Below are 115,343 nucleotides of genomic sequence, written 5' to 3'. Positions count from 1 at the left end.
ACACACTTAGCAACGTGTTTTATGGTTAATACGTGGACAAGTAGAGACAATCAGTCTATTATCGAAAAGAGTGTCCAATGAGTAGCCACAAAAACGGCAAACCTGTTTAACCTGAAGGATAAGTTGTAGATCAATAAGCTAGTGCCTTCTGGGCAATTCACTTTCTCTGAGCCGATCTTTACGAACATAAACCCGTTCATCATTTATCGTGGCAACGTGTTGATAATGCGTCTGGATATACGTTCCAATGGGTACAACCTGTTCATGACCGAACACGTCTGGATTTAAAAACCAGAACGAATGAGTACGATTAACCAGATCAACGAAAACTGCCGGGCGGTGCCTTTTTAAATCTTCCAGAAACCTGGCCTGGTGTCTTTGCTGCTGCGGTCCCGGCATGAGAACTCGGAAAGTAATGTTATCAGCGGTTGCCTGGCTGAGTTGTGTTTCGATGTGATACGCCGGAAACCAGCCCCATAGGGTAAGGTCATCGCCTGGGCGGGTGTAGCTCAGGATTTTTTTAGAAATCGGCGACACCGGTATCGGTTGACCCAAATCGTATAAACGGATGGTGACAGGCCTCGCAGAGCTAGCGAACAGAACCAACCTGTCTATTCCGTAGGGCAGACAACAAAGCAGCACCCAGCCCGCCAGAATCAATCGCACCTTTGGGGCTGGCACTTGCCGGGTAGCGTAAAAACCATCCCAAAGTGCTCCGCTAAGGAGAGCCAGCGGTATAATAAGAAACTGCTGATAATGATAAAATTGGTAGCCTGATTTAATGGCTTCGTAAAAACCCGTCAGTACATGCAGTAAGCCAAACCAGACCAGAAATGACCGGATATTGAACCGAAAAGACGACCGGATACTAACCCAGAGATATGCCGCAATCAGCACTGCGTACGTAATGAAAAGATCGATAAACTGCCCCGAATGCTGCAAAAATGTGGGATAGTCCAGCGCTTTCTGCCAAATAGACCCTCCGTAGGAATACTGGAAATTACCAATCAGGTAAAAGTTCAGAAAATAATCGAACGATCCGTTCAATAGCGTAAGAACCAGCACAATTAGCGGGCAACATAAACAGCCCGCCAGCAGAACAAGCAAGGAAAGGATCTTTTTAGGGCTCTTTGAGAGAATGATCAGTGCCGTGAATAGCAACGTAACCAGCACCGTGGGCACCCCCTGTAATTTGGCAAAGGGAACAAGCCCCGATACAAAACCCAGAGCCAGCAGAACGCCAAACGTCGGATAGGGTTGATTATATAAGCTTGAGAACAACCAGAAAGTAATAGCCAGTAAGCATAATACGACGTATTCATTATACAACTCGCAAAACCATCCCTGAACCAGCAGATAAAAAAACGCGGTGGGTACAAACACGGCTAAACTAACCGGTGCGGCAAACAGATTATGGACCGTTCGATAGGTGAAAAGCAACGTAAGGCTCAACAGCACAAAGCCTACCAACCGGGCCGAAATATAATCAAAAGACCCGCCAAACCACGAAGGCAGGATCAGTAAATAGCTCACCAGCGGACCTTGGGTAAGGCCATCCACATCGTTCCAGTAGTGAATGTATTTAGTCAGGCTCAGCGCCTGAGTAAGCATCTGGGATTCGTCAACTTCCAGTTCCCTATTGTAGGCAATAAATGGCAAGCGCATGAGCAGCAATAGCCCACCAAAAACAGCCCCCCAGCCCCATTGCCTGCGCCGGCTACTGGCCGTTCCCCCAAGGTACTGATAAACAAATAGTAACGAGCTGATTATTATTAATAAGAATCCGAACGAAGTGAGTACGGAAAGCCATTTATCAAAACGTATCATTCACCATTGAGGCAATAATTGCTTAAGGAAATTACTGTTTTATTAATCCTGTCTCTGTAATAACGGTACTCTCCTGGTAGGTTTCGTAGTCGGTATTCACCGCCCATAGATCCACTTGTTGGTCTTGGTCTGTGGTTAGCTTTTGGGCGGCCAGAATACCCATCAGGATGCTATGATCCTGATTGTTGTACTTGAACGAACCATACCGGCCAATGGGATATAGATTGGCGATGCCGCTGAGATAATTCTGTACCGGAGTCAGAGCATCCATATACCCTTTAGCGTAGATAGGATAACAGCGCGGAACCCGATGTATATGGCCATCGAGCACTTTTTTATTGGCGATCAGGCCTGTTTTCCGCAAATCGGCCGTAGCCAGTTCAATCAATGACTGATCCGAGCGGTGCCAAAGTTCGTCATCGTTGTTACACCAAAGTTCGAGGGCTAAGATGGTATCTTTCGAGGAGCCATAAAGCGAAGGCACCCAATTGCGAAAATTAGTGATTCTACCAACTTGCAGTTCCGGCGAGTGTACGTACAACCATTGATCGGGGAAGAGACGATCCCCTTCAACCAGCAGATACACCAGGATCGTGTTTCTAAACGTTAATTTGGCTGCAGACTCTTTGACCGAAGATGGCACACCGTCAAGGGTATTTACCAGACTGGTAATCGGCATGGTGCTGATAACCGCATCGTAGCGCTCGGTGGTACCATCGGCTAATTCCAGACCCACTACCTGCTCTTGTTCAGTGAGTACTCGGCGGACTTTCGTATTGAGAAATACCCGTCCCTTATGGTCCCGGCAGTACTGGGCCATTCGCTCGTAGATCATACCCGTTCCCTGGGTAGGATAAGCAAATTGTTCAACCAGCGTTTGGTGCTTACCACTATTGCCGGTGAGGCTGTTGCGGACGGCTTCGTATAACGAGAGCTTTTTAATTCGCTGGGCCGCAAAGTCAGCATCGAGTTCAGTACACTTTATTCCCCATAATTTTTCTGAATAGTGTTTAAAAAACATCTCGTAGAGCCGTTTACCGAAACGGTTGATTACCCAGCTTTCAAAATCTCCATTGTTGGGAACTGGAAAAATCTGTTGGTAAACGTAGCTGATCACACTATTTACGGTTTCCAGCAAGCCCAGATTAGAAAACGTGTTGAATGGTTTGAGAGGGTAATCAAAAAAATGATTCCGGTAAAATATGCGCGTCTGGCGGTCGATCATGTGATAGTCGTTGCCCGCTACTTCCAACCATAGCTCATTGATTTGTCGGTTGGTGCTAAAAAAACGATGCGGTCCCAGATCGACCAAACAGTCCCATAGCTGAATTGTTCTACTCATACCACCGACGTTATTTTCGGCTTCGTAAATATCGACCTGGTATCCTTTTTTAGCTAATTCATACGCTGCTGTCATACCGGCAGGTCCGGCCCCAATAATTGCAATTCGTTTAGATGTTACAACTTCACTCATTCGAAAGATTATTTATGGCTTTTTTAGTTAAAACTTTTTTGTCTCTCGAACACACCATAAATCTCTTGCGGATCAGCATTGGAATGGATTAGCGTAGAAACTAAGTTTAGCGCACAATTTAATAGCTTTTTGTCAAGTCCAAAAGTCCCTTTTTATTAACTTTGGTAACTTTATACTATTATTAAGGCGTTCGTAAACTCTACACACCCCTGGCATTCTCGTATGTTATAGATTATTGTTGACTAGTATCAAAACAAGTCAACAGTCAAAATACACATCCCCTACTCAAAACCGCTCGGTTAACTGTCAATACTTATTATTGCCTGAATTTGCCAATATAGTGAAAATGAGGCAATTAACTTTGACCGATCGATAGAATTCGTTCACAAAACCGTCCAATTCCAATCAAGCCAACATAGTTCTGTCTTAGCCGGATATAGGTTGTCAATCGTATGACGCTGATTAATGTGAACAGATATTAAAAAATTAAGACTAGTATCCAAAAGGAACATTTTATGAAGGCTATCAAGTGAGACAACTAAAACTTTGTGAATCAGCCTCTAAAATGGGGCGCTTAAGCTTCGACCCCACTTTCTACTCTACTAAACGTTTTCGAGGTACAGTCAATTTGAGCCATTGCCCCATAGGGGAGGCTAAAAACCGGACACGTATGACCAAAGTTCATTTCCGTAATGACAGGCATAGCCGTTGATTCCTCTTCCTGAAGCACCTTCAGTAATTCATCATTGTACTCCTTTACATAAGCGTTGTTATCGGGCCTGCCCAAGAGTATGTACTGAACACAACATTAAGATTAATTAGTGGATTAGGGCACGAACTGCCGCTGAATTTGTTGTTCCCAAACACAATACATGACGGCCACAAGCGCTTAATGGCCGAACAGTCGTGTAAACCAAACCTGTAGGCATTAGGCCCAATTGATTAAAAAACTAAATCTTTAAACTCGTAATAAAATGGATTTGCAGATACGCGGCAAAACTGCTTTGGTAACCGGATCAACCGCTGGCATTGGGCTGGCTATTGCGAAAACACTGGCTCAGGAAGGCGTCGAAGTTATCCTGAATGGCCGAAACAAGGGCCGAGTCGATGCACTGGCCCAGCAATTGACAGCTGAATTGCCAGGTACCCGGTTCCGGGGAATTGCAGCTGATTTCAGCCAGGTTGACGAAATCAACGCCCTGTTGGCCGAACTGCCTCAGGTAGATATACTGATCAATAACGTGGGCATTTTCGAGCCCAAGGAGTTTTCTCAGATACCCGATGAAGATTGGTTCAAGTTTTTTGAGGTCAATGTGATGAGTGGGGTTCGGCTTTCCCGCCATTATTTCCCCAATATGCTGGCCAACGGATGGGGGCGAATCATTTTCGTCTCCAGCGAATCGGCGCTGCAAATTCCGACGGAGATGATTCATTACGGCACCACGAAAACGGCTCAACTGGCCATTTCGCGAGGATTAGCTGAACTGACCACCGGCACCGAAGTGACCGTTAATACAGTTCTGCCTGGCCCAACCTTGTCAGAAGGGGTTGGCGATTTTATTGGCAGTATGGCAGCCAGCCGTAAGGTGTCTGTAGAAGAAATGGAAAAGGACTTCTTCAAACACGCCCGTCCGACCTCCATCATCAAACGCTTTGCCACGACCCAGGAAATAGCCAACCTGGTGGCTTATCTGTCGAGCCCACTGGCCTCGGCAACCAACGGAGCCGCAGTTCGGGTGGATGGGGGTGTTACCAAGACCATTGCCTGACTGGCCCTACTATATAGTACCGTACACCTCATAACGAAACTGTCTTAATGATTAAAGAGAGGGTATTTGACCCATTTCTTTAGCGTAACGTAGGTACACAGGTTATGGCACGAGAATTTCTGTCTCTAACGAATCGATGCAAACGCCCTGATTTGAAGTAAATCAGGGCGTTTCTTACATAAATTCATTCTTCCACTACTGAATTACAACGTTGAAATCCGTATCCAGATCAGACGAGCCTGGGGTTGCGGTTCCATTCTTTACGTTCGGCTGGTGACGCAGCACAACCTTTAATTTACCCGACCCGGCTGCACCGGTCTTTATTTCGGTGGTTAACCCCACCGGATAAGGCCCTGGCGCGGGATTGGTATCTTTATCGGTTAATGTGATGGTCAGTGCCAGCCCGGTGCTGGGTGTGTACACGAAGAGGTGTTCATTTAGTTTTTCTCTAATTTCTTCCGTCGCGTCTAGGGCGGGCGTCTTTGTTTTGTCCAGCAGCGAAATCGCCCCCGTATAGGTTGTATTCGCTTTCAGGGTCAACGTGGCTTTGCTAAAGTCGGCGGTGGTGTTCAGATTTTCAATGGTCGCCGTGACAATGTCGGTGGGCGTTGTTTTATTCGTCAGGGCCAGGGTAGCCGTTGTAATGGCTTCATTATCGTCTGTCGGGGCTACGTTTTGTTCATCATTCTTACAGGCACCTGCCAGTAGGCTCATTAAGCCGAGGACGAGAATCGATTTCGTTGGGTAGTTCATGATTATTAAGTTTGTAGTTTAATTTTTTCAGGTCACTGTTCTTACAAGGACTCCACAAAAGTGGACCATTTTATATAACGTGTCGCGGGGTTATAGCCGGGCAAAAAGTGGCAGTTTGACCTTCAGCATTAGATTACGTCCGGGTTCATCAGCGAAATAGCGAAAGCGGTTCAGGTAGTCGCGGTACGCCACATTAGCCAGATTCGTGCCACTCAGGATCACGCTGATGGGCTGTTTCCCCACTTGAGTCTGAAAGCCCGCTTCGGCTCCGAGCAGGAAATAAGCCGGTGGGGGAGCCGCAAAATCACCGGTAAAAATGATGGCCCCATTTTCCTGCCGACTGGTAACGGCAGGCGCCCGATTTTGCCGGGAGACATACAGGCCACTCACCGAGACGTAGACATTGGTAAGTTTCCCCCATTTCGCCCAATCGTACCGGATGTTATTATCTGACCGGTTGGCAGGAATAAAGACGAGGTAATCATGATCCGTCTGGTTATACGCAAACAGGAGTGAGTTTTTGCTCGTGACCGTAAATCGATCCGTCAGCTTGTAGGTAATCGACGCATCGACACCCCGAAATGTGGCCCGTACCTGCGCATAGGTATAGGATGGGAACGCACCCCGCTGTCGGACAACAGGGACCGAATCGGGCTTAAGATAGATGTAGTTCTCGATCCGGTTGTTGTAAACACCAATTTCCCCGCTCAGTCGCTTGCCTGCGTAGGCCAGCACGAGGTTACTGTTATATGCCTGTTCGGGCTGTAAATCAGGATTGCCCCGCTCATAGGCTACGGCGCTCTGGTGCAGCCCATTGGAATACAAATCGGCCACGTTGGGCGCACGCCAGGCCGTGCTGAAGTTGGCCGTGAGGGTTAGATCCGGACGAAGCTGATAAGCCGCTCCCAGCGATCCATTTGCATTTTGCCAGGTATGCGTTTTAAAGTAGGTCTGCTTCGTTACTTCATCCAGAAAATAGGCCCGGAGCCAGCGATAATCATACCGCACCCCAGCCTCCAGCGTCAGGCGCCCAACGGCATAGCGTTCGATAGCGAACAGGCCCGCCCCGTAGTTACGGAAGTTGGGAATCAAAAACAGGTACTCCCGAACGTTGCCCTGCGTGATGCCGTTAAACCCAACGCTGCCTGACCACTGCCCGGCCTCCTGGTGGCTTCGGGCCTTTGTTTTTATGGGCGCGTGCTCCCAAACCAAATCAGCGGTGTGCGTAACCAGTTTGAGGTATAATTCAGGTGTACTGATGCCACTGAACGAAATGTAATCGTACTCCCGACGTGTATTCTGCTGACGGGCAAACGTTGCCGTTAGCATGCCTCCTCCGTTGAGATGAAGGTGCGCACGGGCTTTAAACAGATCATGCTGTACAGCCTGATAGGGCCGGTTGAGGGCATACGAGAAACCAGGCTGCGCTAGCGGTTCCGGCCGATTGATGGCGGCATATAAATCGGCCAGGCTACCCACCTGAGCACCCGTAAACAAGCCTATTTTCGTATCGAACTGACTGTAAAATAGTTCGATACCCATATTCTTATGATCGTAGTGCAGATCGCCCGAGAAATTGGTTTCGTGGTAACTGGTGTTCTCCAGGTAATAATTGGGCGTTTTGACATAACCCGACCGTTTGAGCGTTCCCTGCAGGCGCCAGCTCAGCCCCGTCAGTTTCTTATCGAACGCGCCTTCCATCAGGCCAGACACAACGCCCATGCCGCCGTTGGTGGCTCCAACCAGATTTAGCTCGCCACCGATGCCTGGTTTGGTAGGCATTGCTTTCGGTTCTACCAAAATAACGCCCCCAATCGCATCGGAGCCATACCGGATACTGGCCGCTCCTTTTATGACGGTCAGACGGGAGGCCAGGAACTGATCAACCTGTGGCGCGTGTTCGGTTCCCCACTGCTGATCCTCCTGCCGAATGCCGTTGTTGAGAATAATAATTCGGTTGCTGTAAAGACCGTGAATAACGGGTTTAGAGATGCTGGGCCCCGTTTGGATGGCATATAACCCAGCGAGTGCTTTTAGGCTTTCGCCCAGCGACTGCCCCCTCGTTTGATCGAGGGCTGCGCCCGATAAACTAACCTGTGTTTGGAGTAACTGTTGAGCCTCAGAGCGGTGCTCGGTCACGACAACTTCCTGTAAGGTCTGGTTGTCAGAGGCTAATCGTACAGGGCCAAGCGTAACTACGGATTCATTCCCGACCTGAATTAGCAGGGTACTGGTTATATACCCAACGAACTGAACATCAAGCGTATACTTTCCGGGACAAACCTGGTTAAGCTGGAAACTACCAACCGAGTCGGCAACGGCACCCATTTTTAACTCACGAATATAAACGGTTGCCCCTACCAACGGCTGTTTCGTATCCTGACCCAGAATTTGACCCTGCAACTTTGCCACGCAGGCGTCTGATTGAGCCAGACACCACGAAGCCGTTGCGACCCACAACGCAATCAGAAAACTTATTTTCTTTCCCCTACTCATCCGCCCTATTGCCTTCAATGTACATCCAGAAGCACAACCTTATTTATGCAACAATGTTGCAATATTAGAGAAAACAGCGGATAGTACCTAAAAGGGACGGGATTGGTGAAATTATTTTAGTGTTAACTGTCCGTCTATCTCATCGCCCTGGCCCACCGATGACCGCACTAAAAAAGCTGCCCCAGTTTCCCGAAGCAGCTTTATCAAAAAGCGACAGAGCTTTCTTATAAAAGAACTATACCCTCGAAGAGGTGGCATTTTTATGAAAAAGTCCTGAAAAAACTATTCCTTTTTAGTGCAGGATATCGAACACCAATTCCCGCAAAATATCGCTTTCATTCATGGTCGGGGCATCGATGCCTTTGCTCCGGGCGTCGGCCCGGCGAATTGCATTGATTATGCTGGCCACTTTGGGCAGTGGAAACGTGCGGGCAGCCGTGAGGTAATCTTTCACGAAAAACGGATTGACACCCAATAACGGAGCCAGTCCCTTATCAGTTTGATCTTTGGACGCCTGCACCAGGATAACCTTACTGAAATAACCAAATAACTGCGCCAGGATAACGACCAGTGGGTTGTCTTTCGGATTACGGCCAAAATAATCGACAATTTGATTGGCTTTCACAACATCGCGTTGAACAAGGGCTTTTTGCAGTTCAAACACGTTGTATTCCTTACTGATACCCACTAATCGCTCCACCGTAGCGGCCGAAATCTCTTCACCAACGTGCAGGTTGATCAGAATTTTGTCGATCTCGCTGGCCAGCCGTTTCAGGTCGTTACCAATGTGATCGGCCAGCAGTTGGCAGGCTTTAGGGCTTACTTTCGTTCCCTGTTCGCGGCAATACTCCCCTACCCAATCTGGAATTTTATTGTCGTATAACTTTTTGACGCCCAACAGTTTCCCTTTCGCGCCAAACGCTTTTACCCACGCTTTTCGCTCGTCGAGGGCAGGTTTGCCGTCTTCTCTGACGTAACACAACATGAGTATGGTGCTGGGGAGCGGATTCAGCGCATAATCCTCAAATAAGGTTTGCGTCGATTTATCATTAATGCCGTTCATCTGCTGGGCTTCTTTCACCAGGACCAGTTGGCGTTCAGCCATGAAGGGATAGCGTCGGGCGTAGTTAATTACAGCTCCGGCATCGGTGTCTTTTCCGAAGAGAACAAATTGATTAAAGCCCCGCTCAGCAACCGGCACGGCCACTTTTTCCAGTTCGTCGGCAATCCGGTCGAGGTAATACGGCTCATCGCCATGAATGAGGTAAACAGGGGCAATCCGTTTGTTACGGATGTCCTTCAGCAGGGCGTCTACGGCAGGGATCAAAACTACTTTGTGGTTTATGGTTTGTGGGTAGCAGTTGCCAGCGCCAAAACTCATTTCTCCACAAAATTAACCAAGTAAATTAGAGAAAACACATCATGTATTTTTTGTCATGCTGACGCAGGATGCATCTTCGACAATTGACGAATAATACTGCTACCGAAGGTGCTTCCTGCGTCAGCATGACAAAAAGGTCAGTGCCGTATACGTAAGTGGATATCTGATCATTTTCGCCGAATCAATACCCCCGGATGTGCACCTGTGGCTTTTTGGTTCTGGTACACCAGTTGTCCAGCTACCCAAACCGCTTCGATACCGATTGAGCGTGCTTTATTGTCGCCGATGCGGGCCTTGTCCTGCACCGTATCAGGATTAAACAATACTAAATCAGCATAGTAGCCAGGGGCAACCAAACCTCGATCTTTAAGCCCAAGGTGTTCGGCAGTCAGGCTGGTCATTTTCTGGATGGCTGTTTCGAGGGGCATCGTCTTCTGTTCGCGAACGTAACGGCCCAACACCCGCGTGAAAGCTCCATAGCCTCTTGGATGGCCATCGGTAGCACCGTCGGAGCAAATATTGGTGTGCGGCCAGGCCAGAAAATTTACCACGTCGGGCTCATCCATCGACTTACCCATGATGCCCTCGACGCCATCGGCATCCGGGTTCTTCGTGGAAAACGCAGCGGCTTCGGCCACCAGACCCATCAGCGTTTGCGCGGGTTTCTCCCGGCGCAGCGCGGCCACCTCACCAACGGTTTTGCCCGCGTAGGCCGGGTTCGCGGCAAAGCGCACCAGCACCGACTGGCTGGGATCAAAGAGTTGATGAACGGCAAAGTCGGCACTGGTTGCGTTTGTATAATCCCGTTTTGGAAAGAGTACCCGTAGCGTCGACATCCAGTAATCATACGGGTAACAGTCGGCGGTAATGTTCACGCCCTCCGCTCGGGCCTGCTCCAGTTGGGCCAGCAAGCGGGTCGACTGTCCCCACTTATCGCGAAGGGCGATTTTCAGGTGTGAAATCTGAACGGGCATCTTAGTGATACGACCAATCTGAATGATCTCATCGACGGCATCATCCAGCGCGATGTCTTCACTGCGGATGTGGCTCATGTACCGTCCACCCGAATCGGCGGCCACCTGCGCCAGTTGAATAACTTCATCACGGCTTGAAAAGAAGGCACTTTCATACTCCAGCCCTGTCGACAAGCCCAGTGAACCTTTCCCTAACTCGACCCGAAGCAGGTCTTTCATGCGGGCAATTTCAGCAGGTTTCGCGGTTCTATAAAGCCCATTGGCACCCATCACCTGCTGCCGAAGTGTTGCCTGACCAGTGTAGCTTGCTACATTCACTGCCACTGGCTGGCGCTTCAATTGAGCCGCCAGCGTATCCATTGAATAGCTGCCCCCATCCTGACCCGACACAACGGTTGTCACGCCCTGATTAACAACTGCCAATGCATCCGGATTCGAGCTTAACCCCGATACGTGATGGCTGTGACTATCGATAAAGCCGGGGGCCAGCGTCTGCCCGTGGGCATCCGTGACCGGTTCGGTTGGAAACGGGGTCAGCTCGCCGACTTCCCAAATACGATTGTTCCGAAGCCGTACAGCCGCTTTGCGGGCCGCCACACCCGTACCGTCGATGAGTCGCGTGTTGGTAATCAGGCTCGTTCTGGGGAGAGTGAACGATTTTCCTTCCAGCACCTCACGGGCTATACGCCGAGCCGAGCCATCACTACCGTTACTCAGGACAATCAGCGTTTGCTGCGTATCCATATAACGAACAATCACATTCAGAAAGCCCGCCCAACTGCCGGTATGCGCCAGTATGTTGCCACCGTTTTCAATAAACCAGCCAAAACCATACGGGTATGTGCGCTGGTCGTTTAGCTTGACGGGCGTGATGGCCTCCTGAAACGTACTGGCTTTCACCAGTTTTCCTGTTTTAAGGGCCTGCTCCCAAATCAGTAAGTCGTCAGCTGACGAATAAATATTCCCGTCGCCAATCACGCCGTCCAGGCGAATCAGGTCATTGAGCTGGTTTTTGCCATTCTCCCGCTGGAAGCCATACACCCGGTTATGGGGCTTCGTCCTGCTGTTGAGGTAATACACGTACGTGTTTTTCAGGTTGAGCGGTTTCACAATCTGCTGATCGAAAAACTGTTCTACCGGCATACCCGATAAAGTCCTGATGAGCGACCCCAGCACAACGTAACCCGTATTGCAATACTGCCAGCGCGAGCCGGGCCGAAACGTAAGCGGAGGCTTGTGTTCGGTGAACAACTGCAGCATCCCGTCATTCGTGAGGGTGTCGAGTGGGCTGGTATACTGTTGGGCCAGATCGAAGTATTCGGGCAGGCCCGAAGTGTGCGTCAGTAAATGCCGGACCGTGATGGTATCGTAGGGAAATTCGGGCAAGTAGGTCCGCACTCGTTCGTCGTAGCGAAGCTTACCCTGCTCCTGTAACTGCATGACCATTAGCGCAATAAACTGCTTCGAGATGGACGCCAGATTGAATGAAGAGCTGGACGTCAGCGGTTCGTTTGTTGCCCTGTTTGCGATACCAAACGCTTTTTTATACCGAACGGACCCCTTCTCGGCCACCAGAACCACCCCGTTGAACATAGCCCGCTGATGAAGCTGTGTCAGAACGGAATCCAGCGTTTTCAGCCGGGTAGCCAAGGGCTGGCTGCCTGGCTGAGCCAACAACGGGCCAACCAGAAAAACAAGGAAAAAATAACGAAGGATAGCCATTATGAGATCGTATTTTTGGTGGGCAACGGTAATATAGTAGACTGTTTGACGGCGTAGAGCGCAATAGAACTGCTGTAGACCCGGATCATGGGCAGTTTGGCCATTTGTTGCAGGAAATTGGCATACTCCTTAATGTCGCTCATGACAACTTTCAACTGATAGTCGATGGTACCGGCGAGATGATACGCTTCCAGCACATCGGGCATCCGACGAACCTGATTTTCAAACTCGGCAATGTTGTCCGGCGTATAATCAGGCATGGATACGTTGCAGAAAACGATTAAGGGACGCCCAATTTTCTCCTGATTCACCAGCGCCACATAGGCCTCAATGACGCCGTCGCGCTCCATTCGTTTTATACGTTCAAAAATGGGCGTAGTCGTCATGCCGAGCTCTTCAGCCAGTTCCTTAATCGTCCGTTTGGCGTCGCGTTGTAATAAACTCAGTAAGCGAAAATCCGTATCATCCAGCATACCGTTGGCGAATGTTTTTCTTTTCCAATTATGAAATCAAAAACTAAAAAGAATATTATTCTAGAAAAATCAATATTTCCTATTTTTCTTTTCAATTATACGCATTCATGAGAATTAAAGTATAGTTTTGACGGAAAAATAAGCATAATTATCTAATGAATGAGCAGGCAATTTTGCTGACCGATGGCTTACTGACCACCAACGATGCCAAAACGGCTCACGGTCTGATTCGGGGCACAGATCGGTACACCATTGCGGGCGTAGTCGATGCGCCTACGGCCGGCCAGGACGCTGGCGCTGTCCTTGACGGGCAACCCCGAGGAATTCCCATTTTCTCCTCTGTAGAGCAAGCTCTGGCCACGGTAGGCCAGGTCTCCTACGCCATTGTAGCGGTGGCAACAAGCGGAGGAATTCTCCCCCCAAACATGCTCGATGAGATTAAACAATGTCTTGAGCATGGACTCTCGGTCGTGAATGGATTACACGAATTCCTGAACGAAAAACCCGATCTGGTCGCATTGGCCCATACCTATGGTGGTCGGCTAATCGACGTTCGACGCCCGAAACCGCGTCACGAACTGCACTTCTGGACCGGTGAGATCAATCAGATCACAGCGCCTATCATCGCCATTATGGGCACCGACTGCGCGCTTGGCAAACGGACCACCGCACGCCTGATTCAGGAGGCTTGCAACCGTCATAACCTCAATGCGCAGATGATTTACACCGGGCAAACCGGCTGGCTGCAGGGCGTCAACTACGGCTTCATCTTCGATTCGACCCTGAATGATTTCGTTTCCGGTGAACTGGAGCATGCCTTGCTCTCGTGCTGGCGGGAAACCAGCGCCGATGTGCTCCTCATTGAAGGACAGGCCTCTCTGCGAAACCCCAGCGGCCCCTGCGGCTCGGAGTTTCTGGTATCGGGCAATGCCCGGCATGTGGTGCTGGTTCATGCCCCCAAGCGCACTTACTATGACCATATTCCAGCCTGGGGGTCCATCCATTCCGTGGAATCCGAAATCGAACTAATCCGGTGTTATGGTTCCTCCGTGATTGCGCTGGCGCTGAACACCGAGGATTGCAGCCGCGAAGAAGCCTTTGCGTTTCAAAAACAGTACGCCGACCAGCTTGGCATTCCGGTTTTGTTACCGCTGGAAGAAGGTGTATCGCCCATTTTACCCATCCTTCAGGCCCTTACCACTACAGCACATGCGCATTAACGCGATCCGCGCTTATAGCCGGAATCTGGCTCTGACCAAGCCCTACACCATTGCTTATCAGACAACGACGAAGGTAGAGAATGTTTTTCTGGAGATCGAACTGGCCAACGGAACAATTGGTCTCGGTGCAGCCAACCCCGACCCGGAGGTCGTGGGGGAATCGCCGGAGCAAACGTTGCAGAATCTACAAAGTGAGTGGATTATGGGCCTGGTTGGTCGTGATATCCGGTTGTTTACGGCCCTGATTGACGAAGCCCGACAGCAGTTCCCGAGTACCCCCGGCACGCTGGCCGCTCTGGACATTGCGCTGCACGACGCCTTCGGCCAATATCTGGGCGTTCCCATTGTGCAGTTCTATGGGCAGAAACTCCGGTCATTGCCTACCTCCGTAACCATCGGGATTATGAACGTGGCGGACACATTGACCGAAGCCTCTGGCTACGCTGAACTGGGATTCCGGGTTCTTAAAGTTAAAACAGGGCTTCATGTTGAGGAAGATGTTGAGCGTATTTTAAAGCTCCGGGAGACGTATGGCAACAAAATGACCCTTCGCGTCGATGCCAATCAGGGCTATTCCATCGCTGATCTGGAACGCTTTCTGGCCGCCACCCGCTCGGCCAACGTCGAACTTATAGAGCAGCCCTTACCCGTTGGCCGTGAGCTGGATCTACTAGTTTTACCGGAGGAAACCCGCCAGCTGTTAGCCGCCGACGAGTCACTGAAAGACGCAAAAATGGCCCTGACCCTGACGCACCAGCCACAACCTTTCGGTATATTCAATATAAAATTAATGAAATGTGGGGGCATCCGTGCCGCCCTCAACATAGCGACCATCGCTCACTCTGCCGATATATCCTTATTTTGGGGCTGTAATGACGAAAGCCGGATCAGTATTGCAGCCGCCCTGCATGCTGCTTTTGCCTGTTCAAATACACGTTATCTGGATCTGGATGGCAGCCTGGACTTAGCCGAAGACGTCGTTTCGGGCGGATTCATGCTGGAAGATGGCCTCATGCGGCCAACCAACCAGGCCGGATTGGGAGTTGAGCGGATAAGGTAGATCATTCATCACTTCTTAATCAATGCTTCCTTACTTCCCTTTCGGCCAGCAGTTTAACGACAAAATGGGAACATTGTCCCTGACTGAAAACGAACGGCTTGTTGACGTGGACGAACGGTACCAATCTGAAGTTGCACTGAAACAGAAGCTATTAACCGAGTTACCTGATTACTACTTTCAGGCATTGCCTGGGTATGAGTTGGCCCAGTGGGAGGTTCTGGAGATCGTTTTATCGAACCTGGTTCGGTTTTCACCCGGCCAGTTCTCCCTTCAGAAAGAAGGCAACCACTGGCATTGGCAAAACCAGTTGCTGCATGAAAATAGATCATTCATTTTTGGCGATTCCTCAACCCTGCCGCTGGCTCCACTCGATTGGGTGGGTCGGCAGGTGCAGGAGGATTTGACCGTGCTGGCGGGTAACGAGGCTACGCTGGTAGCTGGTCAGTTATGCTTTGCCAATGACTGGTGTCTGGACGAAAAAATAGGGCTACCCTTCTGGCAGATTCACGCCCCCATTGTGTCCATTGTTGAGCCAATGCTGGTGGCAGCTAATAAATTTATGGAACGATTACCCGTAGGCCGCCCGGTTTGGCGAGCGAACTGGAGCGTTAAGTTGACGAACCAGCTGGACATGACCAGCCGCCATGCACCCGCCCTCAAAGCCCTCTTCGCGAACCGACTTCCCGAACTTACCCCCGAAACCATCGGCGAACAAGTGTATATTCGTATTGAACGCCAGACCCTAACCCGCTTACCCAGGTCAGGAGCCATCTTATTCGGTATTCACACTTACCAAAACCTGTTGGCCAGCGAAATAGCGGAGCGACGCGACGCAGCTAGCCGCCTGGCAAACGTATTCCGCACAACACCAGGCGAAATGCTCAACTACAAGAGCATGACGCCCTTTATGCCCGCGTTACTCACTTACCTGGACACGTTCACCTTACATTCACCTGATTAACTCAACCACTCTACATGACCAAACTCGCCCGCTCTCTTAATCTGCGTTCCGCTATCCTACTGGTTGTTAGTGGTATTGTTGGCTCCGGTGTTTTCAAAAAAGTAGCTCCAATGGCGGCTGAGTTAGGGTCTCCCCTACTGGTTTTGTCCTGCTGGGTTATGGCAGGCGTCGTTAGTTTAGCCGGTGCCCTGACTTATGCCGAAATGGCGGGTATGTTTCCTCAATCGGGCGGTGAGTACCTTTATTTCAAGAAAGTATACGGTCGTTTATTTGCCTTTTTATACGGATGGGGGGCGTTTACGGTCATGCGAACGGCCACCATCGCAGCTCTGGCCCACATTTTTGGCCAGTCACTGATCACCTTAACGGGTTCGCAGGGCGCCCCGGCGGAGTTGGTCGTAAAAGGCATTGCTACGACACTGATCCTTTTTTTGAGTTTAGTCAACTATCGTGGCGTGTCCTTTGCCGAAGGCCTCAGCCGATTCCTTATTTACCTGACATTTATCGCGGTGTTGGTGATTGCGGTTCTTGGTTTTCAGGCATCAATGGGCAGTTTAAGCCATTTAACCCAGTCAATTCAGGCGCCTATACCAGCGGCTCACAAAAGCCTGCTTGGCTCGCTGGTGGTTGCCTCATTGGGGGCATTTTGGGGCTATGATGGCTGGAATCAAATCGGTTATGTTGGCGAAGAGATTAAAAATCCGCAGCGCAACCTGCCCATTGCCCTCGGCGCAGGTACCAGCATTGTTATGACAATCTATGTTTTATTGAATGCGGTGTACCTGTATGTGCTTCCTATTGATACGCTGGCCCAATTAGCCAGCACTCCCAATAAAATTGCAGCTGTGGAAGTGGTACGACAGGCGGCTGGCTGGGCAGGGGCTCTGTTTATTTCACTGTTGATTCTGGTCACGACCTCTAATTCAACCAATGCGTCAATTCTGATGCCCGCTCGTGTTTTTTATGCGATGGCCCGCGATGGCCTGTTTTTCAAAGCAGCCGCCGTTATTCACCCTCGCTACAAAACCCCTTCCATAGCCATCTTACTACAGGGAAGCTGGGCTATTGTGCTGGTTTGGTCCGGGAGTTTTGACCAGCTCACGGATATGCTCGTGTTTGCTTCCTTCATTTTTTATGGAGCAACGGCCTACGGCGTCATGTTGCTGCGTCGTAAACAACCAAATTTAGTACGTCCCTATCGCGTTATCGGCTATCCACTTATCCCTTTATTTTTCCTTGGCTGCTGTTCCCTATTGGTGCTTATGACGCTGATTAACCAACCCCGCGAAGCCTTGACAGGCTTGGGTTTAATTGCTACGGGGCTTCCATTTTATTGGTTTTGGCATAAACGTACCCCTCTGTTGAGTGAAGAAAATGAAGTAGAAACGTTGACCTAAGCGTTAGCGGTGTGGGTTTGTCCAAAACCATCTGATTTTGAGGTGTGCTTTGCTGTTTCGTTTAATGTATCCTTCTAAGAACACAAGTACCACTGTATTACATTTTCCAACTATTTTTATCCAAGTCCCGTTTAAATTCGTAGTGCTCGAATTAAATGACTGAGACCAATTACACTTGTTTATGGTACTTTTCCTGACCGCCAGAGACCAGACTAACCAATTCAGAAAATTTTCCTGTCAACTTGACAAACTGGAGGTCGCTTTTGAATTTCTGAGTGATATAGTGGCGAAAGGCAGTACATTATTGCAGGTTTACATTGTTGATGAAGGCAAACGAACGGAGCTTCCTCTTGCTATTTTTGATGGTGAGCCTTTCATGGCAGCCATGCAAGAGCTTGAAAAAGAATGGCAGACGTTATTAAGTGAGCCTGCCATGTCAACGTCTTTACATGAAACGCTGCTTATTCCATTGATTCAGCATCGGGCCCGCCAATTTGAAACGAAGATTGCGAATTATCAAAAGCTAATTAGCCGCCTTGAACAACTGCTTGAGCGTACGCAAAAAAACTTCTCAGCAGGCCCAATAAAATCCCGGGTTATTAGTCAGTATGAATCCATGATTAGTCGGAATCAGGTATGGCTGATTAAGGCCCAGATTTCGTACCAACTTATCCTGAGCCGGTTAAGTCAATTATCCGCTTAAACACTTACCAACTAACATCTGCGACAAAACCGATAAAGCCTGATGTCGATAAACGCTTTGTTCACGCCTAAATCGGCAATTCGCCTTAACTTAATCAGGTACTGTTGAACACTAGTTCCAGGAGCCATCTAAACACCTGAATAAAGTATTTTGCCTAACCTATGTTTTGCTTTATCAAGTCATAAGAAAGAGGTAAATCTAGACGAAGGAAAGACCTGCTGGTTTGTTTTTTCAGATGGAAATAAAGCAATAGTATACTTGATAACTAGTTTTAGTAGCGACTTGGGTACATTATAAGTTGTTCCTTTTACTACTACATAAACCACCTTCCGCATTCGTAATCAGTGGGTACTATTTCAAAAAAAATTAATTAGTTAGCTCCTCATCAGTTGTAAACTTATTACCATTAATTTATTAAAAGGCGGCTTCTTTTTCATTTACAACAAAATACCCAGCACAGGTTACTGACAAATAAAGGCATGCAAGCTAAGAAAGAAAGGGTCGTGTAGTTTACGTTATGTCTCAAAATCATATACTACTTGTGCACCTTCCGATCTATGAATTAAGTAAGTCGGAAAATCAATTAAAATTATACAAATGCCAATTCGGAAACCTATTAGATTTTTTTTTGTTGAGTGTTATTATGCAGTTTTTCTTTTTTAGTGATAAGACTTGCTATATTTGCTCGTCTATGTTAGAAAATAATTCATATACTGTCAATGAAAGCGAAACAAATACGGTTCTTTTCTCCTGATGAGAACAGCGAATCAACGAAAAAAAGCGAAAAAAGCGTCGCGAAGGCTGCTCCAGTAACAGGCTACATTTCGTCTACGGGTAAATTAGTGTTCCCTGCGAAAACAATTACTCAATTAGGATTTGACCCCAATAGCAATCGATTTAAAGTAGGTACCCAGGAAGGAAAGCGCAAGATCAAATCATTATATTTGATCCCCAGTGACGAAGAACAGGAGCAAACTTTCGAACTCGCTCAGGGCGCTAAAAGCTACGGAATTTCATTACCTTTTATTCTCCAGAAAGGTGGTATTGACTTTGCTGAAACCAAATATACCTTTACGGTTAAACCTTTTGATTACGAAGAAGGCGTAACTGGTTTTGAACTGAAATTAACCAATGAAAGCCCAAAGCCAGAATATACAGGCAAACCCCGTGGGCGAAAAAAACAAAATCCCGAAGCGGAATAATGTAACCAATACATTACCAGCGCTTGTAGAGTCCATTAAATCATTTCTATTACCAAACAGGGACCGGGTTGTAATCCGGTCCCTGTTTGGTAATAGACTATACAGCTCAATTAGCCAATTGATTGTAATACATCATTCAGGTCAGCAGTAAAAGAATAAAATTATTTAGAGGTTTAAGGATTGCCTTGATTTAACTATTAACAGGCCGAATAGTATTCCGGACACTAACATCCTTAGCTAAAAGGATAAGAAAAATACTTCGCTATAGCTATCCTATTTTATAGTAGAAACTACTAGTAGTTGCTGAATTAGCATTAACGTAACTTCTTTCGCTCAACTAGACAATCCATTCCCTATACAGGCTCCTAGGTTAGGATTGTTTTTTACGCTGTGGCGCATTGGCGAGCCAGATCAGAATCAACAATCAATCTGATCTAATTTGAGTAGACTATTTGTTACAGAAGTGCTATCTTACCTCTCGCAGAGGCAGCTTAAACCTGCAATGGCAAAAATGAGTACTAGTAAAGCGATGATCTTCTTTAATCGCAACAACGATCTTAGCGTGTAGTTTTTTCTATGACCCGGAATCAACTTGATGATTTAATTGGCCAGGGCGAACATACCCGGCTCGAATTCAAACGTTCACTTTCGTCCGCTTACCGAATTGCCCGTACGCTGGCCGCCTTTGCCAATACTTCAGGAGGCACGTTGCTCATTGGCGTTACCGACCCCGGTAAAATTGTGGGGGTACCCTCTGAATTTCGGGAGATGGATAAACTGGAAGAAGCCACCGACCGCCTGGTTGAACCCGCCCTCTCCATCAGCTACGAAACGCTGGCACCGGATGGTCGTCTGGTGTTGGTTGTTACCATTCCGGAAAGCAACGAGAAGCCTCATTATGTAGTCGATGAATCGGGCAAACGAACTATCTACGTTCGGGCAAAAGATAAATCCATGCCGACCAGTAAACTCATTATCACGCCGGAAATGGCCGATCGTGAATTACTCAAATCGCCTATGGCGCGAACCCTGATTCAGTATCTTCGGAAAAATGACCATATTACGGCCGATAAGTTTGCCAAACTTATCAATATATCGGACTACCGGGCCACCAAATTACTCCGACAGCTTGCTGAACGAGGTCTGCTGATTTTGATTGATAAACCCCGGCCTGTTCGGTATGCGCTTAAACTAGCGGAGTGATCGTGTTGTATCTTTGCGGCCATGATGATGCAGGAACAGACCGCTACAAAAGAGACAATCACCACATTTTTCAGGGAGCTTCAGGATCGTATTTGCCAATCTCTGGAGGCCGCCGACGGAGGAGCACTATTTCGGGAAGATGAATGGCATCGGCCCGGCGGGGGCGGTGGACGGTCGCGTTTGCTAACAAACGGAAACGTTATCGAGAAGGGGGGCGTTGGTTTTTCGGCCGTCCATGGCGAGGCAACGGAGGCTACCCTGCGCACCCTCAATCTGACAGAGCCTGCGGAGTTTTATGCGACCGGGGTCTCTATCGTATTGCATCCACATAACCCAGGTATGCCGATCATTCACATGAATGTCCGTTATTTTGAAATGAGTACCGGGCATAACTGGTTTGGCGGAGGTATCGATTTAACCCCTCACTATGTGAATCGGGACGATGCGCGCTGGTTTCATCAATCCCTGAAACATGTTTGCGACCAGCATGACCCTGAGTACTATGCGAAGTTCAAGCCCTGGGCCGACGATTATTTCTATATACCTCACCGGCAGGAAACCCGGGGTATAGGCGGTATTTTCTTCGATTACTTAAAACCTTCTGATGCCTCTCATAAGGCCCGGCTGTTTGCTTTTGTACAAGCTGTAGGCAACGCGTTTGCGCCTATTTACACGCACTTCATGCACCAGAACCGGCACCTCCCCTTTGGCGAACGCGAAAAAAACTGGCAACTGTTACGCCGGGGGCGGTACGTTGAATTTAATCTGGTGTGGGACAGAGGCACCAAATTCGGGCTTGAAACCAACGGCCGTACTGAATCTATTTTGATGAGTATGCCACCACAGGCCAACTGGATTTATGATTTTCGGACAGAAGCAGGCAGCCCTGAAGAACAAACGTTGAGTCTGCTAAAGAAAGGGATTGATTGGGCATAAGTTGCCAGCGACAGATGATGCTGACAAAAACCATGCATGGGGCAGGCTATTGACGGTAAAACTCAATCACATAAGTGTACCGTTATAGTTTTAATGAGGGCAAGCAAGTCTTTATACGTATTCGGTTTCGTATAAAATTGATTGGCCCCCAAAGCTAGTGCCTGGTTGCGATCAGTTGTCGTTGCCATTGAAAAAGCAGTCAGCACAACGATGGTTAAATCGTCGTAACTATGATTACTACGCAATCGTTTTAACGTATCGAAGCCAGTTATCCCGGGCATATTCAAATCCAGAAGGACTATTTTAGGTAAGGTCCGGGTCTGTGCAATTCGGGATAAGAAAGTTTCTCCATCATCCAGCGCCATGATTTGAATGTCAGGCCGGATACTTGTAAAAGCAGCCTTCATGAAAGACTGATCGTCCGGATCATCGTCTACGATCCAGACGGAAGCCATCCCACTGAACATAAAGCCAGATAGCTGTTTTTCAACAGATCGGGGTAAAGGATATACCCTATTGACCTGCTGAATATAAACCGTCAATAGTTCGTTGATTCGTTTAGTCGAATAGGTGTTAGAGGTAGAAAGAGGATAAGGCATAAAAGTTGTTTTTTTAAGTAATTGTACTTAAAAAAACAGGCATCTGGTTAAGCCCAAGTCAATTTCCTATTGTATGGTATAAATGTTCTGTATGTTCACTATACCTATTACTTAATGCCTTTCGTTCTTTGCAAACGCTACGTTTACCGGATGCAACTGATGAACTAATTTACGGGCTCGCTTAAAATGAGTTGCCACTCCTGTTCTAACTGGAGAATGGATGTTGAAAACGGTGCGCCCTTAAAAACGTGCGCTGGTAGTTGAATGCGTTTATTGTTGTCAATAAGCTCAACGTTAACCAGTTGCTCGCCTGCGGAGATTAGACTTAAAACATCGAAGGCAATTTCTAGCTTGGTCAACCAGCAGGAGAAACTCCTGAGTTGGTTTTTACTGTCTTTGGTAGTAATGAATAAAATCATAGAATACAGTGAGTGAGAGGACTGCAATAATTGACCATAGTTATTGATCTGACAACATTATTTACTTTCTGGTTAGCTCATGCCTTAAAAGGTAAGTAATTCGCCACTCAGCGAGTAAAATTCCGCCTTTAACACCGCCCAGAGTAAAGACACAATTTCACGTTCACGTTCTTACGGTCCGGAAAACGATGTAAGTAATAGTACACAAGCAAAAAAAATACCAAAATATCAGTAAGCTGCCACGTTTTAGCGGCACTCAACGTATTGACTATTGATTACAACCGTAGCATTTCACTCTATCTTTTTATGACTCGTTACGATTTTCTAAAATCGATGGGTTTCACCGGGGCAGCCCTAGTAGCGGCTCTTACATCCTGCGTGCGGGACGAAGATACTGTCGTTAACGCGCTGACAATTCCAGGAACACAGAGCACGACCGCAACAACTCCCTCAACGAGTACCACGACATCGCCCGCATCGGGTACAACAACCCCGACAAGCGCCACTTCGTCGGGAGGCACCGATCTGAGTACCATTAAAAATAGACTGCTAACGATTGACCTCAACAGTTCGGTAGCGACGGCCCTGAAACCAGTAGGCGGGTATCTGGCGCAGAGTGGTATTGTGGTGGCCCAGGTCAGTACGGGCGTCTACGTGGCCGTCACCCAAACCTGCAGCCATGAACCAAAAAAGGCAATTATCTTTAATAAAACGGAGTTTTACTGCACCCAGCACGGTGCCCGGTTTGACCTGACCGGCAAAGGTAAAAATAGCTTTGGCAGCCGGGGCCTTACCGTCTACAAAGTTGCAACCGACGGCACGACGCTGGTCGTTTATAGTTAATGAACCCCACTCTCGGATAAGCAAACCTGGAAATCACATGAAAGTCATCCTGATATCGCTGTTAGTATACCTGTTTACTACGCCCCCAACCTGGCAACTCAATTTTGATCAGGCCAAAGCTGAAGCTGCCCAGTCTCATAAATTCATTCTTCTTAATTTTTCTGGATCTGACTGGTGCGGACCCTGTATTAAACTCAAAAAAACGGTCTTCGAATCCGCTGAGTTTTCGCAATTCGCCGATGACCGCCTGATCCTGGTTCGGGCCGACTTTCCCCGGCTCTCGAAGAACCAACTTGATGCTAAACAAACAGCTCATAATGAATCTTTGGCGGAGAAGTATAACCAGCAGGGCAAATTCCCGTTTACGGTATTGCTCGACGCTAACGGGAGGGTATTGAAAGAGTGGGAAGGCTATCCGCAATCTTTAACGGTATCCTCCTTTATTGAGTCCATCCAATCCGTTACCTCGTCGGCCAAATGACCGCTCCCCCGCTCATCCATAAACGGGTACAACGGCTCATGGGCAACCGTTTCGAGCTGAGTGTTGTCAGCCCGGACCCCTGCTGGGCCAACCAGCGTCTTGATGCAGCCGTAGCCGAGATCAGCCGTATCGAGCGGCTGCTGACAACCTACAGCGACGACAGCCAAACAAACCAGATCAACGCCCATGCGGGGATAAGGCCCATTCAGGTCGGCCCGGAGGTATTTGCGCTGATCGAACGATCCCTCCGTTTATCGGCACTGACTCAGGGCGCGTTCGATATCACCTATGGCTCCCTCGACAAGCGGCTTTGGAATTTCGACACAACGATGACTGCCCTCCCCGATCCCAAGACTGCCCGGCGCATGGTGCAGCTTATCAATTATCGAAACGTCGTGCTGGATGCTGACCAACGGACCGTCTTTTTGCGAGAAAAAGGGATGCGCATTGGCTTTGGCGGCATTGGGAAAGGATATGCGGCTGAACAGGCTAAACGCGTTCTTCGCGAAAGCGGGGTTGAAAGTGGTATCGTGAACGCAGCCGGCGACCTGACCACCTGGGGCACGCAGCCTACCGGAAAGGCCTGGACGATTGGCATTGCCGACCCCAATCGGGCCAATCACCAGGCGTTTTCGTACCTGGCTATCAGTAACATGGCCGTTGCAACTTCGGGTAGTTATGAGAAATATGCCCTGATTGACGGCCGGCGCTATGCCCATACGATCGACCCGAAAACCGGCTATCCCGTATCGGGCCTGAAAAGTGTAACCATCATAGCCCCCAACGCCGAACTGGCCGATGCGCTGGCAACACCCGTCATGGTCATGGGCGTTCGGGTTGGTCTGGATCTGATCAATCAGATGCGGCACATCGCCTGCATCATTATTGACGATACCGACACACTTTATACCTCTACGAATATTCGAATCAAAACCCCGGCGACTGTCTGATCGCTTAATTGACACGACTCCAATGATCTTACAAAGCTTAAAAACACTGTCGCTCGTTGGCCTGATTATCCTCGGGCTATCGGGTTGCACGACAGTAAAAGAGTACCAGAAAAGCCGGATCAATGATGCCGAAATGGAATTGTCGGCTCGTAAATCAGAAAAGTTCGAGCAGAATTTTTACCTCTATCGGGAAGGCGCTGCCGGAGCCAATGGGGGCAAAAGCGGTGGAGGCTGCGGCTGTAACTAGGCCCTTATACGTATGAAGAAAATCTGCCTGTCCGTTGGATTACTGCTCAGTTTAATGCGGGTCGGTTATACCCAACCGCTCGATAAACCACCGTATGAACCCCGTAAACTCAAAGTAGATGAGATAAACCTAGTATCGAGTTACTACCAGCAGGATGGGAATAAATCGGCGGTAACGGGGGGTATTGGCACGGAATACTTAACCGACTTTGCCCAGTCCATCGACCTCGTCCTGAAAAGCACCGATGCCAAAAATCGGCAGCATAGCCTGGCATTCGACCTCAACATAGACCATTACACCTCGGCATCGTCGGATAAAATCGATCCGTTAACTGTTTCGTCGGCTTCGCGGAGCGATACGCACATTTACCCCTCTGTTTCCTGGAGTGTTCATGACAACGACCGGCGCACGACTCAGGGCGTTGCGCTGTCGTACTCGACCGAGTATGATTACAAATCGTACGGCGTCAACGTTAGCTTTGCGAAAGCTTCTGCCGATAACAATCGGGAAGTGAGCCTGAAAGCAGGCGCTTTTTTCGATACCTGGAAAGTAATTCTTCCGGCTGAACTCCGACCGGAAGGCTATGGCTCGGGTGCCCACGGCGACACGGATCCGGTCGACTACAAACCCCGAAACTCCTATAACGTCAGCCTGTCTTTATCGCAGGTCATCAATAAGCGACTGCAAGTACTGTTTACCGTTGAACCGGCTTTCCAGCAGGGCTTACTGAGCACGCCCTTTCATCGCATCTATTTTCAGGATGGCGCCGAAACGGTCGAGCGGCTCCCCGGTAGTCGGCTGAAGCTGCCCATTGGCTTACGCCTGCATTATTTCATGGGTGACCGCCTTGTGGTGCGCACCTTTTACCGCTATTATATTGACGACTGGGGCATGCAGGCGCATACGATTAACCTTGAAACGCCCATCAAACTAACGTCGTTCGTATCGGTTAGTCCGTTTTACCGATTCAGTCACCAAACAGCCGTTCGGTATTTCTCGCCCTATGGCGAACACCGCTCGACCGAGAGATACTACACCAGCGACTACGATATTTCGGGCTTCAACAGCCAGTTCATCGGTACGGGTATCCGTCTGGCACCACCCGGCGGGCTTTTCGGTATCGGGCACTGGCAAAGCGTTGAATTGCGCTATGGGCATTATACTCGCACGACGGGCATGGTAGCCAATAGCCTAACGTTGCTGGCCAAGTTAAAGTAAAACCTACCAGCCACTTACAGGTACGTTTAGCTTTGCAATGCGTAGAGTAAGCTTACCTGTAAACTATTTCTTTTTTCACCCCATAGATTTACCATACATCGGCGCATGTATGCGTATATTTAAGATTAACTTTTCTTTCTCATAAGAAGAATTAATCGAATCAGTTCAGCCTCAAACTGAGCTTTGGTGACATTTACAGCCTGATTAGTATATAAAGTCCATCAATATAGTCGCACCACAAGAATGAACGGGAGATTCAATACGGCTTGTTTATGCGCATGTTTACCTTTCGGCTTCTAGCCTGGTTACTCATTCTGGGGTTACCGCTCACTGCCCAAGCGACGCACCAGGTTGGCGGGCAGATGGAAATGCGGGCGGCTGGGGACGTTCCGGGGCATTTTCGCATCATTGTCACCCAGTATCTGGAAAGCAGCCCGCAAGCAGACCGGCAGGGCGGTGGAACGCTGGGCATCTTCCGAAAGCGCGACAATGTGCTGATGATGACGTTCAGCACCCGCGAAACTGGACAACGACAGCCGGTTATTTATGCCAATGAGTATTGCGCCGAACAGCGCAACCTCAAGTTCATCGTTGCCACCTTCGAGGCCGATATTCAGCTCACACCCGGCCTGTACAACGACAGCCAGGGATACTACATGTCCTACCAGACCCGGAACCGCAACGGGGGCATCAATAACATTGTCAATCCCATTCAAACGGGATATACCTTTTACCTTGAGTTCCCGGCCATACTGCAAAACAACCAATTATTCACCAACTCGTCGCCCCATTTTGGCGCTATAAACGGCGAGTACGTTTGCCTTGGCGACCCATTTACCTTTCCATTCGGGGGTACGGACCCTGACGGAGATGAGCTGAGGTATTCGATGGTTACACCCCTCAACCAAAAAGCCATTTCCGGGCAAAATAATAATACACAGAATGGGGTCTCATCAGCACCCTATCCAGATGTGAGCTGGGCGTCGGGCTTTGATGCCAACAATGCGATACCCGGTAGCCCCACCCTGAAAGTCAATGCTCAAACGGGTGAACTTTCCGTCACGGCTACCCAGCTAGGGCTGTATGTTTTTGCTGTAAAAGTAGAAGAATACCGTAATGGCGTGAAAATTGGGGAAGTCAGGCGTGATTTCCAGTTCCTTGTTGTCGACTGCCCACCGACCACAACGCCGGACCCAGCCGTACAGATTAGAAACCGACCGAAACAACCCGTAACCATCATTTGCGAAGGAGACTCGGCGGTTTTGATGGCCAGCGTGAATGACAACTGGAACTACCAGTGGCGCCGGAATGAGGTGAACATTGCCGGAGCTACCGGCTCGTCGTTATCAGTAAAAACATCAGGCCAATACACGGTCGTTGTCTCGCTAAAAACAGCGTGCAGCAAAGTAGGTAATTCGGAATCGTTACTGGTCGATGTCATTGGCAGTACGGCAACCGTATCGGCAAGCGGGCATTTGTGCGCCACAACGGGCACCATTAAGTTGACGGCCACCCGGCTTCCCAGTGCTGCGTACCAGTGGTATAAAGATAATCAGGCACTGGCGGGCAAAACAACCGATTCCCTTCAGGCCACGCAACCCGGCAACTACTGGGCCGTGCTGACCTACCCCACGCTGGGCTGCCAGGCCCGCACCGACACGGCTGTTCTTGACCGCTCGCCCGCGGTAGTAGCTGAGATCAAATCGAGTTCGGGCTTCAACCGGATTTGTCCGCAGGACTCGCTCTCCCTACTCGGTAGTGGTGGCTTACTCTATAACTGGCAGAAAGATGGGGCAACCGTTGGTGGCAGCGACGCAAAACTGATGGCCAGATCTGCAGGTACATATACCGTAAAGGCCACCGATTTATATGGCTGCGAAGGCACATCAGTTCCTCTGGCTATTACCCAGATCGCACCCATCGTTGTCACTCTCGATTCCATACCGGGCGTATGTGGTCCTGATGTGCCTGTACATACGCTAACGGGTAGCCCGGCAGGGGGTGTTTTTTCGGGAGCTGGGGTAACCGGGAATGTATTCAGCCCGAAGCAGGCCGGTATTGGTGACCATCCCGTGACGTACACCGTTAAAGCTTCCCCCGAATGCACGGGTACCGTAGCCACTCGTATGGCGGTTGTTGCACCCATACCGACCATCAAACTAGCGGACTCGCTGACGACCTACAAAGGGAATACGTTTTCGCTTAACCCGGAATATACGGGAAATCCAAGCCAGTTTCAGTGGGTGTCATCTACTTATCTGGACAATCCAGGTGCTGCTAACCCAACCATCACCAACATTACCGATGATATCACCTATACGATTGATGTAAAAAACAGTACCGGTTGTGAGGTTAAAGACACCATTCATATCACCGTGTTTGCCACCGTCTGGGTGCCGGATGCGTTTTCGCCCAATGGCGATGGCGTAAATGACGTACTGGAGTTACCCGGCATTGAAGCCTTTCCCGACGCTATTCTGACCATTTTCAACCGGTGGGGCGAAGTCATTTATTCGTCGGGTAAAGGCTACGCAAATCCATTCGATGGTACACTGAACGGTTCCTCGCTCCCGATGGGCGTGTATGCTTACACCCTTCACACCGTACCCGAGAAGCCCGTCATCCGGGGTCGATTGGTCCTGGTACGGTAGTCAACTTTATTACCGAGCCCGACTTTTTCGGCCGGGGCCCCAGAGAGCCCGACCGGGAAAAACACCCGTATGTTCGCCCTCTTTCAAAACAAGCCTGCCATTAATCAACACATGCTGAATACCTGTAGCATACTGGAATGGATCTGCGAAGGTAGCTCTATCTGCTACGGTAGCGGGGTCAAAAATAACCACATCGGCGAAGTATCCGGGGCGTAACAGCCCCCGATTCGGTAATTTATGGTTGGTAGCGGGCAGGCTTGTGAGCCGCCGAATGGCTTCCTCAAGCGACATGACCTGCTCCTCACGAACATATTTGCCCAGCAACCGGGCGAAGTTCCCAAACGTACGCGGGTGAACGACGCCTATATCCTTGCGGTCGTCCGCAATGGACCCCGCATCGGACCCAAAAGACACCCAGGGCTGACTTATGCCTTTCTTCACATTCGCTTCCGACATCAGAAAATAGGTTGTTTCAACCCGGCTTTTATCGGCAACAATCAAGTCCATGACGGTTTCAACGGGGTCTCTATGCCAGATCGTGGCGATCTGGCCAAGCGTTTTCCCATTGTATTTTTTAAGGGAATCAACCTCAAAGGCTGTCAGGAGAATATTCTCCGTCGAACCGGCCAACTGAAACATATTTTCCCAATCGTTTCCTCTTTTCTGAACTTCAGCGGCCAGTTTCTGCCGGGTTGCGGGATCCTGTAGCCGTTTCCAACCTGCCATAAAGCCCCCGTTGAACAGATAAGGCGGCAGGCAGGACGTCAGGCCGGTGGCCCCCGCCGTGTAGGTATACATATTGGCCGTTACATCCTGTCCGCGCTGACGAGCCTGATTGATAATCGAAATGGCCGATTCCATTTTAGGCCAGTTGCGTTGCCCCGACGCCTTGAAGTGATATAATTCAACGGGTACGCTGGCTTCGCGCCCGACCTGAATCAACTCCTTTACACCCTCTTCCAGCCGGTCGCCCTCACTACGAATGTGGGCAATATACCGCCCGCCATAGCGACCGGCTTCTTTGCAAAGCGCAACGAGTTCGGCCGTATCGGCAAACGTGTTTGGTGGGTAAATAAGTGCGGTCGTAATGCCCAGCGCCCCTTCTTCCATCGCTTTACGAACAATGGCCCGCATCTGGTTCAGTTGGGCGGGGGTTGGTTTCACATCGGCATCGCCCAGTATACTCTGGCGAACCTGCCCGGCCCCGAGGTAAGAGGCAATATTCGGGGTGATTCCTTTTTGCTGCAACTTCGTCATAAAGTCGGACAGCGTGGTCCAGTTACACGTTACGTTATACGGCTTCAGATACAGGTTAACCTGTTGCCGCATGGCATCGGTATTGATTGGCCCCCAGGAATCTTCACCAAACACTTCGGTCGTAACACCCTGTTTGAGGTCACTCATCGAGTGGCCGTCACGCAGTAGCTCAAGCCCGGTATGCGACAGTACGTTGATGAAGCCCGGCGCGACGGCTTTTCCCTGTGCATCAATAACAGTCGTCGCAACTGCCTGAGGCAGCTTGCCCACCGCCACCACCCGATCCCCGCGAATACCAACGTCGCCCGGTTGGGGTGGCCTTCCCGACCCATCATAAATCAGTCCATTGCGAATGAGGATATCGAAGCGATTAACCGTCGTTTTTACCGATTGCGCCAATGAGCAGCCCAGACTGGCGGCCCCAAAGAAGAGAAGTAGTATACGTCGCATAGGGAGTGTTTGTAGCCAAAATACGAATTGATACGCAAACCCGCCCATTCTACCCCAAACTTAGTCCAGAATCACCAGGAGTACCTCCTTTAGTTATAAACTCGCGATCCGATCTGTAGTAAAACAAGAATTCCGGTATAAACTGAGCAAGTCAGTTTATACCGGAATCATGGATTAGAATACTAGCTAAAATTTATATATTAAGCCTGCTTCGTCAATTGAATATTCAGTACCAGCTTAACGTCGTCACTCACAACAACACCACCCGCTTCAGTAACACCATCCCAGGTCAGGCCAAACTCTTTCCGTTTGATCGTGCCGGTTGCTTCAAAACCAGCTTTCGTCTGACCGTAAAAATCCTGCATCTGTCCACCGTGTTCAACTTTCAGGGTTACAGGTTTAGTAACGCCGTGAATCGTCAAGTCGCCGGTTAGGTTGTAGGTATCATCGCCTGTTTTTGTCATGGATGTTGATACAAACGTCAGTTTAGGAAACTGCTCAGCATCGAAGAAGTCAGCTGATTTCAAGTGACCATCCCGTTGCTCCTGGCCCGTGTTAATGCTGGAGATATCAGCCGAGAACGAGACTTTAGCATCCGAGAAATCATCGCCTACTGAGTCAACCTGGCCTTCATACTGGCCAAACGAACCTGTTACGGTCGAGATAACAAGGTGTTTCACTTTGAATTGAATTTCAGAGTGCATTGGGTCAATAACCCAGGTGGTTGCGGTTGCGGGTTGTGCTTGCATAAGATTGATAGTTTAATTACGTGTCATCGTATTTGATGTATATACATTTAATATAGATAAAATGGTTCAGACAAGTCGTAAATATTTCAAAAATAAAAAAACTGGCCGGTGCTGGCGCTTACTTGATGAGCATCACGGCCGCCATAATTTCTATGCCATCCCACAAGTACTGAACCTTTACATTCTCATTCTCAGCATGCTGATTGTTATCATAGTTAACAACCGGTACTGACACGACGTTAGCCTTCAGCACTTTTTCGAACAGATAGAGCGGCAAACTCCCACCCGACGATGGCGACAGCACAATGGGTTCGGAGCTGGTCGTCTGCACGGCGTTGATAACCTCCTGCGCAATAGGCAAATCCATAGGCGTCCGCTGGGCATTGTAGCCGGTACCCTGCGTAACCTTGATTAGTTTTGGATACTGCTGCCGTTCGGCATCGGTAGGTTCATGGTCGAGAACCTGGTATCCCTGCGCACGAATGTGGTCGATTACCCGGCCAACCTGCCGCACAACCTCATTGCCCCGAACCAGTCGTAAGTCCAGAACAGCCTCAGCCTTCGTTGGGATAATGTTTCCGGCCATAGCCCCAACATTGGCGCTTTGTAAGCCGTTTATGTTCAGCGTCGGGCGCATGAGCAACTCAACGAAGGAGGTGCCGTTGCCATCGGGCTGGGCAATCCCCAGTTCCTTTTTCAAAGCTGCTTCCATATTGGGTACGCTCGCCATGGCCTTTCTTTCGCTGGCTGTCAGGGGCACTACATCCTCGTAAAATCCCTTTATCATGACCTGATCGTTATCATCTTTCATGCTGGCCAGTAGCTTCACCATCCGCATGGCCGGATTGGGTGCCCAGTTCCCGTAATTTCCGCTGTGCAAGGGTCGTTTGGGGCCATAAACCGTCAGGTGCATGTTGACATCACCCCGCACGCCAAACTGAACAACGGGCTTTCCTGATACGTGGCGTGGCCCATCGGCAATGATCCAGAGATCGCTGGCCAGTTTATCGCGGTGCTTATCGAAAATCTCGCCCAGATGGGTAGACCCAATTTCTTCCTCGCCTTCAAAGAAAAACTTCAGATTAGCCGTAAGCGGGATCTTACTTTTCACCAGCGCATCATAGGCATTCAAAATCGTCATGACACCGGCTTTATCGTCGGCACTACCCCGACCCGCCAGCCGCCAGGTTGGGTCGATCGGATCACCCGATTTATAGGTTGTAATCAATTTACCGCCCTGCTCAACAGGGGCCGTAATAAATACCGGGACAAACGGCTGCAACCCCTCCGCCCACTGCTTCGGGTTGACCGGCTGGCCATCGTAATGCGCATAGAATACAATGGTCTTTGTAGCGCCCGGCACGCGCACTTCGCCAAACACGGCGGGGGTAGTCCCCGGTGTCGGGCCGTCGAGCAGCATGCCCGAAATACCCCGCTTCCTCATCATTTGCAGGATAAAAGCTGCGTTTTTACGGATATTAACGGAATCAGCCGACACATTGGGAATGGATAGAAACTCCCGGTATTCATCCATGAGCGTCGTTTCCTGCGCCTGCCGATATTGCCGGACACGTTGCTGGGTTGTTTGCGCGTTGGCAGATATTGTACTGATAAGCGCAACAAAGAGAAAGGTTTTTGCAAACATGAATGCGTTGATTAATTGGCTAGTAAAGTGGGCAATGGGGCAAGCTTCAAATAGAAATCGTTGACAAAGCTGGCATCCTGGCTCTGTGTGATTACTTAAACGGGCGCTACAGGTCATTTACCGCTCTGCAAGCCTTTACCGGGGCCATCGGGCACTCTGGTGAGTTCAAGTCCTGCGTTGTTCAGTTTAGCAACTTTGCCCTTGGCGTCCAGGATAAAACTTACCGGGTCTTTTCCATTCCAGAACTGATCATACGCAAGCCGAAAGGTATCATAATGCCAGTGGTCAAGGTAGCCGGTCATGACATCATTAAGGGAAAAATAGAGCTTACCGTCGCGCAGTGACACATCCGCTTTGCCATACAGCGGGTCGGTATAGGAACCAACATAAGCGGTGAGCGGAAGCGATGGTTTGGTATTTAGCACCCGTGTACTATCGGCTTTACGTTCGGCCAGCCTGGCCTTTTGCTTTAAGCCACCGTATAATTTCTGTAAATCCGCACTCCAGTCGTTCGACAAACCCAGCGCAAACGCGTCGAACGCCCGAAACATCAGCGCATGGCGCAGTTCGGCATGATCGAGGTTGCCCTGCACATACACCGCGAGTTTTTGATCGGGCAACTGTCCATGAATGGCCACCATGCCGGTCAGGCTACCGGTATGATAATTGATGCGATGACCGCGATAATCCTGCTGAAACCAGCCCAGTCCATAGGTCTTCCAAACGGGTTTGGTCAACAGTTGTGTCGGATAAAATTCAGCATCCGTTACCAGCGTTTGCGGTTTAAATAATTCGGCCCAGGTAGCGGGTTTGAGGAGCGTTTTCACCGGCGAACCGGCGTTATGGTAGCGGCCACTGTCAAGCATACACTGCATCCAGGCCGCAATGTCATCGGGGCAGGTCCAGACCGAGCCGGCCGGTCCGACGGCATCAACCAGTCCTTCTTCTTTGATGCTATTTATGGCCCGAACGGTGTCGTTGATGGTCACGTGCGGTTTTGCTCGGTTCGCATCGGTTACTTCGCCGAACAGTGCCTTCGTCCGGCGCATTCCCAATGGTTCAAACAGGCGGGTACGAATGAATACATGCCAGGGCATGCCGCTCACTTTCTCTAACACCTTGCCCGCGGCCAGATACATGATATTCTGATAGATAAAGCCCGACCGGAACGAATAGGACGGTTTCACCAGCCGCATGCGGTGCAGAATTTCGTCGGAAGGGATGGTCATAGCCGCCCACAGTACATCAGCGTTTCCCACGCCGGTATTGTGGATTAACAAATCCCGGACGCGCAACTCGCGGGTTACGGCCGGGTCATATACCTGAAAATCGGGCAGATAGTTGGTAACGGGATCATCCCAGCGAAGCTTTCCTTCATCAACCATCATACCAAGGCACGCGGCTGTCATGGCTTTGGTGGTCGAGGCCATGGCAAAGAGCGTTTGCGTGTCAACCGCTTCGGACTTGCCCGAACCGGCCCTCGGTAGCTCCCGAATGCCATACCCTTTCTTTAACAGCACGTTGCCATCTTTAATGACCGTGACCGTCAGACCCGGCACCTTCCAGTCTCGCACGGCCTGCTGCACATAAGCATCATATTGGGCAACGGGGTTTGTCGTACTTTTTTTAGATTGAGCGAAAAGAGGTTGTTTGGTAAAACCGGCCAGGAATAGCCATAAAATAAGGTAAGGCTGTTTCATATCAGAGGTTTATTTCGTAATGACGGCAAATAATGTGTCAGCAATTTACAAAAAGCATTCAGTCAGAAGACGCAAATTAGGGGGACTGTCCGTAGATTTGTTAAAACCCAATCATCGACATATAACGAAACAATGATCTATTTAAACTTCAGAAACATTCAGTTCCTGATTACGGCAATAACGCTTTTTTGGACTACGACGACTGGTCAGGCCCAGTCGAAAACCAGTGTAGCCAAAACAGCCAATGCGGTATCGGCGATCAAGGAAAGTGACATCAAACGGGATTTATTTGCCCTGGCGGGCGATCACTTTCGCGGACGGGAAGGCGGCTCCCTCGATGAACTTAAAGCATCTGTCTGGATTGCGGACCAGCTTCGGGCGATGGGGTTGCAGCCCGCAGGCGATGACGGGACTTTCTTTCAGTTTTTCCACATTCAGCGCACCCGCATCACCGAAACCAGCCGCCTGAACATCGGCAGTCATCAACTCGTCCACGGTCAGGATGCCTTCATTCTGGCACCCGCCATTGCCTCTGTCGATGCGCCCCTCGTTTTTGTGGGCAAAGGGACACCTGAAGATTTGGCTAAGGTGGATATAAAGGGCAAAGCGGTTGCTCTCGAATTTTCGGGCACAGGTCCACCCGAGTTGAGCTACCGGCGCTTTCTGTTCGGAACAATGACCCGCCGGGCAGCCGAACTAGTAAAAGCAGGCGCGTTAGCTGTTGTCTGGGTATCCGACACGCCTGCTCAATTTTATTTTGACCGCTGGACGACGGGCCTCGAACGGGGTCGCTACGATTTGCCCGGTGGAGCCAATACCCGTGTGTTTTCGCAGGCCCCAACCGTTTGGTTACCTGCCAGTGCGCTGGAGTGGATCAAACAGCCAGGTCAGCAGTTCACCAATGTCGTTAACGTGGAAAGCTTCAATTATCCATCGGTAAACATTGTGGCAAAAGTGCCGGGAACAGATCCCACATTGAAAAATGAGTACGTTTTATTCAGTACCCACCAGGATCACGATGGTGTTCGGCGGGCCGTAGCGGGTGACTCCATCTGGAATGGGGCCGACGATAATGCCAGTGGCTGCGTGGCTACGATGGCCATTGGGCGGGCGTTTGCGCAAAAACCCGGTAAGCGGTCGGCGCTGATTGTTTTCCACGGAGCCGAAGAGCGGGGTCTGCTGGGCTCCCGCTACTTTGTCGATCATCCAACCGTACCGAAGGGGTCCATCGTAGCCGTCCTCAATGCCGAAATGATTGGCCGAAACGCGCCGGACAGTGCGGCTATCCTGGGGCAACAGTCTCCGCACAAAAATTCAACTGATCTGGTAAATGCCGCACTGGCCGTCAACCAATCCGAAGCCCATTTCAAACTCGATACCCTGTGGGATAAACCCGAACACCCGGAAGGCTGGTATTTTCGCTCCGACCACCTCCCCTACGCCCGCGCCAACGTACCGGCAATTGCGTTTACAACCTTGCTACACCCTGATTATCACACGCCGAAAGATGAACCCGACCGCATCAATACGGAAAAAGTAACCCGTATTGCGAAGTGGATTTACCTGACCGGCTGGGATGTCGCGAACCGACCCGATCGGGTACGCGTCGATCAGGGGTTCAAACTGGAACGATAAAAAAAGGCCACCAATATGATTTGGTGGCCTTTTTTATTATGAATCGATGTATTTACCGGCGACCACCACCGTGGAAACCACCGCCATGAAATCCGCCACCGCTAAAACCACCGCCACCGAATGAGCGCATGCCGCCCCCCCCCCAACTTTGCATGCGGGAGCCGCCAAAGTTAGTTGATGGAGCCATGACCCTGGCTCCGCCAAATCGGCCATTCGATTGGCTGAATGGACGGGCATTGGTTACCCAGTTGCCACGGGATGACGAGAACCCGGTTGATGGCCCGAATGCTCGGTGAGCAGCCGTCATGAAGCCAGCGCTGGCCGGACTAAACCGACGATTAAAGCCCGCATAATTGGTGTAATACCGATTGAAACGGCCATATAAATGCGGATAGGCGTAATAGCCACCCCCGAAAAACCAGTTCGAGAAACCAAACGATGGCAGTCCAAATACCATCATGTTTCCACCCAGGCCGTAGTAGAAGCCGGTGCCCATCCACCAGGCCGATGGATACCACATGGCCGTTGTGTACCAGTAGGGATACCCGAACCAGTAAGGATACGGATTCATGTAATAGTTGGTGTTGTTTGGCCAGGCAGGGTTCGGGTTGATCCCCGTTTTGTAGCCGTTCGCCTGCGCATATGCCTGACCAGCCTGCTGCAACTCCTGCCGTGCCTGCGGGTCCTGATTCAGTTGATTCTGGTAATCAGCCAGCTCGCGCTGGTTCTGAGCAGTGATGCTGTCGTGCATTGCCGTCAGATTCTGCGTCATTTCATCAGGGTTTGCCCGATAGGCATTCGCCAACTCAGCCGTTTTATCGGGCTGATCGGTCAGTTGAGTCAACACATCAGGCATCTCGATCAATTGACGGAACGCCTGTTGAGTTGGACCGTCCAATGAATTGATTGTCCTTTCGAATGCTTGCTGTGCCTGCTCGTTCAGGTTGTCAACCTGAACTAAATCATCGTGATGATGGCGATAAAGTTTCCAAGCGGATTCCTGCGTATCGGCCGGTAAGTTTTTCGCCAATTCTTTCACCTGCGCTTCGCTGGAGCCTAACGGCATAGTGGCCAGCGTGTGCAATACGTCGGGATAGCGCGACAGGTCATAAAACCAGCCTTGCTTGGCCTGTCCGTAGGACTGAATCAACTGGCTGAACGCCTGCTGACTGGATGCCCGCTGTTGCGCCAGGCTGCTCAACACCTGCGGTTGTACGCTGGCGAGCAAAACCGACTGGCGAACATCTTCGCGGTACGGAGCTATGATAGAAGCAAGCGATTGATCGGTATTCTGTACGGGTTGCTGCCCGAAATTGGTGCTTTGGGCAATAGTGGGTTGCCATCCTGCGACCAACAGGCCAATTGAAAGCAACAGGGCTTTGGCCGGGATACTTTGGATGAACGTTTTCATAATTAGCTCTCTTCAGTCGAGATTTTACTTGTTGATATAACAGTCAGTGACAGGGCTCGGCGGGCTAAAAAAGAACCGGTTTTTCTTTCGTCTGGGGACCCTATCCCTGGCTATAGAAACAACAAAAAAGGGCTGCGATTAGGTATAAACCCCTGATTAATGTTTCGTTAAAATGGGTTCATCCAAAAAGGGCTGCAACCTCCAGACAACCCCCTTTATCCGGTCAATAAGCGCCCTTTTACCACACGTTCTGCTACCTGATAGCAACAGGGGCCCGCTCACGAGCGGGCCCCTGTCAGGAAAACGATGCCAGGCTTACACCCGTACCTTTATCTTATTTCTGCTCGTATTTATCCTTGTACGTTTTGTACAGCCGCTTGTGCCGGTCGTCCAGGTTTACTTTCCGGCCCTGCATAAATACCTGCTCAATTACGTTGGTGCGCATATCCAGGGCATCGCCTGCGGATACGAACAGCGTTGCCTGCTTTCCTTTTTCAAGCGTGCCAACGAGGTTATCGATTCCCAGGATTTTTGCCGTATTCGAGGTGACCATTTTCAGCGCTTCTTCGCGATCAGTCACGCCAAAACCCGCAGCTGTTCCGGCCAGAAAGGGCAGGTTACGGGTACGCCACCACTCATCGGCATAGCTCAAACTCACCAGAATACCTGCTTTTTGCAGGATACCCGGCATCCGGTACGGCAGGTCCACATCCTCATCTTCCCGATTGGGCAGGCGATGCAAGGCGCTCAAAATCACCGGCACGTTGTTTTCTTTGAGGAATGTAAGCACCCGGTTCGACTCTTCGCCCCCCACAATCACCACCTTCGGCACGCCCATTGCCTTGGCGAACGTAACGGCTTCGATGATGTCTTTTCCATAATCGGCGCGGATGTAGAGGTTTTGCTTGCCCGAAAACAACCCACGCATGGCCTCCAGTTTCAGGTTCATCGTTGCGGGTGTCGGTGCAGCCGCGTAGGCTCTGGCATCGGCAAAAGTCGCCTGCAGGGCATCTATAGCCGGACCACGCTTCTCGTTTTTCCGGACAATGGTGGTGAAATCCTCGAAGTTAAACTCATTTGAGAAATAGGTGGGCCAGTTGAGCCAGAGGCCATCGTCCTTTTTCAGGGCAGCATCTTCCCAGTTCCAGCCATCGGCCATCATTACACTCGAACTGCCGGATATGGTGCCGCCCTGTGGCATGGCCTGGGTTAGCAAAACGCCGTTGTTGCGAATCGTAGGGATGATCTCAGAATCGGTATTGTAGGCAATTAATGCCCGGATGTTCGGGTTCAGAATCCCGATTTCCTGCTTGTCGACGGTAGCGCGAACGGACCCTGTTTCCTGCAAACCAACCGTTGCTGCGGGGGAAATAATGCCCGGATAAATGTGCTTCCCCGACACATCAATGACCTCTACATCAGTCAGGTTTAGCTTCACCAGGGTTCCGTCAACAACATTGGTAATGACACCATTGGTGAATAGAACAACGCCATTCGGAATAACCTGCCCGGTACCGACATGAACCGTGCCGCCCATCAGCGCAATGGTCTTCGTTTGTGGCTTTGCGGGTGCGGGATTCTGGCCATAGCTCATAAGCGAGGCCAGGGTAAATATGGATATGAGTAGTTTTTTCATGTTTAGTCAGTTTGTGGTTTACGGTTTGTGGTTGGCTGACGCGCCCTTAACTTATGCGTCAGCCAACCACAAACCACAAACCGGACACCTATTTCCCTTCTTGTCCCTCGGCCATAACGCCTTCAATGTCTTCGCAATGCCACATACGGGCGCGCTTTGGTTGGGGGCGTGTTGTCGATGCACCACCCGCTTTGGCAGTGAGCATCTTTTGAATCAGACGGGCGCGTTCGGCCTGCATCAGGTCACGCTTCTGGTCTTCATCTTTCAGACTAAAATAGATGGCTCCGTCGATGATCGTGTATTCAGGGCGGGCATAAATCGCCAGCGGGTTCGCATTCCACAACACCAGATCAGCGTCTTTTCCGGCCCGGATACTTCCGAGCTTACTCTCCAGATGTAGCAGTTTTGCCGGATTCAGGGTCACCATTTTCCAGGCATCCTCTTCGGTCATGCCGCCGTACTCGATGGTTTTGGCAGCTTCCTGGTTTAGGCGACGGGCCATTTCAGCATCATCGGAGTTGATGGATACCGTTACACCCTGCCGGTGCATCAGGGCCGCATTGTAGGGAATAGCATCGTGTACTTCCATTTTATACGCCCACCAGTCGGCGAAAGATGAACCGCCCGCGCCGTGTTTTGCCATTTTATCGGCCAGTTTGTAGCCTTCCAGAATGTGGGTAAAGGTGTTGACTTTGAACCCAAGCGAGTCGGCTACCTTCAGCAACATATTGATCTCCGACTGCACATAGGAGTGACAGGTAATGAAGCGCTTGTTAGCCAGAATTTCGGCCAGGGCATCGAGTTCAATATCCCGACGCGGGGCCGTTGCCGTTGCTTTTTCCTTTGCACTCAGCTTGTTGTAAGCCGCCCAACCTTTGGTGTATTCCTTGGCCCGGGTAAAGTGATCCACGAAAACCTGCTCCACACCCATCCGCGACTGCGGGAAACGGGTCAATACGTTCGGGTTGGGGTAGTTGGCTTGTTTTACGTTTTCGCCCAGGGCAAACTTGATGAAGCCATCAGCTCCTTTAATGAGCATGCCCTCCGGCGACTCACCCCACTTCAACTTGACAATGGCCGACTGTCCACCAATGGCATTGGCCGATCCGTGTAACAACTGCGAGGAAGTGACCCCCCCGGCCAACTGACGATAGATGTTGATATCGTCCGGGTTGATAACGTCCGACATCCGAACCTCCGCCGAACTCGATTGACCGCCTTCGTTGATTGACAGCAGGGCAATGTGCGAGTGTTCGTCAATGATGCCGTTGGTGAGGTGTTTGCCCGTACCGTCGATCACCCTGATATCCGCCGAAACAGGCAGACTCTTTCCAATCTTACTGATTTTACCGCCCGTTACTAGTACATCTGTATTCATTAAAACCCCATCTTTCTCGTTAGTCCAGACGGTTGCGTTGCGAATCAGCATGGTTTCAGTTTTCGGCTTCTGTGCATTGCCCATACCAACGAATGGATAAATCACCGTACCGACAGCGGTTCCCGACGCAACCGCCGAATTTGTCGCTGATGTAACCGACGTGGAAACGGCCGACGTGGACGCGGCCGACGTGGAAACGGGGGTATCGCCCGCACGAACCGCAGACCAGGTTATGGCTTTACCATCCGGTGTTTGTCCATCTCCTTTTATCGTAGTTGGCGACGTACGATAGCCCGTGAGCCGAGTTGTACCCGGCTTCTTTTTATCCTGTTGAACCTGAATCGAGATAAGGTCGCCCGACAAGGCTACTTTGGGGGTCAGTTTCAGGGTATCCGCGATAATCTGGTATTCGGGTTTGTCCGCTTTACCAGTGATGTTCAGTTTCAGGTTCGTTTGCGAGCCCACGGTCAAATTCCAGATACCGCGCAGATCAGCCGCATCTTTATTATTGACGATGTACTGTTTGCCCCGCATCCAGTTTTCATAAATGACATTATCGGCGCTAAACAGATTGCCGGATGTAATGATGAAGTTAGCGACATGGCCTTTTTTCAGGCTCCCAACTTGGTCATCGGCACGAATCAGCCGGGCCGGAACCGTCGTTAGCGCTTCAAGGGCTTTCTGTTCAGTAAGCCCATTTTCGATGGCTTTCCGCACATTGGCCCAAAAATCGGCTTTATTTTTCAGGCCTGCCGTGGTTAGCGCAAACGGAATATTGGCACCGGCCACCCGACCGGCATTCAGGGGCGCCATCTCCCAATGCTTCAGTTCGGCCAGCGATACGTTGTCAGCATCCCAGGCATCTTCAACGTCGTACGGTTGTGGGTAATTCAAAGGAATAATCAGTGAAGCACCCGTCGCTTTTACTTCGTCGAGCCGCTGGTATTCGTCCCCCGAGCTACGGATAATATACTGAACGCCAAACTCATCCCCGATTTTATCGGCCCGCAGGATACCCAGTTTGTCATTGGCTTCAAAAATGGCGGGTAAGCTCTGGTTCCGGCTCAGGGCTTCGAGCGACATGTTAGCCTGTTCTTTATGCCCTGCGCGTTTATACCAGTCGGCATCGTACAAGGCCTGACGCAGTAACGCCACAATGCCCATCATCGAGTTTGGGTACTGCTGCCCCGAACTGCCTTTGCTGAAAGAATAATGCGCGGTAGCATTCGGTTTAAGCACCAGCGTATTTTCACGATCATCAGCCAGGACCACGAGGGCTCCCGTGCCCCGCGCAATGCCATCGTGTGGGTGCGTTAACACCGCCCCAAATCCTAACTTCCGCAGTTCATCCGCTTTTTTGGTATCGGCTTTGAACAAGACGCTGGCATCGTTTTCGGGCTGTATGGCTTGGTTCCAGTAGTACGCTCCTTTCTTGTTCGACTCATACTGAGGAACCCCGCCCCGGCCGCCACCTGCCCCACGTGTAAGTTCGGGCATACCATAATCGGAATCAATATCGACCAGACCAGGGTAAATACGTTTGCCTTTTAAGTCTGTTACGACGGTTCCGGCTGGTACGCTAACGGCTGTGCCAACCGCTTCAATGCGCCCATCCCGAATGAGCAATGTTGCGTTTTGAAGTGTCGTTTGTGGGTCGACAATGATGGTAGCATTGGTGAAGGCATATAGCCCCGGACGCTCATCATACACACCATTTCGCGGAAACGTAGTCTGAGCCACAGAGGAATAAGCCAGACCAGCCGCCAACAGCGCTGTCAGGAAATGTTTTGTCATGAACTTGATGGATTGGTTGATGATTGGGATTAAGCCTCAAAAATACGGAATATAATGTGCCATACGGCCTTTTGCCCAAAGAATATTTTGCATTAACAAATCAATCAAATTGGTTATTTTTAGACCGAAATTTATCCAATTTCGTGAACGAAATCCTTGACCCTTCTCTATGCGTTTTCTCTTCCTTCTCGTCTGTAGTAGTGTCGTATCGAGCCTTGCCTTCTCGCAGGCCCAAACGGAGTACATGACGCAAACCACGCGCGACCGCATCAATTTCACAAACCTCAATATATCGAATAACCCTACCCTGTTTTCCATCAAAGGGCAAGCCGGACAATTAATTGGCAGTCCTTACCTCGATACCACCTGGCAGGCAGGTAACGTAAAATTTTACAATAAACTAGGTGTCTCGCTAACCGCCGACTCGCTGGCGGGTGTGCCGGTTCGTCTGGATTTATCGGCCAACGAAGTTGAGATTCGGGCGGGAGAAAAGAATATCAAAGCGGTAAAAGCGACAGCGGTCCGGTATGTGGATGTGAATAATTTATTCGGTACGGTTAGTCGTTATATAAATGTCCATGAATACCAGGGAGACGCTCAGGCACTCACTGGTTTTTTTGAGCAGTTGGCAATGGGTAAACTTGATCTGCTGTTACACCCCTCTGTCTACATCCGCCGGGCCAATTACAACGTTGCTTTAAACACAGGTACCAAGGATGATGAACTGATGAAAAAACAGGATTGGTATGTTGCCCGGGACAAACAGGCGACCAAGTTTTCACCAGGTAAAAAGGCCATTTTAGAATTAATGGCCGACAAAAAAGAGCAAATGGAGGCCTTTCTGAAAATGGAGAAGCCCGACCTTAAATCCAGAGTGGGGCTATTGGCCGTATTCTCTTTTTATAATAAATTATAAGCAAACAAGCTCGTTGACTCTCGGTTTACCCTTAGAAGTAGTTTTGAGTTAATTGCTTTGGCCTAAAAGCGCGTCTTACAACGTCAAGTTATTTATTACGTTTGCTTACTGAGTAAACCGCAAACGATCGTTTACCTGGTTGATATTCCGATTTATGCGTCATTTATGGCTTCATGTATGAAACTCATTTCCCGCTTGTATGTGAGTTTCCTGCTGGTAAGTGTATTGGCCATAAATGGTCTGGCGGCTAACAGGCTGTTGACTGACACAACGGCTATACTGACGGATAAACCTGTAATCAGGCAAACACCTCGTCAGCAGGATATTGCCGATCTGGTAAGCCGCTGGTTTCCAAGGCTGCCCATCACCCCACATGACTCATCGTCTTTACAGGAGGGTAAACGGTTCGTTCTGGTGATCCCCCAGATTGGCTATACACTGCAAACCCGCGCCCTGGCTGCAGTCCTGGTAAATACCCCTTTCCGGATGGCCAATGCCAATATGTCGTCCATAACCGGGCAACTTTCCTACACCCAGAACAACCAGATTATTTTCAACACCAACTCCTCGATCTGGAGTCCGGACAACCGCTATTTGTGGACAAACGACTGGCGACTCATGCATTATCCACAGGCAACGTATGGGCTGGGCATGTATACCTCCACCGACCGGGTTATCAATATGGATTATGCCTACTTCCGGTTTTACCAAAGTTTATTACGCCGGATAGCGCCTAATTTGTATGGTGGCCTGGGGTACCACCTGGACCTTCACTGGAACATCGATAGCTACAACAGCCGACGGGAAGTAACCCGCATTTCGCGGTATTCGAATGGCATCGAAGGTCGATCTGTCTCATCGGGTCCAATCGTCCAAGTCGTGTATGATAACCGGAAAAACGCAATTAATCCTTCCGGTGGCTTATACGTGAACGCTGCTTTTCGCGCTAACATAAGCGCATTGGGGAGTGATAATACTTATCAATCTGCTTTGATTGAAGCCCGCAAGTACGTCCACTTACCAGGTAAATCCGATAATATTTTGGCCTTCTGGTCCTATAATGCGCTCACGTTAAGTGGCGATCCACCGTTTTTAGACTTACCCAGCACGGGCTGGGACAATACCGGCAATGTAGGGCGGGGGTTCATTCAGGGACGGTTTCGGGGAAAAAACCTGCTGTATGCTGAAACCGAATATCGGTTTCACCTCACGGCCGACCGGTTGTTGGGCGGAGTTGTTTTTGCCAATGCTCAGACCGTTACGGAACAAACCAGCGGAAAATTTGAAAAAGTCGTTCCCGCCATCGGGACCGGCCTACGAATAAAAATGAACAAGGTGTCTCGCACCAATCTATCCATCGATTATGGGTTCGGCTTCGACGGGTCCAAAGGATTGTTTTTTAACCTCGGCGAAGTTTTCTGAAGTAACGTCAGGGAAGCGTCTCTACAAAATCCCGGTATCACGCTACTTTCTAGGCTTGAGCTTAGGTCAATAACCGCCAAATCGCCTGGACTACCCGCTCGTGAGGTCCGTTTTCTACGGTATATTCTCCGATTACCACCCTTACTAATTCATCAATTTATTAGAAAGTCTATTATGACATGTACCTCGCATTTATATGGCGATATCTATGTTTTTAACCTCAATAGTTCTGAATTCAGAAAAAAATAGAAAAAAATTTATTGTTCGGCGCAACAAGTACATCTATCGAACTATATATATTACTAGCAACGAAATGACCAGTAATATTACTCATTCAATACTACTCAATTCTTAACTTATTATTCTGAAATATACTCACCTGCTACATAATTTTAAATTCTAATTAAAAAAAGGTTAATAAAAAGAGCCGAAATAAAATATAAATTTTTTGTTCCAGAATATTATCCTGCTATCATAAATAATCTCAGAATAAGCATTCGGTATTACGACTATACCCAAATTATTTTTTATTATTTTATCATTGCGTAGATTTATAGAATTCGCATTACTTCAAACCTAACAAACACATCCTTATGAGAAAATTTATATGCCTGAGCATGCTGTTCATATGCGCACTCAGCATGACTGCCTGGGCGCAGGATCGGCGGATTATTGGAAAAGTTACATCCGCTGAGGATGGGTCGCCCTTGCCGGGCGTTTCCGTGGTTATAAAAGGAACAACGAAAGGCACCAGCACCGATGCGGGTGGTATTTTTGACATCTCCGTTCCGTCAACGAAAGGAACCGTATTAGTATTTAGTTTTGTGGGCGTCGCCACGCAGGAAATTCCTATCGGGAACCAGTCGGAGGTCAACGTTAGCATGGTTTCCGATTCACGTTTATTGACTGAGGTCGTCGTAACGGGGAGCGGGGTGGCTACCAGCAAAGCGAAACTAGGGATTTCGGTCGAGAGCGTTTCGGGTAAAAACCTGCCTCAAACCCCTACAGCCTCCATCGACCAGGCCTTGATTGGCAAAATACCGGGTGCTCAGATCTCATCCGTCAGTGGTAACCCCGGCGATCCCGTAAACATCCTGCTTCGCGGCATCAACACGGTACAGGGCGGCACCAAACCCCTCATCATGGTAGATGGTGTACAGGTGGCCGCAACGGACATCAACTCCCTTGACCTAAGCAATGTAGACAGAATTGAAGTTGTACAGGGGGCCGCTTCTGCCTCTATCTACGGTGCTCAGGGCGCCAATGGCGTTATTCAGGTATTTACAAAAAAGGGTAAAAAAGGCAGTATAGCCGTTAATTTCTCTACGAGTTATTCGTCCAATCAATTTCTGAATACCGGAAATGTCCACAAAGCAGAGTTGCATCCTTATCTGACCGATGCCAACAACAACATTGTTGACAGCAAGGGAAATATACTCTCCATTAATGATGTTGGGTCAATTTCAGGTATATCCTACCAGTATGGTGGTGCCACACGCTATGCCATCCAGGATATCCGGAACGATGCCAATAAGCCGTATAGTGGTAATCTGAAATACTACGATCATTTTAAGCAAGTATTCCAGACCGGTACGACGGTCAACAATGCCGTCAACATCTCCGGAGCTTCTGAAAAAAGTGATTTTAACATATCGGTTGCCAATAACCATAACGTGACGCCGATTTTGAAAAACGGGTATATCGATCGGAGCAACCTGTCAGCCAACTTCGGTACCGAACTATTTAAAGGGTTTACCATTCGGTCTACGACTCAACTCGTATATACGAAAAACACCCTAAAGCCAGGCTTAGGAGCCGCTGGCGGGTTCTATTATGGACAAGGCAATTCGTTAGGAAATATTGGCTCTGTCTATGGTTTTCTAAACACGTCTCCTTTCTTTGACCTAACGGCAAAGCTGCCCGACGGTACATACCCCCGTATCCAGTATGCTGACTTTTTGAGCGTTAACGCCAGTAACCCGTATTACAATCTGCAGTACACCGACGGTTTGGATAACAAGGTCGACGTAATTCAGAATTTCAATGCGAATTATAAGGTCAACAAATTTGTGGAACTGGATGCCAAATACGGCATCAATTACCGGAACGAAAATGCCAGGTGGACGTACTATAACCAGTCACAGAACGTAAACTCCAACTTCTACGAAACGTTCTCTACCACATTCAATCCCTACACGGGAAACAACTTTGCGCCGAATAACAATGGCGAAATAGACAACTGGCAGTATAACACAACGTTCCAGAATTTTCTGGCGACGGCTTATATACGGACTGACTTTCAGGATGACTTTCATATCAAACTTCCTATACAGACCAGTACGCAAATCTCGTTCGATTACCGGAAGAACAAATACACCGAATACGATACGTATGGCTTAGGGGTGGGCCTGGCTCCTCCGTTCAATATCTCCTCGACATCATCGCAAGCCGTAGCCCTCGATTATGTTCGCCCGTTTGTTACGTATGGCTATTTAGTTAACCAGAAAGTTGATTTTGGTGACTATGGCGGTATTACTGCCGGTTTCCGGACCGACTGGTCGTCTGCGTTCGGCGCGGGTTCGACGCCGTTCACCTTCCCACACTTCGATGGACATATTGCGCCCCTAACTTTCTTCAAGAACAGTAGCCTGTCTAATGCCCTACCCTACTTCAAACTGCGGGCAGCCTACGGCGAAGCGGGGATCCAGCCCGGTGCGTTCGACCGGTATCCTGTTTTAAACCAGCAGAATCTGGGGTCAGGCTTAGCGTATTCAATCCCAACCACCAGCAACAATCCAAACTTGCAGGTGGAGGTGTCCAAAGAATTTGAGGTTGGTACTGACTTCACTATTGGTGGAAATTCGAATCGTACGTGGTTGAACTCGGTTTCCGGGTCGTTTACGTACTGGAAACGCAAGAGTGAAAACGTAATTTATACGGTCAGCGTACCCCCATCGCTTGGGTCAACCGGCCAGTTGACCAACGCCATCAATATGTCGTCGAATGGGGTTCAGTTCTCGTTGACGTTGCCCGTTTACAGCACCAAAAATCTGAAGTGGGATTTCACGACGAACTTTGGGCACCAGCTCTCAAAAATTGATGCAATCTCAGGAGGAGCCGACATTATTTTATTATCGAACGCAGGTAGTACAGCCCTGGTGTTAACGCCCGGACAGCCAATTGGACAACTTTATGGGTATAAGGCCCTGACGAGTCTGGACTATTTGCGGCAGGATGGCAAAACACCGTATATAACGGAGGCCAACCGTGGCAACTACACCATCGTCGATGGGCGTGTCGTGGATAAATCAACCTACCAGATTCAGTTCACGGATGAAACCTATCCGTTAGCGAACCCAAACCCGAAGTTTAACGCGTCATTCATCAACGGCTTTACGTTTAAAGACTTCCTGACGTTTAATTTCCAGTTTGACTGGGTGTATGGCAGTCACTTATACAACCAGACAAAAGAGTGGATGTACCGCGATGGCATCAGTGGCGATTTCAGCAAGCAGGTGACCATTGATGGCAAAACCGGAGCATTCCCCGCTTACTGGTCCAGCGCATATTATAACCTGTGGGGCAGCTTACGGGGGGCGGGCAACAACGCTACCAAAGATTTCTTCCTGGAAGATGCTTCGTTTGTTCGGCTACGCAATATTTCGCTCGCTTTCGATGTCGCCAAAGTTGTCAAAATACCGTATGTCAACAAATGCCAGTTAGTGTTTACCGGCCGCAATCTTCTGACTTTCACGAAGTATACCGGCTATGATCCTGAAATCAGTTCCGGTTCGTCTAACTCGTCCTTTGACCGGGGAGTAGACCACAGCACGTTGCCGAATACAAAGTCGTATCAGGTTGGATTGAACATCGGGTTTTAATTTTTAATTGTCACAGAACATGAGATTTCTACATAACTATAAATTTCTTTCTACCCTCGGTTTAACGGTTATCTTATTGGGAGCGGTTTCCTGCAAGGAACAACTGGATGTTGGCAACCCCAACGCGCCCACCGTAACAGCCAATGTCAATACAGAAGCCGGCCTGATCAACTTCGCGCAGGGGGCTGTCTACGTGAATGGCTTTGCAAACGGCGATAGCTGGTTGGGTGACAGCTACTTTTCGTTGCCCTGGGGCTACAGCGAACTTATGGGCGATATGGTAGGCGCTGATGCCTCGAACAATCAGGTTACCACCATTGGACAACCGGATTACATTATCCTGGACGATGGTACCAAGGAAGTCAATACATCACCTCAGGTCAGCATTATCAGAGCATACAACAGCCGGGCTGCTACCGGAGCCGGTAACAACCCCTTGTATTATCAATGGTTAAACATGTATGCCCTTAACAATGGCTGCAACACGGCACTAAGCCTCATCGATGGTATTAAATTATCGGGCGATGCTACCTCAAGAGCCAATACCATAAGAGCCTGGTGCTACTGGTGGAAAGGTTATGCCTATGCATCCATTGGGTCTATGTATTATTCGGGGCTTATTAATGACAAGGCAGGCAGCACGAATAGCGACTATGTCCTGCATGATAAAATCATTGCCCAGTCGAATACCTATTTCAACATGGCGGCTACTACGTTGGGAGCTATCACCAGCGCGACAGACTACCAGACAGTTATGACTCAGCTAATCCCAGCGTTTAACCGAGTGGGGCATGGAGGAACGGCTACGGATGCCCTGACGATAGACATGTGGAAACGGAACATCAACACCATGCTGGCCCGTAATATCCTGGTCAATAAACTGGCTCCTTTTGTAAATGGTAACCCGAATGCGACCATAAGCAAGTCGTCGACCACGGCGATGACTGCCGCTGACTGGAACAGTGTGCTGACACTCGCAACAAACGGAGTAAAGCAGTCAGATTATGTATTTACGGGAAGAACTCCGCCCTCTAATCCATTCTTCACCGCCACCGGAGGAACGGTTGCTGCGTTGACAACGGGCGTCAACAGTGGCACCACGTTCAAAATCAGCGAACGGTTTATTCAGAATTTTAACCCAGGCGACAAGCGGTTTACGAACAATTTCAACACGGCAAACACGTATAAAAACAATTATATCTACACGACGCGGTATAACATAATTGATGGTGGCGCTGGGGAAGCTGGCGTGTACGTGTATGGAACGAAGACGGTAGGTGCTTACGAACTCTACATTGCGAGCAGCTATGAAGAGAACGCCCTGATCCTGGCCGAAGCAAACATGCGTCTGAATAACATAGAAGCGGGATTGGCCCTTGTCGACGCAGTACGGGCATACCAGGGAGCCGGAGTGGCGGCTGTTGCCGGTACAGGTCTGACGCTGTCAAAAGCGCTGACCGAATTGACTAAAGAAAGACGGGTATCCCTATTCGGCAGAGGCTTAGCCTACTACGACAGTCGGCGGTGGGGCTGGACATATGACATTGCTACTGGTGGTGGAAGCTATGGCAATACGGTGGTGACATCGGCCGGCGTAGTCAACAAGAATGTGACCATCAACTACAACTTCATGGATTACTGGGATGTACCAGCCGATGAAGCGGTATTAAACCCATCTACATCGGGGGTCGCCACGAAAAATCCGAATTATTAAGCCCGTTACCGGCACTTTTTAGGTGAAGGTTTCAAAACGAAAAGCCAGCTCATGACGAGCTGGCTTTTTTTCCAGGCTACTGGCTCTAATGCCTTACACGCTTCTACCCTGAATCAACCGGAGTACGATCATGATGACCGCGATTACCAAAAGAACATGGATAATGCCACCCAGGCCAAAACTGTTGAAACCTAAAAAGCCGAGTAGCCAGATGATAATGAGAATAACAGCAATGGTATACAGGAGATTGCCCATGATTTTTCTTGTTAAAAGGTTCAATTAGATGGTTTTACACTACTAACTACCCCTATACCAATATGTTTTTCATGTAACTTCTGTACACTTAATAATACACTTCCCCTTTATTAGGGCACAGCAATGCAATAAAATAACTATTTCGGATCCAATAGTGACAAATCGCCCCTATTTAGCTGGATTTTGCGTCCCGTTTCGGCCGCTTGAAGAATGGCACCAATCAGTTTCATTTCTTTCCAGCCTTCCTCACCCGATGCTTCGGGTTTAGTTTTTGATTGAACGGCCCCGACAAACGCGTCCATTTGAGCAATTTGCTGGTAATGGGGCGACGGGATCTCCATGACTCCGCGGCTGGTCAGTCCCTGGGCACCGGTGGCATTAAACGAGGGTTCGAGCTTGAACCAGCCGCGTTCGCAGGTGGCGTACAGCCGGTCTACATACGACGAATAAGTGGTGCTACAATGCGCCACCGTTCCACCCGGAAACTCAAATTGCCAGAAGACCGTCTCGTAAATATCCTTGAAATGCTCCTTGTCGAACGTAAATGCCTGCGCTGTCACACTGATTGGATCAAGATTCAGGGTTCGGCGGGCGCCCTGAATGGCATAGATGCCCAAGTCCATGATGGCCCCTCCCCCACCAATCTTTTTATCCAGTCGCCAGGAGTTCGGCCCAGGCATGGTAAACCCCAGCCCCGATTCAATCACTTTCACATGACCAAAGGTTTTTTCAGCAGCGAGCCGACGCATTTCAAGGTGGTGTGGTTCAAAATAAAGCCGATACCCAACAGACAGTTGCACCCCTGCTTTTTCGCAGGCAGTAATCATCTGCCGGGCTTCCTCCGCATTCATGGCCATCGGCTTTTCGCAGATGACATGTTTGCCCGCCTGTGCCGCCCGTATCGTGTATTCAGCATGAAGGAAGTTCGGTAAAACGACATAAACGATGTCGATATCTGGGTTATTCCGAATCTGGTCGAAGGTTTGGTAAGTATAAATGTTTTTGGGCGCGATGTTGTATTTCTCCGCCCAGGTTTTGGCTTTGTCAGGCGAGCCCGTCACGATGCCAGCAAGGTAGCAATTCTGGGTTTCCAGTAGTGCCGGAGCCAGTTGATTCGTTGCGTAGTTGCCCAGGCCCACCAGCGCAATGCCCAGTTTCTTTGCCTTCGGTTGTTGCTCGGCCAACAACGAGGCCGGTTGCGTCAAGAGACCGCCAACGGCCATGGAAAGCGTTTGTAAAGACCTTCGGCGGGAAATAATCATGGGCGGGAGTAGCGTTTCTGGTTAACCTGACAAAAGGTAACAAAAAAATAGCAGGAAGTAAATCTCCCTGCTACGCACTCGTTATTCTTTATTTGCTTTCACTAACTGGTTCATGAGTGGTCTTTTGCCTCATCTGGCCGGTACCATCGCCTGTTGGCCGACCTTCCTCTTTCGGCCCGCGCCGGCGTTTTTTCCGGCGCTTGGGCTTGTCGGACCCTTGCCCTTCCGCATTTACCGGCCGAGATTTTGCGTCAGACGACTCCTTAACCGGTCTTGCCGGTAAATCAGCGACACTTTCCGAACGGGGTTGGCCTTCATTTCGGCCCGCACCACTCCGATTGTCTTCACGGCGACCATTTCCAGAACGGCCCTCTCCGGGGCGGCCCTCTCCAGGGCGGCCCTCCCGGCGTTTTTTGTTATCACGTCCGCTCCGGCCCGCGCCCCCTTTTCCACGAAGTCCGCTGAATCGTTTGGGGTCAAACACGGGCGATTTGCCCATTCCTAACTCTTCGGTGATTGACTGCTTATCAACTTCGCGCTCGATGAGTTTCTCAATGTTGACAATTCGGTTCTGGTCCTGATCACTGATGAACGTAATAGCCGTTCCGGTCGTGGCAGCGCGTGCCGTACGGCCAATCCGGTGTACATAATCCTCCGCGTCACGCGGGATGTCGTAGTTCACCACATGTGTCAGGTTGTCAATATCGATACCGCGCGATAGCACATCGGTAGCGACCAAAATCGGGAATACTTTATTTTTGAAATCGCGCAGAACAACCTCCCGGTCATCCTGTTCCAGATCCGAACTAATGCCCCGCGAGTCGTAACCCAGTTTGCTCAACGCCCGCACAATGCTGTTCACTTCCATCTTACGCGACGTAAACAGAACCATGCTCTGAACGGGCTTCGTGCTGTTCTGGATCAGATGGGCCAGTAAGGGTAATTTCTGATTATCGAACGCCAGATAAAACTGCTGATCAATACCAGCCGCTGGCTTGGATACGGCCAGTCTGATTTCTTCAGGATCCGTCAGTATTTTCTTCGAGAATTCCCGAATCTTATTAGGCATGGTGGCCGAGAACAGAAGCGTCTGACGCTTGGCGGGAATTTTCTCTACGATATTCATGATATCATCAGAGAAACCCATGTCGAGCATTTTGTCGGCTTCATCCAGCACCAGGTAATCAATTTTGTCGAACTTGACGTAGCCCAGCTGCATGTGAGCAATCAGTCGACCGGGCGTAGCAATGATAATATCGGCTCCTGTTTCGAGGGCTTTGCGCTGCTTGTCCCAGTCATCGCCCTTGCCGCCACCATAAATGGCAATGCTATTGGCCTGCACAAAATACCCAAAACCTTCTACCTGCTCGTCGATCTGTTTGGCCAGCTCGCGGGTAGGCACCAGAATAAGCGTGCTGGTATGATCGTGGTCGGTATGAGAGATTCGGTCGAGGAGCGGGATAAGGTAGGCCGCCGTTTTACCGGTGCCTGTCTGCGCACTGGCGATCAGGTCGCGCCCTTCAAGGATCTTTGGAATAGCCATCTCCTGAATAGGGGTGGCCTTTAAGTAATTCATGGCGTCCACGCCGGCCAGCAGGTCGTCGTGAAGATTAAATTCCTGAAATGTCAAGGTAACAGCTAGTGAAGGTGAAAAACCGCTGACCTTAACGTCCGGGCCAGCAAACCGCTTGATTTGAAACAAATATAACGAAAAAGGAACAAAAAAACCACCTCATTGCGGCCAATCCTTCTTGTCGGTTACGAATAAATTCGTTGCGGTGTCAGGCTATTCACGATGCCTGTCTCCTATAGCACCGAGCATACAATCGAATCGACCGATGCAACTGATCACACAGCCATACATTGCCTACAACGCTATTTTGAAACCTTCATTCAGATTGGTCGTTACATTTCTATACACCACCAGACTAAGGCCAAGGCATGAAATACACGCTTTTACTTTCCCTTTTTCTCTTGAATCCGTTCGTGAGTGATGCGCAATCGAGTCAGTCGCCCCAGTTGGAAACCGTCGCTCAATTTGGCAAACACCAGCCCATTGGTTTGGGTGTTTCCCAGCCAACGCCCAGCAGCGCGGCCCGCATTTTCGTAACGTTTCCCAAAAATCCTGACAATTACGATTATGGCCTGGCTGAAATCAGTACCCAGGCCGCAGGTGTGGACCAACGACGCCCTTACCCAAATGCGGAATGGAATAAGTGGGATTCGTTGAATCCGCAAAACCGGTTCATTAATGTACAGGCTTTATTTGTTGACAACACGAATGCGTTATGGGTACTCGATCCCGCCAGCCCCGCCGGTCAACGCGCCCTCCCCGAAGGCATTAAGCTACTCAAAATCAACCTGTCAACTAATCAGGTGGAGAAAATCTACCGCTTCGAGGACTTGCCCCGTGAGCGCACCGGCCTCAACGATGTTCAAATTGACACCCGTCGTCAAATGGCGTATTTATCCGACCCCGGTCGGGCGGCTATCGTGGTGCTTGATTTGAAAACGGGTAAAAGTCGAACGGTTCTCGAAAACGATAAGTCAACCAAAGCGGACCCGGCTTTTGTGCTCACCATAGAGGGCAAGGAGGTGCGCGATACGAAGGGCAATCCATTTCGAAGCAATGTGAATGGCATTGCCCTTACGCACGATTTTAATTTCCTATATTTTCGGCCCATCACCCAAACGAAGCTCTTTCGCATTGCAACGAACTACCTGGTTGACCCAACTTTAACCCCCGCTCAACTCGCATCCCATGTGGAAGTCATGGGCGAAACCGGAGTTTCTCACGGCATGATTGCTGACAAAGCGGGCAACGTTTACCTAACGGATTCGCCCAACAAAGCGATTAAATACGTTACGCCAGATAAACAGTTGAAAACCTTAGTGCAGGATGATCGTTTGCTCTGGCCCGACAGTTTTGGTATCAGCGCGGATGGGTATCTGTATGTGACGGCCGCTCAAATTCAACGAACCAAACGGTACAATAATGGGGAAGATAAGGTGGCCTATCCATTTCGTCTGTATCGGGTAAAACTGCCGAAATGAGCTGTTCTGAGTGTGCCAGCCATCATGTATTAAACTGCCATAGTAGCCAGCAAGTGGATAAGCACCAGTTTATGGGAATCATGGCCGCTTAACGGTCTACGGTTTGTAGCAAGCATTCGTGGTGGTCTCAACTGGCGTGCCACAGGTACGCAACCCATTAATCTGGTTGCGTACCTGTGGCACACGGTCGGGTAAACAGATACGTTTACTACAAATATGTCGTACCTGCGGCACTGGATGGTCTAAAAATCAGACACGGCACCCTTATTTATTAACCCGTACGGCGCTTTCAAATACACCTTTCCAGGTTAAGGCGGCCAGAATTCCGCCAACCGTTGGCGCTACCAGGAATAACCATAACTGCTGCAATGCTTTGCCACTGGCGAAGATAGCCGGTCCAAAACTACGTGCCGGATTGACCGATGTTCCCGTGATTGGAATGGCAACCAGATGAATGAGTACCAGCGTCAGGCCAATGGCCAGGCCAGCCATCGTACTGTTTCCCCATTTAGACGTCGTGTGGAAAATAACTAATAAGAAGAGAAACGTCATGATGGTCTCCGTTAAAAAAGCAGATGTGGTATTGTAGTTGCCCAGATAGCCTTGTCCCCAGCCATTGGCCCCTAATGCCCATTCGCCCATGACAAATGTTGGAGACCCACTTTGGATAAGATACAATACGGAGGAAGCCAGCGTAGCGCCCACAAATTGAGCAATGATATAACCGACGGCATCGTCCGTTTTTATTTTGCCAGCGACCAACATAGAAATAGTTATTGCCGGATTGATATGACAACCCGAAATAGGCCCAATGGCATAAGCCATCACAACGACTGCCAGGCCAAATGCGAAAGAAATTCCGGCCAGCCCAATGCCAGCCGGTCCTGTCGATGAAATCCCTGATACAACAGCGGCTCCGCAGCCCAGGAATACGAGAGAAAAGGTGCCGATTAATTCAGCCAAATACTTTTTCATGCAGTTACAAGTAGCAAGTTAAGTTCGATCTCAACTTAACGTCTTGGACGAAAGAAGCGCCTGAGGTAACATACTTCGCAATAATACATACTACATTAAATCTCGCTATCGAATAAAACCTGAACCGAACGGAGGTGTCGAACAACACGGATACAGATAAAAACGCTTATTTCATACAAGTTAGAGTTGTACTTTTGTGCCATTCTTCTCTAGTATTATGCTCAATCGTTTACTGTCGGCCATTCTCTTTTTTTACGTTTTTTCCCAGGCACCTCTTTCTGCCCAAACGCCCGCGTCTTCCCTGGAGGATACGCTCCAACTCAATGAAGTGGTTGTGCGCGGCTACGCTACTAATCGGCGATTGCTGGAAACGCCCGCATCGGTGGGGCTACTGACTCGCCGGGATTTGAACCAGCGCTTTGGTACACCGACGCTGGTGCCCGCCCTGAATACATTGCCGGGGGTTCGGGCCGATGAGCGCTCGCCGGGCAGTTACCGGCTGGCGATTCGGGGAAGTGCCATCCGATCACCATTTGGCGTTCGAAATATCAAAACGTACTGGAATGAACTTCCCCTGACCGATGCTGGCGGCAACACGCCCCTCAATGCCTTAGACGTGCGGGCGTTGGGACGCATTGAAGTCATAAAAGGGCCATCAGGCTCCTTGTATGGGGCCGGAACCGGTGGTACAATCCTGTTCAGCGGACTGGGCGTTCCAACTGGCAAAAGCAGCGTTGAAGTCTCGGCCCTGGGTGGTAGTTATGGCCTGTATGGCAACGGCATTTCGGTGCAGACCGGCAAAAACAACGCAGCCGTATCCCTCACCTATAACCATTTGCAGTCCGATGGGTATCGGGATCAGAGTGCCGTTGTGCGTGACAACTTAAGTTTAATCGGCTCGTTTGCGGTCAGCCCCAAGCGAACAGTTTCAGTGCTGGCTCTCTATTCAGATCTACACTACCAAACCCCCGGTGGTCTGAACGAAGCCCAGTTCCGGGCCAATCCACGAGCCGCCCGCCCAGCCACAGCCACCTTACCCGGCAGTGCCGACCAGCAGGCAGGTATTTATCAGAAAGTAGGCTACCTCGGTTTTTCGCACGAATACCGCTGGAACGACCGGATTCAGAACACAACCGTTATTTACGGCTCCACGACCGACTTTGCGAATCCGTTCATTACGAACTATGAGAAACGGGCCGATCAGGGCCTCGGTGGCCGAACGGTTACCCAGATTCGACTAGCCACTAACTCCATCCCGACGGTGGTTACGGTGGGCGCTGAATACCTGCGTAATTTTACGGTCGATCGTAACTTCGGGAACCGACGGGGCGTTGCGGATACCATTCAGACCGACGAAGAGCTAACAGCCCGACAATCAACAGTCTTTCTGCAAACGGAAAGTGAGTTACCCGCTCACTTCAGGCTAACAGCGGGGCTGAGTCGCAATGATGTCCGGTACGGCTTTACGCGCTTTCCAACGCGAGCGGTGGGCGCTTTACCCGCAACGCTACTGGCAAGGAATTTCTCCCCTGTTTGGCTGCCTAGGGTGGCCTTACTCCGAACCTTCGGGCAAAACGTGTCTGCTTTTGTAAGCATCAGTACGGGTTATTCCGCTCCTTCCAGTCAGGAGGTTCGCCCATCGGCGGGGGGCTTCAACACAACGCTCAACCCCGAACGGGGGACGAGTTATGAAGTGGGTCTTCGGGGATCAGCCTTTAGGAATCGGTTCCGGTTTGATGTGGCGGCTTATCAATTTCAACTCCGGGAAACCATTGTTCGACGGTCTGATGCCGCCGGTGCCGAATTCTTTGTCAATGCGGGCCGTACCGACCAGCGTGGTCTGGAAGCGCAGTTCAGTTACGATTTCCTGTCTCCGGCCTATTTCTCCTCCCAATCGGGTTTGTTTAGTCTGCTTCGCCTTTGGAATAGCCTGACCCTCACCAATTATCGATTCCGGGACTATCAGCAGGGCAGCGCCGATCTTTCCAACAACAAGGTTCCGGGCGTTGCGCCAACCACCAACGTGACGGGTATCGATGCCGAAACGAAAGCGGGCTTTTACGCGCACGTGACGTATCAGTTTCTGAACCAATTTCCCTTAAACGATGCCAACACCGTCCTGTCTGACCCGACGCAATTACTTCAGGCTACCCTGGGTTTTCGGCACGCATTGGGTAAAAGTTGGGTGCTTGATGTCTACGCCAGTGGCGACAATCTATTAAACAGAACCTATTCGTTAGGCTACGACCTGAACGCGGTGGGCAATCGTTATTACAATGCCGCACCAGCCCGCAACGGCATCGGGGGGGTTCGACTTAGCGTGAAATGGTAATAGCAATGAAGAGTGATGGGTGAAAAATAGTGAGTGAACATCCTACATTCTTCCCTTATCACTCTTTAATTTTCACTCATCACTCTTCACTCAAAATTGCTCACCGTCTCCAATCTCATTAAAGCTTACAATGGCCGCACGGTCCTGACCGTACCAGAGCTGCGTTTGCCACCGGGCATCCATTATTTCCGGGGTGGAAATGGGTCCGGGAAGACGACGTTTTTCCGGACGGTGGCGGGCCTTTTACCCTTTTCAGGACAAATTTTGCTGGAAGACCAGTTCGAGATCAGCCGCGACCCGGTCGCTTATCGCTTTCGGGTAAATTATGCGGAAGCAGAGCCGCTCTATCCTTCCTTTCTGACGGCGCGGGACCTGGCGGGGTTTGTAGGAAAAGCAAAAAAAGCGCCCACCGGACAGGTCGATCTGTTGGCCAAAACATTAGGTGTCGATGCTTTCTGGACACAGCCAACAGGCCAGTTTTCGAGCGGCATGCTCAAAAAACTTTCGTTGCTTCTGGCCTTTCTGGGAACCCCGCGCCTGGTACTCCTCGACGAACCCCTCACAACGCTGGATGTTGCCACCGCCGAAAAGCTATTTGCCTATATCCAGCAACTCCGCTCCGAACAGAACGTTTCGTTTCTGCTCACGTCACACCAGGACATTAGTCTTACGGGGCTGTCCCTGACGGGCATCTGGCAAGTTGGTAACGGAGTCATTTTGCCGACAACCTAATCGATTATGCTGACCGTTCTAAACCAGGTTTTTGTTCGTACGTTCTATGTCAAAAATGCAGGCACATTTCTGGTACTGATCCTCCTGGCCTTCGGCTTTTTGAGCGCAGTTGAGCACAAGGCCCTCATCATGGCTGCACTCGGCTCGCCGTTTTTCCTGGGGCTTGTCTTTATCATTTGGGGCTTATATCTCCTGAAAACGGTCGCCTTTGTCAGGCAGGAATTAATGGCTCCGGAACACCTTTTTCTGCAAACATGCTGGCTCCTTCCCACAGTGACGCGCTGGCTGATGTGGCTGGTTATCCAAACGGCGTTGCTGGCTCCTGTTCTTGGCTATGCCGCCTGGATGCTTCAGCTGGCTATTCTCCACGAGCGGTGGGATTCGTTTACGGCTATCATACTGGTGTGTATAGGGTTAATTGCCACGGGGGCCGGTTTGGCCGATTATCGACTGCGCCACCCGAATCCAAACGCACTCCAATTACCCCATTTGACCGTAAAGTTACCCTACGAGCTCTTTTTTCCAACATACTGGTTGCGTTATGAGCCCCTCTCGCTCCTGCTGACGAAAGCTTTTTCCGGGCTATTACTCGCTGGCGTTTGCCGCCTGTACCCAACCGATGATTACGACCAGCGACTACTTCTCATCGGCCTTTTGCTGGCCGTACTGGGGCACTCGCAGGTAGGTGGGCAGGTTAGCGCGTTTGAGCGGCACTATCTGATTTTTTTACAAAACCTGCCCCTGGCGTGGTGGCAGCGTTTCGTACGGTACGCGCTCATGTACGGACTTCTGTGGCTACCCGAATTATTGATTCTCCTGCGAAATTGCCCTGCGGATGTTCAGCTCCAGTATGTTCTTTGGCTGTGGCTAACGGGCTGGGGCGGCACCCTCCTGCTGCACAGTCTTGCGTATGAGTATGCGACTCTGCCCGAACGATGGTTGTCGGGGGTGCTGGCCAGTTTCATTGGCGGTTTACTGGCCATCATGTTCGGCCTGCCGGTCGGAATTTGGCTGGTGCTGACGTGGGCAGGCGCAATCGGCTACTGGTATTGGTCGTTTGGTCGGCGGATGGCTATGTAGCGGTGTAAATAGGTTTATCGGGTGGTTATCCAATCCAGTAATGTACTGGACTTCGCTCCCGTTTCGCCAGTGCTTGGGCTTTTCCCTTGCCCTCTCAACTCGCTCACGATGAGTTCGATGAGTGGCTGCTGGACATGTTCGGGAAAGGAAACTGTAAACGGCTCAGAACCCGTCTTAGTTTCTACGGTTATGATAAAATTCTCGAAAAAGGAAAACGTGATCTTACCTTTTGTCCCAACAAGCTGGGTTTGTTCCAGGCGCTGTTCTTTATTCACCGTAAAACACCAGTTCCCAGTCCCCAATATGCCGGACTCGAATTCAAAATTGGCGACGACAATATCATCGGCGGTATACAACCCAGCCTGATTCCGGGCGATGCCGGTAGCGGTTTTGATTGGCCCAAGGGCAAATTCCAGAAAATCGAATTGGTGCGAAGCCAGGTCGTGGAAATGACCACCGCCCGAAACCTCGGGCCATACCCGCCATCCGAGTTGAGGCTGCTCGCCCACCTCGCCCTCTTTCGGTTGCCAATTTAGCTGAACATGAACATACCGAATATCGCCAATAACTTTCTGGTCGATCAGTTCTTTTACCTTTAGAAAATAAGGGAGTGCCCGCCGGTAAAAGGCAACAAAAAGGGGTATTCCCGTTTCGCGGCTAACCCGATTCATCGCTTCGCATTCAGCCGCGTTGAGCGCCATCGGTTTTTCGACGTACACTGGCTTTCCAGCCCGCATTGCCCGAATGGCATAATCGGCGTGGCTGTCGGGGGGCGTTGCCACGTAAACGGCATTTACATTGGGGTCATTGATGAGTGCTTCGGCATCGTCATACCAGGTGGACACATGGTGTCGTCTGGCATAGTCGGCGGCTTTTTCGGCGTCTCTCCGCATGACGGCCACCAGCGATGAATTCGGCACTTTATTAAACGCCTGCCCACTTTTCAATTCGGTTACGTCGCCACAACCGATGATACCCCATTTTACCTGATCCATACCTGTTGATTCTTCCTGCAGATGTCTGTAGCACCTAAAGCAAATTCAGGGTGAATCCTATTCATCTTCCAGCCAGCTCGCCTTGGTCATTTACCTGATTGTCTGCGTGAACGACCAATCTGTTTGGCCTGGAATGCCACACTCCGCCAGGCTTTCACGTACTGACCTTTATTAATGTATGCGAAGGCAAGTTCGGCATATATTGGTGTGGATAGTGTTTTCAAAACGCTGGCTCTCCTGGGGCCAGCGTTTTTTATATCCTCCCGTGGCTGTGAGGACACAGCCACCTAAGCATCAGCTTTTTTTCTGTTTTCCGGCCACAAGCTGTTTTTCCGCAATGGCCGTAATGGCCGCAACGAGCCGGTCGAGGTCTTTGGGCGTATGATACACGTGGGGTGTCACGCGAACGCCATGAATGTTTTCCCAATCAATGGGCGATGTATGGATTTTATACTTACTCAGCAACTGGCTCTCTACCTCCCCGGATTTCATCCCGTCGATGGAGAACAGGGCAACGGCTCCGGCATACTCCGGTTTGAGCGATGTATGAATTTTTACGCCCGGCAGTTCCCGTACCCGCTCCATCCAGTAATTTTTCAGGTAATGCGCCCGGGCAAATTTGCGGGCGGTGCCGATGCTGTTGTGAAAATCAATGGCGGTGCCAATCGCCATTTCCGAAGCAAAGGAACGCGTTCCCAGACTTTCGAATTTGCGGATGTCGGGCCCGTCGGGTTCGGTATTCGACAACAGCGCCCATACGTTACGAATCTTGTTTTGGCGAATGTATAACATTCCGCTGCCAAAGGGCGCACAAAGCCATTTATGAAGGCTGGTGGCGTAATAATCGGCGCCCAGGTCGGGGATTTTAAAGTCAAACAACGCGAAGGAATGAGCCCCATCGGCAATTACTTCAATGCCGCGCTTGTGCGCTTCGTCGGCAATTTTCCGAACGGGCAACACCTGCCCTACCCAGTTGACGATGTGCGTGATATGCACCACCTTCGTTCGGGGCGTAAAGGCTTTCACAAATTGCTCAACAATAGTATCGTCGTTTTCGCTGGGCAAATCCAGGTTCAGGTACACCAGTTTCACGCCATCGCGTTTTTCGCGCTGTTTCCAGGCATTGAGCATATTCGGGTAGTCCTGCTTCGTTAGCACGACTTCGTCACCCGCTTTCATATTCAACCCGAAAATTACGGTGTTCAACCCTTCGGTGGCATTTCGGTTGATGGCGATTTCCTCCGCTGAACAACCGGCCAGGTCGGCTAGTTTCTCGCGCAGGGTTTCCCGCCCCTGATCCATAATCCGCCACATGTAATAAGACGGCGCTTCATTGGCATATTGGTAAAACCGAATGTGCGCATCCTGCACCACTTTCGGTTGCGGACACACCCCGCCATTGTTAAGATTCAGTAAGGTTGGCGACACCGTATATTCCGACTTCACCCAAGCCCAGAAGTCTTCTTCCTGCGCCCATTCGGCGGCAGACTTTAACCCCATGTCGGCGGTTTCGAGTGGGCGAGCGTAGGTTGCGGGCAGGAAGTCAGGCAGGGTAAGGGCTCCGGCCACGGCGGCTCCTGATTGACGAAAAAATGTACGGCGAGACGTTGGCATAGGTTGGTACGGGATTGAGGATGAACGAGCTACAGTAAAGCTACTGATTTTTCTGATTTTCTGCTTATCTATGCAAAAAACGTCATATCGTCTAAATTCACCCGATAAATGAAGCAAATTGCCTGCCTGCTAGGGATGTTGCTGATGGCGGCTACTGCCTACACTCAACCGACGCCTAAAATCAAAATTTTATTGCTGGGTACGTTTCACTTTGGTGAAACTGGAGATAAAGGCAAAACAAGTTTCGAGGACTTGTTTTCCGCAAAACGGCAACGGGAGATTCAGCAGTTGACAAACCAGTTGGCCAGCTTAAAACCCGACAAGATTTTTGTTGAAAATGAACCCAGTCGGCAGGCGCATTGGGATAGCTTGTACAACCAATACCGGCAGGGAACGCTCGATACAACGGCTTTACGAAATGAGATTTTTCAGATCGCGGTGCGGACGGCTCGTAAAGCTGGACTACAGCGTGTGATTTGTGTCGATCACATTCAGTCTCTCCCGTATGATAAACTTGAAGCCTTCGACCAGCGTACCAGCAAAGACTCTGTAGCATTGCGTCAGATGGCTACGTATAAACTGCTCAGTCTGCCCTATCCGTATCCGAAGAAGACAAAAAAGCTGGCTTCTACTACCCTTGGCGAGTACCTGACCTATGTTAACTCCCCGGAATATGAGGCCAGTAACCGGGCCGACTATTTTGTTTATGCTCCCTCTTCCGGGTATGATACTGACTATACGGGAGTCGAATTTATTACGAGCTGGTATGATCGGAACGCTAAGATTTTCACTAACATTTTGCGGCAGGCAGAGCCAACCGATACGCTTCATATTGTTCTATTCGGCGCTTCCCACATGCTTCCCCTACGCCATTATTTTCAAATGCATCCGTATTTTGAAGTCATTGAGTTGGCAGATGTTTTAAAGTAAAAGGTCCGGCTTTTGAGCCGGACCTTCCTAAGGCTTTTACCCCCAACCTCTTCAGGGAGTTGGGGTATATAAACTCCTAGCGCCATAAATGCTCATTACGGAAACTTGGGAAATTTACTAAAGTCGGGTTTCCGTTTTTCCAGGAAGGCGTCTTTGCCTTCTTTTGCTTCATCCGATAAATAATAGAGCAGGGTTGCATCGCCCGCAAGTTGCTGAATACCCGCCTGACCGTCCAGTTCCGCATTGAAGGAAGCTTTGAGCATACGCAGGGCCAGCGGACTTTTTTCGAGCATCTTACGACACCACGAAATCGTCACTTCCTCCAGTTCGTCGAGGGGCACCACTTTATTAACTAAACCCATATCCAGCGCTTCTTTGGCATCGTACTGATCGCAGAGGAACCAGATTTCGCGGGCTTTTTTCTGCCCGACAACCCGCGCCAGATACGACGCGCCAAACCCACCATCGAACGAACCCACTTTTGGGCCAGTCTGCCCAAAACGAGCGTTTTCGGCGGCAATACTGAGGTCGCAAACAACATGCAGAACGTGGCCGCCCCCAATGGCATAACCGGCAACCATCGCGACTACCGGCTTTGGTATACGTCGAATCTGCATTTGCAGATCCAATACGTTCAAACGAGGAACCTTATCCTGGCCCACATAGCCGCCATGTCCGCGAACAGACTGATCGCCACCCGAGCAAAAGGCCTCTCCGCCTTCGCCGGTCAGGATGATAACGCCTACTCGCTCGTCCTGCCGCGCCAGCTCCATCGCTTCCGACATTTCGGTGACGGTGAGGGGCGTAAAGGCGTTGCGCTTGTGCGGCCGGTTGATACTGATTTTAGCTATACCGTCGTAATAGCTGAACAGAATTTCCTGGTATTCCTTTATCGTTTCCCAGGGATAGTTGCTTTGCATAACTAATCAAAGAGTGAAAGAGAAAAAGAGCGAATGAGTGAAAAAACGGCCCTTTCCAAGGCCCTCATTCACTCATTCGCTCTTTCACTCATTAAAAGAAACTTCATGGTATTGCACGTCCCATGTGTGATCGGCCATCATACGGACGGTGGCCAGACAGCGTTCAAACGGAAATTTTCGTCCCCATTCGGTCGGTCCAATCATCGATAACAGGTCGGTGCCATTTTTGCGCTGGTAAAAATAATAGGTATGCCCAACAACGGGTTCAAAACTCATCTGGGCTGAATAGATTCGCTCCGACACCTCGACCCGGTGCCGAATCGCCGTAGCCTGTTCGGCCAGCAACTGCATTTGTTTATACAACTGGCTCAGTTGCATATCCGTTTGCTCGCGCATGGCAGCCACGGCCCGCCCCGTTATTTTCCCTTTGTCTTCGGGTCGAATGACAGCGCCACCGGCCGTGTGTGCGTAGGCCAGCAGACCCGGCGCTTCGGCAACCTTATCTGGCGAAATTGGGTTGACGAATACTTTTGCTTCTTCCATAGTTGTTGATTGGGTAACAGCCCTGCAAACAGATTTGTTTGCTGTCGTTGAATGACAAAAAATAACGCATATTTACACCTCGAATAGGCTAAACGCCACAAAAGTACACTAAAACCGGAATGGAAACCACCCTTTACCCAATGGACAATGCGTTAATGCCACGCCACGAATTTTTTCGGCTCGTAGGCACCAGCATTGGCGCTATTCTATTGTCGCGCTGCATGGCCGGTTGCGCCGGAATGGGAGACCCCTCCCCTACGCCAGACCCTAGCCAGAAAGTTGATTTCACGCTTCGCCTGGACGATAAACTAAATGCAAATCTCCTGGTCAAAGGCGGTTATGTGACAACCAATGGTGTTATCGTTGCCCAAACCAAAGATGGTCAGTATGTAGCGGTATCGGCCAACTGCACCCATCAGGGCACCGAGCTGACCTACAAATCCGTCGAAAATCAATTCTACTGCCCTCTTCATTTATCCCGGTTCGACACCACGGGTAAAGTGATCGTCGGTCCGGCTACTTTGCCCCTCACTCAATATACGGTTGAGCCAAACCTTGCTGCGGGTACGATACGCGTGCACAATTGACGGAAAAATGGTCTTACAGAGAGATTATTTGTGGGCTTAGTTCATGATTGACAAATGGTCGTAAATCCTGTTTACCCTGATACATGGCCAGTTCCCCAAACGCCTTACGAGGACGAAGCGCTGGCTTTTTGTCGGGCCTGGCTGGCGAACCAACAGCAATTTACCCTGTTCACCTCCGGCTCGACCGGCACGCCGAAATCCATTCAGCTCACACGGGCGCAGATGAAGGCTAGTGCCTACCTGACCGGCCAAACACTTGGCTTACAGGCCGGTGATCCGGCGCTTGTCTGCCTGAATATCCGCTACGTAGCCGGTATTATGATGCTCGTTCGGGGTCTGGAATTAGGGTTACCCATGACGATCATTGAACCAGCCAGTAATCCGTTAGATGGCCTCAATTTGGCTATGGCAAACTTTGCCTTTACAGCGCTCGTTCCGCTTCAGTTGCAAACAATTTTGGCCAACTCTAACCCCGAAAGCCGGGCGAAGCAAGTGGCCATCCTCAGCAAGATGAAGGCCATATTGGTGGGCGGAGCCGCTACGAGCCTGGCTTTAGAACAGGCTTTGCAAGAAATTAACGCGCCTGTTTATGCCACTTACGGCATGACGGAAACCGTTTCGCACATTGCCTTACGACGACTCAATGGCCCCGATACGAGCGACGTATTTACGGCCCTGACGGGAGTTGAGCTTGGCACCGACGCACGCGGATGCCTTCACATCACCTCAGCCGCGACAAATTTCGAGCGTATTCAGACCAACGATGTTGTCGATCTGATAGCCAGTTCCAATGGAGAAAGCACTCAATTCAGGTTGCTTGGCCGGGCCGACCGGGTTATTAATACTGGGGGCGTGAAGGTGCAGCCTGAGCAAGTCGAATCATTGATTCAGGCCGTGCTGGCTACCGATAAAGCTGTCTCCAACAGGCCAGTTCCCCGCCTGTTTGTAGCGGGCCTGCCTGATGAGCGATTGGGCCAACGGATTGTCGTGATCAGCGAGCAGGAACCGATTAACACAGACCAGTGGCAACGCATACAGCATGCTATCCGGGAGACGCTTGGCCCATATGCCGTACCGAAAGAACGCATTACCGTTGCCCGATTCGCCGAAACGCCCACGGGTAAAGTGGATCAGAAAGCGACGGTAGCGCAAATGCGTTAACTTTGCGCCTTTGTTAACCGACGCTTTATGTCCTTCAAAAGTCTTCAGATTCGCTACCAGACGGCCCGGTCGCTTCCCGCACCGTATTCGTATTTTTATACGCTGTCCATTACGACCGTTGCCGCCAACGCCATACAGGTAGACCTTGCCATTACCTATCCAGACCGCGATGACATCGACGACGACGAACTGATCGCGGAAGGGTACACGCGTGATGACGACTACGCGTGGTCGGGTCGGCTGCCCAGGGCCTGGGGGGAATCGCTGGCGGCTTTGGTGCGTAAAACCCGCCTACAGCCGCTGAATGAGGATGAACTGAACGAAGATGATGATTTCTGGGACATTACCATAGAAATGGATGGTACTAAAACCAGCGGAAAGCCCGCCAAACCCGACGACTGGCAATACTTGATGCAGGAACTCATTCAGGCAACGTATGAAGCCGTTGGCCGTGAGCGCCCTTTCGAACTAACCTATCTGAACCTGAGCGATCCCAAAGAAGAACTGGAAGTCCGGCTGACCGCTTCCTTCGCCGAACGTACTGTTACCCTTACAACGGTTAAAAACCGTCGTGAACAAACGAAAACACTCGCCTGGTCGACCTTACAACACGTAATGAGCCAGGTATATACCTACGATTATGACCCGGACGATGCTCAATTGAAACGCCCCAGACGCGACGGTCAATGGTTAAACCTGGGTACCGAAGAATGGTATGATATCGGTAATTACCGGGCACTGGGCAAACTCTTTCGGGAGCTTTAACGCGAGTATTTTACTCACTAACGCACCCACACTTCGGCCGACACCATGCCGCCAACCTGGTGTTCACGCTTGTGAAGGGCTAAATCAGCGTCAAATAAACATTGTTGCCAGTTGGCCAGCCGGTTGGCTTCGATACCAGCCGTCAGCCGGAAAAAGCGGATCATAATCCACAAAAGAACTTTCTGCCACCAACTGGGCGGCTGTACGAAATCCGTAACCAGCCACAAACCGGTTGATTTGAGGACGTTCAGCAGTTGCGGAATAAACTGGGTTTTCAGGGTAGTTTCGGTAAATAGGTCCAGGACGAAAGGGGTGATAATCACGTCGAACGACTCATCGGGTGACAGCGCCGTTTCGTCCCCGACCCGAAAATCAACAGACCCCAGAAGTGATTTTTGAATCATTCGTCGACTGGCCAGGGCTACCATCTTACGCGACGCTTCGAGGTACACGATGCGTTTGGTATTGCCGCGCATCAGAACTTGTTCCAGTAGCCAGCCGGTGCCTCCACCCACCAGCAGAACATTGGCTCCGGCGGGTATTTGGTCTAGAAAAACTACCTGTGCCTGTTGTAACTTATGGCCAAACACGACGAACGCAAGAGTATCATACACGGGAGCGACCCAATTAAAATTCCCGCCAGAAGTTGGTGTAGTGGCCATGTTTAGGTCAGAGACTGTCTGAATTGAACGGTAATAGTTGTTAAGTGTTTCCCTTCTCCGTGGGCCGTGTCCTCACGGCCCACTCGTGCGTCAGCCAGGTTTCCCTACCGGACAAGCGGTCCGTGAGGACACGGACCGTGGAGACGGAAGATTATCTAAATCCAACGGTTATGTCTTCTCCGTGGGCCGTGTCCTCACGGCCCACGGACGCTGCCACGAAAAGCCGGTACTTCATTATGGATTAAAACGGTCAGGACCTTTGAAAGTCAATTTTCGCTCTCTGCTCCAAACGTCAGGAAATCTTTATACATGGCGCATTCGCGAATCATTTCCTTATCGAATAAACTGCGTCTGCGGTTTTTGAAAAATTCATTATAGGCACTGGCATATTTAGACTTGCGCAACGTCAGCATATTGTTCACAAACGTCGAATCTTCTTCATACACATAGCCATTTCGAATTTGCTCGATAGCACGCTGCACCGAAAACGCATGGGCTTCGCAACGGGCGGCCATGTAAAGAGAGCGGTCGGCCAGGGCGGGCGTTCTGGCCGCTTTTGCCGATTGCTCAAAATACCCTTTGGCGTGCGATGTCGTGTAATAATCGGTGTTCATCAGCACGTCGAAGCGTTTTTGTTTGGCAACGGGGTCCGTCGGCACGTCGTACACGGGTGGTTCTCCCGCGCTCCAGTACGACTTCACGAGCAACCAGGCGTTCCCGTACCAGCTCAGATTCCAGGCTCCGCACCCGAGTTGATAGTATAATCCAGCCGCCTGATCACCCGTGGCGGATTCGGCCTGCTTCTCTAAATCAGCCATGCGCCGGGCAAATTGAACCGGCGTGTACGAATTAGCCTGTGGTTCGGCGGGAAAGTTAATACCCATCGAGGCCGAGTCGGCTTTGGCTGGCCCCGTTTGGTCAACGGCCAGGAGACGGGGCATTTTAATCGCGAATGGATTTGTCGTAAAGTAGAGCGTGAAGGGTTCAGTCCGCCACAGTTTGGGATCGATCTTTCCAAACGCGTCGGCCGCTTCTGCATAGCGATGTTCCATCATCAGCCGACGGCCCAGCAACAACGTCAGCTGGTCATTGGTCAGGGTCGATAATCGGATCAGCCGGTTGTCAAAATCAGTCCGGTTGGGCTGGCTGATGTAGCGAATTGTCTGCTGAATCGTTGCCGCTGAAACCGTGTCTTCAATAGCAGTCGGTTCGGTTGTGCTCGCAAAATAGGTGCCGGCACCGGGCTGGGTTGTCAGGATCGTAAACAGATAGGACTTTGCCTGATCGTTGCCATTCGCTGGCTTTGGTTTAGATCGGCTACAGCTCGACAGCCAGCCGCTTTTGGGCGCGTCCTGGTGTTCATACTTAAAGGCAAACTCCTTACAGACAGTGGTATAGGCGTTATTGATGCGAAAATTTCCGGTGCTATCGAACGCTTCCAGATAGCCAATCAGCTGATTTTCCGTTTCGGGCGTAATGGCATCGGTTTGGGCGGCCAACAAGAGCATGCGCTGGACGGCAATCTGGGTTGTCAACGCCTTATTGGTTGGAGGCAACAGAGCGGCCTGGTCTAGATGTGTTTGAGCCGCCACGTAATCTTTGCCCAGGTAGTCCAGATACGCAGCCGCCGTGTACCAGTAAGCCGGGTCCGTCAGCGCTTTATTGTTGGCCGCTTCGAGCGCAAACGTGCGCAATTTATCAAAATAGGAAGGCGCCTGACTCTTTCGATTAATAAACCCAAGCGAATCAGGCGTTTGGCTCATATTGTTGCGTGTGTACTCCTCATCGGTCATGAAAAAGTAGTACTCATTCCGGTTGATCTCCCGCGCCATGATCAGTTCGATCAATGGGTTTTTAGGGGTTAACCGAACGACTTCCTTAAGCATAGTCAGCGCATCGGTTCCACCAAGCGGAATTCCGGGCTGAATGGCGCAGAGCGCAAACACAGCCGCCCGCTCTCTATCGGTTTTGGCATAGTCCAGTGCCTTTTCCCGAAACTGGATACCATATTTCCGGAGGCTCGTTTCAGCAGCTTTCCGACGCGACGGGCACCGGTCGAATACCTGCGCGAATTCATAAATAGCCTTCGCTGTATCGCCCAACGCCAGATTGGCCCCCGCCCGCCGACACAAAGCCCAGTCGCTGATAAACGTCTTTTGGGGCAATGGACTCACCAGTTGATCGTAGAGTTGCTGCGCCTGTTTCGACTTACCCAGTTCGCTGGCAAGCTTCACCGCCTGAAAGGCATACCGTTCTTTCAGGAAAGCGTCCTTCGTTGTCTGATACCGTTTTTGGGCCTCTTCCAGTTCTTGTGGTAATAGGGTACTGTCAGCCTGCGACGCATTGGGATTCCAGGGGTTGCCCTGCCCATTGTCGGCTGCCCAGGCAAAGGTCAAATAAGCCACTGCATCCGGGTTGGTTCGGGCTAAACTCGCCGTGAGGGCCTGAACAGCGGAGTTTTCTTCGTTGTAAATCGCTCTGCTGATTAAGGTATCCGGTAATTTGCCCCCCGTGTAGCTTACCCAGGCGTCTATATTCTCGTCAACGACAGGTGCAGGATTTTCCTCATATTGCTCCGAGATTTCTGCGTCGTTGTAAAACTGCGGGGTGAAGATGTATCGGCTGTCCTCCGGCAGGGTATTACCGGCTTCGGGCATAAAAAAACTCATAAACTCGTTTGGGTCGAACGAGGGGCCGCAGGCAAAGCCAATCAGCACGAAAAGCGAAAAGAATGGCCTACGGAAGCGGCCCATTGCCAAGAAGTGTTTGAAGCGTTTCAAGAGAGTAAGCAGAAAGTGCGGTTGAATCGAGGTGGTATAAAGCAAATGTAATCCGTTGGTTCTGAATCTGACGTACCAGTCGTTTTTTTTCATTCACCAGTGTTTCTCCCGTGACAGCCTCCGCCCGAAACAGATCTCCCCGTTGAATGGTTAACCCCAGCGCGACGGTATCACGCAGGGCCATAAACCGCGTGCTATCAGTCTGCGGAGCTAGAAATTGACAGTTCAGCAGGGTTTTGCGGTCAAGGTTATTTAGGAATGTCAGGAAGCGATTGTGCCGGTACACAATCGTCCAGCGAAATAGCGGCAACACAACATCCAACGGCAGTGGATAGGTAGACAAAAAAGACATGTATTGATTCGCTACGTCGGCATCATAAATGGAGTTACGCGTGTCGGCCCGCTTCCAGTCGGCTACGTTATAGAGCATCAGCATCCCGCGTGATACGGGCGGAATACCCGTTTGATCGGTGTATTTGATTTGATGCAGGCGGATGGTTGCCGAGAGCGGACAGGGAAACTGTTTCGCCAGCAGCGAGAGCAATCGAAAATACCGGTCGCGGGTACGGGGACTCCAGTCGCAGTCGAACTGCACTTCACTAAAGTGGATTTTGTTCTGCTGGCTGATTTTTGTAATCGCCTGTGTGATGTGGGCAGCCAGTTCAGCAACTCCGGCCGGCGACAGATTCAAGAGTGTCCGATTCGTTATAAAGACCACCGGCACCACGCTTCCGACGGGTTTCTGCCGGAAACGCACAAACGCTTTCGGTACCGGCCGATGCCTTCGGGCATCCCAATCGACGTCGAAAAAATGGATATACAGTTTCTGAACGTGTAGCATTTTCAGTTGCTCCAGTTCCGGGCGCGTGGGTGAGTAAGTCGATTTCCAGTGGTAAAACGAAGGTGTTACGGACCCTGATGATTCAGCTTTTTTCTGTTCCGTTGATTGACAGGCCAGCCAAAAAAAGCAACCCGACAGCAACCAGAAGGCCGACCAAACACAAAAGCACTTCGCTTGTATTTGGTCGGCCTCAAACCGGACGCGTTTACCAGTCATTCTACGAAATAGCGTTATAAATCGACGAATGAATTAGGCCATCACCTTCGTGCTCACGGTTTTGTGGCTCTCGGCTTTTATCGTCACCTCTTTTCCAAGCAGTTGAATGGTAAAGGGTTCCCCCGAGAAATTATGGACCGTTACATCCTGTTGCGTGGTCGTTACCTGTAACAACACGCCCCGGAAACGAATCTTGAACGACAAGGATTGCCAGTTATCCGGGCAGTACGGATTGAGAATAACGCGGGACTCAGTACCCTTTCCGGTCTCGATCCGAAGGCCGCCAAACCCTTTCACAACCGCCAGCCACGTTCCCGCCATACTGGTGATGTGGCAACCGTCTTCGGTGTCGTTGTTATAATCATCCAGGTCGAGCCGGGCCGTACGCAGGTACATTTCGTAGGCTTTTTCTTTCATACCCAGTTTCGATGCCTGAATGGAGTGAACACAGGGCGAGAGCGATGATTCATGAACGGTCATCGGCTCATAAAAGTCAAAGTTGCGTTTCAGCGTCTCGGTGTCGAATTCATCTTCAAAGAAGTAGAGCCCCTGCAATACGTCGGCCTGCTTAATGAAACACGACCGCAGAATTCGGTCCCATGACCAGTTCTGATTAATGGGCCGCTGACCCTTCGGTATATCCGAAACGGGCATCAGGTCCTTATCCAGGAACCCTTCCTGTTGCAGGAAAACGCCCATCGCGTCATCCTTCGGCAGGTACATTTTCTCCATGATCTGCCGGGCGGTGGCCAACTCTTTCTCTTCCCGGAAGTGAATCCGGTCGATCAGGTCAGCATAGGCCGAGGGGTTTATTGCCTTCACTTTCGCAACGGCTTCGGTGGTGTACCGGAGTGTCCAGGCCGCAATGTAGTTGGTGTACCAGTTGTTGTTAACGTTGTTTTCGTATTCGTTCGGGCCCGTCACGCCCAGCATCACATACTGATCTTTGGCTTTCGAGTAGTTGACCCGCTGGCTCCAGAACCGGCTGATGGCAATGAGTACTTCCAGTCCGTAGTCGACCAGATACTGCTCGTCGCCAGTGTAGCGCACGTAGTCATAAATGGCGTAGGCAATGGCGCCGTTCCGGTGAATTTCCTCAAACGTGATTTCCCATTCATTATGGCATTCTTCGCCCGTCATGGTTACCATCGGATACAGCGCGGCTCCGGCCCGGAAGCCGAGTTTCTGTGCATTTTCGATGGCCTTACCGAGTTGCTTGTAGCGGTAAACGAGCAAGTTTTTCGCTACCTTCTGGTCAGCCGTGGCGAGGTAGAATGGCAGACAGTAGGCCTCTGTATCCCAATAGGTCGATCCACCGTATTTCTCGCCGGTAAAGCCTTTGGGGCCGATGTTCAATCGCTCATCTTCGCCGGTATAGGTCTGATTTAACTGAAAAATATTGAACCGGATGCCCTGCTGAGCGGCAATATCGCCTTCGATAATGATGTCGTTCGTTTTCCATTTGTCCGCCCAGGCCTGTTTCTGCTCGAACAGCATTTTTTCATAGCCTTTCCGGGTAATTCGCTGGATGTACTGATGGGCATCTTTAATGATCGTGTCCGAGTCATAATTCAGCGAAGAGAGGTTCACGGCGTATTTATAAACCACCGTTTCCTGCCCTTTCCGGCAATCGAGCGTAATGCGGTTGGCCACATATTTCTCGTACTTGATAGGCTGCGACTGGTAATCCACTTTTACGCCATCCTGCTCAATCTCGACACACATGCCGGTGGCCACATGAAAGCCCGTTTTGCGCGTCCGAAGCTCAATATAGGCTTCGCCATAACCGGTTTCTTTCCGCACTTCATCCCAGAACGTCTCATCGTAATTAGCATCGCGGTTGCGGATGTCGCCGTTGATGTAGGGCGTTATGGTGATCTTAGCTTCAAAATTCAGCGGCTTGATGGCGTAACGGATGGCCCCGGCCTCATCGTCAACGATGGAGCAGAACCGTTTGGCATTTACCTGGATTTCCCGTCCACTCTTCAGAACAGCGACAAATGAACGTTCGAGGTAACCCTCCTGCATATTCAGTACCCGCCTGAAATCCCGCACATCGCAGTGATTCAAATCGAGCGATTCGTATTCAATATCGATGTCGATCCCAATCCAGTTGGCTGCATTCAGCACTTTGGCGAAGTATTCGGGATAGCCATTTTTCCACCAGCCCACCCTGGTTTTATCGGGGTAATAAACACCGGCCACGTAGTTCCCCTGTAAGGTTTTGCCGGTGAACTTCTCTTCAAAATTTCCGCGCTGACCCAGTCGACCATTACCAAGTGACATCACACTTTCGGTAATCTCATTAAAGTCACGGTGAAATCCTTCTTCAACGATATTCCAGGAATCCTGAACAATATACTTTTTCATCAACACCAGTCATTAAGCTTTTCGGTTCCGAACCACTGCAATAATAGGGTTCAGAACCGAAAATCTATGATTATAGAAATCCACTAAGTCACAAATGTATCCATTTCTGCCTTCACCCGCATGGCCTGATTCATATGTCGTTCGGTATGGGCAACCAGCATTCGAAACGCGTCGCCCAGCCGAAGCTTGAGCCAGTTCCCAAAAAGAGACATCACTTTCTCCCGATTCCAGTCCAGATAAACCGCTTTGTTCAACTGGGTGCTCAACAAAGTTTGCAGGTCTACAAACTGTCGGACCACATCGGCAGGCATTAGATCAGCCGCTTTTCTCGGATAAATTACGCCCGGCGCTGGCAACCTCACCCTGGTTTGTGGATCGACGACAAACAGCATGGCTTTGCCCACCAGATCACTCACCAGAAGCTGATCGACGGGATTTGTCTGTACCAGAGCCAGTGCATCCACCTTGTGCTGAATATTATGAATATAAAACCGCTCAGCCAGATTGAGGTGCTGCAAACACTCAACGATACTCCATCGGTCGGGCGCGGGTCTCCAGCGAAGCTGCTCTTCGGTTAGGGTTGCGAACTCCCGTTCAACGACATCAAGAACTGTTTGAAGGCGTGCTTGAAGGTCGCTGGCAGTAGCTAGTTTTTGCATGGAATGAGAGACAGATCCGGGTCGTCGGCTCTACAAGGTATGCGTAATGACCTGTTGAAACAAGTCCAGATCTCGTTTAGAATCCAGGTCGATTGCGCCGGCTTCGAACGGCACCTCTGAGCAGTCGCTCCGGTGCCGGACAATGACCCATTTTACTCCCTTATCGCCCTCCAGTTGCAGGAGTTCGTTGATGTAATTACGGTTAAACAGCGCTGGTACACTAATCTGCGTATCGTAACGGCAGGCCACAATGCCTTTGCCCTCCTCATTTTGCACATCAACCATGTGCTGCAGCAAGCCGAGCGATACCAGTGGTTGATCCGTATGCAGCACCAGTATGGCATCAATGTCTTTGTTGATGATATACAAGGCTGCCAGTCCCGTTTTGAGCGACGATGCCTGCCCGGTTGGCCAACTTGAATTGTCAACCAGCGTAATAGGCAATCCGTTGAGTTCAGGTACAATTTGAGCCCGGTTGGCCCCCAGGACAACAACCACCGGCCCACGTTGTAGTGCCAGTGCACTTTCTGTTACCCGTCGCAAAAGCGACTGGCCTTTATAGCTGATTAGCTGTTTGGGTTCGCCACCCATTCGTGACGAGTCGCCAGCGGCTAATATGATCGTTCCGATTCGTAACAAGATTCCTTTTTTACTTGAAGGTACAAAATAAAGAGTTAATGAGTGAAAGAGTGGTTATGCATAATTTTCGCTCTTTCGCTCATTCATTCTTTCACTCATTCATTATTTTTTCGGCAAACACCTCAGCGGGGTAACCAACCTCGACCAGGGAGAGCCCCTGGGCTGGGGCCGCTCGCCCGGCCTTTTGGCGGTCCCGTGCCAGAATGATCTGGTCGAAATCGGCCACGCTCAAACGCCCCTGCCCAACCGCCAGTAAAGTGCCGACGATTGCCCGGACCATGCCGTGCAAAAACCGATTGGCTTTAATGTGAAACACTAAATCGCCGGTTGCCCGCTGTTCCCACTCGGCTCGCTCGATCTGGCAGTTGAACGTCAGGACGTCGGTCTTAACTTTACTAAAGCTCTCAAAATCGATATGATGCAGCAACCGATCAGCGGCTTCGTTCATGCGTTCAACCGCCAGAGGCAAGGCAAACACATAAACAAGCCCATCGCGAAACGGGTCTTTTCGGCGGCTGATCGTGTATTGATAATACCGGGATACGGCCGTAAACCGCGCATGATCGTCATGACGAACCGGGAAGCAGTCATACACCGCAATGTCTGCCGGAATCAGGCTGTTCAGGGACCGAATCAGGTTTACAGGCAACCTGGTTTCAAAGTCGAAATGAGCAAATTGTTCGCCTGCGTGCACGCCGGCATCGGTTCGGCCACTGCCCACAATGGCAATGGGTTGCCGTAATACGGTACTGAGCGCGGTTTCGAGGATTTCCTGAACACTCAGGCCGTTGGGTTGTCGTTGCCAGCCGTGGTAAGCACTGCCTCTGTATGCCAATTGAAGAAAATAACGCATAATTGGGCAAAAGTAGGCTATATCGACGTGCTAAAAATGGTAGGGGGCTATGGTTTCAGGAAAATACCTGCCCCAGAGCCCCCATATTAAAAGAGGAAGGAAAAATCTCATAAATCAACCTGTCTTGAACGCTCTGAATGCCGGTTAATTAACCAGCGACTTTACAGCAGCCAAAACGATAATCTAATTTACACTTTCCTAACTTGTTATCCATGACTTGGGTTGGCTGTCTACGCAAATAGGCAAACTAATGAGGCAATGGACCCAGGCCTGTTAAATTCGTTCGACTTCAAAGCGGAGTTCATCCACCAACTGCTTCAGCCGGTCCGTATTTGGCGCGGGAGGAGGCAGTTGCTGACTAACAAACGCAGTGACCTCCCATACTTCCTGTACGTCCTTCAACACAACTTCCCGATTCTGAATATCGGCCCGGTCGGCGGTCAACAGCAGGGTTCCTTTTACTTTTACCTGATTGTAAACCCGGCGGCATATAACACCGGCTCCCGATACGTCGGAACGCTGGGGCTGAATGAGCAGGACATAGAGCTTTCCATCGGCGATATCGAACCAGTTTCGAATAAATTTACCCACCAGCAACGCCTTCGGGAAAACAAAATCATCGCCAGCCTCAAACGCCCGGTAGTGCCCCTCGGGCAACGTAGGCAGGTGCATAGCCGGAAGGTGATGCACAAAATCGGCCTGCTGATAGCGCTGACAATAATCGGCAAACTGGCGCTGCATCACCACCGGAATTGTGGGGGCAACAGGGTGAGCCGATGCATGTGGCCGCGCCGAGGTAGCAGGCCCCTCGTAGACGTTGTTAAACGCCAGCGAGTCAGCCGGATAACTTACCGATGGCTTAGGGGTTGGGGTTGTTATTCGTGGCTCCGGCTGTGCGGTGAATAACTCATCCAGCGATGCCTGATTTCGATCCTGTCCATGGGCTACGGATGGCTCTGGCTTAAACGCCATCGGCTGGGACCGTTCTGGCTGTCCCTGGTTAGGCCGAACGGGGGGCGTAATTACCGGGGGAATGGGTGCCGGTCGATTCTCGTCCTGTGTTCGGTAATACTTGTTCAGTACCGATGAAAGGGGTTGTGGCTCAGGAACCGGCGGGCTGGGCTGGGCAAAAATATCCGGAAAATCAGGATGCTGAAACGGGTCATCCTCATCGGGATCGACCTTCCCGTCGGTCCGAATTGTATTCAACCGTGACTCGGTAGCTTTAGCAGGCTGACCAAGCGGAATGCTCAGATTCGGGGTTTCGCGAAGTTTGCGAAGATCCTGCCGCGTCAGCAGTTCAACCGTTGTGTTAAACGCTTTGGCAATTGCCTGTATATTTTGCCCGTTCGGATTGGCACGCCCTTCTTCGTAGGCACCTAATAACGAACGTTTTATATTTATTTTACGAGAAAACTGCTCTTGCGTCAGACCATTCAGTTTGCGCAGATAGCGGATGTTGTCACTGACGAGCGTCATCCAGAATAAGGGTTTGCTAAAGTTTCAGCTAAGATAACGTTTCGTGTATTAAATGCCAATACCCACTGATCCGGTAGCTTTTTTGTATTTTTAGTGCAATCCATAGTAGGATTGCAGTTCGTAGGTAACAAACTCCTTGTCAAAATCCGTATGACTCCCCTACTCTCCGAAACCAGCCTGCATGATGCGCTCCAGTCGACGTTTGACACCCAACGTCAATACGCCCGCCAGATGGCCCTAACAACGGCCGGGCAGCGCATTGAACGCATCCGACGGATTCAGACCTGGGTCAATGCCCATCAAACAGACATTCAGCAGGTGATGTACGCTGATTTCCGGAAACCGTCGGCAGAAGTTGTTCTGGGCGAGTTGATGGCGCTTCATGCCGAAATCAAACACACTATACGGCACCTGAACGGCTGGATGAAACCCCAGCGGTTGCCCACTCCGCTGACGCTGATTGGTACCAAAAGTCATCTTCTTCATGAACCCAAAGGCAATGTGCTCATCATTGCCCCCTGGAATTACCCATTCGTGCTCAGTATTCGCCCATTGGTATCGGCTATTGCCGCCGGGAATGTGGCGATTCTGAAACCATCGGAACTGACGCCCCATACGGCCGGACTGATCAGGAAGATGATTACCGAGCTGTTTCCGGTTCAGGAAGTCGCGGTGTTTGAAGGCGATGCTAACGTTGCGAAAGCCTTACTTGAGCTACCGTTCAACCATATATTCTTCACGGGTAGCCCGGCTGTTGGGCGGGTCGTGATGACGGCAGCCGCCAAACACCTGGCATCCGTTACGCTGGAGTTAGGCGGCAAGTCGCCCGCTATTGTCGACGAGTCGGCCGACGTGAATCAGGCCGCCGGGCAGATAGCCTGGGGAAAGTTCTTGAACAACGGGCAAACCTGCATTGCCCCCGATTATGTTTTGGTTCATCAATCCATCTGGCAACCCTTTATCCAGGCGCTGCGCACGACATTAACGGGCATGTACAGTTCTGATGGTAAGCCGGTTGAAGCGTCGGACAGTTACGCCCGCATTGTCAACAATCGCCATTTCGAGCGAATTCGGGAACTGATCAATGATGCCGTTCGTAAGGGAGCCACGATAACCCACGGCGGGCAGATGAACGCCGACGAAAATTTCATTGAACCCACTATTCTTGAGCAGGTTACCGATGAAATGCAGGTTATGCAGGATGAGATTTTCGGCCCGGTGCTACCCGTACTCGCTTATGCAAACCTGGACGACGCCCTTCGAATTGTGAACCAGCGCGAGAAACCACTGGCCCTGTACATCCATAGTAAAAACCGAAAAACCGTCCAGTACATTCTGGATCGAAGTTCGGCGGGAGACACCGTTGTGAACGACACGCTGCTGCAGTTCGGCAATGTCGAATTACCCTTTGGTGGGGTCAATAACAGCGGTCTGGGCAAATCCAACGGATTTTTCAGCTTTCAGGAGTTTTCCAACCAGCGGGGTGTCATGCAGCGCGAGTTCGGCACCATGAAATTCATTTATCCGCCTTATACGGATAAGGTAAAGAAACTGATCCATTTTGTAGTGAAGTATTTATAAGGTACCGCGGATCGCACGATTACGCCCTGCATTGACGATGTGGGGCGTTTTTTCGTTAAAACCTTGTACCTTGAATTCGCATGTTACAACGACACTTCTTTCGCACGCTGCTTCTGCTGGCTGGTCATCTGGCTACCGCCCAAACACTTCCTATTCTTAGTCAGAACCCGGCCAGTTTGCGCTGGTATCGGCTGTCGACACCGCATTTTCGGGTGCTTTATCCTGCGGGTTTCGATTCAACCGCGCAGCGGACGGCCAAACGACTGGAAAGTTTATATGAGCCCGCCAGCGCATCCCTCCAAAAGCAGCCCCGGCGAATTTCTGTCCTGCTTCAGAATCAGACGACAAATAGTAATGGCTTCGTTACGCTGTTTCCGCGCCGGTCGGAGTTTTTTGCTGTGGCTCCCCAGGACCCCGGCTTGCTGGGTACGCTCGACTGGCTTGATCTACTGGCTGTTCATGAATACCGGCACGTCGTTCAGAACGACAAAGCGCTTCAGGGATACGGCCGTGTGCTTTACACCTTTCTGGGAAATACGGGCCTAGGCCTCCCGCTGTTCACCGTTCCCGACTGGTTTGCCGAAGGCGATGCCGTCAGTAATGAAACCTTGCTCAGCACCAGCGGCCGGGGCCGAATTCCAAACTTCGACCTAGGCATGCGGGCAAATCTATTGGCCAGCGTAGAATTAAACAAAAAACGCTTCGATTACCCCAAAGCCATTGGCGGTTCCTACCGCGACAACGTGCCCAACCACTACGTGCTGGGCTATTTTATGACAACGTACCTCAAACGGACGTTTGGCCCCGACGTCTGGAGTCGGGTTCTCAATCGAAATTACCGCCGGTTTCCCTGGCCGTTTGCTTTCTCGGCCAGCATTAAAGACGAAACCAAGTTACGGACGGAGGATTTGTACCAAAAAGCAATGGATGATATTACCGAAACCTGGCAGAAAGAACAGGCCGGTCTGACCATCACCCCGGCCGTCTCTTTTCCAGTAGAAGCAGAAAAGCAGGCTTCAAAACGGCCGGTCTTTACCAACTACCAGCATCCTCAATTTTTAACGGATTCGACGGTGCTGACCGTAAAAAGTGGCCTTGGCGATACGCCCCGCCTGGTTATTCTGGATAAACAGGGAAGCGAAAAAACGATTTTCGTGCAGGGGTTTCCTAATGATCCGGACATGCTTTCGGCTACATCCAGCAAAGTCTGCTGGATCGAATTCGGCTATGATCCCCGCTGGGGACAGCGTATTTATTCGAACATTCGCCTGCTCGATCTGACAACAGGGAAACTTACCCGCCTGACGCACCGCGCCCGCTACACCGTGGCTGCCCTCTCCCCGGACAACAGCAAGCTGGCTGTGGTCGAAAACACAGACCGGTATAAAATCAGATTGCTTGTCCTGGATGCCCGAACGGGGAAGGTTCAGAAAGTCATTCCCAATCCTGACAACGAGTTTTATCAGCACCCCCACTGGAAAGACAACCAAACGATTGTTGCGGTGGTGCTGAAAAATGGACAGAAAACGATACAACGCATTGATAGCGAATCCGGCGTTCGAACGGATCTACTGCCACGAGCCAATGAAAATATCAGCCACCCACAACCCTGGGGCAATTATGTGTTCTATAACTCGCCCCGATCAGGCATCGACAATATTTACGCGCTAGACACCCGGTCCAGCCAGGTATTTCAGGTTACTTCGCGTCCGCTGGCTGCTTATCACGCGGCTGTTTCTCCATCGGGTGCGCAGATTGCCTTCGAAGATTTCTCGGCAACGGGCTACCGAATCGATGCTATGCCCCTGGAACCGGCTAACTGGAAGCCCGTTACAGAACCCGCAAGGGATCAGGTGATCCGCTATTTTGGTCCGCTACTTAAACTGGAGCCGGGTGCCGCCCAGGGTCGTCTGGCGCTTAAGGATTCCTTATCGGGCGCGGTCGCCTATACACCAACGCGCTTCAGGCGTTTAGCCAATTCAGTAAACATCTATAGTTGGGGACCCGTGTTCAGTAGTACAGGTCAAGCGCTGGCGGTTGGATTGAGTTCGCAGGATTTACTGAGCACTACGCAAATTAGCGTCGGCTATAATTACAACCAGTCGGAACGGGCTGGCAACGCCTTTGCGTTGCTAAGTTATCAGGGGCTGTATCCGATCATCGACGTTAGTTTCCAGCGCGGTTCGCGCAGTACATCCCTGTACATTGACCGGGTAGCCCCCGGCGATAATAGCTTTCGTACCGACCGCTGGCAGTATAACCAGTTAACCGCTGGTTTCCGGTTGCCTTTCCAGCTAACCAACTCCAAATACAGCCAGAACCTTAGCCTGTCGGCTTACTACAATTATCTGCACGTAACGGGTTATGATCTGCCTTATCGGTACATCACGGAGGTTGGGGCAGCGGGATCGCTGAATGCGCTTACCTATGGGTTTAGCTATTCGCGCCTACTTCGCCAGAGTAAACGCGATGTTGCGCCCCGCTGGGGCCAGACGCTCTCGGCCAATTACCGGACGACGCCTTTTGGCGGCCAATTAACCGGTGAACAGTGGGGCGTCCAGGCAAATCTATTTTTTCCGGGATTAGCCAAGCACCATTCGCTTCGGTTTCGGGCGGGGTACCAGGAGCAGGCAAGGGGCACCTATCAGTTCGGTTCGATTGTCTTTTTCCCCCGCGGGCAGTTGTACGTAAGCGACGACAAGATCAGGGCAGGCAGTGTAGAATACCGACTTCCTATTGCCGACACGCATTGGTCGTTGGGCCGGTGGCTGTACGTACAACGCATAAAAGCCGGTGGTTTTTATGACGCCACCAATGGGCAGTCCCTTGTCGAACTACGCGATACAAATGGCCGGCTACGAGGCTACGATACCCAGCGTCATACCTTCCAGACAACTGGTCTCGACGTATCCTTTGTGTTCAACACCCTTCGGCTACGCACCCCATTCGAGGCTGGTTTCCGCACCATTTATAATGTAACGACCGGCCAGTGGCTGGTGCAGCCGCTGGTGCTTGATATTGGGTTTTAGTGTTCGGTTTGTAGTTTATGGTTTGTGGTATTCGGTTAGCTGTCGCGAAAGCAACTGGCGCGTCAGCCAACCAAATACCATAAACCGTAAACCACCAATCGTTTCAACCCTTATAAAACACCCATTTCGAGAGTTCGCGGAACGATACTTTTTTGCCGTACATCAGAATGCCGACGCGGTAAATACGGGCCGCTAACCAGGTGGTGCCAATAAAGCCCAGTACCAATAATGCCATCGATAGCGCCAGTTCCCAAACGGGGACACCAAACGGAATGCGCACCATCATCACCACCGGCGACGTAAACGGAATCATGGACGTCCAGAAGGCCAGCGGTCCATCGGGATCACGCACCGCAATCTGGGCAAAGGCAATGGCCGCGATGATAGGCATCATGATTGGAAACATAAATTGCTGGGTTTCGGTCTCGTTATCGACAGCTGCGCCAACCGCGCCAAACAAAGCGCTGTATAGCAGATAGCCTCCCAGAAAATAGAATAGAAAACAACTGATGATCAACGGAATATTAAGCGTTCCAATGGCCGCCATCACATCTGCAACGGGATTTTTGGCCGTTGCCATTTTACTCTGTACTTCCTGTCCGCCCGGCATACCATTCATGCGGGCTGATACGGCCGACTGCGCCGTTTCTTTCGGCTGACCGATCAGCTGAGAGCCTAATGTCATCAGGCCAACCGTCAGCACAATCCAGAGCATAAATTGAGTCAGGCCAACCAGGGCAACACCGATAATTTTTCCCAGCATTAACTGAAAAGGCTTTACTGACGAGATAATTACCTCCACAATGCGATTGGTTTTTTCTTCCATCACGCCCCTCATCACCTGGGTTCCATAAATCAATACGGAGATGTAGATCAACAGCGCGCAGAAACCACTGATTATGGTCGTCGCAATCCCGTTATTACTCTTCTCACCCCCGTCATTCAGGCTAATGGTCTGCGCATCTACGTTCACTTTTGCATCCTGAATTACCTTCTGCGTAATACCCGCCTGCTCTAATTTGATGGATTCAATCTCTTTGGAGATGGCTCGTTCAATATTACTTTGCAACGCAAGGCTCACACTTTTTTCGGAGAAAATCTGAACCGTTTTAGGTTGTTCAATTACGTTTTTGGGAATGAATACCAACGCATTATACCCTTGCTTGACAAACGTTTTCTTAGCCTCCGTCAACGATTGCTTCGGATACGAGTAGACCGTTTCGTCATCATTTTTAAATTGATTGACAAAACGGCCGCTTTCGTCGACGACGGCAATTTTCTTCTGGTTGATCGAACTGACGGCTGCCCAGCCGATAAGGGCATAGAAACCAAAAATCAGCACTGGGCCCAAAATCGTCATAATGATGAACGACTTTTTGCGCACTCGTACCATGTACTCGCGCTTGATAATGAGGAAAATTGTTTGCATGATTTTTAAGGGTTGAAAGAACGGTTGGGTGTATGCACAATTGACTGACCAGTTGTTGCCTCACGCTACCGCTCATTTGCTCGATCAGTCATTGGTTTCGCCTACGGCCTGAATAAAAATGTCGTTCATGCTGGGTATGTTCTCCCCAAATGCCCGGACAGCCACCCGATCGAGGAGGTAACGAATAAGATCATTCACGGCAGCATCAGGCGGAATCTGGATATCGGCCCGCACAAACCCATCGTCAGTTACCTGAGTAGAGAGCACATCAAAGGCCGTGGGTAAAGTATCCAGTTCGCCCTGGTATTCGACATGATAGGTGTGGGTTTTAAATTGCTCCTTGATCGCCCGCTTCGGTCCATCAAGCACTTTATGCGACCGGTTAATCAGGGCAATGTTGTCACATAGCTCTTCAACAGACTCCATGCGGTGCGTCGAAAAGATGATTGTTTTGCCTTTATCGCGCAACTCCAGAATCTCGTCTTTAATCAGGTTTGCATTGATTGGGTCAAACCCGGAGAAGGGTTCATCCAGAATAATCAGGTCGGGCTCGTGCATGACGGTTGCCACAAACTGCACCTTTTGCTGCATCCCTTTGGAGAGGTCTTCGACATTTTTGGTCCACCAGGTTTTAATATCGAACTTAACAAACCAGATTTTCAACTTTTCCATGGCCTGCTTTTCGGTCAGCCCTTTCAGTTGCGCCAGGTAAAGAAGTTGTTCGCCAACCTTCATTTTCTTGTAAAGGCCACGTTCCTCGGGCAGATAGCCGATCCGCTTGATATGTCTGGGATTCAATCGCTCACCGCCCAGAATCACGTCCCCCGAGTCGGGTGCTGTAATTTGATTGATGATTCGGATAAGCGAAGTTTTACCGGCACCGTTGGGGCCAAGCAGTCCGAAAATACACCCTTGTGGCACGGATAAACTGACATCATCCAGGGCTCGGTGTTCAGCATATTGCTTAACAATGTGGTGGGTTTCGAGTATGTTCATTTAGTTTAGGGAAATGGGTGATCGTGTTCCATTGGCTCAAACTACCAGTTTTTGGCCTACAACGTCAACCAATTTACGGATGAACTGTCAACGGGCTATACAGGCGGCAATAAAAAAGGCCACAATGTTTCCACTGTGGCCAGATAAGCCGATGAATAAGCGAGTATATCCGTTAATTATAGTACTCCCGGACCTGAAAGAGCAACATCAGAAACAACAAACCCAATAAAATACCGATCAGGCTAAATGAAAAAATGCTGCTAACAATGCTCAGTAACTGGGCGTAATAACTCAGCACCCAACCTGAACGCTTCCGGTTGAACAAGCCGGGGAGTGCCATAAAGCCCAGCACAATGTGAGCCAGTGCAATCACCATGCCTATGGTATAACCGACACCAAGCCCTACTCCACCCGCGTACGAGAGCGGCATAAAGGCGGCTCCGATTCCCAGAAAAGCAAGGATGGCGGGTAAGGCCAGTAACAATAATACAAGCGACACGATAGGCCAGTATTTCACAAATCCCTCGCGAAAATTATACGGGAATTGAAACGGGGCTTTCGTTGTAAAAAAGGGAGCCAGTTCGGTCTCCAGCAGAGCAGGTTGGGCCATAGGACTGTACAGTATAAAAGGTAGCAAAAAAAGGTGGTTACAATGGCCTAAATATACACCTTCCTGCGAACGGCCAGCCTATACGAACCAAATTCGATTTATTAAGCGGCAACTTCGTCCGTCTCAATGGGTTGCGTCCTAAACTCTCCCTCCCATTTCGAAATTACACAGGTCGCTACGGCATTACCGGCAACACTCGTAGCCGAGCGGCCCATATCCAGTACCTGGTCAATACCCAGCAGCAGCGCCAGTCCTTCGATGGGCAGATTAAACAGCGACATGGTGCCAGCAATAACCACCAGGGAGGCACGGGGCACACCAGCAATTCCTTTTGAGGTAATCATCAGCGTGAGCATCATGGTAATCTGCTGTTCAATGCTGAGCGGTACGTGATAGGCCTGCGCAATAAACGCCGTTGCAAAGGTCATGTACAGCATGGAGCCATCGAGGTTGAAGGAATACCCAAGCGGTAGAACGAATGAAATGATCCGCTCTGAGCAGCCAAAACGACGCAAAGCTTCGATTGTCTGCGGAAAGGAAGCCTCTGAGCTAGCCGTACTAAACGACAGGATAATGGCCGAGCGAACTTCTTTTAAAAGAGCAAAGTAAGGAATACCAACGACCAGGCAGATGACCGACAGCACCACGAAAATGAAGAAGAGCAGCCCGCCAAAAAAGCATAGAATTAAATAAGCATATCCACCCAGAATACCCAACCCTTGCTGGGCAACAATGGCGGCAATGGCACCAAGAACCCCAAAGGGCGCAAAGGACATCACGTAGCTCGTTACCTTAAACATCACATGGGATAAGGCATCGAGCGCCTTGATGATGATTTTTCCCTGCGCACCAATGGCACCGACGGCAATCCCAAAAAATATGCTGAAGACGACAATCTGAAGGATCTCATTGGTGGCTAAGGCTTCAATAAAACTGGTCGGAACAATGTGAGTAAAAAACGTTTCGAGCGTAAATTTTTGTGCCGCTACCCCAACGTCAGTCCCTTTGGCGGGCAGTCTGGTAATGCTCATCACTTCGCCCGGCTTCATAATGTTCACCACCAGAAGACCAACAACCAACGATAAAACGGTGGCAAAATAAAAATAGGCTAATGTTTTAAGGCCAATTCGCCCGACGGTTCCAAAATCACCCAGTTTGGCAATACCGACCACCAGTGTTGCAAATACCAGTGGGCCAATGATCATTTTTATGAGCCGGAGGAATATTTTGGACAGAATATTGAGATCAGTTCCCGAAAAACCAGACGTCGTGGCCGGGAAGAAATAACCGATAGCAATACCAAGCACCATGCCCAGAAAAATGCGCGTCGTTAAATTAGGTAGTTTCATGCAGTGTACGTAAAGGACCGTTCTAGACAAATGTAAATGAATCCGAGCAGTTGAGAAAGTACCTTTGTGTAACAGACACCGGTTGGCGCCAGTCAGGGCATAGGCATCTAGGTAAAAACTTGATTGAAGCCCTGTGCTTTTCTTGCAAATTCAACTTCGATCCGCTATTATGCGACTAAATCAGTGGACTAAGCAACGCTATTCCTTACTTTGTGATTTACGGAACATACGCCGATAAATTGGTTTACGATAAGCAAATTGTATCCATAGAAGTGGATACAATAAATAATCTGTTAATCGAAACGGCGTTTTAAAGGTAATATCGTCAACAATAATCGTTTGATCATCAGCCGAACGTTGAAGTCGATGGTGGTGTTGCCAGTACGACAGAAAGAAAGGAAGTTGAAAGCCCCGATCAACGAAAAAGATTTCGTTATGGCTCGTTTGCTGATCAACAATGTGGCTGATCCAGTCCTGGCGAAACAAAAGAAAGTTTAGCCTTAAATGTACTGTATCCCCTTTTAGACAGCCATCAAACCGAACTACGTCTACGGGTGGAAAGGGTGGACTAAGTTTCTCAAAAAGGGTCCGATCGAAGCCAGCCCAGACAGTTGGAAGCGATTGCTCGACCTGAGTTTTAAGGATAATATGCATGGTGGGCGAACGAACGGAAAAGCGAAATGCAGACGAAAATAGGTTCTTTTCGCCAGAAAAGGGTACGCTAACAGTAAGTAAACCGACAGCCAGGACTTATAGGTCATGCCTGTTTGATTTTTATACGAGCCCGATTGGGCATTTTTTTACGTCAATTATGCTTAAGCAATGGGTAGTTCGCTGTTTTTTAGTTGGGCTACTTGGTTTGTCGGTGCTTGTCCAGGCGGCTCCTGAACCTGAATACCTTACGGTTCGAAATGGACTGCCCCAGGGATTTGTCAAATCACTTATTCAGGATCAATATGGCTTTATCTGGCTCGCCACCCGCGACGGCCTATGTCGGTACGATGGCGTTCACTTCCGCATCTATACACACAACCCTCAACAAGGCAAATCCCTTTCTTTCAGCAGTATATATGAAATAAAAGACGATACACACAACAAGCTCTGGCTGCGTACGGAAAACAATCACATTGATCGTTTCGACCCTGTTACGGAGCAAAGCCACCGAATTTCCAACACACGGGCATTTCAGGAAGCCCTGGGCCGGGACCAGTTAATTGGTATTCAGCCCGATAAGGCAGGCAATGTCTGGGTAGCCACGCTGACAAATGGTTTTTTCCGGTTAAATGGAAACGGCACCATCTCACACCGGCACTGGGCCATGCAGGGCGACACCATTCAGCGGACTCTTCATGCTATATTGACTGACCGATTCAATCAAGTTTGGCTTGCCGCTAAAGATGGGCTGTTTCGCTTTGATCCCGCATCGGGACAGTTTGCGGGTTTTCGCATTGCCCAGGGATTACCCCAAAACGAAGTGTATGGCCTCCACGAACGGGCGAATGGCGAATTGATGCTGGGCTTTCCCGGTCAGTTTGCCTTGTTTGAACCAGCCAATGGGCAAGTGAGGCAGCTTATTTCCTTACCCGGATCATCGGCAACCATACCCCTCTTTACCAAAGATTATCGGGGTATCGATTACATCAACCAAAGTCGATATACCGACAAATATGGCCTGGTTCCGTTACTGATATCCTCCGATAACGGGCTCGATGGGTCGGTCAGTAATCGGGCTTCGAAACTGGGTAAATTCTCGGCCGTTTCGCTACTGGTCGACCGCACCAACGTGCTTTGGATTGGTCTGAATGGGGATGGCGTTATTAAATATGACCTTAATAAGCGTCCTTTTCAAACCTGGCCGTATAGTCAGAACTTCCAGACTGACTGGCTGACGCAGCAGTTCAGCGTACCGCTGGATGCCATTCCACCAGTTATCAGGCAGCAATCGTCGGCCAGTATGCGGTATCAATTCGACCGCCGTAAAAACCTATGGATTACGACGCCCCAAATAGCGCCCTATCGGTACAACGCCTTTCGAAAAGCATTTGCCCCTGTGTTGCCAAAAGGTATTGAGCAACGCTGGCTTCCGAACGGCGAGTTTCGCTTAAGCGCCTTAGCAACTGGAGCCCAGGGCGAACTGTGGGGTTTATTGGGTCCACACAACCAGGCAGTTGTCCGGCACAATCCGGATCAGGAAACCTTTACCGCGTTTCCGTTACCCCTCCCTCCTAGCCATCCCTACGAAATTATGGCCATGGTGGTCGATGGTGGGCGGGTCTACTTGGCGACTAAAAATCATGGTCTGTTGCGCGCCGACCTGTCTCTCAAGCGGCTTATTCACTGGCATAGTGGTGGCAACGATGCCAGAACATTGCCCGGCGACGCCCTTCTGTGTCTGGCACAGGACCCGCTTCACTACAACTACCTCTGGATCGGTACGTTTGGGGAAGGGTTGTGTCGACTGGATAAAATGACGGGTAAAATCCAGCGGTTTACGGTTGGGCAGGTGCTTTCCAATAATGTGATTTACGCCATTCGGACGGGGAGCGATGGTCATTTATGGCTCAGCACCAATCGGGGATTATGCCGATTTGATACACGTACGTTCGAAGCCCGGAACTACATGGCCGACGATGGTTTACCCGGCGAAGAGTTCAAGCAGTTTCATGATGTTGCGCTCCCTGATGGTCGGCTCATCTTTGGTGGCACAGGCGGTTATACAGCCTTCGATCCCCGAAGAGTGAGCGAAGACCCCGTAAAGCCAAGGGTCGCTCTGACAGCCTTACGCATCAACAATCAGATAGTGACGGCTATCACACCCGGTTCACCCCTGAACCGGGATGTCAATGAAACGACAGAAATTACGCTGACTCACAAGCAAAACTTCCTGTCCATTGACTTTGCAGCCCTTGAATTTAACCAGACCCACAAGAATCAGTATCGATATAAACTGGTCGGCCTGGACAGAGACTGGGTTTACAGTGGTAATCAGTCAACGGCAACCTATACCAACCTGCCACCCAGCACGTATACGTTTGTTGTCAATGCCTCCAATACGTCGAGTGTCTGGAGTCCGTACACGCATTCGTTGCGCATCGTTATTGATCCTCCTCTTTGGGCAACCTGGTGGGCTTATCTGGCCTATGCCCTCCTCCTGATCGGTGCCATTGTTCTTTTCCTGCGCATTCGCATCAACCGCATACGCCTGAGAAGCCGCATGGAATTACGCGAGCAAGAGTCGGTTCAGTTAAAACACCTGGACGAAATAAAATCACGTTTCTTTTCAAACATTACGCACGAGTTCCGAACGCCTTTAACCCTGATTCTCACCCCTCTGGAACAGGTGCTGAATGATTCCAGCGATTCCCCTTACCACGGGCGCCTGTCCCTTATTTATCGAAATGCCAACCGGCTACTTCGCTTAATCAACGAGTTACTTGACCTGGCCAAACTAGACGCCGGAAACCTGACCATAACGCCCACGCCCGCCGATTTACCGGATTTCGTCAAACGCACCGTGGCCGTCTTTACCGACGAAGCGCAGCGCAAACACATCCAGATGCAGCAGGCGCATCACTTTAATCAGCCTTATTACTGGTTTGACCCGGATAAAATCGAAAAGATCATCACCAACCTGTTGTCAAACGCTCTGAAATTTACAGATGACCACGGGGTGATCAACGTCTCAACGTATGTAATGCCAATTGATCCAATTCTGGCTACTTCGGCGAATACGGACCTTATCCGACTAGTCGTATACAATACCGGCGCTGGCATTCCAGAACACCAGTTGCCTCACATCTTCAATCGCTTTTACCAGGCAGATCCCATGACTGAACGCTCGGTAGGCGGTTCAGGGATTGGCTTGGCACTGGTAAAAGAACTTGTCGAGATGATGCATGGTACTGTTTCGGTGGAAAGTACCCCAAGCCTGGGCACTACATTCACCGTCGAATTACCCTGCCGACAAGCGCGGGCCGAACTCGTGACAACGCCCGCAGGCACCGAAAAGCCAATCACTACCTACGAGCAGACAGCCGGTAGCCAGACCTTCAAAGTCGATAAATCACCCCAAATATTGGTAGTTGAGGATGACGATGATATCGCGGAGTTCATTGTAACGACGTTGCAGATGGAATGGACGGTGAAACGCGTTAACAACGGGCGGGCCGGTGTTGACGCGGCTATTGCAAACGGGCCGGACCTGATCATCAGCGATGTGCTCATGCCTGAACTCAATGGGTATGAGCTTTGCCGCGAGCTAAAAAGCAATCCGATTACCAGCCACATTCCCATTCTGCTGTTGACGGCCAAAGTCTCTGCCGAGAGCCGGATCGAAGGCCTGACGGCTGGAGCCGACGATTATTTACCCAAGCCTTTCCAAGTGAATGAGCTACTCGGGCGTGTTCGGAACCGCATGGCCCATCAGCAACAGGTTCGCCACTATTATCGAACCCAGTTACTGCGTGAAGGCTACCTACCCACGGCCAGTGAGGCCCCGGAAGATGACTTTATGAATCGGGTATACACCTTGCTCGAAACTCATCTGGACGATTCAACCTTTGGTGTTGAACCGCTGGCCATGGCCATTGGTATGAGCCGCATGCATCTGAACCGGAAAGTAAAAGCCATGACTGGGTTAACACCCAATGAGCTTATTCGGGCAGTTCGGTTAAAACGTGCCGCCGAACTCCTGCTGACAGGCGTTTCTGTTTCTGAAGTTGCCGACCGCGTCGGGTTTGATACACCGGCTTATTTCTCAAAAGTATTCAAAGATCATTACCTGATGACCCCATCCGAATACGTCGAACAACATCGGCAGGAGATTATGCGGTAAGCTAACAGAACAGCCTGCCGCGTATTTTTCAGTTGGCTTTATTATTATTTTCGACTATTCGATTCATTAAACAATAGAAATACAGCATTTTGGTTGCTTCCTAAATCATAAATGAAAGCTTTCAAATGTGATGTTACAAATTTCATAGTCGGTGTTACGAATGAGCAAGGGTTAGGCGTTCAGGAGCTTTAGTATTGCATCAGTTACTTTTATCCATAGTGTCTGAAGGCAATACTCTCGCTTATGTCCATGTCCACCTTTTCCTTTTCGAATCGGTCTACTCCAGTTGAGTGGCCTCCATTAAAGCTCTATTTGCGCGAAACAGGGCGGCAGTTTTTTTCCGTAACGGATCTGGTCTATCTGCAGGCTGTTGCCAATTATAGCTGGTTGAACTGGGCCGATGGTAAACGGATGCTCATGCCGCGCACCCTAAAATATTACTCTCCGCAACTACCCACCGAATTATTTATACGTCTCCACCGTAACTGTGTTGTTAACCGGCGCTTTGTGGAACGGCTTGAACGAACAGACACAGGTGGTCTGGTTCATCTGACAACAGGTGAAGTTCTGCCCGTTTCGCGTCGTCGCTGGAGCTTAGTCAGGCGGCAGTTGGCCAACAACCGCCCAAATCTGAACTAGACGGGTATTTATCCGGTTCGGCTTAATCCGTTGATTGGTAGATCGACGGGTTTGCTTGTCGATAAATAGTCGGTAAAGTCCCTATCGGCTGGTCATTTACGCACGTAGATGACCAGCCGATAGGGACTTTTAATTTCTATGGCTGGGCAAAGACGTGTAGGCCGGGGCAAAAACATTCTCGTTCATACCGGGTTGACATGGCACACGCATGATTCTAAGCCCGGTTTGTTTCTGTATGCAATTCAGTTCTTCTTTAGCCGCCAAAACGCTCGACGCCCATGAACGTTTGAATCAGGAATACGGCATACAGGCTATTAAAGGGTATTCTGACCCCATGCACGAGTTAATCGGCACTATTTTATCGCACCGCACAACGCATGCCAATGAAGTAACAGCTTATCGCACGATGCGGGAACGATTTCCGGCTTGGGAGCAGGTGCGTGACGCCCCGCTTTCCGAGTTGATCGACGCCATTAAAACAGCGAACTATCCCGAAATAAAAGCACCTTACATCCAGAATCTGCTTACCCATCTGTTTCGGGAAAGAGGAACGGCCAATATTGACTTCCTGGGTGACCTATCGACTGAAGAAGCCATGAACTGGCTGACACGCCTGCCGGGTATCGGCTTAAAAACGTCGACTATTTTGCTGCTCTTTACGTTTCATAAGCCCGTCCTTCCCGTCGATACACACGTTCACCGGGTTACCCAGCGGCTCGGACTAATTGGCCCAAAAGTGAGCGCCGAAAAAGCACACGCTATCCTGTTGGGGTATCTGCCCCAGGATGCCTTAGCCTTATTCAACTTTCACAAGCATTTTTACTGGCATGGCCAGCGCGTGTGTAGCTGGTACGACCCCAAATGCCATGCGTGCGTTTTACAACCTATGTGCGACTTTTATCAGTCGGGAAGAACGGCCATACTCAGTAGTACGCCCGTCCGGAAAAAGAAATCAACCGATGTGTGATCAATCCGTTCAGAAACAACAATGACCCGACAGATTAATCTGTCGGGTCATTGGCTTCATTTTGGTAAGAGAAGACTATCTGGCCTTACGTTCGTAAAACTCTTTTGCCTGCTCAACCCAGTTGTCGCGCTCAATACGGCCGGGAAAAAATTCGATCAGCTCATTTACTTTATCGATATCTTCATTAGTAAAATTCGCGATCTGCCGGAACGTATAGATGCCCAGACTGTGCAGCTTTCGCTCCAGGAATGGCCCGACACCCACAATATCTTTTAAATCATCGGCTTCAGTCGCTACAGCGCGACCAATCCGGTCGAAGTTTACTTCACCAGCGCGAGCGGCAATCCGGCTTAGGACGGCCGCTTCTGAATTATCAGGAACGTCGGCACTTACCGGAAGTATTGGTATGATAGTAGATGTTGTATAGGCACTGTCAACAATCGAGTGTTCATCAATTAACTCGGGGGTATCGTCGTTCGAGAAGGCGGGCAGCAGGGGATCTGCATGAACAAAGGGCGGTGGAACGTCCACTCTGGAAACATGGGGCGCAACTACCTGGGCAGAACGGCCGCCCGTTTTGGATTGGCGGCAATCTGCCAATTCAGTTTCTTTATCAATAATTGCCTTCCGCAGGGCGCTAACCCGACTAGCGCGCACCAAACGGCCCAACAGCCACCCAACAAACGCAGCAAGTGCCAGTAAGAGTACGATCTCGGTGAACGCCACCGTCTGATTTAAAGGATCTAATCCAAACATAACAGGATTTTGGTTTAAGGTCTTATTTTATTTCGCTGTAGCCAGCCAGAGAATTAGCAGAATTAACTCGCAGGTTAGTTATTTTTAGCCAATTCTGCGGCCTGACCGACCCAATTATCGCGTACAATTCGACCGGGGAAAAACTCAATGAGATCGTTGATCTGATCGATGTCATCTGCGTTAAAATTCGCGATCTGCCGAAAGGTATAAATACCGATGGCGTGTAGCTTTTTCTCCAGAAACGGCCCAATGCCCACAATGACCTTGAGGTCGTCGGCATCGGTAGGCGAGGCCAGTCCAATCCGGGTAAGATTAATTTCGCCAGCCCGCGCACGAATACGATTTAGTACGATGGTTTCTTCATCGTTCGTATCACTAACCAGAACGGCTGGTTTTCGATAACAGTCCTCCACCGCCCGTTCTGTACTGGCCAGGTCACCTTCCAGTTGACGGATGGTCTCTTGTCGGGAGACATAACCAATAATAAAACCCAACACGCCAGCCACAATCAGCATAATCATTTGCTGCAGTTGAGCATCGGGTAAGTTGAGGGGATTCATATCAAACATACAGATAATCGTTTATCGGTTAACGTTTGCCAAGGCGGCAAAGACCTGAGCGGTAACAAAAACCGGTTTAAAAAGAATTTTACTGGATCACGACCGTAACCCGACGATTGGCCTTACGGCCCGAAGGGGTACTGTTATCGGCTTTGGGCTCTGCTTCACCTTTGGCCGCAACGATGACTTGGTCAGAATCGATGCCGAGTTTATGCAATTTCATTTTCACCCGGTTGGCCCGGTCGCGGGAAAGACGCAGGTTCATCTCATCAGGACCGGTGTTGTCGGTATAGCCAGTCAGGAGGAGTTTTTTGTCTTTATGCTCGGTCAGGTATTTGGTAGCTTCCTCAAAAAACTTTTTGGTTTCGTCTGTTTTGATGTAGGTAGCTTCTCCCAATGGGAAGTACAAATCAATGGGCTTGAATACGGACGTAAACTTTTGCGACTCGGCCAATTCTTTCTCGGTTGTTGGTTCATTCATCACTATGGGAGCTGTCGTAGCCGTATCGGCAGGCGCGGGGTTCATACCCGAGAAGGCAAAATCGAGCCCACCCACCAACGAGTCGCCTTTAGCCGTAAAAGGCAGATTTCGTTCCACGCCTTTTGTTGTTAGTGATGAAGCCGGAATGCCCTGCTGCACCAGGTATTGTTTGAATCCTTCGGCACGAGCCAGCCCCAGATTCGGGAACGTGGTTGTATTGGTCTCGCCGGGCGTATAATAGCCAATAATCTGAAGCGTTCGGCCGGGATTCGCTTTCAGGTAGGCAACCATCGTTTCCAGCGATCCACCCAATGAATTCATATTGGCGTTGGCCCCTGATTTGGCGAAGCTGAAGTTACCTGGCAAATTGAGCCGAAAGAGATTGCCATCCGCAATAGTAAACCCATCCGCACCGGCGGGCGTTGTATATAATTCGGGCTCAACAGCTGTTTCTACGGGCGCGGGGTCATTTCCGCAAAGCTGCTTTATTTTACAAACGTGCCACCAAGTGGAACCGATCATCCATAAGACCAGCAGGATGATCCAGGGAGTTTTATTCGTTAACATAGGCAAAGCCAGAGATTAGTATAGACACCAGAGTTGGCGTATTGCGTTGAGACGGCAATAGGTGTAAAAGGTTGCTCAAAAATAGTGGTATGTGACTCAAAAGCAAACCAGGCAAATTTTCTCATCCCTGATTCTTAACCAACTAGCTGTTTAACTAGCATAAAGACTATAAAAATGTTTCTGCCGTAACTTTGTCTGTTCTTAACTTGCTCGTTCATACAGCCTGATCACGAAACAAATGCTTATTGACCTTCGTAGCGATACCGTTACACAACCCACGCCCGCTATGCGCGAGGCTATGTTTTCTGCTCCTCTCGGCGACGATGTGCTTGGCGATGACCCAACCGTAAATGCGCTCGAGGCTAAAGCTGCCGCTTTGTTCGGGATGGAAGCGGCCCTTTTCTGTGCATCGGGTACGATGACCAACCAACTCGCCATTCGTACACATACTCGCCCCGGCGATGATGTTATCTGCGATTATCTGTCGCACGTTTACCAGTATGAAGGGGGTGGTATTTCTGTCAATGCGCTGGCATCGGTTAGCCTGATTCACGGCCAGCGCGGCAAGATTACCCCCGAGCTGATTCGCGAGTATATATACAATCCAGCCGATGCCCACAAGCCTATCTCCCGGTTGGTGGTCCTGGAAAACACCGTGAATAAAGGCGGAGGCTGCTACTATACCGTTCCCGAAATTGCAGCCATTCGGAAAGTTTGCGATGAAAACGGGCTGATTCTGCATCTGGATGGCGCCAGGCTTTTCAACGCCTTGATTGAGACAGGTGAGCCGACGGTGGCTTATGGGCAACTTTTCGACTCGATCAGTATTTGTTTGTCGAAAGGGCTGGGCTGCCCGGTGGGGTCACTCCTGCTCGGTAAGGCCGATTTTATTCGGCAGGCCCGGCGCTTCCGGAAACTCATGGGTGGCGGCTGGCGACAGGCCGGATTTCTGGCGGCTGCCGGTATTTACGCCCTCGACCACCACATCGATCGCCTGAAACAGGACCATTCCCGAGCCCGCAAAATCGGGGCGATGCTCGAACGCTTACCCGAGGTTGAAGAAATCCTTCCCATCGACACGAATATTGTCATTTTCCGGCTTCCCGAAACCATATTAGCTGCCGACTATGTTGCTTCTTTAGAAACAAAAGGGATTCGCTGCATCACGTTTGGCAAACATTTAGTGCGGTTCGTTACGCATTTAGATTTTACCGACGAGATGGTAGCGGGGATGGAAACAATACTGAGCCCCGATTTTGCCTGATTCAATCCCTTGCTTCATCCCACCGTCCGTCAGCAGAATCATACCCATTTAGGTTCAGACAATTACTTATGCACATACAAACCAGAACCTTACAGAAAGAAGACTATCATGATCTCAAAGAGGCCATGATTGAAGTATATAGCGGAATTGGTGGCGACTATTGGGAGAGAAGTAAGATCAACAAACTACTCAATATTTTCCCCGAAGGCCAGTTTTGCGTCGAAGTCGATGGGAAAGTGGTCGCTTGTGCCCTGGCCATTCGGGTGAAATATGACCAGTTTGGCGATAACCATACCTACGAAGAAATTACGGGGGGCTATACCTTCAAAACCCACAGTGACGAAGGCGATTACATGTACGGGATTGAAGTCTTCGTGCATCCCGATTTCCGCGACTTACGGTTGGGTCGGCGGCTCTACGACGCCCGTAAGGAAGTGTGCGAAACGCTTAATTTGAAAGGTATTCTGGCAGGGGGCCGTATTCCTAACTATAACAAATACGCCCACGACCTGTCGCCCCGGGAGTACATTGCCAAAGTGAGGCAAAAGGAAATTTATGACCCAACACTGACTTTCCAGCTATCCAACGATTTCCACGTTCGGAAAGTATTGCGGGGTTATCTGCCTGGCGACACCGAATCGAAAGAGTATGCCACACTGCTGGAGTGGATCAATATCTACTACGTTGCCGAAAAAGATAAACGCCCCCATACCGACTCCATAATTCGGCTGGGCGTAATTCAATGGCAGATGCGGTTGTTCAAAAACCTCAATGCTTTTCTGGAACAGGTCGAGTTTTTCGCCAATGCCGTCAGCGATTACCGGGCGGATTTTATGGTGTTACCCGAATTTTTCAATACGCCCCTGATGGCCGACTTCAACGACCTGCCCGAGCCGGTCGCGATTCGAAAGTTAGCCGACTTTACGGAAGCCGTTCGGGAGAAGCTATGTCAATTGGCCATCTCCTACAACGTCAACATTGTGGGCGGCAGCATGCCACTCGTCGATGAAGATGGCAAACTCTATAACGTAGCCTATCTCTGCCGACGGGATGGATCCTACGAAGAGTACCGCAAAATCCATATCACGCCCAATGAAGTGCGGCACTATGGCATGGTGGGCGGCTATGAAATCCGGGCATTCGACACCGACTGCGGCAAGATTGGGATGCTGATCTGTTACGATGTGGAGTTTCCTGAACTGGGCCGTATTCTGGCCCAGCAAGGGATGCAGATTCTGTTTGTGCCCTTCCTGACGGACACCCAGAATGGCTACTCACGGGTACGCCATTGTGCGCAGGCCAGGGCCATCGAAAACGAATGTTATGTCGCCATTTCGGGCTGCGTGGGCAACCTGCCGCGTGTGCAGAACATGGATATCAACTATGCACAATCCGCCGTGTTTACGCCGTCTGACTTCCAGTTCCCTACCAATGCGGTGAAAGCTGAAGCCACGACCAACACCGAAATGGTCCTCATTGCCGACGTTGATTTGAGCTTATTGAAAGAATTACATGAACACGGTTCTGTTCAGGTCCTGAAAGACCGCCGGACGGATTTGTATGACGTTACGCTCAAGAAAGCCGCGAAGAAGGCGCTAAAACAGAAAAAAGCGTCGCCCGATAATGACCCGGAACAAGTACCGCCCGTTATTGTGGTCGCTAATTGATGTTTGTCATCCCGACAAAGGAGGGATGACAAAAAATACCTCCTCGTAGGCTGTCAATAAAGAACTTAAGCCTTGGGATATCAATAAGTCTCGTTAATTTACAAGTTTATAAAAAAGATTCCCTGCTAATGGGAATCTTTTTTATAGCAAAACTGTAACATTTAATATTACACTAATGAACGGACGATTCGCCATATCGATGCATATCCTAACACTGTTAGCCAAGGCCAACGGCGAATGGGTGACGTCTGATTTGATTGCGGGCAGTATCAATATCAACCCGGTTCTTGTCCGCAAAGAACTAAGCAATCTCCGCAACAACGGGCTGGTAATCAGTCGGGAAGGTAAGAATGGAGGAAGTATGCTGGCTAAATCGCCACTGCAGATTCGCGTGTCCGACGTTTTTCTCTCAACGCGACAAGGTGCTTTTTTGGGTATGGCTCGGAACAGCCCAAACCCTAATTGCCCCGTTGGCAAACAGATCAACCAGCACCTGGACGCCCTATATATTGAAGCGGAAGAAGCACTTATCCAGAAATTAGGGGATACCACGCTCGACGAATTTACCCGTCGATTTGATTAATTTTTTACCCAAAACTGTAATATTTTTCATTACACTCTATTTTCACGTTAACCAATTACACGTATGAAACTGGCTATTATTGGTGCCTCTGGCTTTGTTGGATCAGCCCTTGTCGAAGAATCCCTCAATCGTGGCCATGTCGTGACAGCGATCGTCCGCCATCCCGAGAAAATAACCGTAACACACCCAAACTTAACGGTCAGGCAGGGTGATGTTCAGGATGCTAACACAGTTGCCCAACTGGTGGCGGGTCATGATGCGGTGCTAAGCGCCTACAATGCTGGCTGGACTAACCCAAACCTGTACGATGATTTCCTGAACGGATCGGAGACGATTGAGAAAGGAACCGAAGCTTCGGGTGTCAAACGGCTGCTGGTTGTGGGTGGCGCCGGTAGTCTGGAAGTTGCGCCGGGCGTTCAGTTGGTCGACACACCTGAGTTTCCGGCAGCCTATAAACCCGGTGCTACAGCGGCCCGTGACTACCTCAATATCCTTCGTAAAAACACAAGCCTGGACTGGACTTTCCTAAGCCCCGCTATCAATCTGGCTCCTGGCGAGCGAACAGGTAAATTCCGCCTGGGTACTGACCAGCTTGTTTTCAACGAAAAAGGGGAATCGACAATTTCGGTTACAGACCTGGCCGTGGCCGTATTGGATGAGATTGAGAAACCGCAGTTTATTCAGAAGCGGTTTACGCTGGGCTACTAAGTCAGGGACTTGACAATGGCCTATTCAGAATAAACTTTATCCTGAATAGCCTTAACTAATTCGATTTGACTGCCTAAGATTAGATTTACCACAGAGGCACAAAGAACACGAAGGGTAATAACTAGAATTCAGTTAATTTATAACCCTGCGTTCTTTGAGCCTCTGTAGTTAATAAAGTGGCGCGATTACTTCGTTTTCAACCGAATTGAAATTAGTCGTATTTCCAGCAAGACGCCAACGGCAATACCGATGCTGTAAGAAAGTAAATCGCTCCACAAGAAGCTGAAGCCCAAGACCAACCCGCCCAGACGCGTAGATCGCAGACGATCAATCCAGGGCGTATGATATAGCTGACTCAGTTCGATTCCAAACGAGAATAACAAGGCCGCTATAGCCACCGAACGAACCGACCAGCGATTGAAAACAAGCGAGAAACCAAAGAAGACCATCAACGCCCACAGCCCATCGCCAACGTAAGTCCGGACAAACGGGAATTCACCAAAATAATGCCTCGACGCCAGCCCAAGCAGTATTACCACAAGCGTCAGGAAACTATACAGGATTCGATTTCGCTCAATGGGTTGCATGCCTTACTGGCCTGTCAGCCTTATTTGTACAACACCTTTGCAATTTCAAATGGCCGGTCTGTCGACATGATGTCGGCACCGTTTTGGGCAAACGTTTTATAAACCTGATCGCCTTTCGCAGCTGCCTGTTTATCCAGGTTACCCAGGGTACCTAAGATACAGGCGATGCCCTTTTCGTGCAGAAATTTATACAACTCGGCATCAGGCTCTTTAACGCCAACAAAGGCAACCATCCGGTTGTCGGGAACGCCAAGTTCGCGCAGGCGGTCGTATTCAGCCCGGTTCCGAATGGTGACTGATATCATCAGGTTCGGATCAAGCTTGTTGAGTTTAGCCGCATCCTGAGCATTATAGGTAATGACGGCCACATAATCCCCGGCGCCCGTTTTGTGAATCATGTCGACCACTTTAGCGAACGACACATTGCGCTTCACATCAAGCGTAAACGTTACTTTGTTTTTACCCCAGCGCAACACCTCTTCAAGTGTCGGTATCTTATAAGGCGTCGCGTTACCCATATTATCTTCCAGCCGGAACTGTCCAAGTTCGGCGTAGTTCCGCTCAATTAGCTTTCCGGTGCCGGTCGTGGTCCGGTCGAGGCTGGCATCATGCATCATGACCATTACGCTATCTTTAGTCAGGTCAATGTCACACTCAATAATAACTGGCAGATGTTTAGCCAGATAGGCAAACGACTCAATGCAGTTTTCGGGATACCCTTTCAGATCGCCCCCGCCCCGGTGCGCGGATATTTTGGCAGTTTGATTGGGCTGGTACCGAAAAAACTCGTAGCCTTTGCCAGCAGGTACTTTTGTATACGTATTAGGGGTGCAGGCCGATACGACAAGAGCCACTGCCGATACGATGCCCCACCCTTGTAATTGACGGAAAAATTGCACTGAACTGATATGCTTCATTAAATAGAGAGAAAAAAACCAGACACTTTCCAGCGCTATAATAAGGTAGCCTGCCAACGAATAAGTTCATCTAAAACGGCAATTTGAGCCTGCCCGGCCAGATTAGGCATTGGTTCGAGTTGCTGGTACAGCGCAACCATATCTTCCCAGTTGAATGACTCGCTCTTTATTTCTCTGAGTGTATCGGGGCATAAATGGGCCGCATACCCACGTTCGAACGTCAGGGTTCCCACCTGCGAGGGAATGTCTATCGTCTGGCTGTTTCGGTAGGCCTGCTGCATTTTGTCGTTAAATTCGTCAATCTGCCTACCCATACCCCGTTTTTTGGTACCTCCATCCTTAAGGGCATCGTGGGTGTTTTTCAGCAACTCGCTGTACACCAGCAACAGTTGACCGTATGTTTCCCGGTCCTCATTCAGACGGAAGTACAGTTCATATCGCCGGATGAGTTCGTCGGCGAGTCCCTGCTGGAGGGCTTTTCGGTAAACCAATCGAAAGGCATCTTCTTCGGTCTTCTGGAAATGAGCCTGCAAAGCTTCCATTTCGGGTCTGATGATTGCCAGCACCTGATCTACCTCCCGGCGGTCGTACTTTTTCCCGTCGAAATCAAACGTGCGGGTCTGTATCTGCTTTGATTTGATCTGCTCCAGTACATTCTGTTCTTCGTAAATTGTAGCCAGTTTTTTTCTCAACCGCAAATTTTCATCCGAGAAGAGCGTTTTCTGGGTGAACACCTCTGTGTGGTCCTGCGCAACCTCTTTTGGATCGAAGTGAAACAATAACCGACTGTCGTAGAATCCATTGTATAGTTCGGGCAGTTGATCCCGCTTGATCTGATCCGCTACATGGGTTGCATAATCGGTGGCGGTCAGGCGCTGTTTGTTGGTCGGGTTTTCCAGCTCGACGCCCGCATAGAGCCGGGCGGTCAGTTCCTTCTGCCAATAGTCGGGCTTGTTGAAGAGCAGCCAGGGCGAAGTGGTATCGGGGTTACAGGGGGCGGGAACAGTTCGTATATTTTCTTCCCGTTCGGCCTGCCCCGGATGCGATGACCACTGATCCTGGTAATTCACCCGGCTGGCCGACATCATCTTACGGGTTAGTTCGTCGGTGAGTACGGGCAACCCATGTATGAGTTCAATTTTGTTTTCTGCAGCCAGCATCTGTATCGTCCGGCTGTGCAGCGGGTAAATGTTTTCGGCTATTTTCGACTCCCCAATCAATTCATTCAGGTTTCCGAGCATCTGCTGATAGGCCGCATTACCAAGTTCGATTCGGCGAAGTGCCGTAACGACCGGCTCCGCGCCTGTTGCACTGACCGCAACCAGATCGGCCTGGTACTCCATCTCCCGCGAGAGACCCATATAGCGCAGATTCAGCCATTCGTATGCCTTAGCAAGAACCCTTCGAACGAGGTTAACCAACAGCTGAGTAAGCCCGGCAAAAATACTCCATACCCCACCCGAATTGGCCCACTTCTCAAGCAGGGCATCCCAGCGGTCGCGGTCGTACACCAGGTTGTAGATCACCCGGTTTACTATGTAAACGTAGCTGCCAAGCTTCATCGAACGCTGCGAAAAATGCCCGAATTCGTGTGCCATCACTGCTTTGAACTCGGTCATGTTCAATGAATTGACTAGCCCAAGGCCAATTTCAAGGTTCTTTTTTACAGGTATAAACAAACTCCAGAAGCTGGAATTATAGAACACACAGGCGTTGACATCGGGCGACAGGAAAATCCGGTGTGGTTTTGGCGCATGTACATCGTCGGCCAGTTTATGGATAAACGCTACCAGATTCGGGTGATCGCTGGTGGTAATTTCCACGCGTTGCGTATTTTGATTTTTATAGACCGCAAACAGGAATTTGACCAGAAAGAGCAGAAACATGAGCCCGAGTGTCAGCAAGCCCAGGCCAATGATCAGGGTGAATTTGTTGATGGAAAGGCTTACCAGCATGATGGTACTCAGTACACATACATAGCCGAGGGCAACACCAAACCCAACCAGCAACAGATAGAGCATGATAAAGCCCAGTATCCCGAAAAGCGTCCGCCGGACTTGCTGCCGAAAAGCGGGCGATGGGTCCAGAAACGTAGTGTCGTCAAGGATGGGAGCAGGTGGGTACAAGATCAACAACGGATGATCAGCCGGGGCGGTGGGTTGCATAGGTTTGTTTTTAGTAGTGTGGTGATTCAGTTTGCAATTACTGCTTTCGTTACCAACTTCCCAAAAACAGGCGCGCTCATTTTATGAAGGCGATTTGTCTCCCTTCCTGTCAATTTGAACCGGGTTGGGGAAATGAAAATTGTCTGTTTTCGGTTACCACTACTAGTTGCAAGCTATGTATAACGGTTACGATTTAAATAACCTGTAAAAGAGCCATAACGTATGATTCCCTTTTCAGTTCTTGATTTATCGCCCATTGTGGAAGGCAATACGGCCTCCCAGGCGCTTCGAAATACATTAAATCTTGCCCAGCATGCCGAAAAACTGGGTTACAATCGCTACTGGCTGGCCGAGCATCACAATATGCCAGGCATTGCCAGTGCGGCAACGTCGGTCGTTATTGGCTACGTGGCCGGGGGTACCAGCACTATTCGGGTGGGGTCTGGCGGTATCATGCTACCTAACCACTCGCCCCTGCTCATTGCCGAACAGTTTGGCACGCTGGAATCGCTCTATCCTGGCCGCATCGACCTGGGCCTGGGCCGGGCGCCTGGTTCAGATCAGGCTACCTCGCGCGCCTTGCGTCGGGATATGACTGGCCCGGATACGTTTCCGCAGGATGTGGTTGAACTACAGCACTATTTTCAGCCCGACGATGCCAATCAGTTTATTCAGGCCATTCCGGGTAACGGGCTAGATATACCGATCTGGATATTGGGCTCCAGCCTGTTTGGTGCGCAGTTAGCGGCTATGCTTGGCCTACCTTATGCGTTTGCCTCGCACTTTGCCCCGACCGAATTACTGCGGGCGTTGCAGGTTTACCGGACGCAGTTTCGACCTTCCGAACACCTGAAGGCCCCCTATGCCATGGTAGCGGCCAATGTCATTGCGGCCGACACTGATCAGGAAGCCCAGCGATTGTTCACCTCTGTGCAACAGCAGTTTCTTTACATTCGTCGGGGCAAAGCCCGCCAGATGCAGCCACCTGTCGATAATCTGGAGGCCATGTGGCCCGATTATGAACTGGCGGGCATCGACTCTGTTTTCCGTTGTTCCGCGGTAGGGTCACCCGAGACAATACAGCGCGGATTAGCCAGTATCATTACCCAAACCAAAGCCGATGAGTTGATTATTTCGGCGCCTATTTTCGATCATGAAGCCCGTAAGCATTCGCTCACGCTCACCGCACAAGTACGTGAAGCCTTAGCGGCCCAGCAATCGGAGCCCGCTCTGGTTTAAGTTTTCATGTTTGTTACGCTAGAACAGAATGGGGCGACTTTTTTGAAAAGTCGCCCCATTCTGTTCTAAGTTTTTAATATGTGCCGTGGAGTCGGATCCTTGAATCCGACTTGAGAGGTTTCTTAAAACCTCGTTAAGTTCTATAAACGAGGTTTTAAGAAACCTCTCAAATCAGTTTTAAGAAACTGACTTCACTCTAAATCTACAGTTTCCAATCAATTTTCAAAGCACTACATTCACTATCCGTTTAGGCACCACGACTACTTTCTTAGGGGTTTTACCTTCCATCCATTTCTGGACAATTTCGTCGGCCAGTACCTCCCGCTCGATTTCGTTGGGCGCGCGGTCGATGGCAAAGCTGATGGTGGTACGCACTTTCCCGTTGATTTGAATGGGATAATCGAAGGCGTCCTCGATCAGATAATTCGGATTGAATACAGGAAATGCAGCCTGCGACAGTGTACCAGCATCATTTCCCAACGCAGCCCAGAGTTCTTCAGTGATGTGGGGCGCGTAAGGCGACAGCAACAAGACCAAGTCCTGCAAAACGGCCCGCTTGTGGCAGTTCAACGAAGCCAGTTCATTGACGCAGATCATGAATGAACTCACCGACGTATTGAACGAGTACAGCTCAATGTCTTCCTCTGTCTTTTTGATCGTTTTGTGTAAGACTTTCAGTTCGGCAGGCGTTGGCTGCTCGTCGGTTACAATCCACTGATTGGCGCCTTCCGGACTGTCTTTGTAAAACAACCGCCAGAATTTGCGAATAAACCGATACACGCCGTCGATACCGTTGGTGTTCCAGGGCTTGGCCTGCTCCAACGGTCCAAGAAACATTTCGTACAAACGAAGTACATCGGCACCGTATTTCTCCACGATCATGTCAGGATTCACGACGTTGAACTTCGATTTTGACATTTTTTCGACCTCAGCACCAACAATATACCGCCCATCTGGCTCGGTTATAAATTCGGCATTTTCGGTCAAATCCGGGCGAGATTTTTTGAACGCTTCGACATCGAGTACGTCATTTTCGACAATGTTGACATCAACGTGAAGCGGAGTTATTTCCCGGCCATTTATCTGATTCAATGATAAAAAAGTAGCAGGTGCTCCTTCTCTTCCTGTGCCCGCTACGCGATACACAAAATTGCTTCGGCCCTGAATCATGCCCTGGTTAATGAGCTTTTTGAACGGCTCTTCCTGCGGCACATAGCCCCGGTCTTTCAGGAATTTATTCCAAAAACGGCTGTAGAGCAAGTGACCGGTGGCATGTTCGGTACCACCGATGTAAAGGTCCACGTTCTGCCAGTAGTCGATGGCTTCTTTGGACGCGAACTCGTTGGGATTCTGCGGGTCCATGTACCGGTACCAATACCAGGATGACCCCGCCCAGCCGGGCATGGTGCTCAACTCATACTCATATTCTCCTTTATATTTCCAGCCTTCCGCCCGGCCCAGGGGTGGCTCACCGGTTTCGGTGGGGAGGTATTTATCAACGGCAGGTAGCTCCAGCGGCAAGTCACTTTCGTCAATTAAGTAAGGCAGGCGGCCAGATGTACCTTCTTTAAAATAGACAGGAACGGGCTCGCCCCAATACCGCTGACGGCTAAATACGGCGTCGCGCATCCGGAAATTGACTTTCCCACGACCTAACCCGCGTTCTTCCAACCAGGCAATCAGCGTGGCGGTCGCTTCTTTGTAGGTCATCCCATTGACCATACCCGAGTTGATGTACTGGCCTTCCTTGGTATTATCCGCCTGCTTGTCAACGTCTTTCTGGCCATCCAGAATCGGCACGATTGGCAGGTCGAAATGCTTGGCGAAGTTCCAGTCACGCTGATCGCCCGATGGCACAGCCATTACGGCCCCTGTTCCATAACCCGCCAGCACATAATCGGCCAGGAAAATGGGGACTTTCTCTTCGTTGAACGGGTTGATGCAGTAACTCCCCGTAAACACGCCCGACACGGCTTTCGTATCGGCCATCCGGTCACGCTCAGAGCGCAGTTTAGCCGCATTGATGTATGCGTCGACAGCCTCCTTTTGCTCGGGCGTTGTCAGGGCAGCGACAAGCTCGTGCTCGGGGGCCAGCACCATAAACGTAACCCCATAAATCGTGTCGACGCGGGTGGTGAAGACTTCGATGTAGTTTGTCGTTTGTGGTTCGTGTTTTACCGTAGCCAACGATTCTTTTGTAAACTGTGAACCGAAAACCGGAAACCGTACACTGGCCCCTACACTTTTTCCGATCCAGTTCCGCTGTTGTTCTTTCAGCGACTCGGTCCAGTCAATGGTTTCCAGGCCCGTCAGCAGGCGGTCGGCATAGGCGGTGATGCGCATCATCCACTGGCGCATCAGCTTTTGCTCAACGGGATAGCCCCCCCGCTCCGAAACGCCATCTTTAACTTCGTCATTCGCCAGCACGGTTCCCAATGCCGGGCACCAGTTCACCACGGCATCGGCAAGATAGGTTAGGCGATACTGGAGCGAGATCGCATATTGCTCCGTTTCCGACAGGGCGTTCCACTCCTCGGCGGTAAAGGAGGCTACATTATCATCACAAACAGCCTGAACGCCCTGGGTGCCATTGGCCGCAAATTTGGCCAGCAGCGTGTCAATCGGTTCGGCTTTATCGGTTTCTTTGTTGTACCACGAGCGAAACAACTCCATGAAAATCCACTGCGTCCACTTGTAATAAGCCGGATCGGACGTACGGACTTCGCGGCTCCAGTCGTAGCTGAAGCCAATATTTTTCAACTGTTCAATGTACCGGGTCAGGTTCGCTTCGGTCGTGACGGCCGGGTGCTGCCCCGTTTGAATCGCATACTGTTCGGCGGGCAGTCCAAACGAGTCGAAGCCCATCGGGTGCAGCACGTTATATCCTTTCAGCCGTTTGTAACGCGAAACGATATCCGAAGCGATATATCCCAACGGGTGGCCAACGTGCAACCCCGCCCCCGACGGGTAGGGAAACATATCGAGGACGTAGTACTTGGGGCGTTCAGTCGTTTCGGCGGGTTTGTAGGTGTGGTTCTCGTCCCAAAACCGTTGCCATTTCTGTTCGGTTTCGCGGTGGTTGTAGTCAGCCATAATAGTAGCGCGACTGAAAAGTCGCCTGATTCTCTCAAATAAATTGCGGTATGTCAACCGCAGTACGCATTTCTTTGCAAAAATAGCCGTTTACTGAGACTTTTGCCTAACGATCCCATCGTTGACTGCACAAACACCCAAATGAATCAAGTCCGCCCGCCCGCTTCCATACATTTTCCAATCAGAACCGGTGTCTCATTTGGCAGATCGTATTGGCTATGGGCCCTCATTTTGGGCCTTCTCACGGCTTACCTGACCAGTTTGGTTGTTGGCGACTTCACGCATCCGCTATCCGATGGCAACGATACGGATCAATACGAATACGTCGGGTATTTTTTCAACAAAAACGTTTCGCTCTGGCCTTTTCCGCACCTATCGCTTGTTAATACGCAGACATTCTATCCGTACGGAACGAACCAGGTTTTCCTGGATTGGGGATTCGAGCGCGACTACTGGTACGCATCTTGCCGCCGACTATTCGACGGATCGGGACCTTACCTTCAGTATTATTATGTGTATAGCCTGGTTGTCACCTCCGTCGGCACCTTCCTCCTGCTGGTTTCCCGATTTGGTGTCCCGAAGTCGTTCATTGCCGGGTTAGTCGTATCGGTATTCAACTTTTACGCGCTCTGGAAATACCCCGTCCACATGAACGTTTGTGTGGCGCATTGGACTGTTTTGTGCATGGTAGCCACGTACCGGCTTTTAGTGAATACCTATGCCCGACGCCCTGTTTCTCTCTCCTATGTGCTGTTTTGGGTAGCGCTGCATGTGCTGGTACTGGGACAGGAACTGGCTTACGTGGCTGGGTTTGCCCTTACATTCACTACGCTTGTCATGCCTGTCATTTTAGTGACGCTGTACCGCCAGTATCCAATTGCTGGCCAGTGGCCGTTGCAAATTCGCCGATATTTGGAACATGAATTCGATCAGCAACGAGGCCAGATTATCGGGGTACTGGCGCTGATTATGCTCAGTCTATGGCTTTATCTTCCGCTGACGCTCCAGATTGCCTTTACGGCCTGGCAATTTGATTTTGGTATCGTCCCCGAATTGCGAGCCTGGTCACATCCGGCGCGCTTACTCCTTCCGCACTTGCCCGGCATCGACAGTATTTCAATTCCTTACCAACGATGGCTTCACGATACATTTGAAAGTTACGGGCAAGGTAGCCCAGGCCTTTATGTAACGATATTGGCGGGCGTAGGCTGGTGGCAAATCCGGCACAAAGTGGCCCTATGGCTTCCCATCGTGGGTATGCTGATTCTTTGCCTGGTGTATCATCCGGTTCTGGTACCGACATTAAAACTATTTCCCTGGTTTAGTTTTAATCGACATGGGGGGCGGGCCAGTCTGATTTATCCCGTCTTATTAACCCTGCTGGCGCTACCCGTTCGGTGGCCAAATCGACTGGCCAGTCAGGTATGTTGCGCGCTGCTGGTTATCCTGATGGGAATGGAATGGTATACGGGTTATTCCAGACGGTTAGCAGTACCCGTCAATGTGGCGTCGGCGAGTATACTACATTACTGTGCCGTGGTGAAGCAGCAACCCGGCGACGCTGTACTCGACTGGCCTTTCTGTACGATTGGTGCCAACGGCGTAGGCGAAAAAGAAGGACTCTGCCCCTATTATACAGCACAGAATGCCGTATTTACCTTCCGGCGCTTTTACGATAAGAGCGTCGTAGGACAGTATTTTGGACGACTGCACCCCGATCAGGTCAAGCCTTTCCTGCGCGATGGCTGGCCCCGAATGCTCACTCCCGACCGGGCATTTACCGCTCAGGATTGGCAGTTTCTGGATTCGTTTCTGCGAAAAAACAACTTCGCCGGCATTAACTTGTACCTTGACTTACTATCTCCTCAGCAACGAGCCCAATTCTACCAACATTACGGAACCCCAATAGCCGAGACCAGATTTCCGGCGGCTGGCCGCGTTGTTTTCATCGCACTGAAACGGTAAAAAAATCGTTATTAATCTGTCTCCGCAACAGATAAATCACTTCCTGCGTATACGCAATAGAAACAGCCCCAGAACGAAGCATGGCGTAATTTTTTACGATTGATACTTTCCCTACTATCTATTTCGTACGTACCCATGCGACGTTTTTTTTCGTTTGCGACGTTTACCAACGTCGCCCTGATTGGTATTGGCCTGTTTGGCTGCAAAACCGACAGTAGTGTCGAACCAACCAGTATTGCTGCCGATTGTCTGGTCAAAGCATCATCTACCAATGGGACGGCCATTGCGGGTGAGTATATCATCACGTATCGACCCGCCCTGGCACTTCCTTCGGCTCCGGGTGCGCGCATGGCGGCCACGGAAGCCCTGGCCGAGCAACTACTCACCACAAACCATGTTGCGAATGCACAGGCAGCCGTTTTGTCGGTCGGTGAGCAAACCAGCTTTCTGGCTCATTTGACGGAAAGTGAATCCCAAACATTGCACCAGGATCCATCCGTCGTTCTTATCGAGCCAGACCGCATTATGTCCATGTGTAACTGCGTCGATGTAGCCACGACCACAACCCTCACCTGGAACGTCAAACAAACGGGTTATGGACGGGGCGATTTACAAACCGGTAAAACGGCCTGGATCATTGACACCGGCATTGACCTCGATCACCCCGACCTGAATGTTGACGTTAATCGTAGCCGGTCGTTCGTGAGTGGCCAAACTTCGGCCGATGATCTGAATGGCCACGGAACCCACGTAGCGGGTGTTATTGGGGCGAAGAATAACGGGTTTGGTATAACCGGCATTGCCTCGGGTGCAACCCTGGTTGCGCTTAGGGTGCTGGACGATGAGGGCGAAGGCCGATTGTCGGGGATTATTCAGGCGGTAAACTACGTAGCGCAGAATGGCAAATCGGGCGATGTGGTCAATTTAAGCCTGGGTGGCGAAGGCACATCGGCAACACTCGACCGAGCCATCACCCAAGCTGCCAATGCAGGTATACTGTTTGCTATTGCGGCCGGCAATGACGGTAAAAACAGCGATAACTACTCACCAGCCCGCGTCAACCACGCCAATGTGTTTACTGTATCGGCTATGAACAGCCAAAACACATTCGCGTCCTTTTCAAATTTTGGCAGTAGTGTCGATGTGTGCGCCTACGGTGTCCGAATCACCTCCACCTATAAGGATGGCACATATGCTACCCTTAGTGGCACATCGATGGCGGCTCCTCACGTGGCCGGGTTGTTGTTCATTCGAGGCAGTAAATTCCCAACGCACGGAACCGTAGCAGGCGACAAAGATGGAACGCCCGATCCGATGGCGGGTGAATAAAGTGCATATTTTCAGGTTACTAACTACCAACACGAGCTGATATGGCGGTAATAATCAGCCTGTTTAATGTTTACCCTTAAACCCAAACCTAGTTTTTGTCATTCAGACCTTAGGAGAATCTTGGAGTTGCCTAATGGGAGAATTCAAGATTCCTTCTAAAGTCTGAATGACAAAAAATCTATTTTTTTATAAAGAAGAAAGTTAAGATAAGACAACCAATATATAATTCCAAAAAAATCTACTAACTCAAACCATTATTTTAAAATCTACAACATTAACCTTATATTATTTCAAAAATTAAGCGTCTTACATTGAGTTTAATTATAATTCTGGCCATTTTTACCGATACTTCATCTAATTGATCTCCTACCTGTGTCGGACTCTATTTACATTCTCTTCATTCTTTGTCTTAATGTTGTTGTTTGTGAGTGGTTAACCAGGAAGCCTGGATTCCGTCATATTGGCACAGCTCTTTTGGTTATTATCCTAACCGCTATCGAAGCAAACCTACACCTCATTCCCACAACCGAAACACCCGTTTATGAAACCATTTTTAGCTACCTCGCTCCTTTTTCCCTATTTCTTCTGTTGCTAAGTGTCAACCTGAAAGATTTACGCAAGGCGGGTCTGCCCATGCTGACCATGTTTCTGCTGGGGTCAACTGGGACAATAATTGGGGTATTCGCGAGTGTCTGGCTTTTTTCGGCACCCAAAACAGTTGGCAATCTATATTACGCGCTAGCCGGTATGTTTACCGGAACGTATATTGGTGGGGGTATTAATTTTCACGCTGTTGCGCTGCACTATGGCGTATCAAAAGCGGGAAATCTGTTCGTTGCCGCTACCGCTGCGGATAACATCATGACCGCGCTCTGGATGGTGGCCACCCTGGCCTTGCCCCGGCTTCTCCAACGGTATTTCCCAAGACCAAAAGTAAACATGCCATCAGCGCTCGCATTAACAACACAAACGGACGCTGTTGATACTGACCCGTTTGCAGATGCTGAGACGGTAAACCCAAATGATTTGGCCTTACTGCTTACCCTGGGCTTTGGCTCCATTTTTCTCTCAAAACAACTGGCTACGTTGGTGCCAGCCGTTCCTTTCGTGCTTATCCTGACGACTATTGCTCTGGCACTGGCTCAATTCAGAGTCGTAAATAAGCTACGCGGGAGCCGATTATTGGGGCTGTTCGGCATCTATGTTTTTCTAGCGGTTATCGGCGCTTACTGCGACATCGCGACTCTGCTCCACGACGGTCGACTGGCCATTATTCTCTTCGGCATGATTTTGACCCTGGTCTTCATCCACGCCCTGATTGTTTTTGGCATCGGGGCACTCGCCAAACAGGATTGGGATTTATTGGGCATCGCATCGCAGGCAAATATTGGCGGAGCCACGTCTGCGCTGGCCCTTGCCAAGAGCCTCAACCGCCCGGATTTGCAACTACCTGCCGTACTGGTCGGCACGCTTGGTAACGCAATGGGTACATACTTGGGTATTCTACTAGCGGAAATCCTGCGGGGAATGTAAGCTCTTTGGTCTCGTATTTGCATCTATCCGCTTGATTTCCGTACCTTTGTCGCACGATCAACCAGCATCCAGCGGATAATACGGATTGGTCAACGGCTTAGCGAGCGGCACTTCATTGTGCCGTTTTTCATAAGTAGAATAATCTACAAACTCGATAGAATTTATACCTTATGCAACCACCGATAGTCTCCGGAGCCGAACTAGCCAACGACTCGAGCCTAACAGCACAACCGATATTGAACCTTAATGGGCTGACTATCACTATCCAGGGCGAGAATGCACCTGCTCAGGCGGACGCTGTACGGGCAGCCTTTCCAACGGCAAACGTGCAAACCAGTGCGACCCAACCCTTACTTCGCCGGCGAAATCGCACCGAAATTGCGATTTATATTTTTTCTGCCCTCGCTCTGATGGTGGTTGGCCACCTCCTGTTCAGCTATTTTACGCTGGATCGGCTGACCTTGCTGGCGAGCTCCATTGACGTGACGCCCCAGATTTTTTATTTTATAATGGCTGGCTTCGTTGCCCAAATGATCGACGGTGCTCTGGGAATGGCTTATGGTGTAACCGCTACCACCTTTTTGACGAGCGTAGGTATAAGCCCCCTGTTTGCCACGGCCAGCGTTCACAGCTCCGAGATTTTCACCAGCGGTGTATCGGGATATATGCACCTTAAGTTTGGTAATGTAAACAGCCGGCTGTTCAAAATTGTCCTGATACCGGGTGTTATCGGCGCTGCGCTGGGTGCCTTTTTAATTACCAAACTGGCCGATATGGAGGTAGTAGCGACTTATTTGAGTCCGGCCATTTCGGTATACACCGCCATTCTGGGTATTCTGATTTTAAAGAAAGCCCTGGCGAAACAAACCAAGAAGAAGCCCGTTCGCCAAATTGGGTTGCTGGCCTGGTTCGGTGGGTTTGTCGATGCCATTGGTGGTGGTGGCTGGGGCCCGATCGTCAACTCGACCCTGATTGCCTCGGGTCGGCATCCCCGTTATACGATTGGCTCGGTTAACCTGGCGGAGTTCTTTGTTTCGTTCGCTTCATCGGTTGTGTTCGCCTTATATGCCGGGCTGGATAACTACGGTATGGTCATTCTGGGCCTCATTCTGGGCGGTATGATAGCCGCGCCGATTGCCGCCCGTTTAGCCCAGAAACTACCGGTCAAAACAATGATGATTCTGGTCGGAATTGTGGTAATCCTCGTAAGTTTGCGTAAGATTATTAAGTTCTTTTAGTGTTGGATGGGCTGTCGGCTTGAAGAAACCGACCCGTAATAAATTGAGCAAGTGCCGGTTTTGAAGAAATCGACACCCCACATAATATGAGAAAACAAACCAAAGCCATTCGGATTCAGGCGGAGAAATCGCAGAATCGCGAACACTCCGTGCCGCTGTACTTAACCTCCAGCTTCGCCTTCGAAAGTGCCGAACAGGGGAAAGCTTTATTTGACGAAACTGAAGCGGGTAATATTTACTCCCGTTTCTCAAATCCCAACGTGACGGAGTTTGTCGATAAGGTATGCATGCTGGAAAATGCCGAAGATGGTATTGCCACGGCAACGGGCATGGCCGCTGTCTTTGCGAGTATGGCCGGTTTGTTGAAATCCGGTGATCACATAGTCGCTTGTCGGGCTTTGTTTGGCTCAGCTCACCAGATCATCACCCAGATTCTGAGCAAATGGGGCATCACTCATACCTACGTAGATGCCAGCGCGTCGGAAGCAGATTGGGAAGCGGCCATACAGCCGAACGCAGACCGGCCAGCCGCCCGCATGGTGTATCTGGAAACGCCCTCGAATCCCGGTCTGGAACTTGTCGATCTGGAGATGCTGGGACGCCTGAAACAGAAATACGGCTTTATTTTAAACGTCGATAACTGTTTTGCCACGCCCATTCTGCAAACACCCATCGACTTTGGAGCCGATTTGTCGGTGCATTCGGCAACGAAATACATGGATGGACAGGGGCGCGTACTGGGCGGTATTGTGGTTGGCCGCGCTGACCTGATTCAGTCCATTCGGTTCTTTGCGCGGCATACGGGGCCTGCCATGTCGCCGTTCAACGCCTGGGTTTTATCCAAAAGCCTGGAGACATTGGACCTGCGGATGGAGCGCCATTGCCGCAATGCGCTGCAACTGGCCGAAGCACTGGATACCCACACCGACGTGGAGCGGGTATTGTATCCGTTTCTGCCTTCCCATCCTCAATATGACCTGGCCAAACGGCAGATGAGTGCGGGCGG

Annotated in this window: 88 protein-coding genes (1 of these 88 only partly in view); 43 read left to right on the top strand and 45 right to left on the bottom strand. The window is 50.2% G+C overall.

Translation table 11 applies throughout. The features are described from left to right. Positions 1-138 precede the first annotated feature (138 nt). The 3 genes from SD10_RS11445 to SD10_RS11435 form a co-directional block, all read right to left on the bottom strand. Positions 139-1,827, bottom strand: coding sequence for a hypothetical protein (locus tag SD10_RS11445; RefSeq protein WP_046573919.1), 1,689 nt, complete (start codon positions 1,825-1,827; stop codon positions 139-141). Positions 1,828-1,858: 31 nt separating this feature from the next. Next, positions 1,859-3,301 carry an FAD-dependent oxidoreductase gene (locus SD10_RS11440; protein WP_046573918.1) on the bottom strand — a complete coding sequence of 481 codons (1,443 nt, stop codon included), beginning with the start codon at positions 3,299-3,301 and terminating at the stop codon, positions 1,859-1,861. A 574-nt stretch (positions 3,302-3,875) separates the two neighbouring features. Beyond that, positions 3,876-4,088 (bottom strand): S66 peptidase family protein, encoded by a 213-nt coding sequence (locus tag SD10_RS11435; protein ID WP_046573917.1) that lies wholly within the window; start codon positions 4,086-4,088, stop codon positions 3,876-3,878. A 187-nt stretch (positions 4,089-4,275) separates the two neighbouring features. On the opposite strand from SD10_RS11435, the gene SD10_RS11430 reads away from it, so the two are divergent. Beyond that, on the top strand, positions 4,276-5,070 hold the full coding sequence (locus SD10_RS11430) for an SDR family NAD(P)-dependent oxidoreductase (protein ID WP_046573916.1): 795 nt from the start codon (positions 4,276-4,278) through the stop codon (positions 5,068-5,070). Positions 5,071-5,265: 195 nt separating this feature from the next. Here SD10_RS11430 and SD10_RS11425 read toward each other — a convergent pair whose 3' ends face one another. From SD10_RS11425 to SD10_RS11405, 5 genes are all read right to left on the bottom strand, one after another. After that, positions 5,266-5,823 carry a hypothetical protein gene (locus SD10_RS11425; RefSeq protein ID WP_046573915.1) on the bottom strand — a complete coding sequence of 186 codons (558 nt, stop codon included), beginning with the start codon at positions 5,821-5,823 and terminating at the stop codon, positions 5,266-5,268. Positions 5,824-5,913: 90 nt separating this feature from the next. Continuing rightward, positions 5,914-8,337, bottom strand: a complete 2,424-nt coding sequence (locus SD10_RS11420) for a TonB-dependent receptor (RefSeq protein WP_227699200.1) — start codon at positions 8,335-8,337, stop codon at positions 5,914-5,916. A 274-nt stretch (positions 8,338-8,611) separates the two neighbouring features. Next, positions 8,612-9,646, bottom strand: coding sequence for a DNA polymerase III subunit delta (holA, locus tag SD10_RS11415; RefSeq protein ID WP_046573913.1), 1,035 nt, complete (start codon positions 9,644-9,646; stop codon positions 8,612-8,614). 221 nt (positions 9,647-9,867) lie between these two features. After that, the gene (locus SD10_RS11410; RefSeq protein WP_046573912.1) at positions 9,868-12,396 is read right to left on the bottom strand and encodes a serine hydrolase; all 2,529 of its coding nucleotides are present in this window, start codon (positions 12,394-12,396) and stop codon (positions 9,868-9,870) included. Next, on the bottom strand, positions 12,396-12,869 hold the full coding sequence (locus SD10_RS11405) for an Lrp/AsnC family transcriptional regulator (protein WP_046573911.1): 474 nt from the start codon (positions 12,867-12,869) through the stop codon (positions 12,396-12,398). The genes SD10_RS11410 and SD10_RS11405 overlap by 1 nt, the downstream gene beginning before the upstream one ends. A 155-nt stretch (positions 12,870-13,024) precedes the next feature. On the opposite strand from SD10_RS11405, the gene SD10_RS11400 reads away from it, so the two are divergent. From SD10_RS11400 to hemF, 8 genes are all read left to right on the top strand, one after another. Further along, a complete protein-coding gene (locus SD10_RS11400; RefSeq protein WP_046573910.1) occupies positions 13,025-14,089 on the top strand; it encodes a DUF1611 domain-containing protein in 1,065 nt (354 codons plus the stop codon). Continuing rightward, a complete protein-coding gene (locus SD10_RS11395) occupies positions 14,079-15,149 on the top strand; it encodes a mandelate racemase/muconate lactonizing enzyme family protein (RefSeq protein WP_046573909.1) in 1,071 nt (356 codons plus the stop codon). The genes SD10_RS11400 and SD10_RS11395 overlap by 11 nt, the downstream gene beginning before the upstream one ends. 22 nt (positions 15,150-15,171) lie before the next feature. Further along, positions 15,172-16,110 (top strand): heme-dependent oxidative N-demethylase family protein, encoded by a 939-nt coding sequence (locus SD10_RS11390; RefSeq protein WP_046573908.1) that lies wholly within the window; start codon positions 15,172-15,174, stop codon positions 16,108-16,110. A 14-nt stretch (positions 16,111-16,124) separates the two neighbouring features. Continuing rightward, positions 16,125-17,507, top strand: a complete 1,383-nt coding sequence (locus SD10_RS11385; RefSeq protein WP_046573907.1) for an APC family permease — start codon at positions 16,125-16,127, stop codon at positions 17,505-17,507. Positions 17,508-17,688: 181 nt separating this feature from the next. Beyond that, entirely contained in the window at positions 17,689-18,210 is a 522-nt protein-coding gene (locus SD10_RS11380; protein ID WP_046573906.1) for a hypothetical protein, read from the top strand. Positions 18,211-18,929: 719 nt separating this feature from the next. Continuing rightward, on the top strand, positions 18,930-19,412 hold the full coding sequence (locus tag SD10_RS11375) for a hypothetical protein (RefSeq protein WP_046573905.1): 483 nt from the start codon (positions 18,930-18,932) through the stop codon (positions 19,410-19,412). A gap of 576 nt (positions 19,413-19,988) precedes the next feature. After that, complete coding sequence (locus SD10_RS11370; protein WP_046573904.1) at positions 19,989-20,615, top strand: AlbA family DNA-binding domain-containing protein; 627 nt, start codon at positions 19,989-19,991, stop codon at positions 20,613-20,615. 24 nt (positions 20,616-20,639) lie between these two features. Then, positions 20,640-21,551, top strand: a complete 912-nt coding sequence (hemF, locus tag SD10_RS11365; protein WP_046579381.1) for an oxygen-dependent coproporphyrinogen oxidase — start codon at positions 20,640-20,642, stop codon at positions 21,549-21,551. A gap of 62 nt (positions 21,552-21,613) precedes the next feature. Here the strand turns inward: hemF and SD10_RS11360 are convergent, their stop codons facing one another. Then, on the bottom strand, positions 21,614-22,150 hold the full coding sequence (locus SD10_RS11360; protein ID WP_052731160.1) for a response regulator: 537 nt from the start codon (positions 22,148-22,150) through the stop codon (positions 21,614-21,616). Between the two features lie 164 nt (positions 22,151-22,314). After that, positions 22,315-22,569 carry a hypothetical protein gene (locus tag SD10_RS11355; protein ID WP_046573903.1) on the bottom strand — a complete coding sequence of 85 codons (255 nt, stop codon included), beginning with the start codon at positions 22,567-22,569 and terminating at the stop codon, positions 22,315-22,317. A 306-nt stretch (positions 22,570-22,875) separates the two neighbouring features. On the opposite strand from SD10_RS11355, the gene SD10_RS11350 reads away from it, so the two are divergent. From SD10_RS11350 to SD10_RS11325, 6 genes are all read left to right on the top strand, one after another. Further along, positions 22,876-23,412: a Rieske 2Fe-2S domain-containing protein gene (locus SD10_RS11350; RefSeq protein WP_046573902.1), complete on the top strand. Its 537-nt coding sequence runs from the start codon at positions 22,876-22,878 to the stop codon at positions 23,410-23,412. Between the two features lie 37 nt (positions 23,413-23,449). Further along, complete coding sequence (locus SD10_RS11345; protein ID WP_046573901.1) at positions 23,450-23,893, top strand: thioredoxin family protein; 444 nt, start codon at positions 23,450-23,452, stop codon at positions 23,891-23,893. Beyond that, positions 23,890-24,843 (top strand): FAD:protein FMN transferase, encoded by a 954-nt coding sequence (locus SD10_RS11340; protein WP_046573900.1) that lies wholly within the window; start codon positions 23,890-23,892, stop codon positions 24,841-24,843. The genes SD10_RS11345 and SD10_RS11340 overlap by 4 nt, the downstream gene beginning before the upstream one ends. 22 nt (positions 24,844-24,865) lie before the next feature. Then, entirely contained in the window at positions 24,866-25,090 is a 225-nt protein-coding gene (locus SD10_RS11335) for a DUF4266 domain-containing protein (RefSeq protein ID WP_046573899.1), read from the top strand. Positions 25,091-25,102: 12 nt separating this feature from the next. Further along, entirely contained in the window at positions 25,103-26,308 is a 1,206-nt protein-coding gene (locus SD10_RS11330) for a DUF3570 domain-containing protein (protein ID WP_046573898.1), read from the top strand. 272 nt (positions 26,309-26,580) lie between these two features. After that, positions 26,581-28,959 (top strand): gliding motility-associated C-terminal domain-containing protein, encoded by a 2,379-nt coding sequence (locus tag SD10_RS11325; protein ID WP_046573897.1) that lies wholly within the window; start codon positions 26,581-26,583, stop codon positions 28,957-28,959. Positions 28,960-28,968: 9 nt separating this feature from the next. Here SD10_RS11325 and SD10_RS11320 read toward each other — a convergent pair whose 3' ends face one another. The 4 genes from SD10_RS11320 to SD10_RS11305 all read right to left on the bottom strand — a co-directional run bounded on the left by SD10_RS11320 (position 28,969) and on the right by SD10_RS11305 (position 34,760). Next, a complete protein-coding gene (locus SD10_RS11320) occupies positions 28,969-30,666 on the bottom strand; it encodes an N-acyl-D-amino-acid deacylase family protein (RefSeq protein WP_052731159.1) in 1,698 nt (565 codons plus the stop codon). Between the two features lie 200 nt (positions 30,667-30,866). Continuing rightward, positions 30,867-31,415, bottom strand: coding sequence for a YceI family protein (locus SD10_RS11315; protein ID WP_046573896.1), 549 nt, complete (start codon positions 31,413-31,415; stop codon positions 30,867-30,869). Between the two features lie 118 nt (positions 31,416-31,533). After that, complete coding sequence (locus SD10_RS11310) at positions 31,534-33,060, bottom strand: M20/M25/M40 family metallo-hydrolase (RefSeq protein ID WP_046573895.1); 1,527 nt, start codon at positions 33,058-33,060, stop codon at positions 31,534-31,536. A gap of 113 nt (positions 33,061-33,173) precedes the next feature. Beyond that, the gene (locus tag SD10_RS11305) at positions 33,174-34,760 is read right to left on the bottom strand and encodes a serine hydrolase (RefSeq protein WP_046573894.1); all 1,587 of its coding nucleotides are present in this window, start codon (positions 34,758-34,760) and stop codon (positions 33,174-33,176) included. A 132-nt stretch (positions 34,761-34,892) separates the two neighbouring features. Here SD10_RS11305 and SD10_RS11300 point away from each other — a divergent pair, with 132 nt between their 5' ends. Further along, positions 34,893-36,395, top strand: coding sequence for a M28 family peptidase (locus SD10_RS11300; RefSeq protein ID WP_046573893.1), 1,503 nt, complete (start codon positions 34,893-34,895; stop codon positions 36,393-36,395). A gap of 52 nt (positions 36,396-36,447) precedes the next feature. On the opposite strand, the gene SD10_RS11295 is transcribed toward SD10_RS11300, so the two are convergent. The 3 genes from SD10_RS11295 to SD10_RS11285 all read right to left on the bottom strand — a co-directional run bounded on the left by SD10_RS11295 (position 36,448) and on the right by SD10_RS11285 (position 42,614). Beyond that, positions 36,448-37,806: a hypothetical protein gene (locus SD10_RS11295; protein WP_046573892.1), complete on the bottom strand. Its 1,359-nt coding sequence runs from the start codon at positions 37,804-37,806 to the stop codon at positions 36,448-36,450. Positions 37,807-38,140: 334 nt separating this feature from the next. Next, positions 38,141-39,442: an amidohydrolase family protein gene (locus SD10_RS11290; protein WP_046573891.1), complete on the bottom strand. Its 1,302-nt coding sequence runs from the start codon at positions 39,440-39,442 to the stop codon at positions 38,141-38,143. An 88-nt stretch (positions 39,443-39,530) separates the two neighbouring features. After that, complete coding sequence (locus SD10_RS11285; protein WP_046573890.1) at positions 39,531-42,614, bottom strand: amidohydrolase family protein; 3,084 nt, start codon at positions 42,612-42,614, stop codon at positions 39,531-39,533. A gap of 169 nt (positions 42,615-42,783) precedes the next feature. On the opposite strand from SD10_RS11285, the gene SD10_RS11280 reads away from it, so the two are divergent. The 4 genes from SD10_RS11280 (at position 42,784) to SD10_RS11265 (ending at position 50,547) form a co-directional block, all read left to right on the top strand. After that, on the top strand, positions 42,784-43,530 hold the full coding sequence (locus SD10_RS11280; RefSeq protein WP_046573889.1) for a hypothetical protein: 747 nt from the start codon (positions 42,784-42,786) through the stop codon (positions 43,528-43,530). A 177-nt stretch (positions 43,531-43,707) separates the two neighbouring features. Continuing rightward, positions 43,708-44,952, top strand: a complete 1,245-nt coding sequence (locus SD10_RS11275) for a BamA/TamA family outer membrane protein (RefSeq protein ID WP_046573888.1) — start codon at positions 43,708-43,710, stop codon at positions 44,950-44,952. A 593-nt stretch (positions 44,953-45,545) separates the two neighbouring features. Then, on the top strand, positions 45,546-48,833 hold the full coding sequence (locus SD10_RS11270) for a SusC/RagA family TonB-linked outer membrane protein (protein WP_046573887.1): 3,288 nt from the start codon (positions 45,546-45,548) through the stop codon (positions 48,831-48,833). A gap of 19 nt (positions 48,834-48,852) precedes the next feature. Further along, entirely contained in the window at positions 48,853-50,547 is a 1,695-nt protein-coding gene (locus SD10_RS11265; RefSeq protein WP_046573886.1) for a RagB/SusD family nutrient uptake outer membrane protein, read from the top strand. A 93-nt stretch (positions 50,548-50,640) separates the two neighbouring features. Here SD10_RS11265 and SD10_RS29410 read toward each other — a convergent pair whose 3' ends face one another. From SD10_RS29410 to SD10_RS11255, 3 genes are all read right to left on the bottom strand, one after another. Continuing rightward, positions 50,641-50,802, bottom strand: coding sequence for a lmo0937 family membrane protein (locus tag SD10_RS29410; protein WP_148562429.1), 162 nt, complete (start codon positions 50,800-50,802; stop codon positions 50,641-50,643). Positions 50,803-50,939: 137 nt separating this feature from the next. After that, a complete protein-coding gene (locus SD10_RS11260; RefSeq protein ID WP_046573885.1) occupies positions 50,940-52,064 on the bottom strand; it encodes a Gfo/Idh/MocA family protein in 1,125 nt (374 codons plus the stop codon). An 88-nt stretch (positions 52,065-52,152) separates the two neighbouring features. After that, positions 52,153-53,640, bottom strand: coding sequence for a DEAD/DEAH box helicase (locus SD10_RS11255; RefSeq protein WP_052731339.1), 1,488 nt, complete (start codon positions 53,638-53,640; stop codon positions 52,153-52,155). 365 nt (positions 53,641-54,005) lie between these two features. Here SD10_RS11255 and SD10_RS11250 point away from each other — a divergent pair, with 365 nt between their 5' ends. Then, positions 54,006-55,118 (top strand): L-dopachrome tautomerase-related protein, encoded by a 1,113-nt coding sequence (locus tag SD10_RS11250; RefSeq protein ID WP_046573884.1) that lies wholly within the window; start codon positions 54,006-54,008, stop codon positions 55,116-55,118. Between the two features lie 264 nt (positions 55,119-55,382). Here the strand turns inward: SD10_RS11250 and aqpZ are convergent, their stop codons facing one another. Continuing rightward, positions 55,383-56,093: an aquaporin Z gene (gene aqpZ / locus SD10_RS11245; protein WP_046573883.1), complete on the bottom strand. Its 711-nt coding sequence runs from the start codon at positions 56,091-56,093 to the stop codon at positions 55,383-55,385. A gap of 217 nt (positions 56,094-56,310) precedes the next feature. Here aqpZ and SD10_RS11240 point away from each other — a divergent pair, with 217 nt between their 5' ends. From SD10_RS11240 to SD10_RS11230, 3 genes are all read left to right on the top strand, one after another. Further along, a complete protein-coding gene (locus SD10_RS11240) occupies positions 56,311-58,425 on the top strand; it encodes a TonB-dependent receptor (protein ID WP_046573882.1) in 2,115 nt (704 codons plus the stop codon). A gap of 96 nt (positions 58,426-58,521) precedes the next feature. Beyond that, a complete protein-coding gene (locus SD10_RS11235) occupies positions 58,522-59,157 on the top strand; it encodes an ABC transporter ATP-binding protein (RefSeq protein ID WP_046573881.1) in 636 nt (211 codons plus the stop codon). A 6-nt stretch (positions 59,158-59,163) separates the two neighbouring features. After that, complete coding sequence (locus SD10_RS11230) at positions 59,164-60,237, top strand: hypothetical protein (RefSeq protein ID WP_046573880.1); 1,074 nt, start codon at positions 59,164-59,166, stop codon at positions 60,235-60,237. A 14-nt stretch (positions 60,238-60,251) separates the two neighbouring features. Here the strand turns inward: SD10_RS11230 and SD10_RS11225 are convergent, their stop codons facing one another. Next, positions 60,252-61,232: a Gfo/Idh/MocA family protein gene (locus tag SD10_RS11225; RefSeq protein WP_046573879.1), complete on the bottom strand. Its 981-nt coding sequence runs from the start codon at positions 61,230-61,232 to the stop codon at positions 60,252-60,254. Between the two features lie 294 nt (positions 61,233-61,526). After that, positions 61,527-62,846, bottom strand: a complete 1,320-nt coding sequence (locus SD10_RS11220) for an aminotransferase class V-fold PLP-dependent enzyme (RefSeq protein WP_046573878.1) — start codon at positions 62,844-62,846, stop codon at positions 61,527-61,529. Positions 62,847-62,954: 108 nt separating this feature from the next. Here SD10_RS11220 and SD10_RS11215 point away from each other — a divergent pair, with 108 nt between their 5' ends. Beyond that, positions 62,955-63,776 (top strand): DUF5694 domain-containing protein, encoded by an 822-nt coding sequence (locus tag SD10_RS11215; RefSeq protein WP_046573877.1) that lies wholly within the window; start codon positions 62,955-62,957, stop codon positions 63,774-63,776. A gap of 95 nt (positions 63,777-63,871) precedes the next feature. Here SD10_RS11215 and menB read toward each other — a convergent pair whose 3' ends face one another. Both menB and SD10_RS11205 read right to left on the bottom strand, forming a co-directional pair. Beyond that, positions 63,872-64,696 (bottom strand): 1,4-dihydroxy-2-naphthoyl-CoA synthase, encoded by an 825-nt coding sequence (gene menB, locus SD10_RS11210; RefSeq protein ID WP_046573876.1) that lies wholly within the window; start codon positions 64,694-64,696, stop codon positions 63,872-63,874. 84 nt (positions 64,697-64,780) lie between these two features. After that, positions 64,781-65,239 (bottom strand): DUF2452 domain-containing protein, encoded by a 459-nt coding sequence (locus SD10_RS11205; protein WP_046573875.1) that lies wholly within the window; start codon positions 65,237-65,239, stop codon positions 64,781-64,783. 119 nt (positions 65,240-65,358) lie between these two features. Here SD10_RS11205 and SD10_RS11200 point away from each other — a divergent pair, with 119 nt between their 5' ends. From SD10_RS11200 to SD10_RS11190, 3 genes are read left to right on the top strand one after another with little or no spacing between them, the layout of a single operon-like run. Further along, positions 65,359-65,826: a QcrA and Rieske domain-containing protein gene (locus tag SD10_RS11200; RefSeq protein ID WP_046573874.1), complete on the top strand. Its 468-nt coding sequence runs from the start codon at positions 65,359-65,361 to the stop codon at positions 65,824-65,826. Between the two features lie 54 nt (positions 65,827-65,880). Further along, the gene (locus SD10_RS11195) at positions 65,881-66,987 is read left to right on the top strand and encodes an AMP-binding protein (RefSeq protein WP_046573873.1); all 1,107 of its coding nucleotides are present in this window, start codon (positions 65,881-65,883) and stop codon (positions 66,985-66,987) included. Positions 66,988-67,014: 27 nt separating this feature from the next. Next, positions 67,015-67,752, top strand: coding sequence for a hypothetical protein (locus SD10_RS11190; RefSeq protein WP_046573872.1), 738 nt, complete (start codon positions 67,015-67,017; stop codon positions 67,750-67,752). Between the two features lie 17 nt (positions 67,753-67,769). Here SD10_RS11190 and SD10_RS11185 read toward each other — a convergent pair whose 3' ends face one another. The 8 genes from SD10_RS11185 to SD10_RS11150 form a co-directional block, all read right to left on the bottom strand. Then, a complete protein-coding gene (locus SD10_RS11185) occupies positions 67,770-68,414 on the bottom strand; it encodes a class I SAM-dependent methyltransferase (RefSeq protein WP_046573871.1) in 645 nt (214 codons plus the stop codon). A 266-nt stretch (positions 68,415-68,680) separates the two neighbouring features. Further along, a complete protein-coding gene (locus tag SD10_RS11180) occupies positions 68,681-71,167 on the bottom strand; it encodes a hypothetical protein (RefSeq protein ID WP_046573870.1) in 2,487 nt (828 codons plus the stop codon). Further along, positions 71,151-72,251 (bottom strand): hypothetical protein, encoded by a 1,101-nt coding sequence (locus SD10_RS11175; protein ID WP_052731158.1) that lies wholly within the window; start codon positions 72,249-72,251, stop codon positions 71,151-71,153. The genes SD10_RS11180 and SD10_RS11175 overlap by 17 nt, the downstream gene beginning before the upstream one ends. A gap of 33 nt (positions 72,252-72,284) precedes the next feature. Further along, positions 72,285-74,621, bottom strand: coding sequence for a glycoside hydrolase family 65 protein (locus SD10_RS11170; protein WP_046573869.1), 2,337 nt, complete (start codon positions 74,619-74,621; stop codon positions 72,285-72,287). Positions 74,622-74,704: 83 nt separating this feature from the next. After that, positions 74,705-75,280 (bottom strand): DinB family protein, encoded by a 576-nt coding sequence (locus SD10_RS11165; protein WP_046573868.1) that lies wholly within the window; start codon positions 75,278-75,280, stop codon positions 74,705-74,707. 30 nt (positions 75,281-75,310) lie between these two features. Then, positions 75,311-75,871 (bottom strand): nucleotidyltransferase family protein, encoded by a 561-nt coding sequence (locus SD10_RS11160; protein ID WP_046573867.1) that lies wholly within the window; start codon positions 75,869-75,871, stop codon positions 75,311-75,313. 139 nt (positions 75,872-76,010) lie between these two features. Then, on the bottom strand, positions 76,011-76,772 hold the full coding sequence (truA, locus tag SD10_RS11155; protein WP_046573866.1) for a tRNA pseudouridine(38-40) synthase TruA: 762 nt from the start codon (positions 76,770-76,772) through the stop codon (positions 76,011-76,013). A 273-nt stretch (positions 76,773-77,045) separates the two neighbouring features. Continuing rightward, on the bottom strand, positions 77,046-78,251 hold the full coding sequence (locus SD10_RS11150) for a helix-turn-helix domain-containing protein (RefSeq protein WP_046573865.1): 1,206 nt from the start codon (positions 78,249-78,251) through the stop codon (positions 77,046-77,048). 150 nt (positions 78,252-78,401) lie between these two features. Between SD10_RS11150 and SD10_RS11145 the strand changes: the two genes are divergently transcribed. Next, entirely contained in the window at positions 78,402-79,832 is a 1,431-nt protein-coding gene (locus tag SD10_RS11145) for an aldehyde dehydrogenase family protein (protein ID WP_046573864.1), read from the top strand. An 80-nt stretch (positions 79,833-79,912) separates the two neighbouring features. Beyond that, positions 79,913-82,861 (top strand): TolB-like translocation protein, encoded by a 2,949-nt coding sequence (locus SD10_RS11140; RefSeq protein WP_046573863.1) that lies wholly within the window; start codon positions 79,913-79,915, stop codon positions 82,859-82,861. 103 nt (positions 82,862-82,964) lie between these two features. Here the strand turns inward: SD10_RS11140 and SD10_RS11135 are convergent, their stop codons facing one another. From SD10_RS11135 to SD10_RS11115, 5 genes are all read right to left on the bottom strand, one after another. Then, positions 82,965-84,290, bottom strand: a complete 1,326-nt coding sequence (locus tag SD10_RS11135; RefSeq protein ID WP_046573862.1) for an ABC transporter permease — start codon at positions 84,288-84,290, stop codon at positions 82,965-82,967. Positions 84,291-84,374: 84 nt separating this feature from the next. Then, the gene (locus tag SD10_RS11130) at positions 84,375-85,286 is read right to left on the bottom strand and encodes an ABC transporter ATP-binding protein (protein WP_046573861.1); all 912 of its coding nucleotides are present in this window, start codon (positions 85,284-85,286) and stop codon (positions 84,375-84,377) included. A gap of 172 nt (positions 85,287-85,458) precedes the next feature. Next, the gene (locus SD10_RS11125) at positions 85,459-85,896 is read right to left on the bottom strand and encodes a hypothetical protein (protein WP_046573860.1); all 438 of its coding nucleotides are present in this window, start codon (positions 85,894-85,896) and stop codon (positions 85,459-85,461) included. Between the two features lie 101 nt (positions 85,897-85,997). Continuing rightward, positions 85,998-87,245 (bottom strand): dicarboxylate/amino acid:cation symporter, encoded by a 1,248-nt coding sequence (locus SD10_RS11120; protein ID WP_046573859.1) that lies wholly within the window; start codon positions 87,243-87,245, stop codon positions 85,998-86,000. A gap of 198 nt (positions 87,246-87,443) precedes the next feature. Next, positions 87,444-87,899 carry an SRPBCC family protein gene (locus SD10_RS11115; protein WP_046573858.1) on the bottom strand — a complete coding sequence of 152 codons (456 nt, stop codon included), beginning with the start codon at positions 87,897-87,899 and terminating at the stop codon, positions 87,444-87,446. Between the two features lie 157 nt (positions 87,900-88,056). On the opposite strand from SD10_RS11115, the gene SD10_RS11110 reads away from it, so the two are divergent. From SD10_RS11110 to SD10_RS11100, 3 genes are all read left to right on the top strand, one after another. Continuing rightward, positions 88,057-92,079, top strand: coding sequence for a hybrid sensor histidine kinase/response regulator transcription factor (locus SD10_RS11110; protein ID WP_046579370.1), 4,023 nt, complete (start codon positions 88,057-88,059; stop codon positions 92,077-92,079). A 249-nt stretch (positions 92,080-92,328) separates the two neighbouring features. Next, the gene (locus SD10_RS11105) at positions 92,329-92,718 is read left to right on the top strand and encodes a LytR/AlgR family response regulator transcription factor (RefSeq protein ID WP_046573857.1); all 390 of its coding nucleotides are present in this window, start codon (positions 92,329-92,331) and stop codon (positions 92,716-92,718) included. 235 nt (positions 92,719-92,953) lie between these two features. Then, the gene (locus SD10_RS11100) at positions 92,954-93,685 is read left to right on the top strand and encodes an endonuclease III domain-containing protein (RefSeq protein WP_046573856.1); all 732 of its coding nucleotides are present in this window, start codon (positions 92,954-92,956) and stop codon (positions 93,683-93,685) included. A gap of 75 nt (positions 93,686-93,760) precedes the next feature. Here the strand turns inward: SD10_RS11100 and SD10_RS11095 are convergent, their stop codons facing one another. The 3 genes from SD10_RS11095 to SD10_RS11085 all read right to left on the bottom strand — a co-directional run bounded on the left by SD10_RS11095 (position 93,761) and on the right by SD10_RS11085 (position 96,049). Next, positions 93,761-94,441 carry a hypothetical protein gene (locus SD10_RS11095; RefSeq protein ID WP_046573855.1) on the bottom strand — a complete coding sequence of 227 codons (681 nt, stop codon included), beginning with the start codon at positions 94,439-94,441 and terminating at the stop codon, positions 93,761-93,763. Between the two features lie 74 nt (positions 94,442-94,515). Then, positions 94,516-95,010 carry a hypothetical protein gene (locus SD10_RS11090; protein WP_046573854.1) on the bottom strand — a complete coding sequence of 165 codons (495 nt, stop codon included), beginning with the start codon at positions 95,008-95,010 and terminating at the stop codon, positions 94,516-94,518. Positions 95,011-95,089: 79 nt separating this feature from the next. After that, on the bottom strand, positions 95,090-96,049 hold the full coding sequence (locus tag SD10_RS11085) for an OmpA family protein (protein ID WP_046573853.1): 960 nt from the start codon (positions 96,047-96,049) through the stop codon (positions 95,090-95,092). Positions 96,050-96,287: 238 nt separating this feature from the next. Between SD10_RS11085 and SD10_RS11080 the strand changes: the two genes are divergently transcribed. The 4 genes from SD10_RS11080 (at position 96,288) to SD10_RS11065 (ending at position 100,271) form a co-directional block, all read left to right on the top strand. Then, the gene (locus SD10_RS11080; protein WP_046573852.1) at positions 96,288-97,313 is read left to right on the top strand and encodes a threonine aldolase family protein; all 1,026 of its coding nucleotides are present in this window, start codon (positions 96,288-96,290) and stop codon (positions 97,311-97,313) included. Positions 97,314-97,381: 68 nt separating this feature from the next. After that, positions 97,382-98,980: a carbon-nitrogen hydrolase family protein gene (locus SD10_RS11075; RefSeq protein WP_046573851.1), complete on the top strand. Its 1,599-nt coding sequence runs from the start codon at positions 97,382-97,384 to the stop codon at positions 98,978-98,980. Between the two features lie 175 nt (positions 98,981-99,155). After that, positions 99,156-99,563: an RrF2 family transcriptional regulator gene (locus SD10_RS11070; RefSeq protein ID WP_046573850.1), complete on the top strand. Its 408-nt coding sequence runs from the start codon at positions 99,156-99,158 to the stop codon at positions 99,561-99,563. Positions 99,564-99,626: 63 nt separating this feature from the next. Then, a complete protein-coding gene (locus tag SD10_RS11065) occupies positions 99,627-100,271 on the top strand; it encodes an NAD(P)-dependent oxidoreductase (RefSeq protein ID WP_046573849.1) in 645 nt (214 codons plus the stop codon). A gap of 185 nt (positions 100,272-100,456) precedes the next feature. Here SD10_RS11065 and SD10_RS11060 read toward each other — a convergent pair whose 3' ends face one another. Genes SD10_RS11060 through SD10_RS11050 form a run of 3 tightly spaced genes read right to left on the bottom strand, consistent with a single transcriptional unit; the run spans position 100,457 to position 103,940 of the window. Then, positions 100,457-100,858, bottom strand: a complete 402-nt coding sequence (locus tag SD10_RS11060) for a ribosomal maturation YjgA family protein (RefSeq protein WP_046573848.1) — start codon at positions 100,856-100,858, stop codon at positions 100,457-100,459. A 20-nt stretch (positions 100,859-100,878) separates the two neighbouring features. Beyond that, the gene (locus SD10_RS11055; protein WP_046579368.1) at positions 100,879-101,775 is read right to left on the bottom strand and encodes a glycerophosphodiester phosphodiesterase family protein; all 897 of its coding nucleotides are present in this window, start codon (positions 101,773-101,775) and stop codon (positions 100,879-100,881) included. Positions 101,776-101,810: 35 nt separating this feature from the next. Next, positions 101,811-103,940: a M48 family metallopeptidase gene (locus SD10_RS11050; RefSeq protein ID WP_046573847.1), complete on the bottom strand. Its 2,130-nt coding sequence runs from the start codon at positions 103,938-103,940 to the stop codon at positions 101,811-101,813. Between the two features lie 222 nt (positions 103,941-104,162). Between SD10_RS11050 and SD10_RS11045 the strand changes: the two genes are divergently transcribed. Next, positions 104,163-105,179, top strand: a complete 1,017-nt coding sequence (locus SD10_RS11045; RefSeq protein WP_046573846.1) for an LLM class flavin-dependent oxidoreductase — start codon at positions 104,163-104,165, stop codon at positions 105,177-105,179. Positions 105,180-105,401: 222 nt separating this feature from the next. On the opposite strand, the gene leuS is transcribed toward SD10_RS11045, so the two are convergent. Then, positions 105,402-108,272 carry a leucine--tRNA ligase gene (gene leuS / locus SD10_RS11040; protein WP_046573845.1) on the bottom strand — a complete coding sequence of 957 codons (2,871 nt, stop codon included), beginning with the start codon at positions 108,270-108,272 and terminating at the stop codon, positions 105,402-105,404. 141 nt (positions 108,273-108,413) lie between these two features. Here leuS and SD10_RS11035 point away from each other — a divergent pair, with 141 nt between their 5' ends. From SD10_RS11035 to SD10_RS11015, 5 genes are all read left to right on the top strand, one after another. Beyond that, on the top strand, positions 108,414-110,237 hold the full coding sequence (locus SD10_RS11035; RefSeq protein ID WP_046573844.1) for a hypothetical protein: 1,824 nt from the start codon (positions 108,414-108,416) through the stop codon (positions 110,235-110,237). Between the two features lie 135 nt (positions 110,238-110,372). Next, positions 110,373-111,566, top strand: coding sequence for a S8 family serine peptidase (locus SD10_RS11030; RefSeq protein ID WP_046573843.1), 1,194 nt, complete (start codon positions 110,373-110,375; stop codon positions 111,564-111,566). Between the two features lie 372 nt (positions 111,567-111,938). Continuing rightward, positions 111,939-113,099, top strand: coding sequence for a DUF819 family protein (locus SD10_RS11025; protein WP_046573842.1), 1,161 nt, complete (start codon positions 111,939-111,941; stop codon positions 113,097-113,099). A 170-nt stretch (positions 113,100-113,269) separates the two neighbouring features. Next, positions 113,270-114,337: a sulfite exporter TauE/SafE family protein gene (locus tag SD10_RS11020; RefSeq protein ID WP_046573841.1), complete on the top strand. Its 1,068-nt coding sequence runs from the start codon at positions 113,270-113,272 to the stop codon at positions 114,335-114,337. An 86-nt stretch (positions 114,338-114,423) separates the two neighbouring features. After that, positions 114,424-115,343, top strand: partial view of a trans-sulfuration enzyme family protein gene (locus SD10_RS11015; protein ID WP_046573840.1) — the 5' portion only. The gene runs 286 nt beyond the window's last position; only the first 920 of its 1,206 coding nucleotides appear in the window; its start codon is at positions 114,424-114,426; its stop codon lies beyond the right edge, outside the window.

Origin of the sequence: Spirosoma radiotolerans (assembly GCF_000974425.1) — a bacterium.
Classification (GTDB): domain Bacteria; phylum Bacteroidota; class Bacteroidia; order Cytophagales; family Spirosomataceae; genus Spirosoma; species Spirosoma radiotolerans.
This window is presented reverse-complemented; position numbering and strand designations above follow the sequence as displayed.

Coding starts and splice junctions, on each gene's coding strand:
- SD10_RS11405 (WP_046573911.1), bottom strand. CDS start 12,869: ATGCTGGATGATACGGATTTTCGCTTACTGAGTTTATTACAACGCGAC.
- SD10_RS11085 (WP_046573853.1), bottom strand. CDS start 96,049: ATGTTAACGAATAAAACTCCCTGGATCATCCTGCTGGTCTTATGGATG.
- SD10_RS11135 (WP_046573862.1), bottom strand. CDS start 84,290: ATGCAAACAATTTTCCTCATTATCAAGCGCGAGTACATGGTACGAGTG.
- SD10_RS11375 (WP_046573905.1), top strand. CDS start 18,930: ATGAAAGCGAAACAAATACGGTTCTTTTCTCCTGATGAGAACAGCGAA.
- SD10_RS11055 (WP_046579368.1), bottom strand. CDS start 101,775: ATGAAGCATATCAGTTCAGTGCAATTTTTCCGTCAATTACAAGGGTGG.
- SD10_RS11225 (WP_046573879.1), bottom strand. CDS start 61,232: ATGGATCAGGTAAAATGGGGTATCATCGGTTGTGGCGACGTAACCGAA.
- SD10_RS11255 (WP_052731339.1), bottom strand. CDS start 53,640: ATGAATTACTTAAAGGCCACCCCTATTCAGGAGATGGCTATTCCAAAG.
- SD10_RS11150 (WP_046573865.1), bottom strand. CDS start 78,251: ATGACGCTCGTCAGTGACAACATCCGCTATCTGCGCAAACTGAATGGT.
- SD10_RS11175 (WP_052731158.1), bottom strand. CDS start 72,251: ATGACTGGTAAACGCGTCCGGTTTGAGGCCGACCAAATACAAGCGAAG.
- SD10_RS11320 (WP_052731159.1), bottom strand. CDS start 30,666: ATGCGACGTATACTACTTCTCTTCTTTGGGGCCGCCAGTCTGGGCTGC.
- SD10_RS11095 (WP_046573855.1), bottom strand. CDS start 94,441: ATGTTTGGATTAGATCCTTTAAATCAGACGGTGGCGTTCACCGAGATC.
- SD10_RS11290 (WP_046573891.1), bottom strand. CDS start 39,442: ATGAAAAAACTACTCATATCCATATTTACCCTGGCCTCGCTTATGAGC.
- SD10_RS11200 (WP_046573874.1), top strand. CDS start 65,359: ATGGAAACCACCCTTTACCCAATGGACAATGCGTTAATGCCACGCCAC.
- SD10_RS11410 (WP_046573912.1), bottom strand. CDS start 12,396: ATGGCTATCCTTCGTTATTTTTTCCTTGTTTTTCTGGTTGGCCCGTTG.
- SD10_RS11160 (WP_046573867.1), bottom strand. CDS start 75,871: ATGGGTGGCGAACCCAAACAGCTAATCAGCTATAAAGGCCAGTCGCTT.
- SD10_RS11145 (WP_046573864.1), top strand. CDS start 78,402: ATGACTCCCCTACTCTCCGAAACCAGCCTGCATGATGCGCTCCAGTCG.
- SD10_RS11115 (WP_046573858.1), bottom strand. CDS start 87,899: ATGCATATTATCCTTAAAACTCAGGTCGAGCAATCGCTTCCAACTGTC.
- SD10_RS11345 (WP_046573901.1), top strand. CDS start 23,450: ATGAAAGTCATCCTGATATCGCTGTTAGTATACCTGTTTACTACGCCC.
- SD10_RS11445 (WP_046573919.1), bottom strand. CDS start 1,827: ATGATACGTTTTGATAAATGGCTTTCCGTACTCACTTCGTTCGGATTC.
- SD10_RS11180 (WP_046573870.1), bottom strand. CDS start 71,167: ATGGGCCGCTTCCGTAGGCCATTCTTTTCGCTTTTCGTGCTGATTGGC.
- SD10_RS11390 (WP_046573908.1), top strand. CDS start 15,172: ATGCTTCCTTACTTCCCTTTCGGCCAGCAGTTTAACGACAAAATGGGA.
- SD10_RS11185 (WP_046573871.1), bottom strand. CDS start 68,414: ATGGCCACTACACCAACTTCTGGCGGGAATTTTAATTGGGTCGCTCCC.
- SD10_RS11305 (WP_046573894.1), bottom strand. CDS start 34,760: ATGAAACAGCCTTACCTTATTTTATGGCTATTCCTGGCCGGTTTTACC.
- truA (WP_046573866.1), bottom strand. CDS start 76,772: ATGCGTTATTTTCTTCAATTGGCATACAGAGGCAGTGCTTACCACGGC.
- SD10_RS11230 (WP_046573880.1), top strand. CDS start 59,164: ATGCTGACCGTTCTAAACCAGGTTTTTGTTCGTACGTTCTATGTCAAA.
- aqpZ (WP_046573883.1), bottom strand. CDS start 56,093: ATGAAAAAGTATTTGGCTGAATTAATCGGCACCTTTTCTCTCGTATTC.
- SD10_RS11315 (WP_046573896.1), bottom strand. CDS start 31,415: ATGCAAGCACAACCCGCAACCGCAACCACCTGGGTTATTGACCCAATG.
- leuS (WP_046573845.1), bottom strand. CDS start 108,272: ATGGCTGACTACAACCACCGCGAAACCGAACAGAAATGGCAACGGTTT.
- SD10_RS11310 (WP_046573895.1), bottom strand. CDS start 33,060: ATGTTTGCAAAAACCTTTCTCTTTGTTGCGCTTATCAGTACAATATCT.
- SD10_RS11265 (WP_046573886.1), top strand. CDS start 48,853: ATGAGATTTCTACATAACTATAAATTTCTTTCTACCCTCGGTTTAACG.
- SD10_RS11300 (WP_046573893.1), top strand. CDS start 34,893: ATGATCTATTTAAACTTCAGAAACATTCAGTTCCTGATTACGGCAATA.
- SD10_RS11100 (WP_046573856.1), top strand. CDS start 92,954: ATGCAATTCAGTTCTTCTTTAGCCGCCAAAACGCTCGACGCCCATGAA.
- SD10_RS11105 (WP_046573857.1), top strand. CDS start 92,329: ATGTCCACCTTTTCCTTTTCGAATCGGTCTACTCCAGTTGAGTGGCCT.
- SD10_RS11350 (WP_046573902.1), top strand. CDS start 22,876: ATGACTCGTTACGATTTTCTAAAATCGATGGGTTTCACCGGGGCAGCC.
- SD10_RS11330 (WP_046573898.1), top strand. CDS start 25,103: ATGAAGAAAATCTGCCTGTCCGTTGGATTACTGCTCAGTTTAATGCGG.
- SD10_RS11440 (WP_046573918.1), bottom strand. CDS start 3,301: ATGAGTGAAGTTGTAACATCTAAACGAATTGCAATTATTGGGGCCGGA.
- SD10_RS11395 (WP_046573909.1), top strand. CDS start 14,079: ATGCGCATTAACGCGATCCGCGCTTATAGCCGGAATCTGGCTCTGACC.
- SD10_RS11030 (WP_046573843.1), top strand. CDS start 110,373: ATGCGACGTTTTTTTTCGTTTGCGACGTTTACCAACGTCGCCCTGATT.
- SD10_RS11020 (WP_046573841.1), top strand. CDS start 113,270: ATGCAACCACCGATAGTCTCCGGAGCCGAACTAGCCAACGACTCGAGC.
- SD10_RS11250 (WP_046573884.1), top strand. CDS start 54,006: ATGAAATACACGCTTTTACTTTCCCTTTTTCTCTTGAATCCGTTCGTG.
- SD10_RS11075 (WP_046573851.1), top strand. CDS start 97,382: ATGCACATACAAACCAGAACCTTACAGAAAGAAGACTATCATGATCTC.
- SD10_RS11170 (WP_046573869.1), bottom strand. CDS start 74,621: ATGAAAAAGTATATTGTTCAGGATTCCTGGAATATCGTTGAAGAAGGA.
- SD10_RS11275 (WP_046573888.1), top strand. CDS start 43,708: ATGAAACTCATTTCCCGCTTGTATGTGAGTTTCCTGCTGGTAAGTGTA.
- SD10_RS11285 (WP_046573890.1), bottom strand. CDS start 42,614: ATGACAAAACATTTCCTGACAGCGCTGTTGGCGGCTGGTCTGGCTTAT.
- SD10_RS11220 (WP_046573878.1), bottom strand. CDS start 62,846: ATGCCAACGTCTCGCCGTACATTTTTTCGTCAATCAGGAGCCGCCGTG.
- SD10_RS11400 (WP_046573910.1), top strand. CDS start 13,025: ATGAATGAGCAGGCAATTTTGCTGACCGATGGCTTACTGACCACCAAC.
- SD10_RS11195 (WP_046573873.1), top strand. CDS start 65,881: ATGGTCGTAAATCCTGTTTACCCTGATACATGGCCAGTTCCCCAAACG.
- SD10_RS11110 (WP_046579370.1), top strand. CDS start 88,057: ATGCTTAAGCAATGGGTAGTTCGCTGTTTTTTAGTTGGGCTACTTGGT.
- SD10_RS11120 (WP_046573859.1), bottom strand. CDS start 87,245: ATGAAACTACCTAATTTAACGACGCGCATTTTTCTGGGCATGGTGCTT.
- SD10_RS11380 (WP_046573906.1), top strand. CDS start 17,689: ATGGTACTTTTCCTGACCGCCAGAGACCAGACTAACCAATTCAGAAAA.
- SD10_RS11260 (WP_046573885.1), bottom strand. CDS start 52,064: ATGATTATTTCCCGCCGAAGGTCTTTACAAACGCTTTCCATGGCCGTT.
- SD10_RS11070 (WP_046573850.1), top strand. CDS start 99,156: ATGAACGGACGATTCGCCATATCGATGCATATCCTAACACTGTTAGCC.
- SD10_RS11065 (WP_046573849.1), top strand. CDS start 99,627: ATGAAACTGGCTATTATTGGTGCCTCTGGCTTTGTTGGATCAGCCCTT.
- SD10_RS11090 (WP_046573854.1), bottom strand. CDS start 95,010: ATGTTTGATATGAATCCCCTCAACTTACCCGATGCTCAACTGCAGCAA.
- SD10_RS11430 (WP_046573916.1), top strand. CDS start 4,276: ATGGATTTGCAGATACGCGGCAAAACTGCTTTGGTAACCGGATCAACC.
- SD10_RS11190 (WP_046573872.1), top strand. CDS start 67,015: ATGTCCTTCAAAAGTCTTCAGATTCGCTACCAGACGGCCCGGTCGCTT.
- hemF (WP_046579381.1), top strand. CDS start 20,640: ATGATGCAGGAACAGACCGCTACAAAAGAGACAATCACCACATTTTTC.
- menB (WP_046573876.1), bottom strand. CDS start 64,696: ATGCAAAGCAACTATCCCTGGGAAACGATAAAGGAATACCAGGAAATT.
- SD10_RS11125 (WP_046573860.1), bottom strand. CDS start 85,896: ATGGCCCAACCTGCTCTGCTGGAGACCGAACTGGCTCCCTTTTTTACA.
- SD10_RS11060 (WP_046573848.1), bottom strand. CDS start 100,858: ATGCAACCCATTGAGCGAAATCGAATCCTGTATAGTTTCCTGACGCTT.
- SD10_RS11355 (WP_046573903.1), bottom strand. CDS start 22,569: ATGATTTTATTCATTACTACCAAAGACAGTAAAAACCAACTCAGGAGT.
- SD10_RS11080 (WP_046573852.1), top strand. CDS start 96,288: ATGCTTATTGACCTTCGTAGCGATACCGTTACACAACCCACGCCCGCT.
- SD10_RS11165 (WP_046573868.1), bottom strand. CDS start 75,280: ATGCAAAAACTAGCTACTGCCAGCGACCTTCAAGCACGCCTTCAAACA.
- SD10_RS11370 (WP_046573904.1), top strand. CDS start 19,989: ATGACCCGGAATCAACTTGATGATTTAATTGGCCAGGGCGAACATACC.
- SD10_RS11140 (WP_046573863.1), top strand. CDS start 79,913: ATGTTACAACGACACTTCTTTCGCACGCTGCTTCTGCTGGCTGGTCAT.
- SD10_RS11240 (WP_046573882.1), top strand. CDS start 56,311: ATGCTCAATCGTTTACTGTCGGCCATTCTCTTTTTTTACGTTTTTTCC.
- SD10_RS11205 (WP_046573875.1), bottom strand. CDS start 65,239: ATGGAAGAAGCAAAAGTATTCGTCAACCCAATTTCGCCAGATAAGGTT.
- SD10_RS11215 (WP_046573877.1), top strand. CDS start 62,955: ATGAAGCAAATTGCCTGCCTGCTAGGGATGTTGCTGATGGCGGCTACT.
- SD10_RS11280 (WP_046573889.1), top strand. CDS start 42,784: ATGCGTTTTCTCTTCCTTCTCGTCTGTAGTAGTGTCGTATCGAGCCTT.
- SD10_RS29410 (WP_148562429.1), bottom strand. CDS start 50,802: ATGGGCAATCTCCTGTATACCATTGCTGTTATTCTCATTATCATCTGG.
- SD10_RS11340 (WP_046573900.1), top strand. CDS start 23,890: ATGACCGCTCCCCCGCTCATCCATAAACGGGTACAACGGCTCATGGGC.
- SD10_RS11295 (WP_046573892.1), bottom strand. CDS start 37,806: ATGAAAACGTTCATCCAAAGTATCCCGGCCAAAGCCCTGTTGCTTTCA.
- SD10_RS11270 (WP_046573887.1), top strand. CDS start 45,546: ATGAGAAAATTTATATGCCTGAGCATGCTGTTCATATGCGCACTCAGC.
- SD10_RS11045 (WP_046573846.1), top strand. CDS start 104,163: ATGATTCCCTTTTCAGTTCTTGATTTATCGCCCATTGTGGAAGGCAAT.
- SD10_RS11425 (WP_046573915.1), bottom strand. CDS start 5,823: ATGAACTACCCAACGAAATCGATTCTCGTCCTCGGCTTAATGAGCCTA.
- SD10_RS11130 (WP_046573861.1), bottom strand. CDS start 85,286: ATGAACATACTCGAAACCCACCACATTGTTAAGCAATATGCTGAACAC.
- SD10_RS11050 (WP_046573847.1), bottom strand. CDS start 103,940: ATGCAACCCACCGCCCCGGCTGATCATCCGTTGTTGATCTTGTACCCA.
- SD10_RS11360 (WP_052731160.1), bottom strand. CDS start 22,150: ATGCCTTATCCTCTTTCTACCTCTAACACCTATTCGACTAAACGAATC.
- SD10_RS11385 (WP_046573907.1), top strand. CDS start 16,125: ATGACCAAACTCGCCCGCTCTCTTAATCTGCGTTCCGCTATCCTACTG.
- SD10_RS11335 (WP_046573899.1), top strand. CDS start 24,866: ATGATCTTACAAAGCTTAAAAACACTGTCGCTCGTTGGCCTGATTATC.
- SD10_RS11035 (WP_046573844.1), top strand. CDS start 108,414: ATGAATCAAGTCCGCCCGCCCGCTTCCATACATTTTCCAATCAGAACC.
- SD10_RS11325 (WP_046573897.1), top strand. CDS start 26,581: ATGCGCATGTTTACCTTTCGGCTTCTAGCCTGGTTACTCATTCTGGGG.